This is a genomic window from Pseudovibrio sp. M1P-2-3 (assembly GCF_031501865.1).
GTDB classification, from domain to species: Bacteria; Pseudomonadota; Alphaproteobacteria; order Rhizobiales; family Stappiaceae; genus Pseudovibrio; species Pseudovibrio corallicola.
Genome location: NZ_JARRCW010000001.1, coordinates 1925687 through 2041029, shown reverse-complemented (window position 1 = coordinate 2041029; position 115343 = coordinate 1925687). Strand labels below are relative to the sequence as shown.

Here is a 115343-nt window from a genome sequence, read left to right as displayed (position 1 = left end):
CTTCCGCCCCTTCACAGCGCGAATATTATGACATCACAATCCGCTATATAGCAGAGGGGTTCGTTAGTCGCTTCCTACTGGAAGAAGTTCAGGTAGGACAGACCTTTGAAACAACCGGACCTATGGGGTCTTTCTACCATAACCCACTGTTTCACGGTAAGGATCTTGTATTTTTAGCTGGCGGGTCCGGCGTAGCCCCGGCCATGAGCATGATCCAGTCAATCATTGATCAGGGTCTACCCTATAACTTCCATCTGATCTATGGATCCAGAACCGTTGACGACATCATCTTTCAAGATCAACTTAAAACGCTGGAAAGCAAGCATGACTTCCTGAAGATATCTGAGGTTATCTCCGAGCCCGATACTGCCTACGCCGGCACAACCGGCTTTATTACTGCAGAGCTTATCGGTGAGCTTTTGGGAGAACTTACCGGTAAAATGTTCTACATCTGCGGTCCCACAGCAATGAATGAGTTCTGCAAGGAAGAGCTTTGCAAGCTCGGAGTGCAGGACAAACGCATTCGTATGGAAGTGAACGGGCCGCCCAAGAACCCTGAAAATTTAGAGTTTTGGCCTGAGGGTGTTTCGCCGCAAGATATGGTCACCGTAACCGTGCAGGGTAAGGGGAGTTATCAGGCACTGATTGGGGAACCGCTGCTCAACTCTCTGGAACGCAATGGTTATGGTGCTGAAAATGCCTGCCGTTCTGGTGAATGCAGCTTATGTCGGTGCAAATTGGTTTCAGGGAAAGTGTTCAACCCATCTGAAGCGAAACTGCGCGCGTCCGACCGCACATTTGGATGGCTGCACTCGTGTGTCGCTTTTCCAGTCGAGGATATTGAAATCCTACTCTAGCTATACAAAACCATAAGAACTTCTTGGGGGGAAGAATGACGAATATAACAATAGATGGCACACAAAAGCCATGGACGCAGTTCTATATGCCGGAACAACTGGACTTTGATCCAGAAAATACGGAGTTTGAGCGTTATATCGATATATGGGATAGCGCTGTTGCGTCTCATGGGGATCGCGTCGCCTTCTCCCTTGTTTTGCAAAGCGGTGATATTTTAGAAAAAACCTACAAGGAGATGGACCGCCACATCACGGAGATGGCGGCCTATCTCCGGCACACGCAGGGCCTGAATGAAGGAGATGTTCTGGCCATTCAGCTCCCCAACAGCATTCACTACCCCATCGCTCTTTTGGGAGCCATGCGGGCTGGGCTAACGGTGACAAGCATCAATCCCATGTATTCGGCAAGAGAAATTGTTCACCAGCTCAACGATTCGGGCGCTAAAACTCTTATTGGCTTCAATATGTTTGCAGGCCAGATTGAGAAGGTTCAAAAACAGGTTGCACTCTCGCAAATTATACTGGCCGCGCCATGGGAATTTTTCCCCTTTGTCACCTCCAATAAAATCAAGTTTTTTCTAAGCAACGTGCAGAAAGCTGTTCCTGCAATTAACTTTGCCTATGAGCCTTTTGAAGGGGCTTTGAAAAAAGGACGAAAGACGAAGAAGACAGAATTTCCTATTCTTTCTATCAATTCAGACAGCCCAGCAATCCTGCAGTATACAGGAGGCACAACCGGCGTCAGTAAAGGAGCCGTGCTCACCCACAAGAACCTGACTTCTTGCGTGTCCATGACCCTGACCTTAAGCGACCGGGTTCTGGTGACAGAGGAACAGGTGAACATTTTAACAGTTCTACCGCTCTACCACATTTTTGCATTCATGCTAAACCTTTCCATTTCTTTGTGTATTGGGGCACGTAACATCCTCATTCCCAATCCCCGCCCCTTGAGTAACCTAAAACCTGCTTTTGATGCCTATTCCGTTGACTGGCTTACCGGCGTGGAAACTTTGTACGCGGGCCTACTCACCGAGAAGTGGTTCACCAAAAATCCACCGGCGATTAAGCTGAGCATTGCCGGTGGCACTGCTTTGAGGCCTGAAACGGAGCGAAAGTGGGAAGCCCTTGTTGGCCAGATTTGCGAAGGGTATGGCCTGACCGAGACAGCCTGCGTTGTCAGCTTCAATATTCCAGATCATACCAAGAAGCTGGGGACCGTTGGCATACCTACAGCAGGTATTTCCATTCGGATTGAAGATGACGACGGCAATCCTGTAGAATCTGGAACTCCAGGGCACTTGCTCGTGAAAGGCGCCAACGTCACCAAGGAGTATCTCAATAGACCGGAAGAGGCTGAAAAAACCTTCAAGGGTGGATGGCTTTCTACGGGAGACATCGCAGTCATGGATGGCAATGGATACCTGTCTATCGTTGACCGCGAGAAGGATATGATCCTTGTGAGCGGATTTAATGTCTTCCCCAACGAAATCGAGAATATCATTACAGAAATTGAAGGCGTTGCGGAGGTTGCTGTGATCGGTATCCCTCACGTAAAAAGAGGTGAAGCTCCTAAAGCTTTTGTTGTCGCCAACAGCGGGTCACTGTCTCAAGCGCAAATATTGAATTACTGCAAGGAACACCTAACAGCCTATAAAGTCCCTGTTGAAGTGGAATTCATGGAAGATCTACCAAAAACTATTGTTGGGAAGGTTCTGCGGAAGGAACTTCGGAACCTGAAACCTGCTGAGTAATACGGCTAGCAAGTAACGTGCGAATATAGTCCTCCTTCCCTGTTTCCGGTAAACTGAGCAAGCCTTCGTTAAACAGGGAAGCAAGGCCATGAACGAGAGCCCATGCGCGTGCAGCCAGCACTTTGGCTTGCTGATCACTATGGCTTAGGGGTTTAAACCCTTCCTCCAAAAGTCGATAGGCCCTCCGAGCCTGATTAGCGAAATTCTGAGACTGTTCCTTTTGCCTTTCTGGCACTTGAAGGTGTCCACTTACAAACATTGCACGGTATATCTCAGGATTGTTTAGGGAAAACTGAACGTAAACCAACCCGTAACGGGTAACGCGCTCGGTTGCCGAGAGGTCACCTATGGCACATACTTCCATTTCGTCGGCGAGTTCTCGAAAGCCATCGGCGCAGATCGCTTTAACAAGATCTTTTTTACTACGAAAATGTCCATACAACGCAGGCGCACTCACCCCAACCTCTGCCGCAACGACGCGAAGTGATAAACCATCCAGTCCCTTTTCCGCAAGATATTTACGACCGGCCACAAGTAACGCACTGGCCAAATCTCCGTGGTGGTATGGTTTCCTTTGATCTTCCACTCTAACGAACCTCTCCCAGTAAAATTCGGAGTATAAAGGAATTTCGCACCTTACCCCTAGCGTTCAGGAAAGTTCTCCCCAAGGGAAGATAGGTATATAAGGGAACTACAAAAAGTAAAAAGGCCTACTTAACACGCAGGCCTTTCACATGTTTCGGCTTACCAGCCTGCTTCCACATCACCCATCTCAACATAGATGGATTTGACCTGAGAATACTGGTCCAGAGCCCAGTGCCCGTTCTCACGGCCAATACCTGACTGTTTAAAGCCGCCAAACGGCATTTCAACGGGTGTCAGGTTGTAGTTATTGATCCAACAGGTGCCAGCTTCCAGCTGATCGATAACGCGGTAAGCTTTCTGGATATCTTTTGTAAAGACAGCCGCAGCCAGACCAAACTCGGTATCGTTTGCCCGCGCAATCACATCGTCTTCCTCGGAAAACTCAAGAACACACATAACCGGGCCAAAGATTTCCTCTTTAGCAATGCGCATGGTGTCTTTTACATCCGTGAAGACCGTCGGCTCCACAAAAAGGCTTGAACTTACGCCCTCAACAGCAGGACTCCCGCCACCAAAGGCAAGTGTTGCACCTTCTTCTTGACCAAGTTCAATGTAAGAGCACACCTTCTCATGCTGCGCTTTGGACACAAGCGGACCAAGCTGGGTGGCTTCATCCATAGGATCGCCAATAGTAATCTTCTCGGTTCGCTCTTTCAAGTTTGCAAAAAACTTGTCCTTGATGGCGCTATGAACGAAAACACGCGTGCCGTTTGAGCAGATCTGGCCCGTTGAATAAAAGTTTCCATTCATGGCGGCACCGACTGCATTTTCAATATCCGCATCTTCAAATACGATGATCGGAGACTTACCGCCCAGCTCCAGGCTAAGGTGCTTTAAGGACTGTCCGGCACTTTCAGCAACTTTCTTGCCTGTGGGCACGGAGCCAGTTAAGGAAACCTTGGCAATTTGCGGGTGGTTCACAAGTGTGGAAGCAGCTTCACGGGTTCCCTGCACCACATTGAATACACCAGCAGGCAGGCCAGCTTCGGTGAAAATTTCCGCAAGTTTTAAAGCACTTAGAACCGTCAGTTCAGATGGCTTAAAGATCATGGCATTGCCAGCAGCAAGGGCAGGAGCAGCTTTCCATGAAGCAATCTGGATTGGGTAGTTCCACGCACCAATGCCCAGACAGATTCCAAGAGGCTCCCGCTTCGTCAGAGCGTATGAACCGCCCAGATTAATATGCTCCCCCTTTTCAGTAGCAGCAATACTCGCAAAATACTCCAGCGCTTCGGCGCCAGATGCAGCGTCAGCCACAAGCGTTTCCTGTAGAGGTTTGCCGGTGTCCATTGTCTCAAGCTCGGAGAGTTCCTGATTTTTCTCTCGCATCAAGTCCGCAGCTTTTCTCAAAACACGAGCACGCTCAGCAGGCGCAGTCTTACGCCAGACCGTAAACCCCTCTCCCGCAGCGCTCATAGCCTTTTCAATAACGGCTGGCGTTGCAGAGTGCACACGAGCGATAACGGCCTCTGTCGCAGGACTGATGCTCTCAATAGCCTCACCCGCTGCGTCCTCCAAATATTCACCATTCACATAATGGGATGCTTTTGGTTGGTACTTCATTTCAAATACTCTTTTTCAATCGTTCCGTGAGGCTTAACGCTGTTGCGTTTCCCAGTCCGGGTGAATCCAGGGCTGCTGTAGTACAGCTGGCAACGGATCCTTACCAAGAATATGGTCCGCAGCCTTTTCTCCAACCATTATAGAGGGTGCATTCAAATTACCATTTGTAATCTGAGGGAAAATAGAGCTGTCTGCCACCCGAAGTCCTTCAATGCCAATCACACGGCACTCAGGATCCACAACTGCCATTTTGTCTTCAGCATCTCCCATGCGGCACGTGCCACACGGATGGTAGGCACTTTCGGCATGCTCCTTAATGAAATTATTTAATTCTTCGTCAGAAGCCACTGAAGAACCTGGTTGAATTTCCTTTCCCCTATATGGGTTAAAGGCTTCCTGCGCAAAAATTTCCCGAGTAAGATGGATACAGTTTCTAAAGTCCACCCAGTCCTCTTCATGACTCATGTAGTTAAAGTGCACACGAGGCTTTTCACTTGGATCAGGAGATGTCAGCGCAACGTTTCCGCGGGACTTGGAGCGCATGGGGCCAACGTGAACCTGATAGCCGTGCCCTTCAGCCGCGGCCTTGCCATCATAACGTACGGCAAAGGGAAGGAAATGGAACTGGACATCAGGATACTTGATACCAGCTTGCGAGCGAATAAAGCCACAGCTTTCAAAGTGGTTGGACGTTCCCAATCCCTTTTTACCAAAGAGCCACTGGGCCCCAATCATTGCCTTCGAGAACAGGTTCCAGTGCTTGTAAAGGGTGATAGGCTGCGTACAGGCCTGCTGGAGATAAAGCTCCAGATGATCCTGAAGGTTCGCGCCAACACCTTTACGGTCCGCAACGACGTTGATCCCGAGCTTTTGCAGGGCTGCCGCATCCCCAATTCCCGAGTGCATTAAGATTCTTGGAGAGTTGATAGAGGAAGCTGAAAGGATAACCTCTCGATTACAGAGGAGGGTCTTTACTTCACCTCCTTGAGAATACTCCACCCCAACGGCTCGGCCATTTTCAATAAGGACTTTGCGAACAGCACAGCGGGAGCGAATATCTAGGTTACCTCGGGACTTGACCGGCTTGATATAGGCATTTGCAGCGGACCAGCGGCGCCCCTTATGGACTGTCATCTCCATCTCGCCAAAGCCTTCCTGCCGCTCCCCGTTATAATCCTCGGTGAACGCATAACCTGCCTCAACGCCAGCATCTATAAAGGCTTTATAAAGCGGGTTCCAGCCTGTGCCGCGCGAAACATACAACGGCCCCTTTCTACCACGCCAGTCATCATCACCCACTCCAGCATTTTCCAGTCGCTGGTAATAGGGAAGCACATCTGCATATGACCATCCTCTGGCCCCCATCTCTTCCCAATTATCAAAGTCACAGGCATGACCGCGAACATAAACCATTCCGTTTATGGAGGACGAGCCCCCCATAACTTTGCCCCTTGGTGTTGGAAGTGTACGCCCCCCCAAATACTTCTCCGGGGCAGATTCATAGCCCCAATCGTACATTGCCATGTTCATGGGGTAGGACAGCGCAGCTGGCATTTGAATAAACGGGCCAGCATCAGTTCCACCGAACTCAAGCAATACGACATTTATTTCAGGATTCTCGGAGAGGCGGTTTGCCAGAACGCAACCAGCGGAACCGGCACCAACAACAATATAATCAACACTCATTGGCTTTTTTTATTTTCAGGCATTATACCTGCCTTATGTTATCTGGGAATACGGCTAGAGGGCCCTACAGAAAACCACACCTTGTGTGCAGATCACGCGCCCTGATATTTGGAATTCAACAACGAATATCGCTGTACTGTTTCTTGGCACCTGTACCTGAAATCAGACCCTTTGAAAAGTAAGTACACTAATAAATTCTAATTTATTAACATAGCAAACCTTGATTTTTTGCGTAACTGTCTATATTGACGCACCCTTGTATGGATTTGGTGCGATGTAATTGAAGTATAGATCTGACGACATTCACCGTTGACTGCGCTTTGCTATAAATCAAATCTCTTTCGAGGATGTCCAATGGCTAAAAAACATAATTTTAAAAACTATATCTCTACTTTTACTTTCGCAATACTAGTAGGCATTAGCACCGCCAACGCAACTGAAGCAAATGGCTGTAACACAGTTCGCTTTTCAGATGTGGGCTGGACAGACATTACAGCTACAACAGCTGTCGCCACGGTACTTCTTGAATCAATCGGATACAAGACAGATGTAAAAGTTCTTTCTGTTCCAGTAACTTACCGGTCAATGGCCAGTGGAGATATTGATGTTTTCCTCGGCAACTGGATGCCAACTATGGAAGCCGATATTGCCCCATACCGTGAAGCCGGAACAGTTGAAACTTTAACAACGAACCTAACAGGCGCCAAGTATACTTTAGCTGTTCCTAAGTATACCTATGAAAAGGGCCTCAAGGACTTTTCAGATATCGCCGACTTCTCCGAGGACCTTTCTGGGAAAATTTACGGCATCGAAGCTGGCAATGATGGAAACCGTATCATTCTGGACATGATTGAAGAAGGCGCTTTTGGCCTCTCTGATTTCTCGTTGGTCGAATCCTCAGAGGCTGGGATGCTGTCGCAAGTTGCACGCGCTGACCGTCGTGAAAAGGACATTGTTTTCCTTGGCTGGGCCCCTCACCCTATGAACTCCAACTTTGAAGTTGAATACCTATCCGGTGGTGATGATTTCTTTGGACCAAATTTTGGCGGAGCTGAAGTTATGACCAATGTACGCAAAGGGTATGCTGAGGAGTGCGGAAACGTCGGTAAATTCCTGAAAAACCTACGCTTCACGCTGAAAATGGAAAATGACGTCATGAACGCCATCCTTAATGATGGTGAAAAGCCAAATGAAGCTGCGCAGGCATGGATTGAGAAAAATCCTGAATCTTTGAACGATTGGCTCGCAGGCGTAAAGACAAATGATGGTAAAGACGCTCTGACAGCTGCTAAAGCAACTCTCGGCCTCTAACTCTCTACAAAATTCAAATCTTAAGCAGTGGTAAAATTTTGCCACTGCTTTATCATAAATGGGGCAAAGAGACCCCTAATTAAAATAAACACAACTGAGGTTTCATGTTGAACTGGTTAACAGACTACAAAATCCCCCTAGGAGACTGGGCAAACGAGGGGGTAAACTGGCTCACTAACCACGCAACATGGTTCTTCGATGCTGTATCTATCGCAATCGAAACCTTCATTGACGGTGTTCTATGGATCCTTCAAACTCCCCCTCCTCTTTTGACAATTGCAATTGTCACCCTTGGCGCATATCTTGTTCGCCGCTCTATTGCCTTTACGGTATTTGTAGCCCTCAGCCTGCTTCTTATTGTTAATCAGGGGTATTGGGAGGAAACAACAGAAACACTCTCGCTTATCCTCTGTTCCACCTTTGTGTGTATGCTCATTGGCGTTCCCGTGGGTGTTTATTCAGCGCACCACCCGCGCTTTTTTGCAGCCATTCGCCCGGTTCTGGACCTGATGCAGACGATCCCGACTTTCGTCTATCTGATCCCGGCTCTGATCCTGTTCGGCCTGGGCGTTGTTCCCGGCCTCATCTCCACGGTGGTTTTCGCCCTACCAGCCTCCATACGCCTCACACAAATCGGCATTTCGTCAACGCCCGTTGACCTCTTGGAGGCCGGTGAAGCTTTTGGAGCCACCTACTGGCAGAAGCTGACCAAGATTGAGTTGCCCTACGCCATGCCGAATATTCTGGCGGGCCTTACGCAAACAATCATGCTCTCCCTTTCCATGGTGGTAATTGCGGCACTCGTTGGCGCTGATGGCTTAGGTGTTCCAACACTGCGAGCACTAAACACAGTGAATATATCGCAAGGGTTTGAAGTGGGTATCGCAATTGTTCTCATCGCAATCATTCTGGACCGATTTTTCAGGGCAAATGATGCGGGAGGCAACCGATGACCCATCCAATGATTTCCTTCAAAGATCTCTCCATCGTTTTTGGAGATGCTCCTCAAAAAGCATTCCCGCTCATTGATGCTGGTAAAACACGCGAAGAAATTCAGAATGAGACCGGTCAGCTAGTGGGTGTTGCCCACGCCAGCTTTGACATTAAACAGCGTGAACTCCTCGTGCTCATGGGCTTATCTGGCTCTGGAAAATCTACACTATTGCGCGCTATAAATGGCCTCAACAAGATTTCTCGCGGTGAAGTCCTCGTGTGGGACGGCCAACAGGCGGTAAACCCGACCACCTGCTCCGCCCATAACCTTCGCCAGTTGCGCCGTAACAACATCGGCATGGTATTCCAGCAGTTTGGCCTTCTACCTTGGCGCACTGTCTATGACAATGTGGGCTTTGGTCTTGAGCTTTCAAGTATACCAAAGAGAGAACGCGCAGCGCGTATTGAACAGCAGTTAAAGCTGGTTGGCCTAGATGCTTGGGCGGACAAGTATGTACACGAACTTTCCGGTGGCATGCAGCAGCGCGTAGGTTTGGCAAGGGCCTTTGCGACAGAAGCACCAATTCTGCTCATGGATGAGCCGTTTTCAGCTCTTGACCCTCTCATCCGTAATCACCTTCAGGACGAGCTTTTGGAGCTACAAGAAAAGCTGCATAAAACGATTGTTTTCGTATCACATGATCTGGATGAAGCCGCCAAGATCGGCAACCGTATCGCAATCATGGAAGGCGGGCACGTTGCGCAGATCGGTACACCACAGGACATCATGGAAAATCCTGCGGATGACTATGTAGCCTCTTTCCTTTCGCAAATGAACCCACTCAACGTTCTACGCGCGAAAGATATCATGCGGCCGCTATTAGGGAACGATCAACCCACCGAGTTCATAGAGTGTGATACCCATACGGGAATGAGAGATGTAATCAAACAATTCCAGTCTCATTCCAAGGCGTTGACGATTACAGAGAACGGTAAGGCCGTAGGAATAATCACTGAAAAAGATATACTTGCGCACTTAATTTAAGCGCGCATAAGCATTATCGCCCATCTCAGTCCGCTAGGGTTTTGCGGACTGAGATACAAGCTCCCTACCCCATCGAGAGCGTGGATAATAGCAACTTAGTGGCAATAGCCCACATCACGATCCCCACACAAAACTCCAGAACCTTCCAAGCTACAGCGGTTGCCAGAAGCGGCCGTAACATTGCGGCGCCATAACCAAGACTTAAAAAGAAAAGCAAAGACGCCGAGATTGCACCGGCAGCAAACGCCACTTCAGCATCTGGAAATCTAAGAGAAACGGCACCTATCAGGAAAACAGTATCCAGATAAACATGTGGGTTCAACCAAGTCAAAGCAAGGCACATGGTGAATGTCGGCGCCCAGCCAACACCCGCGGCGACTGCCGGATTAAGCGCAGTTTGTGAGGCTATTGACGCATAAAAACTACGTGCCCCGTATGCATACAAGAACGCCGCACCAATGTATGAGAAATACATTTCCAGCCAGCTGTATTGTGATATGAGCACTTCAAAGCCAGCCACCCCAGCGGTGATTAAAAGTGCATCAGAAAAAGCGCAGGTTAGTGCCACCAACCCAATATGCTGCCCCCGCACCCCCTGCCGAAGCACAAAAGCATTTTGCGCCCCGATGGCAAGGATGAGTCCGAACCCGACACCAAAGCCGGTGATATAAGCATCCGTACTCACCTAAGCACTCCTGCGCTAGAGGCAAGGCAGAAGCAAACCTGCTTTTTAAAAAATACTATGTGGCTTAAGGGCAGTTCATGCCTGCTGCTATTGGTCATTGAAATCCTTGCTCTCACCTTAATCATCTCGTCATGAAGTTTCCAATTATGGAAGGGCAGAAAGCTGCAGGCAAACAAGAAATATTCATGCTGCACGAAACACATTCAGGTGATTGCAACCACATTCGGTTTCCACTAGGCCTGTTGACCTACTGTGAGCGGACCGATAGTGGTGGAGAAGCTTTAGCAGGTGAATTTTGGAAATTAGTGCCTTCAAAATTCTGAAGGGGGGACCTATGGACTATGCAGGATTGCGGGCGCTGGCTGCTGTTTTGGAAGAAGGGACATTTGAGCGTGCTGCAGAGCGTCTCGGCCTCACTCCCTCCGCCATTTCCCACCGAATTCGGGCGCTGGAAAGCCAGTTCAGCACCCAGCTTATAGTGCGCTCCACCCCTTGCTCTGCGACGCAAATGGGAGACCAGCTGATTCGACATTTCGAGCGCGTTCAGCTCTTGGAAAAAGAACTGCAAAGCAAACTAAACCTTTCAGATCCCCGTGCAGGCCAACGCGCCAGAATTCGCGTTGTGGTCAATGCGGATAGTTTGAGTACATGGTTTATGGAAGTCATTGGCCTTTACTTTCAACAGACCGGAAACCTGCTGGACATCATTGTAGAGGATCAAGATTACGCGCAGGACCTTCTGGCTCAAAGCAAAAGTGACGCTGTTGTCTCAGCCCTAAACACAAGTCAACTGGATAAGAGTGTTCAGGCCCTTGGTATCTTGAGGTATCGCGCGACAGCAACCCCTCGCTTTATGGACACGGTTTTTAGTGATGGTGTCACAACAGACTCCCTGCTCAATGCCCCATTAATAAACTTCAACAGGAAAGATGGCCTGCAAGCACGCTGGATTGAGCAAGCCGTAGGAAGAAAGATCGCGCCCCCAACGCACTATATCCCCTCCTCCTCAGCCTTTGTGGAGACATGTCTTTATGGCGTGGGCTGGGCGATGAACCCCGAGCACCTCGTATCAGACTATCTTGAAAAGGGGCAACTTGTGGAGTTGATACCGGACCTTACTGTGGATGTGCCATTATGCTGGCAGATCAGCCCACTGGCAAGCGAGGTATTAAAGGAATTAACCGACTGTGTCGTGCAAGTTGCGGGCAAGAAACTCCTTCCCGCCGCAACCTAGTTTAAATGAGAGCCCTTGCCAGCGCCCTCATTTAACTGGTTACTGTCTATGTCTAATCAATAGTCAAGACAGCTCTTTAAAGTCATTGACTTGAGCTCGTTAGCCCACAAAGGCACGCTCAACCACAAACTCAGCAGGTTTGTTGTTGGCGCCTTCATTCAAGTCATTCTTTTCAAGTAAAGCTTTCGTGTCTCGGATCATTTCCATGGAACCGCAAATCATACCGCGGTCAATGGCCGGATCCAGGGGGGGAACACCAAGGTCCGTGAAAAGCTTGCCGTTTTCAATAAGGTCGGTAATACGGCCTTGGAACGGATAGTCTTCCCGTGTCACGGAGTTATAAAGCTTCAGCTTGCCTGCAGCCAGTTCGCCGATCAAAGGATCATTAGAGATCTCCTCGCAAAGATCTTGACCATATTTCAGCTCTGCAACTTCACGGCACGTATGGGTGAGAATAACTTCCTCAAACTTTTCATAGGTTTCAGGGTCACGGATGAGGCTAGCAAATGGCGCAATGCCGGTTCCGGTTGAGAACATGTAAAGGCGCTTACCGGGCACCAGCGCATCGTTCACCAAAGTGCCTGTTGGCTTCTTCTTCATAAGAATAGTATCGCCAACCTCAATCTTTTGCAGGTGCTGTGTCAGCGGGCCATCTGGAACCTTGATAGAGAAAAACTCCAGCTCCTCATCCCATGAAGGGCTGGCAATGGAGTAAGCCCGAAAGAGCGGCTTTCCATTGATCATCAAGCCGATCATCACAAACTCGCCCGAGCGGAACCGGAAGCTGGAAGGGCGTGTTATACGGAAGCGGAACAAACGGTCCGTATAGTGCTCCACCTTGGTCACTTTTTCAGCGAAAACATTTGCTGGGATGGCCTGAGCCACTTCCTCACCTTTCATGGCAACATTCATTCTACCTTGCACTCCAAAGCGGCTAAATAAAAAATTAGTGTTCGTACCTGTATAGATCACCCACCAACAAAGGCGAAGACCTTGCGTCCTTGTAATCCAACGGATCTGTAGAATTTCGTTCCTGTTTTTTTCTTTCCCTTAGAATGCCGTTCAAGGCAGGAAATCACCCTTTTCAAACAGATTCCCAAACTACCCATCGATACGGGCTTTACAGACTAGTTAAGGGGTCAGATGCGCCGGCGCAAGGTGATAATTGTCACAGGGCTGAGGCTAAGGTGGCGGCCAGAAAACTCAAAGTACGAAGAGCAGTCTAAAGCCGTTCAGAGGAAGGTGCAAAGGAGAGCCAGCATTGGCCCTCCTCTACCTATCTGAGAGTTTTAGAAGGATTTAGTGTACTTCAGGAAGAAACGCTGACCTTCGATCAAAACTTTACGGTTCCGAACAGACGTTGCAGAAGTATTCATATATTCGGCATCGAACAAGTTCTCTGCACCAATCTGGAATTGACCGAAGTCTGAATCATAAGCAAGGCTGGCATTTACTGTGAACGTGTGATCCAGCTTGTAGTCACTATCATTTTCAGTTCCGTCATGTGCGCTTCGGCTAGAACCGTATACAGCTTCACCATGTACGCTTACACCATTGTCCCAACGGTAATCACTGTAGATGGTCGCAGTATATGGCGATCCGATACGACTATTTGGAAGATCAGCATCAATTTCTCCGTCTCCATCACTGTCATAACGGCCTTCATTATAGGCCAAAACTGCGCCAATGTTCCATTGGTGATTTATAGCCGCCGTTGCATTCACTTCCACTCCCCAGATATATTCCTTCTGTTGTTGCATCTCAAATGTCTTGGCATCAACAGTAATACCTTCATCTGACGTAGAAACATAACCAGAAGCAGAGAACGCATATTTTCCGTCGTTAAAGCGTGTTCCAATTTCATAGTTATTTACAAGCATCGCTTCAGGAGCGATGGAGGAAAAGTCAAACGTTTGAGGAGTACCATTATTTACATCAGCCCCATATAAAATACTTTGCTGATCTACTGCATTTCTCGTAAATGAACCAACATCTGGAACAGAGTATCCCTGAGAAAATCCAGCAAAAAAGTCTAATTCATCTGTCGCATGTAAAACACCACCGATATTGAAAACAGTGGCTTTATACTGCTTTTTACCGCCTTTTACATACGCTTCTGCAACATACCAATTCGGCCAATCATATACATCACTTTCAGAATTTAGCGGGTAGAAAAGTTCGTAATCCTCATCATCTTCATAGTACAAACCAGCTGGGCGCGTATAGTCTTTTACATCAAGATAGAAGCGCTCGTGGCGCACCCCCGCCTTGAACTCAAACCTGTTACCAACAGGTACAGAGAGCTGCCCAAACGCAGCGTAGGAATGCTGCTTCATGGGTGAAATTATATCCTGACCGTCCTGCAGAACTTGCTTAATATCATTGAAACTATAATCAAGACCATATGTGACGTGAGCTCCCTCTACGAACCAGTCAATATCTTTAGCTAAAGTGACCCTACTCCCAATCTGCATGGCTTCAATAGTTTTTTGCGCATAACTATCGTCTATAGATGTGTTGTTTAACTTATACTTATAAGGGTTATACTCACCATATGGAGTATAAGCCGATGTTTTTTCTGCATCATTATAATAGGCTTCCAGCTGTAAATCCCCGAGAAAACCAACTTCGTATACATTCAGCTTTGCACTGATGTTTTTACTGTCCTCTTCAGGGTCTTCACCCTGATATGGACTGTCATAGTCAATCGATACCGGAGAACTACTATAATCGCTGTTGTAATCAATATCTTGATTCATCTTCACAAAGTTGGCGTATAGGCTGATGTCTGCGCGATCGCCTTCATATTCGACCTGCCCAGAAATATTGTATTGCCTTACTTGTGAGCCACCGCCTTGCCCAGTAAGAGGATCCTCTGAAATTCGGCGCCCTTCACCATCATACATGTCGCCTGTATCTTTAAACTGACCATTAAACTGGGCATTGACGCCGCCTTGCCTGTAAGATGCTTCGACAGACTTAACAATAGTCAAACTATCTTCAAGATCGCGCCCAGATGTTGATATGGTAGAGGAAACGCTCCCACTCAAACCTTCTTTCTCAGCAGCTTTGGTAATGATATTGATTACACCACCTGTACCGCCATCGCCATAAACAGCACTTGCTCCATTCACAATTTCAATGCGCTCAATACTACCTGGATCAATCAGGCTAAGCGCACGGCTCATGCGACGCAGTGCCGTGGTCCGAGGTGTACCATTTACAAGTATTTGCGCTGAACGGCCACGGAAATTTTGTCCTGCACCAGAAAGTGTCTGATTGTCCAAGTCCAGACCCGGAACTATTTTGGAAAGGTAGCTTGCAACATCACCAGAGGCAGCAACGCCCTGCTTCAGTTGTTCCGCGCTAATCACCTGTACAGTGCCGGGTATGGAGGAAACACTTTCTTCAGCGCGGCTTGCTGTGACAACAACGGCGAAAGTATCCTGTTCTTCCGTTTGCGCTTCCTGCGCCAATGCTTGAAGTGTGAACACGGGAGCAACTGATCCCAGCATGGCCAGCGCAAGAGGTGTCAACCTCCGTTGTTTAATCGAAGACATACTCTATTCCTATTTTGTCGAGAGAGTTGAGGTTGTTAAAGTCGGTTTTGCGGAGGTATCGCTCGGCTCTGAAGGCTTATAGGCCCGATCGAAAAAAGCCATGGACACGGCAATACCAAGAAGAGAAAGAGTGGTTGCAAGGCTGAACAGCGGGCCGTAGCCCAAGTACTGCCCAATAGCCCCCGCACTAATGCTACCCAGCATATAAACCAGCAGATTTGCGCAACTTAAAATTGTGAAGTCCGTTCCAGCTTGACGCAAAGAGCTGGAACGCATGAAAGCGCTGTAAAGGCCAACGATTTCCATATAGCGGATGAACGTATTTGCAGCAGACAAGGCCACAAGAACAGCAAAGCCCTCATAGGCGACAAGCGCCACAGCGGCGTAGCCCGCAAAGCAAAGGGTTCTCAACCCGCCAACTGTCCAAAGGAACGTGCGTAGGCCAAACTTCTTGATGACGACCACAGCCGCTGCGGAACCACCCAGCCCCACGCATGCAGCCGATCCTCCGCTCACAACTCCGATTTGAGAAAGGGAAAACCCAAAATCCACCAAAAACGCCTGCTCTACGCCTTTAATTAACCCTTCAGGCAGGCGGAATAGCATGGCAAAGCAAAGGATAATCAGAGAGTTGCGGCTGGAAAAGAATGTGAAGATGGAGGGTTTAGCTGAGAACGCACACTCGAAGCTAGCATCCTTACGCAGTCCTGTAGCTTCCTTGGTAAAAAGAATGGGCAGTAGTGCCAGAAATGAAAGAGTGGCAGCGGACCCTAGTGCCACGCTCCACCCAAACATGTCATGCATAAACAGAGAAAGAGACCCACCCAACAGCACGCCTGCTGCCACGCTTCCCCCTTGAATAGCATTACCCAAAGGCTGCCAAACATCCGGCAGATGCTCTACAGCATAACCGTCTGTCGCGATATCCTGCGTCGCGCTGGAAAGGGCCAGCATCATTAATAGCGGAAAGAGGAGTTTTTGATCTTGCGCCGGATCCAACCCCGCCAAAATCAGAACAATCACCACAGAAATCAACTGGGCTGGAATAATCCAGCTGCGACGTTTGCCAATGCTCTTGAAATAGTAGCGATCAACGATAGGTGCCCAAAGAAATTTGAGTACCCATGGAAGCATGAGGATGGCAAGGGAACCGATGGCAACCAGACTGATTCCCTGTTCCCTGAAGATAGCCGGTAGCGCCGCCGCAACGAGATATATCGGAATTGCCTGAGCAATATATAACCCAGTCAGGACGAGGATAGTTGAATACGCAAGTGCAGGATCCTCACCCTTTGCAAGCAACCCCCGCCGATTACGAGAAAACTTCGCCAAACCAAACATACGTAAACATCCAGACAGATTAAGCAATGGCTGGCTTGAACGGTTGTGCTCTGGCTGACCTCAACGTGAGGATTTCTATAAAATATGAGTTGTTAAGTCAACTTAATGATAAAATTATGGTCAAATTGTGCAGACTAATCTGTGCAGGCCTGATTTTCAGCATGGAGAAATGAGGAAAAACCTAATCAAAAGACTAGGTAGCCCACTCCAGCCTGTGCTGTAGGCTAGTCACTACTACCTACTTTAGATTACTAGTACGAACTGTTGCCGGTTCACGGGAACGATGTGCTCAGGAACATTAATGGGTTTCAGACGCGACGACCGGGGGGAGAGTAATGCGACGTTGGAATAGCTGGGGTGATAGCAGCATAAATGTGGAATTACCCGAAAGCGCAAAGGAATTTTTAACAGAACGTCTAGGTTCATCACAGCCTTTAGCCGATGCAGGTCTTGAAGAAGTTCTGTCGAAGGTTCCCCAAAGCAGGTTACCCCTTCATCCGTTGATTGACAGCAGTGCGGAGGTGCGGCTGCACTATGGGTCCGGCCAGAGTTTTCCTAATTGGCTGGAGATGAGAAGCGGGCAGTTCCCCCATGTAACAGACGGTGTTGCTTTTCCAGAATCTAGTGAGCAAGTCGCTGAGCTTTTGCAATGGGCAAAAACCAATGATGTAATCGTGGTCCCTTATGGTGGCGGTACATCAGTTGTTGGCCATTTGGATATCGGACGACAAAGCAAACCGGTTTTAACCATTGCAATGACGCGAATGAACCTGCTGATTGATTTTGATGAAGAAAGTCTTATTGCCACATTCGGCGCGGGGGCTAACGGTCCGGAAGTAGAGGCCCAACTTGGGGCTCTTGGCTATACGCTCGGCCACTTCCCGCAGTCTTTCGAATTATCGACCTTAGGAGGATGGGTGGTAACCCGTTCCAGCGGCCAGCAGTCTTTACGCTACGGCCGTATAGAGAAAATGTTTGTTGGTGGACGCATGGAGACACTGGACGGTCCCTTGTCTCTTATCCCCTTCCCCGCGTCCTCTGCTGGTCCCGACTTCAAAGAGCTAGTGTTGGGATCTGAAGGTCGCATTGGCATCTTGACCGAGGTAAAAGTTCAAGTTCAACCCTTGCCGGAACACGAGAAATTCATCACCTATTTCCTACCGGATTGGGCAACAGCACTTTCAGCGGTCAAAACCCTTGCCCAGCGGAATGTCCCCTTATCTATGCTGCGGCTTAGCAATCCAACTGAAACAGACACTAGTCTGCGCCTAGCCGTTGAAGAGAATAAACTTTCTAAACTTAATTTCCTTTTCAGACTAAAAGGGCTTGGTGACCAGAAGACCATGCTCACAGTGGGATATACGGGTGCAGCTGATCAAATCCGGTACGCCCAGCGTCAAGTCACTTCTATTTTGAGCATGTTCAAAGCAAAGCGTGTCTTAAGCAAACTTTTCGGAAATAAGTGGGAAGAAGGGCGTTTTAAAGGTCCTTACCTGAGAGAACCTCTCTGGAAGGCAGGATACGCGGTTGACACTTTTGAGACTGCACTAAACTGGTCTAATCTTGGCGGATACTGCGAGGAGGTGGACCAAAAGATCAGCGAGGCCCTGTCGTACATCGGGGTTCGCGTTCTATCATTCTCTCACCTTTCCCATGTCTATCCTCAAGGGTCGAGTGTTTACACCACCTACGTGTTCCCGTGCGCGCCCACCTATGAAGAAACTTTGGATCGCTGGAAAGTAATCAAGGAACTCGCATCCAAAACAGTCGTAGAGCACATTGGGACGATTAGCCATCAACACGGAGTGGGGAGGGATCACGCGCCATATCTGGAAGATGAAAAAGGATCGCGCGCCCTTAACGCTCTGGATGCAATCCTAGAGCATTTTGACGATGGGCAGAGGCTCAACCCCGGTAGCCTTACTCCCTCCCTCAATAAGACATGTGAGACCGCATAACATCCACGACAGGTTTATGTCCCGGTTTAGGAGACTTGATCAGTGACCCTCCTTGAAACATCTGCTTCAAGAACAAGTATTTTGCATCAAATAGCTGCAGTTCCTCAATGGGATCTCATCGTAATTGGCGGTGGGATTACAGGAGCTGGCGTCGCGCTTGAGGCTTCACGTAATGGCCTGCAGACACTATTGATCGAGCAGCGAGACTTTAGCTGGGGCACCTCCAGTCGCTCCTCAAAAATGATACATGGCGGGCTACGCTATCTCAGTCAAGGGGAGATCAAACTCACCCGGGAGTCTGTCAGGGAACGACAACGCCTTCTGGCAGAAGCCCCCGGCCTGATTGAACCACTCAACTACCTTTTCACTTTTCGAAAAAAATCCTACCCGCCACGCTTTCTTATGGGGACTTTGATTAATATCTACGGCCTGATGGCAGGCGGGCGAAACCACAAGTATCTAAAGGCTAAGGCTACAAAGAAATTCCTGCCTCAACTGTCCGATAATAATCTTCTTGGCTCAATACAATATTCAGACGCTTTGACCGATGACTGCCGCCTAACCCTTCGAACGCTAGAAGAAGCCCGTGCACATGGCGCTGTTACGATTAACTATATGGAAGCTGAGGATCTTATATGCTCTGGAGGAAAGGTTATTGGTGTTGAGGCGCGGAATTCCATAGGTGGTAAAATCATTTCACTCCACTCAAAAGTAACAGTTAATGCAACAGGTGCATGGGCAGATAACTTGCGCACCCAAACAGGGCAGAAAGCGCAACTACGTCCATTAAGGGGTAGCCATCTTGTTGTTCCCTCTTGGCGTTTAAACGTGCATCAGACATTCGCCTATTTGCACCCTCAAGACAAGCGTGGTGTATTTGTCTATCCGTGGGAGGGCAAAACCGTAATTGGAACAACAGATCTGGATCATAAATCCGATTTAAACACCGAAGCGACAATCACAAAGGAAGAAATCAAATACCTTCTGGAAGGTGTAAATCACCACTTCCCTTCATCATGTTTGACTGAAAGCGACATATTAACCACTTGGTCAGGCGTGCGCCCAATTGTAGCGCGAGAAGGACAAGATCCAAAGAAGATAAAACCGTCCCAAGCCCGGCGAGATCACTGTGTATGGGAAGATCAGGGTCTAGTGACAGTTACAGGTGGCAAGCTGACGACCTTTCGCGCTATTGCGCAAGACGTACTTTCCTGCGCAGCCCCCTTACTTGGCATCACACCTGCGAGTCTCAATGCGGCTCCTCTTTTCCAAAACATTGGACCCGTTACTTCGAAAGAAGTCAAAAAGCTCAGCATCCGATTTGGGCCGCAAACACTTCGTCGTTTGAAGGGGTTCTATGGCCTGCACCTTAAGAGCCTCCTCAGTTCCGCCACTGATGATGATCTATCGTTCATTCCTGGTACAAAGCGCTTATGGTGCGAACTACAGTGGGAAGCTTGCCACGGTATGATCGTACACTTGGATGATCTCCTGCTTCGCCGCATGAGAATCGGGTTCATTCTTCCAAATGGAGGGCAGTTACATGCAGGCAAGTTTGAAAAAATATGCAGGCAATCTTTGGGGTGGACTAAAGAGCGGTGGACCTATGAGTGGGACCGGTATATCAACATCTGTCGAACCTCTTACTCACTACCCCAATAAGTCAACCTCGTTGCAATTGCTTCTATCAAGCCAATGGTCTCCCGCGGAAAAATCATCGAATGAAAGATACAGTACTTGTCATAGATAATGGTACCCAGAGTCTTCGTGCACTCATATTTGATTTCCAAGGTAATTTGCTCTTTAAATGCCAACTTCCCATTACTGACTACTACTCTTTAGAAGCGGGCTGGTCAGAAATAAACCCCGGCCACCTTTGGGAACTGGTGGGCACAGCCTGCAAACGACTATGGAGACAAGGGGCTGCCCCGCAAGCAGTCCGCGCAATTGCTGTCACCGCCCAGCGTGGTACCCTTATTACTCTGGGGTCGCGTGGTGAAGTCATTAGAAATTCTATTACCTGGATGGATGAGAGGCTTGAGGCTAACAATAAGCCCCTACCTTTTGCACTGCGTACTGCCTTTTTCTGTGCAGGTGTCTCCCAGTCGATCAATAAAATACGCGAAGAGGCAAAGGTAAACTGGCTTGCCCAGAATGAACCGGAATCTTGGAAGCAAACTCAAAAAGTCTTACAGGTTTCCGGCTTTTTAAACTACCGGTTAACGGGCCTCTATAAAGATTCAGTAGCATCTCAAGTGGGTTATGTTCCCTTTGACTATAAAAACAAGCGCTGGGCTAACTCTTCGCACTTCCTGTGGAAATTGTTCGATGTAAAAGCCTCCCAACTTCCAGAGCTCGTGCAGCCCGGTGAGTCCATTGGACCTCTTAATGAAGAAGCGGCCTCCCACCTTGGCCTCGCCCCTGATCTTCCTGTGATTGCTGCAGCCTCAGATAAAGCTTGTGAGGTTGTTGGTAGTGGCGCAATCGACCCAACAGTTGCCTGTATCAGCTACGGCACTCGAGCCACGATCAATATTCACTCTAAAACCTATTTTGAAATTGAACGCCCACTCCCTGCATACCCTGCAGGTGTTCCTGATATGTTCACCCCTGAAGCCTCGGTCATATTAGGGTATTGGATGGTCAATTGGTTTAAGAATGAATTCGGACATCCTGAAATTCTGCGATCTCAGGAGATGGACACACCAACAGAAGCATTCTTTGATGAACTCTTGGAAAAAACGCCGCCTGGATCCAACGGTCTTGTTCTCTACCCAAAATGGGGAAAAGACAATGGACAAAACAAGAACAACAAGGGCGCAATTATTGGATTTGGAGAATATCATACACGGGGGCATTTTTACCGTTCAATTATTGAAGGGATAGCCTACGAACTAAAGTATGGCCTAAGGAAAATCGAACGGAAAAGCCGCATGCCAGTGAAAACACTACGTGTGTCAGGAGGTGGATCTCAATCAGATGCGATCATGCAGATCACTGCTGACATATTTGGAGTTACAACAGAACGCCCACACACGTTTGAAACTGCAGGCTTAGGAGCTGCAATTTCTGCCAGTGTCGGTATTGGTGTACACAATGACTTTCCATCTGCTATGGAATGTATGACCCGACAAACTGACATTTTCACCCCGGACCCTGAGACTAAGGAACTCTATAAACAGCTTTATAACGACGTTTTTCGCAAAATACCCGGTAGGCTCGCCCCGCTAAACTCGGCCTTGCAAAGTATTTTACCCTATTAGAGGCACCTTTATTGATTGAGCGCATCTGATTTCAGGTGTTGCGACACCCGTTAGAAACACTAACATTGTACATATTTTCAAAAAATATAGATTTGCCATGGAGAGACTATGAAAATCCGAAGCGCTACAGAAAATGATATTCCCTCCATCTTAGAACTTCACAATGAATCCATAAAAACTCTCACGGCAATCTGGACAGATACTCTTGAAAACATTGAGGAAAGGATCCTATGGCTCCATAAACAACAGGAGCAGAAGTTTCCCGTTTTGATTGCTGAGGACGAAGGCGGCAAGTTCTTGGGATATGCCAGTTATGGCCCATACCGAGCAAAATCTGGATATTCCTTAACCGCTGAACATTCTGTTTATGTTTCCGAGCAGGCACGGGGGCGCGGTGCGGGGGCGTTTTTGTTAGAGGCGATTATCAAGTGCGCAAGGGAAAACGGATTTCATGTTCTCGTAGCCGCAATAGACAGTGAAAACGAGGTCTCCGTGAACCTGCACCGCAAGTTTGGCTTCAAAGTTACAGGAATTCTACCTGAGGTAGGATATAAATTTGGCCGATGGCTTGACTTGACCCTAATGACACTTACCCTCAATAGGGAGACAGCACCTCAGAAAAAAGTTAGTATTTAGCTCCTCATATAGCAAATACTATAGGGTGTCTGGTAGATAACTTGTTCCTACCAGACACCCTGTCAATAAACGCTATACAGCCAAATCAAAGCGATCCGCGTTCATAACTTTGTTCCATGTGGCGACAAAATCACGAAGGAACTTCTCATGGTTATCGTCTTGAGCGTATACTTCAGCATAGGCTCTCAAGATCGAATTGGATCCGAAGACCAGATCGGCGCTGGTTGCAGTCCACTTACCTGCTCCTGTCTTGCGATCACGTAGCTCATAGGTTCCATCTTCCAATGGGTGCCAACTGTTTGCCATATCAGTTAGGTTGACAAAAAAATCTGTTGTCAACTGGCCTTCTCGTTCAGTGAATACACCATGCTTAGACCCGCCAAAGTTGGCTCCTAGGACACGAAGTCCGCCAACAAGCACAGTCATTTCCCAAGCTGTTAAACCCAACAGTTGAGCACGATCCAACATCAACTCTTCCGGGCTGACAGAATAGTTATTTTTCTGCCAATTACGGAAACCATCCGCCAGAGGCTCCAGAACATCAAAGGAGGCTGCATCTGTCACCGCATCCGTTGCATCGCCGCGTCCAGCAGTAAATGGCACTTCCATATTAGAACCAGCTGCCTCGATTGCCCGTTCCACTCCAACATTACCAGCAAGTACGATGACATCAGCTACAGAGGCACCTGCATTCGCTGCAATTGGCTCCAAAATGCCGAGAACCTTTGCAAGCCTTTCAGGCTCATTACCCTCCCAGTCTTTTTGCGGCGCCAAACGAATGCGAGCTCCATTGGCGCCACCTCGCATATCCGATCCACGGTAGGTTCGGGCACTGTCCCATGCTGTGGTAATTAGTTCACTATCACTCAACTCGCTCGCAGCGATCTCTGCCTTTACTGCCTGAACATCGTAGGAAGTACACCCTGCAGGAATAGGGTCTTGCCACACCAAGTCTTCTTTTGGTACGTCTGGGCCGATATAGTTCGCCTTTGGCCCCATATCTCTATGGGTCAGTTTAAACCACGCACGCGCAAAAGTTTCCCTGAAGTACTCAGGATCTTTCATGAACTTCTGACAGATCTCATTATAAATAGGGTCAACCTTCATGGCCATATCCGCATCCGTCATAATCGGGTTATGACGGATGGCGGGGTCCGTTGCATCAGCAGGTTTGTCTTCTTCCTTGATCCTAATTGGTTCCCATTGCCATGCCCCAGCAGGAGACTTCGTCACCGTCCACTCATGGCCAAAGAGAGCTTCAAAATACCCCATATCAAACTTAGTGGGATCGCTAGTCCAAGCGCCTTCAATGCCAGAGGTAAAAGCTCTACTGGCTTTCCCTTGCTGATCTGGATTCGCCCATCCAAGGCCCTGATTTTCCAGAGCCGCAGCCTCAGGCTCTGATCCAATATTGTCTCCAGCAAGCGCACCATGACATTTACCAACTGTATGTCCGCCACATGTTAGAGCTGCAGTTTCTTCGTCATTCATTGCCATACGGGCAAATGTTTCACGCACCTGCCCAGCGGTCTTTTGTGGATCCGGCTGGCCGTTCACCCCTTCAGGGTTCACATAGATCAATCCCATATGTGTTGCTGCTAAGGGGTTGTCCAAAGTGGAAGGATCATCTAGATCTTCATAGCGCTCTTCACTGCGGGCCAGCCATTCTTTTTCCGACCCCCAATAAGTATCAATTTCCGGTCCCCAAATGTCCTCGCGTCCGAAGCCAAAACCAAAAGTCTTCAATCCCATAGTTTCATAGGCAATTGTACCGGCCAGAAGGATCAGATCCGCCCATGAAAGAGCATTTCCATACTTTTTCTTAGCAGGCCAAAGGAGGCGACGGGCTTTATCAAGACTGGCGTTATCAGGCCATGAGTTAAGAGGTGCAAAACGGATATTGCCCTTACCACCACCGCCTCGACCATCGGCTAGACGGTAGGAACCTGCAGAATGCCAAGACAAGCGGATCATCAATCCACCATAGTGCCCCCAATCGGCCGGCCACCAGTCCTGACTGTCAGTCAGAAGCCCCCTAACATCCGCCTTCACTGCAGCAAAATCCAGTTTCTTCACTTCTTCACGGTAATCATAAGAAGGATCCATTGGATTGGTTCGCGCACCTCGTTGATGAAGGATATCCAGATTAAGTGCCTCAGGCCACCACTTGGTGACGGGCTTATCCATAGCCGTATTCCCGCCATGTGCCACCGGACAAACTCCGGACTTACTCTCATTTTTACCGTGCATACCTACCTCCATTAGCGTTATTGACGCTGAGTTATCTCTTGGACCTACCTTAAGCAGTGTTTCCAAGAGGCGCACCCTGCAAATCCTAGAAGACTTCTAACATTTGTAATCGATCATGAAAAATTATAAGATCTTAACTCTATGATAGGATTTTATTATAATGAATATATCAATGAGACAACTTCGGTATTTTACTGCTTTGGCTAAAATGCGACACTTTGGCCGAGCAGCCGAAGTTTGCTCCATTAGTCAGCCAGCTCTTTCTCAACAAATCAAGGAGCTGGAGATGATGATCGGTGCCCCCCTTGTGGAGCGTACACCACGCAAAATATGGTTAACAAAATTAGGGAACGACTTTGCTCAGCGTGCCATGAATATTCTGCAATCAGTGGATGAACTGGAAGATCTGGTCCGAATGTCCGGTGCATTCTCCGGGACCCTAAGACTAGGTGTCATCCCAACAGTCGCACCCTACCTGCTCCCGCAGATCATTAAGGCAGTAAGCAGCCATTATCCCCTACTGGATCTCTATCCCAGGGAAGCAATTACTCAAACCCTGCTAACCGACCTTTTGGAGGCGAAACTGGACATAGCAATCGTCGCGCTCCCAATATCCATTCCATCACTTCAAGAATTTTCTCTATTCGAAGAAGACTTTTTTCTGGTTCGCAGACGAGAGCTGGCTGACCAGACATTTCCAGATCTAAACCAACTTAAGGAAATGCACCTTCTGTTGCTTGAAGAAGGGCACTGTTTCCGCGAACAAGCCCTATCGTATTGCAGTACCTCGGTCAGGGAAGGTCAACATTTAATAGAAGGTAGCTCCTTGTCAACTCTGGTGCAGATGGTCGGTGCGGGTATTGGAGTAACCATGATACCGGAAATGGCAGTACCTATGGAAACCCGATCCGCAGATGTGGTCAGTACGCGCTTTCCAGATCCGTGCCCCTCGCGCAGAGTTGGAATGATCTGGCGAAAAACAAACCCCTTCTCAGAGCAGTTTCGAGAACTTGGGGCAATCATACGTACTATTTACAAGCCTCATCACGACACTCCGTAATTTCAGCTTCCATTAAAGTAGGGAGTTAGGCAAGCAAACCGGATTGGCAGAAAACCGCCAATCCTTTTATCACAAATAACTTAAGTATACGCTTCTATCTTATTGAGGTAATTGATCTTGTATACCTTCAATATAGAAGTTCATACTAGCTAAAACATCATCACCAGCGATCTCGCCCTCTTTAAGGAAGACGGACCCGTCCTGCTTATTAAGCGGACCGGTAAATGGCTTTAATTTCCCACTACGAATGGCTTCAATAGTCTCAGATGCTTCTTTAGCTACACCTTCGGGCATGTTTGTGAAAGGTGCTATATGCACCATGTCTGCATCCATACCTCCCCATGTATCCTGCCCCTTCCAGGTTCCATCCATTACAGCTTGAACACGGCTAATATAATAAGGGCCCCAATCATCCACAATGGCAGTAAGCTGCGTGTCTGGTGCAAACTTGATCATGTCAGAAGCTTGCCCAAAGCCCTTGATTCCGCGATCTTGCGCCACTTGCAAGGGAGCTGGTGAATCTGTGTGCTGAACCATGATATCAGCACCCTGATCAATTAGGGCCTTTGCAGCGTCTGCCTCTTTACCCGGATCATACCAAGAGTTCACCCAGACAGTTTTTACTTGAAAATCCGGGTTTACAGTCCGGGCCCCGAGCATAAATGCGTTAATACCACGAACAACTTCTGGAATTGGAAATGAACCAATATAGCCTGCGACACCACTATTGGAGGTTTTGGCAGCAATTTGACCTAGAACGTAGCGGCCTTCATAGAACCGTGCACTATAACTGGCAACATTCTTTGCTTGCTTATAACCAGTTGCATGCTCAAACTTCACTTTTGGAAATTTCTTTGCAACTTTCAAGGTTGGGTTCATAAACCCGAATGACGTTGTAAAGATGAGATCGTGGCCTGAGCGGGCAAGGCGCTCAATGGCACGTTCAGCATCTGGTCCCTCTGAAACACTTTCAATATACGTTGTATCAACTTTATCACCGAAAGCCTTTTCAATGGCCTGACGGCCTTGGTCGTGCTGATATGACCAACCGTGATCACTTATAGGGCCGACGTAAATGAAGCCAACCTTCAGCGGATCAGCCAATGCTGATGCTCCGGTGGAAATTCCCAAAGCAACAGCTGCAGCTGTTGCAAAGTTCAAAATCTTGCGCATAGTGCGTCTCCCCTTTTAAAACCAGTAGCCCAAAGTACTGGGACCCTCTTAGCCACATGGGCTACAAACACAGACTAGAAGGAAATTAGCCCCTTGCTTCAAAAGTTGGAAAAAATCCATTCCCAACTTTAAAACCTTGATGTTGCCCCACATTACGAGTAAGGCAATCAATCCGCCCGACCCGACTTTATAATCAAAGGTGACCAGCACCCGCGACGACCTACCGCTTATTTTCGTAGCACTTCGTCAAAACCCTCTACAGAGAAATTCATACAAAGCAGTTGTTTGCCTGTCGCTGTACCTCACTATTTGAGATAGATCGTTTCACCTTGTAATTATATAACAGACTTTACTGGGTAGAGTACGTACACGGTAAAGCTGCTTTGAGCTATCTGTCTGGAACGAATGGTTTTGTAAGACAGGCAGGCGTATTAGTTTTAGACAAGGTCGCATTACGTGTAATCAACACCAATACTATGATTGTCGCTAGATAAGGTAGCGCAGACATCAGCTGTGAAGGAATTCCGATTCCTGCCGCTTGGGCATGGAACTGTAAAATGGAGACTGCACCAAACAAGTAAGCTCCCACAAGGACACGGTTAGGCCTCCACGAGGCAAAGACTACTAGAGCCAACGCAATCCAACCTCGCCCAGCGGTCATTCCTTCAACCCATTGTGGAGTGTAGACTAATGATAGGTACGCCCCTGCAAGGCCTGCACACCCACCACCAAACATGACAGCGAGATAACGAACCTTAATAACTGAATACCCCAAAGCATGTGCAGAGCTATGATTATCTCCAACAGCACGAACGATCAGCCCAGCTCGTGTTCTAAACAGAAAGAAATAAACCGCCAATACGAGAAAAATGGAGAGGTAAACTAAAAAGTCCTGACCAAAAATAATCGGGCCAATAAACGGTATCTCTGTCAAAACTGGAAGGTTCAAGGTTGCAAGGCGTAGCCCTGGCTCGCCGATAAAGGCTTCCCCGACCATTCCAGAAATACCTAAGCCTAATATTGTCAGGGCTAAACCAGTCGCGATCTGGTTTGCCATGAGATTTAACGTAAGGATCGCAAAAAGCACTGACATAAGAATGCCACCAACAAGGGCTGATAAAGCACCTAGAAGAGTGGATCCGGTTACATGGGTTACACCAAAAGCAAGCACAGCCCCAATAATCATCATGCCTTCTACACCCAGATTAAGCACACCTGAACGCTCTGCGACCAGCTCTCCAGTTGCAGCAAGCAGGAGTGGTGTAGACGCAGTAATTACCGTAAGAATAAATGCCTCAAGCCCGCTCATAGGACCCTCCCACGGTTTCAGTTTTCAGCTTGAGAATCCGAACTCTATAAAGAATTAATGTGTCACATGCCAAAACAAAGAACAAAAGCATGCCTTGGAAAACACGCGTCGTTTTATCTGTTAGTCCAAGGGTGACTTGAGCGCCTTCTCCGCCGATATAGGAGAGCCCAAGAAGAAGACCTGCAAATAAAATTCCGAATGGATTCAAGCGCCCAAGAAATGCGACAATAATAGCCGTAAACCCATAGCCAGGCGAAATAACAGGCGTAAGTTGCCCAACAGTTCCTGAAACCTCTGACATCCCCGCAAGACCTGCAAGAGCCCCCGAGACAAGAAAACCAAACCAGACAACGCCATTTCCAGAAAATCCAGCAAAACGTCCGGCCCTTGGGGTTTCACCCATTACCTTGATCTCAAACCCCTTCAAAGTCTTAGTAAGCATGAACCACAGTACAATAACAGCAACTATTGCAAAAACAGCACCAAAGTGTAAACGGCCATCCCCAAGAGGCCAAAGAATATGAGCCTCATCATAAAGGCGGCTCTCAGGAAAGTTGAAGCCTTCAGGATCGCGCCATGGTCCACGTACCAAAAAATCCAGAAAAAACTGAGAAACGTAAACAAGCATCAAACTTGTCAATGTTTCAAAAGCCCCAAACCGCACTTTCAAGAAAGCCGGAATTGCGGCCCAGGCCATTCCCCCTAGCATTCCCATAATAATCATCAATGGTAGCGCAAGTGGGCCAGTAAAGTCATAGAAGAGGATTGGAATAATGGATCCAGTGATGGCACCAAAAGTAAATTGCCCTTCTGCTCCAATGTTCCAATTATTGGACAAAAAGCAAACACATAGCCCAACCGCAATCAAAATCAGTGGCGCCGCTTTCACCAATAGCTCCTCAATCGACCAAGTAGAGGTCAAAGGTTCTATAAAAAAGGCATAGAGCGCATCTGCTGGGCTAACTCCCAACAAACTAAACATCACGGTTCCACAAATTACTGTAAGCAAGATTGCAATTAATGGAGATAAAACCGACATAACTTGTGAACGTTCAGGACGCTTTTCAAGTATCAGACGCATAGATCCGTCCTTCCTGTTTAGTGTTGGCTGAGGTTTTCTTCTCTCCCAAGCCTGCCATTAACATTCCAATGCGTTCTCTACTCATGTCCTGTGAAAACTCAGGGCTAGATAATTCTCCACGTGATAAGACTACAATTTTGTCAGAAACCTCATAAATTTCATCAAGGTCTTGTGAGATAACCAAAAGGGCAGAACCACTACGCGCCAAATTAATCAACTCTTGGCGAATAAGGGCGGCAGCTCCCGCATCAACACCCCATGTCGGCTGGTTTACAACCAAAATCTTGGGAGACCTATCCAGCTCACGCCCAACAACGAATTTTTGCAAGTTCCCACCTGACAACGAGCGAGCTTCTGGGTCATCATGCGACATTCGCACATCATACTTCTCTTTAAGCTGTTTCTCCATCTCACCAGCAGCGTGGCGGTTCACTATACCGCTCGTCACAAACTGTTTATCTGTAGCATACCGCGTTAAAAGTACGTTTTCGGAGAGCTTTAAACTCGGAACTGTCCCATGTCCAAGCCGCTCCTCAGCCACGAATGCAGCTCCGAGGCGACGTCTTTCATTAATACCCTTAGAACCAACATCCGCTCCAAACATTTTCACGGAAGATGGTATACTTGACAGCAGTTCACCTGAGATAACGTCAAACAGCTCACTTTGGCCATTCGCAGCAATCCCCGCCACTCCAATAATTTCTCCGGAACGAATGTCCAAATCGATATTTTTTAGCGAGACACCAAAGGCATCACCAGCAGTGACACTTAGATTGTTGAGGGAGAGAAACACATCGCCAACATCATACTTCCCATCAGATTTTATTGTGTGGATATCCTCTCCAACCATCATTCGAGCAAGTGTCGAAGGGGTCTCTTTAGTAGGATCACACTCGGAAACAACTTCACCATGACGCATAATAGTCGCGTGATGGCATATGCGCTTCACTTCCTCCAATCGGTGAGAGATATATAATATTGCGCACCCCTCTTCTGCCAGCCGAACAAGAGTGTTAAAGAGCTCATCCGCTTCTTGAGGGGTAAGAACTGAAGTCGGTTCATCCATAATGAGAAGCTTCGGCTCTTGCAGAAGGCATCGGACAATCTCCACTCGTTGTCGAACTCCCACAGGCAAATCAACAACTAGTGCAGACGGATCCAAAGGAAGTCCATATCTATTGGAGACTTCCACAATACGCTTGGAAAGCGAGTTTAGGTTTTCTGCTTTTGGCAGTGCCAAGGCAATGTTCTCAGCTACATTCAGTGCTTCAAACAATGAGAAATGTTGAAAGACCATCCCTATGCCAAGCTTTCGTGCAGCAGCTGGATTTTTAATGGTAACACTTTTTTGTTTCCAGCTGATATTTCCGGAACTCGGCTCCAAGGCCCCGTACAAAATTTTTACTAAAGTAGATTTTCCTGCACCGTTCTCACCTAAAAGGGCATGAATTTCTCCTTCACGAAGAGTAAGGTCTACTTCCTTATTAGCAAGAATATCACCGAAGCGTTTGCTAATGCCCGCCACCCGTATAAGTTCGGGGCGTGCTTCTGGTCTGTTTAGATCATGCACTTTATCATCCACGCCACATACTCTCCTCAAAACGCTTATGTACCCTGTCTTTCATCAAGCTATTTTCATCCCGACGAAAGCTTTTTTCTCAAGAGATATTTCCACTTAGCAAGCAATAGAGATCGCCACGCATTGAAAGCCAAAATGTAGGAAGATTCCTTACCATTGATACCGTGAACACCGGTGAGACAAGTCAGATTTTGAGCTATAAGGCGTTTTACTATGCGAATTTCCTTGGGCCTAACTCCATTAAGTCCAACATACATCAACTTAGTTTTTCGTTGAGCGGCCCCAACCATCCGGTGGTCCAATGCATGGTCAAGCATCATGACAATTACGAAATCATCTTTCTGAGTATTTGCACAGCGTGTTCAATTCCATTTAGATGATTTAAAAGTGTATTGGAAGCGATGACCTAGAAAAAATAGCATTACAACTATCTACCTATGGAATAAACATTGGATGGTCTGCCCAAAAAAGCAACAATTAATGCGTGGGCAAATCTATACCAATGGAAGCACCATTCAATAGCTCGAGAAGAATTGCTTATTTTAAAATAATTACTTTGAAAAGTGTCTTCACTGCGCAAAATTCATGCAAATACACCCAGTTTGCACATAAAACTACCACTGTTAATAACAAGGCACCCCTCACGTACATTTTAGGGAATAAGTACAGTACTGCCCGTTGTTCGCCGAGCCTCAAGTTCCCGGTGAGCTAAAGAAGCGTCAGCAAGTGGGTAACGATGATTTACAGAGACTTTCAGTACCCCTTTGGAAATCAAAGTAAATAAGTCACTAGCGACTTCCAAAAGGTCTTTGCGTTCAGCAATATAGTCGAAAAGCCTAGGGCGAGTTACAAAAAGTGAACCACGCTGCGCCAACATACTTGTATTAAAGTCAGGCAAAGGGCCGGATGATTGACCAAAGCTCACAAACATTCCCAAAGGCCTTAATGAATCCAGTGACCCATGAAAGGTGTCTTTTCCAACTCCATCATAAACGACGTGGCACCCTTTGCCACCTGTTATTTCCTTGACCCGGGAAACCCAGTCTTCACCCCTATAATTAATTACATGATGATAATTGTGTGAGTGAGCGATTTCCACTTTCTCAGGAGATCCAACTGTACCGATTACCGTTGCTCCTAAGTGATCTGCCCACGGGCCAATGAATTGTCCCACACCACCAGCCGCAGCATGGTACAATATAAAACTCTTATTGGAGACGGCATAGGTCTTTCGTAATAAAATGCCCGCAGTCATACCCTTTAACATAACGCAAGCAGCTTGTTCCTCACTCACTCCATCTGGAAGCTTGACCAGATTATCAGTACTAATTGTACGTACTTGAGTGTAGGAGCCTAGCGCCCCAGCATAAGCAACACGGTCCCCTACTTGAAAGTTTTTAACGCCTTCGCCAAGTTCCTCAACTATTCCAGCCCCCTCGTTACCGGGAATGAACGGCAGACCGTTCGGCGATTGATACAAACCACTACGAAAATATGTATCAATAAAGTTAAGTCCAATAGCCTTATGACGCAGAACAACCTCACCTCGCGCGGGTTTGGGAGGCGTATAACCTTTATAGCTCAGTACTTCCGGACCACCAAAACCACTAATTAGAATCGCATTACTCATAGATTCTCCAATCGTTTCACGAATTGGCTGAATACGCTCAGTGCTACTACTCTAACACTGAGGATAACGGAAACTACCCGCGATGTTCTATCTTATTTTAACCATCTATCTAACAATTGCTGCACTGCACCAGCTATAAACAGATAGATACTGGTTACAATAATGAAAATGGTGACAAAAGTCGGCACTAGAAAATCTACCGACAACGTATAAGCAAGAGATATGCACCATATAGCAAGAATACCCAAAGTGAGGGACCGCCAGCGGACTGTTCGTACGGGATGCACGAAATGTACAGGTAAAAAGGTAAGAGCCGTACACAACGCAACCATAAATAAAATCCAAACAGGACTACTTTGCAGCGCAATAAGAACCACAATGACCATATTCCACACACCTGGAAAGCCGCTAAAGCCCCCATTTGCGGTCTTCATATTATTATCGGCGAAGTAAATTGCTCCGGAAAAAACAATAACCACTCCACAAATAATGCTCCACAATGGAGAAAGCAAACCACTTTGATACAATGCAAACGCTGGCAAGAAGACATAGGTGGCATAATCAATTACCAAATCGAGAATAACGCCATCCCATCTTGGTAGCTTATCTTTTACATTGTACTTTCTAGCCAAAGGGCCATCCAGCCCATCGACAATCAAAGCCACCCAAAGCCAAAATAGCATCAGTGGCAGATTTTTTTCAGCCCCAGCTATTAGTGCGAGCAAGGCAAGAGGGGCACCCAATGCAGTCAAAATATGAATCAGGAAAAGCGGAGAGGGCTTCTTCAGTAGCAAAAATATAGTCCTTTAAGCTTGCAGGTATGCAACACTCAGCGGAAAAGTCTTACCCAAAGCATATCAAGCAAGGAAAATTCCGTAGGCGAAAAGTAAATGTTTGCACATCCCCATAAAATGAGTGCGCCCCCAATACAATAGGTAAACCAAATTGAATTTGTTTTTTTTTCAAAGGCCATCATTAAGCCGAGAACTGCAATCCAGAGGATATTCATCACTCCCACGGCAAACATAAGCACCATTAAGGCCCAACAGCACCCTAGACAATACACACCCTGCTCGATACCAAAACGTAATGCTCCAATCACCCCAGCCTCAACATGATCAGCTTTCGTAACTTTTGGCAGGCGGCATCGCGCAAGACAGGCGAGCTTCCACGGGGTGAACTGATAGATACCGGTAAAAATAGTAATAGTAACAGCAAAGCTACCAATTGTAGGCGCCATCATTTCGTTGAGAGTACCGAATTTATGCAGTGCTAACTGTAATGCTGTGACAAAGAATGAAAACATGGCCCAAACAAGCACATAGCCCAAGGCAACAATAAGAACACCTTGCCCGGGCTGTATACTCAGATAACGTTTGAGCATTGGTGTGGAGCTTGGTAGCATCATCGCCAGAACCATCATAATCCACATCATAAAAATCAGTGCGAAATCGCCAAATGTAATGCCATCCAGCGCAGGCATCCCAAATGCGTCACCTGCAAACGGTAAACACAAGGAGGCCAGCTGTGCCCGCACAATTGGGTCAAGGCCAGAGAACATGTTAAACTTGTTGAATACTTCCATGCCAGGGCCCATCGTCCCCATGTCCATACGCGGCACCATATCAACAACCATAAAGCCAAGGTAAAGCCACCCAAGCCCCACAGCAAAGCTTAGAAGTGTCACCGGTAGACCAGTATCCCAAAACCACTGGCGTCGATTGCTTACCTTAGACATATTGTTCCAAACTTTCTATAGAACACCCTGCGCAGCTATTTATCCAATTTAGTTGGGAGAAACAATGGTATTTCATCTTTGCTCGGGAATAGAAGCCTTGCAGTTTAGCTCAGCTTACGTTTCTTTCAGCCCATCAGAAGGTAAAGAGTCAGCCCAAAAACTTTAAGCTGTTGGAAAAACTATGATCGAATTTGAAAGCGCAGTAATCGGAACTGGCCCCGCAGGGATGTTTGCAGCCCTATCGCTCGCCTCCCAAGGAATTAGGACAGCTCTTGTCGGTCCTTTACCCAACTGGAATGATACGCGAACTACAGCGTTAATGGCGTCATCTGTAACTTTCATGCGCAATATTGGAATTTGGAACCAACTTGAAAGTGCTTTTACACCTCTAAAAAAAATGCGCCTAGTTGACGTCACAGAGCGCTTAATTCGAGCTCCGGAGGCACTATTCGACGCTCTCGAGCTCGGTCTCGACAGTTTCGGTTATAATATAAAAAACAATGAGTTAAATCGATTACTTTGGAAAGTAATTCAGGAAAATGACTTTATCACCTACTTTGATGGAACTGCTACTCAGGTCACTTCGAATACTGAAAGAGCGCACATTATCCTCAGCTGTGAGCAAGAAATAACCACCCAGTTTATTATTGGCGCGGATGGCCGAGGCTCAAAAACTCGGGAAGCCGCAGGTATTAATGTAAAGAGCTGGAAGTACTCGCAGGCTGCAGTGGTGCTCAATCTTGATCACTCTTTGCCTCACAACTACACATCAACAGAGTTTCATCAACGAACCGGACCATTTACTCTTGTCCCGCTGCCCGGAAATCAATCTTCCCTCGTGTGTGTGGTTACTCCTTCGCAAGCTCAGGAAATAAAAGCCCTAAGCACGCTGGAACTAGGCTTTGAGTTGGAAAAGAGAGCTCACTCGCTACTCGGTGCATTTAAAATTGTAAGTGATCTGCAAGTTTACCCATTGTCTGGCTTCCGAGCGTTACGGTTGTCAGGAAATCGGTCCATTCTAATAGGGGAAGCTGCTCACGCCTTCCCTCCTATTGGGGCTCAGGGACTTAATTTATCCATACGCGACATTGCAGTAGCAACCGACCTCGCTTTTCAAGCCAAAAAACACTCTCAAGCCCTTGGAAATAACTCCATGCTTGCAGCTTTTGAAAGAAGCCGCTCTGCAGACATCATCACACGGACTAACGCAGTTGATTTATTGAACAGATCACTCTTGAGTGATGCCCTACCTATACAGGCAATCAGAACCTTGGGGTTACTGAGCGCCGTAAAAATCCCCATGGTTCGAAAAGTTTTAATGCGTGAAGGAATTGCGCCAACCTGGAACTTACCCCGCCTGATGCAAGATACATTTCACTCTCAATAAGTGACATGTAAGCTCAGAGGGGGTACTTCATCCCCCTCAGTTTACCATCTTACACATATTTAGATCCAGTTGAGAAATGTTGCTTATGCCCCACTTTCACTACAAAGTGTTGGGTGGCAATTATATTTTTCCGGCCACTTCCTGCACTACTCTTCTTTTCCATTGTGAACTATACATAGGGCATTATTGCGTTTCTCATTTCGCTTAGCTAAATCCAAGAACATATACACACCCTCCAACTTTGAGGAATTATCATGCTAGGAATACAGTTTCTATGCAAACGAACTGGAAGAAGGATTAACTACAGTTGAGAGCCAACTCGACAAAAAAGCTTTTGCGGAGATTGGAATGGGTTGGGCTTATCCTGATGAGCGGCATTCTACACCTCATGCCTTTAGATTTGGCATCAGGTTTTATGGGTAAACTTTGGGAGATTGTTGCCCCTAGAACAAAACGACAAATACGAGCAAAAGCCAACCTCCTTGCCGCCTATCCAGAAATAAATGGTGATGACGCTGACAAAATCATGAAAGGGGTATGGAACAATTTGGGGCGTGTAGCTGCAGAGACCGTCCTGCTTGATCGGTTCATATCTGACAAGGAGCGCGTCACACTTATTAATCCAGAGATAATAACGCACGCCTGTCAAGGCGGAAACGCCGTCTTTGTTACCATGCACAGTGGCAACTGGGAGCTCGTTGGTTTACGAGCAGGAGACCTTGGAATTGAACTAGCTGGTGTATACCAAGCACTTTCCAACCCTCTTTCTGAAGCATTCCTTATGAAACAACGAGTAAACTTCTATCGGAAAGGCCTATTTAGTAAGGGCCATGACACAGCACGCAAACTAATTGCAGTATTACGCAGCGGAGGCTCACCCTGCTTTGTAGCTGATGTACGCGACAAACGCGGCGTGAAAGTTCAGTTTTTTAATCAAACGGCAAAGGCAACGCACATACCTGCTTTACTCGCTAGAAACTCAAACAGGCCCCTCATAGCAATCCGCTCCATCAGAACAAAGGGATCCCACTTTGAAATTGAGGCAGTGCGGATACCTTACCCCGTCACAAAGGACAAGAAAGCAGATTCCATCGTTGCTACTCAGGCAATACATGATCAATTTGAGGACTGGATACGAGAGAAACCTACACAATGGATGTGGATTCTCAAGAAATGGGCCTAAAAAGTAGTCTTTAAAATTGTGAAATATCAGTCACTTACAAACGAATATTAGTCTACAACTTTAAATTTACGTATAAACTAGTTCCTTGGGTGGATTTAGGGTTGTGCAAAAAGCATTATACTCAAGCGTGACAATGACCCATTTGGTCACTTGAAATTTTGGGAGATAGTTTCAAATGAAGACCTACCGTAGCTTCTACCAGCCCCTGGCTATTGGCGCACCCGCACCATTCCGTGAACCGCCTGTAGCTCTTGAGCGAATGATACACTTTGTACCTCCGCATTTAGAAAAAATCAGAGCAAAAATACCACAACTAATTAATCAGGTTGATGTGATCCTCGGTAATTTAGAAGACGCAATCCCTGCGGACCAAAAAGAAGCTGCACGGCAGGGCTTTATTGAAATGGCCAAGGCAAATGATTTTGGTTCAACCAAACTGTGGACCCGCATTAACTCCCTTGAAAGCCCTTGGGTTTTGGATGACCTTACTGAAATTGTAACTCAATGTGGCAACAAACTTGACGTAATCATGTTGCCCAAAGTCAATGGACCATGGGATATTCACTTTCTAGATCAACTCCTTGCACAACTGGAAGCAAAATCGGGAATCAAAAAGCCCATCTTGATCCACGCAATTTTAGAAACTGCAGAAGGGGTAAATAATATCGAAGCTATTGCAGCCAGTAGCCCACGAATGCATGGAATGAGCCTTGGACCTGCAGATCTAGCGGCATCCCGTGGGATGAAAACAACACGAGTTGGAGGAGGTCATCCCGAATATAAAGTGCTGGCAGATTCTGCAATTAATAGCCAACGCACTGGGTATCAGCAGGACCTATGGCATTACACAATCGGGAAAATGGTTGATGCTTGCATGGCTCATGGTATTAAAGCTTTCTATGGCCCGTTTGGAGACTTTAGTGATCCCGAAGCATGTGAAGTTCAATTCAGGAATGCTTTCCTTATGGGTTGTGTTGGCACTTGGTCTCTCCACCCTAGCCAAGTAGCAATTGCCAAGCGGGTCTTTTCTCCCGACGTAGAAGAGACAAAGTTTGCCCGCAAGATACTGGAGGCAATGCCCGATGGAACAGGCGCTGTTATGATTGACGGCAAAATGCAAGACGATGCCACGTGGAAACAAGCCAAAGTCATATGTGATCTCGCAGACTTAGTATGCGAAAAAGATCCAGAGTTGGCACAGGCCTATCAAGGATAATAAAACTACTTGTTTGCACATAAGCTATCCTTGCCCTATACACTTCGCTAATACCACGCACTCCCCATGGGAGGGTGTTGGAATTCCTCGGATTGTGAGAGTATTATGGAGAAAATTAGGTCTGCCAAATTTCACATTGGTCAGGTGGTCAAGCACCGACTCTACCCTTTTAGAGGTGTGATATTCGACGTGGACCCCACTTTTGACAATACAGAAGAGTGGTGGGAAGCAATTCCGGAGGATGTACGTCCCTCAAAAGATCAACCTTTTTATCATCTTTTAGCTGAGAACGAGGAAACCGAGTACATTGCCTATGTGTCTGAGCAAAATTTGGAGCAGGACGAAAGCGGAGAACCGCTTCGAAACCCGCAATTAGAAGAATTGTTTGATGAAACGGAAAACGGTGAATTAATTCCAAGAGATGTAGATATTCACTAAACTATAGCTCCAAAAAAGAAAGCCGCCCCGAACACTGGAGCGGCTTTTTTATTTCAACTATTACAGCAACTGCTAGTTGGAGGTTTCACTAGCTTTACGTTGTTGCTCAATAAGGCGTTGGCGTGCAGCTTCTGCTCTTTTTTGCAATTCACTTTGTAAACGCTCTTGCTTTGCCCGCAACTCTTCCGGCTTAATAGGTTCTCCGTCATAAACTCGAGTAAAGCCACTCAAAGTCAGGTCAAACGGACGAATCTTACCCTGCTGATTATAAGTAGAAATTACCAGCTTACCACCACGCTTCATATTACCAATGAATTTATCATCGATAACCATTTCCGCGAAACAGGCGTTAGGGTAGCAGATAGAGTATTTTGCTGCTGTTTTATTTGCACCGTCGATCTGCACACCCAACCCTGGCTGCAACAACATTCCAGGGGGGACTGCCATACGAAGTCTTTTACGGGCCTCACCCGAAACTTCAGTAACGACAGCCTGTGCTAAAAACTGACCTGTATCAGTACGGAGTTCCTGACTAATAAAGCAGAACTCTTTTTTGGTTTTTGGATCAGTATTACAGACCTTAACCCATGCATCCTCGGGCTGAGTTTGAGCAGAAACTGAACCAGAAATACCAAGCCCAGCCACTGCAGCAATAGCTCCGCCCATGAGCATGCGCTTAACAATTTTGGCCATTCCAAATTCCTTTAGTTGTGTGCTCCCAATAAAACCCGAATGAGCACTACCTGAAAACTTACTGTGCAATTTGGGAGTGAGATGCTCTTTCTACCAAGACCACGTTTAATAGCACCTGACTATATAAATTACATGGCTAGACCAAATCAACCCGAAGCAGTTGCCCCTTGTTTAAACAGGAATGAGGCAAAATTCTAGCTACAGAATACCGTGAAGTGCCCGCTTTTCCCAAACCTCATGCCCTAGAATTTTATTCAAAACCGATTATGAATAGAGATATTCAGTGTGAGTTGGAGGTTTTATGCCTATTTTGTACGGTGTTCGCCGAGAATCTATATATCAATATTTTCTATTAAAAACTGTTTTCTTAAAGTTGTTGATCTTTTCCTTTTTTTTGTTTTTTTGCTCTATATCTCATGCCGAAGAACGTATCGCTTGGTCTCACGCAATAGCAATGCATGGTCAACCAGCCCTACCCGCGGACTTTCCTCACTTACCTTACGCTAATCCCAATGCGCCCAAAGGTGGGCAAATGAAGGTTGGTGTTCAAGGTACCTTCGACAGTTTAAACCAATTTATACTCAAAGGAGCATGGACCACAGCTAGAGGAATGAAAGAGCGCCAAATGGGAAGCAATATTTTTGAAAGCTTGCTCATGCGCTCTAGCAATGAGGCTTTCAGCCTTTATGCTCATATTGCAGAATCTGTCCGCATGCCCGATACAAGAAACTGGATTGAGTTTAGACTTAACCAAGCCGCCCAATTTTCCAATAAGACACCAATTACAGTTGAAGATATTATTTTTTCCCTCCAGCTTTTGCGGGACAAAGGAAGGCCACCGTATTCTGGCTGGTATAAGCAAATTACAAAATTTGAACAGACGGGTGAACGTTCAGTCAAACTACATTTCAAAGATGGAAATAATCGAGAACTACCATTGCTTATTTCATTGGCCCCAATTTTTTCAAAAGCAGCCACTAATGTGGAAACCTTTGATCAGTCTACTCTAACCCCTCCCCTTGGGTCCGGCCCTTACACTGTTTCCGAAGTTCAGCCTGGGAGGCGCATTGTTTACAAACGCAACCCAAACTATTGGGGCAAAAATCTACCTGTCAAAATTGGTTTTGATAATTTTGATGAAATTATCATTGACTATTACCGTGACAGTAATGCTTTACACGAAGCTTTCAAAAAAGGCGACGTGTATGCCATGCAATTTGAGAGTCCAAACTTTTGGGTGAATGGATTTAATTTCCCAGCTTTTCAAGAGGGACGGGTTTTTAAGGAAGTTTTCGAGAAAAAAACACCTGCCAACATGGATGGCATTGCCTTCAATACCAGACTAGATAAGTTCAATGATAAAAACGTACGGCGAGCCCTTAGCCTACTTCTTGACTTTAAATTCATCAACCGAACTCTATTCAATGGAGTGTATGCTCGTACAGCCGGATACTGGGACAATTCAGAGCTATCCTCAATCGGTAGACCTGCAAGTAAACGGGAGAGAGCTTTATTAGTACCCTACTCCAGCCAAATTCCAGAAAACATATTAAATGGCACATGGTTTCCAACTGAAACGGATGGAAGTGGCCATGACCGAAAAGTGCTCCACGAAGCAATAAACCTTCTCAGGAAAGCCGGATACACCCTTAAAAATAGACAAATGGTTGATGCCAAGGACGGCACGCCGTTAGAATTCGAATTACTGGTGCGCAAAAAAGAAGAAGAGCGCGTGGCACTTTCACTACAACGCATTATGGAGCGCATTGGAATTAGCATGGTGATACGAACAGTAGATGCCTCTCAATTTGAACAAAGACGAGCCAATTTCGAGTTTGAGATGCTCTTTAATCGTTGGTGGTCATCCTTGTCTCCTGGAGCCGAACAGTACTCTCGCTGGTCATCATCAGCAGCAAAAACAAAAGGTTCACGCAATATTGTTGGCGCATCGGATCCAGCAATAGACGAGTTAACCAGCAAAATAGTCGCGGCACGTACCAAGCAGGAATTTATTGACTCTGTTCGCGCCTTCGATCGAGTGCTTATTTCCGGCTTTTATGCGATCCCCTTGTACCATAATCCAGCGGAGTGGGTAGGTAGATGGCAAAACGTCTCTCACCCAGAGTACACACCTATTTATGGGTATCAATATGATAATTGGTGGGCGAAAAACTAAACGCTCTTACAGAGCGCCCACTGCAAACTACAGCGTACCTTTGAAAAGTAGACACAGTCTTCCGAAGGTACGCGTATACAACAAGTTAAAGCAAAAGGTGGACTAATTGTTTTATGAAACTATAAAGTTCCGCGTTGTTCTTTATCTGGTGATGCACTCAAAGGCGTTTGTACTTGGAGTTGTTCGACAAAGCTGTAAGCCTGTATTGAATAGCCCCGTTTGAATGGTCCGCTTTGAAAGTTAGTGCATGGCTGGTCTTTGGTCCATCGGAATAATGACTTCCGGAACCGGCGGGCGGTAACCCAGAGCACAATGCAGTCGTTTGGTATTGTAGGGCACCTCTAAAAATTCCAATTCTGCTTTTTTGTTGTATAGTCAATGACTTGAAATGAATAGTTTGAGGGTTCATGGGGCAGCTTGGATTTTTTGATATTGCCACTCGCTATAAGGATCTCGACGCAAGCAATGATCCGCTGGTAAAGATCGATACACTCGTTCCATGAGAGAGTTTTTGCGCTCGGCTTGAAAGCATCTGGCGTCAGCGCTCAGAAGGTCGCAAGTCCAAAGCGGGGCGCAAACCCTGGGATGCGGTCTTAATGTTCAAGGCGATCATCTTGTGTGCCCTGTATAACCTGTCGGATGATCTGGCTGAATATCAGCTGCGTGATCGCTTGTCATTCATCCGCTTTTAGGGGTGGGACTAGAGGATCGTGTTCCCGACGCCAAAACCATTTGGATGTACCGGGAGCAGCTGGCTCAGGCGGGTGCCATCAAGGCGTTGTTCGATGATTTTGACAGCTACTTGAAAGGGCCAGGTTATCTGGCCATGTGAGCTTCCCCCAATGAAGTGGTCCACGTTTACGATTAGGAAAACGGAGGATTTGATATGGGAATCAAGAGACCAAAGCCAGAAGAGATTGTCGTTAAGTTGCGGCAGGTTGAAGTCCTGATGGGACAAGGGATGTCGCGCGTAGATGCGATCCGCCAGATGGGTGTTACCGAGCAAACTTATTACCGTTGGAAGAAGAAGTACGGTGGGATGGGTACAGAACAACTCAAGGAACTGAAGCGACGTGTCCGTCCGGTTTGCCCGACCTAACAGTTTTGAACCGCATAAATTATAGTCCACATGAGTTAACCATGCAGGACAGAATGAATGAAGTTCAATACTAAAGTTCCTTGGAGTACCAAGGACAAACGGGCGATCTGTCAGGAGGCAATGTCTGCCAAGGAGTCTGTGGCTCAGGTTGCCCGCCGCCATGGGTTGAACAAAGGACGTCTCTATAATTGGCTAAAGGATGAGCGTTACAATCCTTCTGAGAGAGACCATAATGCAGAACCAACGGGGCAGCCCTTTATTCCTGTCAGTGTTGAGGAGCTTCCGGACTCGACATCGACGCTCTGCGATCCTACGCCGCCAGAAACCGGTTCCGAGCCTGCATTGGTGATGGAAATCCGCATGACATCAGGTCATGAGGTTCGGCTTTCAGGCAGTTTGAGCCTTCCGCAAGTTACCACTTTGCTTCAGGAGCTGGCTGTATGATTCCGGTTCCCAGCAACACCAAGGTATGGCTTGCCGCAGGCATAACCGACATGCGCTGTGGCTTTAACTCGTTAGCGGCGAAAGCGGAAACCGTTTTGCAAGAAGATCCCTTCAGCGGTCACTTGTTTGTGTTTCGCGGACGGCGTGGCGATTTACTCAAGTTGATTTGGTGGGATACGCAAGGCGCTTGTCTTTTCTCCAAAAGGTTGGAACGTGGTCATTTTGTCTGGCCTGCCGCAAACCAAGGTAAAGTCAGCCTCTCCCCGGCACAGCTGACGCTGCTACTGGAAGGGATTGACTGGCGCCTGCCCCGGAAAACATGGCGGCCGCTCACCAGTGGCTAACTGTTTAGAATTCCTTGGAATTCATAGTAGAAACCGCGTTTTAAGGCGCGGTTTCAGGGCCAATATGGTAAAAGCATTACATGCTTGTGAACCTTCAAAATCTCCCGGATAGCGCTGCTGAACTCAAAGGCCTTGTCACGCTTTTGGGAGAAGAGGTAAAGGCGCTGACTTTGAAGGTTGCGCAGCTGCAGCAGCAACTGCATGGCGCCAATCGCCACCGGTTTGGCACCCGTTCGGAAAATCTTGAGCAACTGTTGCTCTCCTTGGGAAAGCAGGACGTTGTTGGGGCCAGTGACACAGTGGCCGACACAAGCCCAAACGGAAAACCTTGCCCAAAAGCCTGCCGCGGAGCACGGAAGTTCTGGAGGTGGGGGATGCGTGCACTGCGTGTGGTGGTGCACTCAAAACCGTGGGAGAAGATGTTACCGAGGAGCTGGATTATATCCCCGGCCGGTTTGTGGTGCGGCAGTTTGTACGTCCTCGTAAAGCCTGTGCGTGTTGTGAGACATTTGCTCAAGCATCTCTCCCCCCGCGTCCGATTGAACGCGGACGGCCTGGTCCCGGACTTCTGGCACATGTTCTTGTCAGCAAATTTTGCGATCACCTTCCCTTATATCGTCAATCTCAGATATATGCGCGTGAGGGGCTGGACCTTAGCCGCTCCACACTGGCAGGTTGGGTTGGGAAATCCACCGCTTTGCTTAAGCCGCTGGCGGACGCCATTGCCAAGCATGTGCGTCAGGGACAGGCCTTGTTTGCCGATGATACCCCGGTCAAGCTACAGGCCCCGGGGAACAAGAAAACCAAAACCGCCAGAGTGTGGGCGTATGTGCGTGATGAAAGACCATGGACAGGGCCCGCCCCGCCGGCAGCTGACTACCGGTTCACTCTAGATCGGAAAGGCGAACACCCGGAAACGCATTTGAAAGACTATGAAGGATTTGTCCATGCCGATGGTTATGCAGGCTTTAATGCTCTGTTTGCAGCGCAGATGACACAGGAGATGGCCTGTATGGCCCACATCCGCCGCAAATTCGTCGAGATTTATCAGGCCACAGGTTCGGCCATCGCTCAAGAAGTGATCTTGCGGATTGCCAAGCTTTATGCAATCGAAAAGACGGTGCGCGGCCAACCAGCGGAGGTGCGCCAGAGTGCCCGACAACGGGAGGCAAAACCCATTTTAGAAAGTTTGGAAAGCTGGCTGCACGCGCAGTTACCAAAGATCTCGGGTAAGTCACCGCTGGCCAAAGCCATGCGCTATGCTTTGACCCGTCTCCCTAAGGTCAAACCCTATCTTGATCATGGTTTTGTGGAGCTGGACAATAACAGCTGTGAGCGGGCGATCAAGCCTGTGGCTCTTGGCCGACGCAACTGGACCTTTGCCGGATCGCAAAAGGGGGGAGAGGCGATGGCCATCGCTTACACCCTCATTGAAACTGCAAAACTCAACGGCGTGGATCCACAGGCGTGGCTGAGCTGGGTGCTGGAGCGTATTGCGGGTCACAAAATCAATCGCATCAACGAGTTGCTGCCGTGGAACTATACTCCGCAAAGCGGAGTATAGTGGGCCTAGTTTCTAGAGAAAGGTCGGGTTTACCAACCGCTCACAAACCAGCTTCATAAGGGTGAAGATAGAACGCATAAACCCCTGCGTTTGACGCAGGGCAAGACCAAAAACAGAGCGTGCCCTCAAACAGGTTTCTATGGCCAGATCTGAGAATGTGCTAGGTCGGCCGCGGCGCTTGACAGCTGGAGCCAACCAGCTGTTTGCAACGCTGGCATCAACCCAAATGGCAATATCCCCACGACGACGCAAGCTCTCATTATAGTGGGCCCAGTTGGTGACTTTGAGTTGGGCTTTGCTAAACTTGTGACGCCGATCATTTAAGTGTTTAAAGGGCATAAATATCGCTTCGATCAAAGAAAGTTTGACAAACCTATAGTCACCTTACTGAATATTGCAACAACGCCCAAAAAAATAGAGCAGGTGCGTTACATTGATCGGATCCACTCTTCATAGCTTCTGTCTAAAGCACCCTCAATGTTTATGTTTTTTTGTTCGATGTCGGCGTAAGAGTTTCTAGCATCACTGGGAGTGATTCCGAACTGACGCTTGAAGGCTTTACAAAAGCCTGCTTCGGTTTTGTAACCGACTTCATTTGCTATGTCGTAGATTTTTTGCCGTATATTACGAGGATCACTTAGAAGCTTTGCCGCATGGTCTAACCGTCTTTTACGAATAAAGCTCTCTACCCCTCCACAATCTTCAAGGAAGCGATAAAGGGTAGCCCTAGACATACCCATTTGTCCTGAAACCAAGAGTGTACTGAGATTGTGGTTGCTAAGGTTTCTATCAATCAGATCTGTTAGTCTATGCTTGAACGTACTCTTAAGTGCGGTCAGTTGCGCGGGATTATCCCAATTTAGCGTTGAATTGATACATGCTGAGACCAAGGAAAGGGTTGCAGGTAACAGCAGCTGGGCTTCTGATACACTTAAATCTGTCCTTAGACGGTCTAGAGTTAAGACATGATCATAAAGAGCTAGTGTCAAAGAGCTATCCGGATAAAATATCTTCATGTGATAATTGTGGGAAATGTCAATATATTGTGAGAGTAGAAGTTTTGGAATTATCAAGACAATTGTTTCAGCGTGCGTGGTAATTGATGTTACTTCCTGAGATAAGTCAAAGACCAGTATTCCTCTTCTTGGCAGAACTAAGTAATCACCTTTTTTCTGCCATGTATGTTCCCCGGTGACGTAAAACTGGAACATCAGATGATCCAGTCCGTCTGTAGCTGCCTTTAACTTTGTTCGCACCCATGTTTGACCAGGGCACCGTGTTCGAGCAAAGAGCATGCAGTTAAACCACGTTGAGCTGATGCAGGCATTGAACCCATCTTCTTTAAAGGCTTGAGGGGTAGCCGTTTCAAAAATACATGAAATACTAGTTTGCCAGATGTCGTATTGCTCGCTTTTGGCGACAACAGATGTATTAAAGGTTGAGTGTGTGAGTTTTCTGTCCCGAGGCACAACTTCGTGATCAATTAATATAGACACGACCGAAACTCCCTAGCTACGCCCATTGCAGTCTTAGTAAGTCCATAGATCAGCGTGTTAACTGTGCAGTGATTGAGAGTTATTTTGCAAGATCAAATTGAGGAATAATATTTTGAGATACTGAGACAATAATTTGAGACGTGTGATTATCTCATTTCGCAATCATTAGATATAAAATAGACCTATACAGGCTGCGGGACCGTGCGGCGCCCGTTGCAAACCAGCACAAGAATTAACAGGAGCATAGTATTGGCATGTCTGGTTTACTGAATTTGCTGCGTGTTGGCGATGACATGAGATCCCTCATTCCGATCCGAAACCGGGGCGACAGGCCGGACGGGAGAGGTCGTAGTATATGGCGGATCAACAAAAAGCTCTTCCATGGGTCGTATCAGTACTTAGACTGGCGCGAGAATGTCATCACCTACACGGACATCAATCCGAGTTTAAAAAATACCATTTCGGGAGAGTTTACCGGGTGCTGGTTTTGTGAATTCACCACCGGAGGGCAGCGCTGCATCGCGCATCTAGGGACGTCATCCGATGATATACCCGGGGCTTTGCTGGTGAAAGCCGCCTGGAACCAACAGGTAAACAACAACAATTTCCAAAATGTGCGGGGCATCAATCCGTCAAGGTATTTACTTGAACATCATCGCGGGTCTTATAAAAGCAACCCGAGAGTTTACTGTGGCTTTGGGCAGAACCAAGTCCACTTTATTCTCGTTGGCAGAAATAGCCACATAATCGAAAAAATTATCAAAAAAAAATTTACAAACATAACCTCAAATACATACTATAAAACCCAAGGTATTATTTACCACAGGTAATACCAATCCTCATACATTATGACCCATGGGCCCATTTTCGCATGCCGATTGAGGTTATTCTCTCTGGTTGGTTGATAAGTTTATTCCATGCTTCACAACACTGACTTGTAGAAACGCTAACCGGAACTAAGGCTGCTGGTTTAGGGTCATCAACGGTAGGTTTTGGGGAAGGGTTGTAACGTTGGTCCATAAGCCAATTATATAGACGCCCCTTGTTAAGCCCGTTCTGCGGGCAATATGGGTGACAGATTCAGGAGACGACAAAGCCTCCTCACAAACGGTGCGCTTATCCATCGCTCCAATACGTCTTGTTTCTCTTGCTTATGAGTCCAGTCCCGCATAATTAGATCAGGCAGAACTTGAACCACGAATTACAACAGCGTTAGGTCGGTCAGGCCGCGCGCTTACGAAGCGACTGCAGAAAGAAAATGAGCGGTTACGCCGTGCGGTCTCTGATCTGACATTGGACAAGCTGATCCTTAGGGAGGCTGCAAAGGGAAACTTCTAAGCCCCGCTCGTCGCCGGGCCTGCATCAATCATGTTCGCACTCAGATAAAGGTATCCGAACGGCGTGTTTGTCGTGTTCTTGGTCAGCATCGCTCCACACAGCGTCGCTTCCCCAAAGGGCGAGCGGATGAAAGCCAGCTGGTCGCGGATATGATTGAACTGGCCCGTCAATATGGTCGCTACGGCTATCGCCGGATTGCTGCTTTGCTTCGAGAAGCGGGTTGGCAAGTGAACGACAAACGTGTCGAGCGCCTTTGGAGACGAGAGGGGCTGAAAGTTCCCATGAAGCAACCGAAAAAGGGGCGGCTCTGGCTCAATGATGGGTCTTGCACACGTCTCCGGCCACAGTATCGCAATCACGTGTGGTCCTATGACTTTGTCCACCATCGAACCGAAGATGGCAGGGCATTCAGAACGTTGAATATTTTGGATGAGTATACGCGTGAATGCCTTGCTATTCGGGTGAAGCGAAAGCTGAACTCGAACGAGGTCATCGATGTGCTGACGGATCTGTTCATTGTGCGCGGGCCACCTGCCTATATTCGTTCAGATAACGGCCCTGAGTTCGTTGCTGAGGCGGTTCAAAAGTGGATCAAAGCCGTCGGAGCCCAAACAGCCTACATTGAGCCAGGCTCGCCATGGGAAAACGGATATTGCGAGAGTTTCAATGGGCGAATGCGTGATGAATTATTGAACGGAGAAATCTTCTACTCCCTACGTGAAGCCCAAATAATCATAGAAAACTGGAGGAAACACTACAATACCAAACGACCGCATAGTGCTCTGGGTTACCGCCCGCCGGTTCCGGAAGTCATTATTCCGATGGACCAAAGACCAACCATACACTAACTTTCAAAGCGGACCAATCAAACGGGGCTGCTCAATATAAAAAGCACAAGCTGCTTTAACTTTAGTTAGCAACACTGGAGCAGTGAAACATCCTACTTTGCTCCACTGAGTAAGTTACGTTCCTAATCCAGTCGTGCGTACCATTACCATTATTCTATTGGAAAGTTGATCTAGGCCTTTTTTCGTACGCAGAACAGCGACAGGGCCATATCCTTCCACATTGGCCACGAAATCCTCGTCCCGGCAAACAGCCAAAGCGATTGATAAAACTGTACCTGACCATGCTTCCTGATTTTTGCGCATTATTTCTTGGTCTGTACCGGTAAAGCGACCAATTAGGTCCAGTAGTTCAAGCTCAAAAACAGCCTCCCCACGTCGGCTTGTAGACTCTTCTAAAAGAGAGAGGTAAGAATTATATATATCTACTGATACGATACCTTGCGTATTGTTTCTTGATAGCCATTTGCTTGAAACCGTTAGGATAGTATCAATCAACCGTTGCCTTCTTCCTGCCCGCAACGCCGAATATAGATGGCTGAGAATAGTTCTGGAGCTGAGTTGTCCAACAAAAACGTCAGTAGCACCCGCATTATATAAGGCTCTAGCTTCTGCTGGAGTGTCAGCTTGAGCTAAAATAGGAATATTTAAGTAACGAGGATCAGACCGTATGCTAATGAGCTCATCCACAGACTCCCAAATAGGCTTATCTAAAATAACAGCATCGAAGTGATATTGGGTGAGATAGCATTCCACAAGTCGTGGCGTATGTGCCTTAACTACTTCCAGTTTAAGCATTCTTTGTTTATTCAGGTCTACAAAACTGCGGCCTGAACCAGAAATGAGCAATCGTTGAAGCTTAGAAGTAAAAAACGCTCTCCTGTAGTCAGGAAGCGAGCCAAAGAGCCTTCTACGGACACGCGCTTCCTCTGATCTGTTGGTAAGGCGTTTTAAACCCGCAATACGTGGGATCAGAACATCTGGCGAAACTGCATCGGACATTGCTGCGGTCGGCCTTAATTCAAGAGGAACAGGAGCGTTCCCAGAAGTAATCACTAGTAAAGGCACCTCGCCCTGCACTATTTGTCGAAATTTTTTTATAGAACTCGACATCTTCTGCAAATCAAAGTGATTAAGCTCCAAGATGGGCAAAACTATGCAAACAGGTAGTGTACTAGTATACCATAATTCATCTTGTAGTTGGTCAAAATTCTCTATGATTGTAAGGCGGTCAGATATTTCCACTAGCGGTGAAAGCATATCATATATCTGCCCTCTTGAAGGAGCAACTAGAAGAATTTTTCCGGAAGTTCTGTTTATTTTTGCTTCAGCGTTCATCATAGGAATGTGTGTCATTGATACGGCTCACGAACCGTGACAGCTCAAAATTTCCCTTAGAAAATAGCGGGGCTCTATATGTAGATCGACATATTACAACAACCGATATGGATATTTTAAAAAATAAATATCCATACATTTGCACTCATTTTCCCGGCTTGGAATAGAACACTGTAATACACCTACCGCACCGAATTAAAAAACCACAAAAACCTCTGAACTAGAAGTTTATATAATATATTTAAAAAGTAAACAACAAAAAAATCCATTAAATACTTGTTGTTTTCATCAAGCAACTTAATGCGCTACTTAAAATATCATTATAAATTCGAAGGTCATTATGGTCAGGATCCATTACGTTAATTTAAGTACTTTGAGTGTCTATCATTATTTATAAGCTGCAGTCATAGGTGACTTATTCCTCTTATCTGAAGCTTCTATGGCTCCAATCTCGCCTTGCTTTCCCCGCTCTCGCGGTCAGGCAAAAGTAGATGACAGACGCGTTCTATCGGGTATAGTTTTTGTGCTCAAAAATGACCTGCACTGGCGGGATGCTCCCAGCGAGTACGGCCCTATACAACCCTTTACAATCGTTTTGTACGCTCGAACTCGATGGGGATCTATGAAAAAAACTTTGCCGAACTTGCCGCAATGGGCTGTGAGTTTAGAGTATCCGTCTTGATCTGAGCCTCCCCCAAAGAAGTGGTTCACGTTTATGATTGGGAAAACGGAGGACTCGATATGGGAATCAAGAGACCAAAGCCAGAAGAGATTGTCGTTAAATTGTGGCAGGTTGAAGTTCTGACGGGACAAGGGATGTCGCACGTAGATGCGATCGGCCAGATAGGTGTTCCTGAACAAACCTATTACCGTTGGAGGAAGAAGTACGGTGGCATGGGTACAGAACAACTCAAGGAACTGAAGCGGTTGCAGAAAGAAAATGAGCGGTTACGCCGTGCAGTCTCGGATCTGACACTGGATAAGCTGATCTTGAAGGAGGCTGCAAAGGGAAACTTCTAAGCCCCGCTCGTCGCCGGGTCTGCATCAATCATGTTCGCACTCAAATAAAGGTATCCGAACGGCGCGTATGCCGCGCTCTTGGCCAGCATCGCTCCACACAGCGTCGCTTCCCCAAAGGGCGAGCGGATGAAGATCAGCTGGTTGCAGATATGATTGAGCTGGCACGCCAATATGGCCGTTACGGTTACCGTCGCATTGCCGCTTTGCTCCGAGAGGCTGGATGGCAAGTGAACGATAAACGTGTTGAACGTCTGTGGCGACGAGAGGGGTTGAAGGTTCGCATGAAGCAACCGAAACAGGGGCGGCTCTGGCTCAATGATGGGTCTTGCATACGTCTCCGGCCACAGTATCGCAATCACGTGTGGTCCTATGACTTTGTCCATCATCGAACTGATGATGGCAGGGCATTGAGAACGTTGAATATTTTGGATGAGTATACGCGTGAATGCCTTGCTATTCGGGTGAAGCGAAAGCTGACTGCGAGCGAAGTCATCGATGCGCTGACGGACCTGTTTATCCTGCGCGACATACCTGCCTATATGGTAGTGTCAAATATCTTTCGCACTTTTTGCTTTCAAGCAACGGCTCCGGTTTGATCCTCGATGTTTTCGAAGAGTGGCTTCATGTTCATGTATCGTTTTGTGGCCCATGTGGATCCTGCGATGTGTCTTAATCTGGCGGCCGCCAGATTAAGACAGGACTTTCCGTCTGGAAACGCCCCAACCACACGGGTTCTGCGTCGAATCTCCCGCATGATACGCTCCAACGGATTATTGGTCCTGATCTTGCGCCAGTGGCTGTCAGGGAAGGCATAAAAACTCAGCGTCTCCCCGATATGGGTTTCGATCAGTTCTGCCGCTTTGGTCATCTTGCGTGCTCGCAAAGCAGCGATAACAGCCTCGGTTTTTTGTTGTGCTGCCGCACGACTTTCCTGCGCATGGATCGCCTTGAGCATATGGCTTACCTCCCGAACTCTGGTAGAGGGTAGTTAAGAAAATACATTACGGTAGCGAGAAGGAGCTGAAAACGATCCAGTGAATCGTTTTCCCTTGGAGCGAACCATACAACGCTGCCAGCGGGCCTCAGGAAGGTACTCCTCAATGCTTTCAATCAATCCACGACAGGCATCAGAAATGATTAATTGAACGCCGGAAAGACCACGATCTATCAAATGGCGTAGAAATGACGACCAGCCGGACTTGTCTTCCTTGGCCCCTTCAACGATCCCAACAATCTCGCGGTATCCTTCTGTGTTAACCGCAGAAGCCACCAGCAATGAAACATTGCGAACCTCCCCAGCCCAGGTGCGCTTCATTACAATGCCGTCCAAATACAGATAGGGATGATCCCCCTCGATGGGGCGCTGGCACCATTGTTCGATCTTGGCGTAGATCTTCTTATTGAGATTGGAAACTGTACCTGGTGAGACTCGCGTCCCCCACAGGGCCTCGGTTATGTCTTCCACACGGCGCACCGAAACACCCGCCAGATACATCTCGATAAGCGCTTCCTCAACCGAGCTTTCCCGGCGCTGGTAACGCTCGATGATCGCCGTCTCAAAGGCTTGCTTACGCAGCTTTGGCATCTTCAGCTTAACCGGACCAGCCTTGGTGCGCAGGGAACGCTCATAACTACCAGCACGCGTATCCTGACGCCCTTCAGAGCGTTCATCGCGTCCAGCCCCACACAATCGGTCGGCTTCGGCATCCAGCATCGCATTCAAGGCCTCTTCAACCGTGCCGCGTACCATCTCGCCAAGATGATCCTTGATCCGGGCCTCATCAATGCGGATGACGTTGTTCAATTCCTTCTGCTTATCGGTCTCGTCCATAATCTGATCCCCTCATCCAGTGTGAGTGGAACCGAACTCAACAGCAAATGTGATGGAGTGGATGCCCCACCCGGCGGCATCGCAATGTGCCATATTTACGATTGAAGCAATCGAAGATTGGGAAGGGACATCCATGGCAGAGGTTAGCATTATAGGTTTAGATTTGGCAAAGCACAGTTTTCAAGCTCATGGTGCGGCACCAGACGGCAAGGTTTTATTTCGACGGAAATTGTCACGCGGGCAGATGTTACCGTTCTTTGCCAAACAAGAACCTTGTGTTGTGGCAATGGAAGCTTGCGCTACTGCCCATAGTTGGGGGCGAGAAATTCGCGCTCTGGGGCATGATGTTAAATTGATTCCCCCAATCTATGTGAAACCATTTGTAAAACGTCAAAAAAACGATGCAGCTGACGCGGAAGCCATTGCGGAAGCAGCGTCGCGCCCCACAATGCGTACGGTTCCGATAAAATCAAAGGATCAGCAAAGTCGCGCCGTGTTATTCCGTAGCCGCGATCTTTTTGTACGTCAACGTACTCAGTTGATCAACGCCTTGAGAGCTCATTTGGCTGAGTTTGGCTGCCTCGCACCAAGAAAGGCGATACACGTTAAGAAACTGGCTGAGGCTTTGAATGCTCCGAACAGTGACCTGCCTCCTGTGGTGCTTCAACTCGGTCAGATCTACCTGGAGCAAATTGCACTGCTCACAAACCGGATCCAGTCCCTGGAAAAGCAGCTTCGAATAGAAGCGAACCAGGACAAGGCTGCGCAAAGATTGCAAACCATGCCCGGAATAGGGCCGATAACGGCCATGGCGGTTACAGCATTTGCCCCATCAATGAGCACGTTCCGCCGAGGGCGGGACTTTGCCGCATGGCTGGGGCTTGTGCCAAAACAATATTCAACAGGGGGAAGGCAGATCTTGGGCCGAACCTCGAAAATGGGCCAGCGCGATATCCGAAGGCTTTTGATCATCGGAGCTATGGCACTCATTGGTGCTGCCCGGCGGACGGGGAGGCCAGAAAGCTTATGGCTTGGAAGAATGCTTGAAAGAAAACCAAGTATGGTGGTGGCTATCGCGCTTGCAAACAAAATGGCTCGTAGATTGTGGGCTATGTTGGTCAAAGATGAAGACTACCGAAACCTGTCCCCGGCTAAATAGGTGCTTCAGGACAGGTCCGTCGGGATGTGAGGAGGGCTTTGAGCAGTAAGGGTAAACGATCGACTAGATCCGACTTGGCATAACCAGTCTTTCGCACCGGGCAAAAAGCCCGCAAATGTGTATTGGAGCCAAGTTGCGTATCTCCATACCGGCCCGCGGCAAATGCAGCGCCGCACAACGAGGCCTGACAGATGACCGCAACCGATCACATGCCAAAATTGCTCGAAAAACAACTTGCAAAACACGGGGCATCCACAGATGCGAAAAATATTGTACGTTATCTCTGGGTCTGCCACTTGCCAATAGGTGCAGCGGCAAGTAGCCGTTTACCTCAATAGCAGCGCCCGCGCAGCGGCGTCCTATTGGTCTTAATATTTGACTCGTCAATGAATACCCGTCGTGCGGGCTGGCGTTGCATTAAGGGTTGGTGGTGCTGGCGTCATTCAGATCTAATGGCTTTGACATTGCTACGTTCTTTCTCCTATTCCAGTAGCGTTTTTTTATAGCTGAACCCAGCAGTACACAGCAGTTTGGACGGATTAGACGGGCTGGCAGATACGCTATGAGCAGTGATGAGCCATTTCGCCAGATTGGCCATGGTGATATCTGGCTGTACTTTCACCTTCGCAATCAAGGCGGTACGGAGCGGTGCAAATTTGCCTGCCCCCTTGGTCGCCGTTGTTTTGCGGGCGCAGGTGACCCCGTCGCCTTATAGGGGGCCACCACTCTCACCGCAGTTGACGGCGCAACTCCAAACTGTGCAGCGCCCGCCCAGCACGACTTTCCAGCTTCAAATCCTTTAACCAACCGCTCGCGCAAAATCTAATCCAAGTGCTTTTCCGATGACCCACCTCCTGTATCATAGGGAAACATTAGATGGACCATTACGAAAGTGACTGTTTCAGGCTTTAAGCCGAGGTTCGAGGTTATGGTTTCGCACTATGTAAACAGGTCTCTTAGTGCTTAACATTCTAGCTTATCAGGTACTCTTGTATTTGGTAATAATTCAGTACTTTAACTCTAGGAGTGAATGAATGCCCTCTTCGGTAATAGAACACCATGATTGGTCCAAGTGGGCAGTCGAGCGAATTATGGCGGACTATAATCGGTCTGCAGATACGCATCTTTTCCAAGTGGACCTACCAATCCTTAAGGGCATAGATGTGTATTTGAAGGATGAATCAACACATCCTACTGGTAGCCTCAAACACCGTTTGGCTCGCTCATTGTTTCTCTATGGGATTTGTAATGGTTGGATTAAGAAGGGGAAGCCGATTATAGAAGCCTCGTCGGGCTCAACGGCTGTATCTGAAGCTTATTTCTCCCGTTTAATTGGTCTTGAGTTTATAGCAGTGATGCCAGCTTCAACATCACAAATAAAGATCGACGCGATTGAGTTTTATGGCGGAATTTGTCATCTCGTAAATGATCCTACCGCAATTTCAAAGGTTTCCAATGAACTGGCAAAAGAGCGTGGTGGGCACTTTATAGATCAGTTCACCTTTGCAGAAAGGGCGACTGATTGGCGAGGCAACAACAATATTGCAGAAAGTATCTACCAACAAATGGAACAGGAGCCCTTTCCTATTCCTACTTGGATTGTAATGAGTGCTGGGACAGGTGGTACCTCAGCGACTATTGGAAGATATATCAGATACAATCGATCAAATACAAAACTTTGTGTCGTTGATCCGGAAAATTCTGTTTTCTATGATTGTTATTGTAAGCAGACACGTGAATTTGAAATCTCACATGGATCCAGAATAGAGGGTATTGGCCGTCCTCGCTGCGAGAAATCCTTCTTACCTTCTGTAATTGATCAGATGATGCGCATTCCAGATGCTGCGTCGATAGCTGCAATGCGTATTCTTGAGAAAATTTTGGGTAGAAGACCGGGAGGATCAACAGGAACCAATTTCTACGGTGTTTGCCTACTATCCCACCAAATGCTCTTGGACAATACGAAGGGATCTATCGTTTCTATCATGTGTGACGGTGGTGAAAGGTACAGCCACACTTATTACAATGATGACTGGTTGGTTTCACAGAATATTGATATAACTCCCTATATGGAACAGTTGGAAGAGTACTTGACAAGTGGAGTATGGCATCCAATCAAGTTGGGACTCCGTTGACACCACAGTAGTAACTCTCTTACTTGCGAAAGGTGGGGGGATAATCCCCCACCTTTGGTTCGTTCGATTCTGCGCGGTGTATCCCCTTTTTATGCAGGCTTGCCACAGTTCGGTGGGCCATCAAATGGGCTGCATCAATCATAAGAGTTTAGAGTGCGTTCGTAAGCGATGGGATGGACACCCCCTTTCAGGCTTTACTGTGCCAAAGTGGTGTCAGACCACTTGTATAGGAGGCGTCCATGAAAGAACTTTACATAGTAGGACTTGATCTGGCTAAGAATGTTTTTCAGGCACATGGTGCCGACAAGAGTGGAAAACCGATTTTCAGCAAAAAACTCTCCAGAGCAAAACTGTTGCCATTTTTAGAAAGCTTGCCCCCGACTGTTGTGGCTATGGAAGCTTGTGCGACCGCTCATTACTGGGCGCGGGAAATTAACCGCCTCGGCCATGAGGCAAAACTGGTTCCTCCCGTCTATGTGAAACCGTTTGTCAAACGGCAGAAAAATGATGCAGTAGATGCTGAGGCCATTGCGGAGGCAGCCTCCCGCGCAACCATGCGCTTTGTTGCCGTCAAAAGCAGTGAACAGCAGGGAGGCTGTATGGCTTTCAAAACCCGGGATCTGTTTGTGCGCCAGCGAACGCAAACGATTAATGCCTTGCGGGCGCATCTGGCAGAGCATGGTCTGCTTGCAGCAAAAGGGATTGTTCATCTCAAGGCATTGCGAGAACTGCTCCAAACAAAGGGGCAGGACCTGCCAGAAACGGTTGTGAGCTATAGTCATATGCTTCTCGATCAGATTGTGAGCCTGCAGGAGAAAATTGATGAGCTCCTGAAGGCTATCAACCGAACAACCGAAAAGGAGGAAGTTGCGACACGTTTGATGGCAGTTCCTGGTATCGGCCCGATCACCGCATCTGCCATTCTGGCGTTTGCGCCGCCGCCTGAAACCTTCACAAAGGGAAGAGATTTTTCTGCCTGGCTCGGTCTAACTCCCAAACAGTTTTCCAGTGGAGGTAAGGAGCGGTTGGGACGCACCTCCAAGATGGGACAAAGAGATATTCGGCGCCTTCTGATTACCGGGGCAATGGCAGTGGTCCGGTGGGCCAAGCTGCGCGGTGCCCGTGAGGGGGCATGGTTGCAACGGATGTTGGACCGTAAACCTTCTATGCTGGTGGCTGTCGCCCTTGCCAACAAGATGGCCCGTATTGTCTGGGCTTTATTGCAAACAAAAGAATCTTATCGGGAGGCTGCTATCGGCTGAAGATGGCAATGCTCCCTGATAAGCTATGTGAGCAGGACCGAAGAAGCTAAGGAAAATGGTCATTGAGACAGAACCGGAAAACCACTGCCGGACGGAGCACATTTAAAGTGCGCGTAAGCGAATTGGACCGGTTCGACGGATCTCCATAGGGGCCCGCGACGGAGTAAGGTCGCAAATAGAGGCCGAATATACGTCAGTGCCTGACCTCACCTTCCAAAGTTTCATAAATCACTGCTTGCATATCGGGGGTGTCCATATACGTCCGGCCTGACCCACCTAACGCCTTTGAGGTGGCAGTAACGGCAGGTCAGTTTGGTCGATGATTTTCCGTTCCAACTGTGATGGTCTTATTTGATGTTTCTTTTTCTACCGATGTTATGACTGTTCCGCTGGGGAGGTTGCGATGATTGGCTTCAGATAGTGCTGATGTATCCAGGCTATCGCACATAGCGTGAGACCAAGCCCGATGAAGGATGAGGCACGAGCTAGTCCATCCAAGCCAGACATATCCATCAAAAAAACTTTGCCGCAGGTGATCGCGATTAAAACGAGACCAGTTTGGGCCAAACGCAGGTGCTTTCGAAGAACCGCCGTCATAATGGCCACGGCAGAAGCCACAAGTAATGCGATGGTGTAGGAATACAATTCAGGCAATAAAATACCGGATTGAGTGAGTACATCGCCGTGCCAGAACCTCCGGATTTCAAGTCCCACATAAAGCGCAAGCAAAACGGCCGCACCTCCATAGGCGGCCAACTGTAAGCGTGCCGCAAGTGTTGCATGCGATATGAGGGGCCGTCCGCAGTGGATGAGCAACAGAACAAACCCTGCCGGAACAAGGTAGGCTAGTGCCAGGCTATCTAGAAGATACGGACCTTGCACCTTACCGCCATATAACGGATTCACCACGAACACTAAGGCCAGAGCCAGAACACTGGCCACACCAATATACGCCAAAGCGACACATCTACGGAACATCCGGAAAGAGGTTACGACTTTGAGGCGTTGGATCTGCACAACAGACAAAATGAATACGGGAAGTGCATAGAAGGCAATGGCCAGATGGTTAGACAATAGACCTTGTTGGCCAGTCATCCAGCGGCCGAGAAGCACCATCACATAAACGCTCAATACCGCCCAAAAGGAGGTTTCAAAACTGACAGCCTGACTGGAGCTCTGTGAGGTATTCGCCCGGTACCAACCGAGACTCAGAAGAACTAATGATCCCATGAAGAGCAAATGAACCGAGCTGGTGGCGGCGTCCAACGCCCCTGAAACCCCAGGGTCAATCAAGGCTCTTCCCAGATATATCGACAAAAACAACAAAAACAGCTTTGACGCTTGAACCACATTGATTTTCTTGGAGATTTCAGGAATTGCCACGGCAAGAGCTGCGAAGGCCAGTGTCAAACTGACCTCCTTCAAGCTTAGATACACTATTGCCCCCAATACCAGATAACTTGAGGTCGCTGCAAGCTCCACGCCGCGCTGAAACGAGGGGGTCATGGCTCGGAACCGACTTCCCATAACGGCCAAGACAGCGATCGCACCAAAGCAGAGCAAAACCCAATACTGCACGAGCAAGGGACTGATCTGCATCCATTGCCATAGGGCAGAAACAGCAATCAAAGGTGTGAGTGCCGCAGCTGTATACCAGCAGTGCGGGCGCGTCGATCGTGCCGCGCGCCAAAAACTTCCATGCACGCCAATGAGTGCCAAGACTGCGGTCAACGCCATAAACGCCCAAAAATTTTGTCCGTCAAAATTGCCGGCCGTTTGGAACGTCATAATGAGAACAAACGCCGCCACAAACACCGGCGCCAACAAATCCAGCCGCTGTGCTTGAGGAAGAGCGTAAATGGCAAGACCTGTCAACGCAACCAAACCAACACCATTATGAACGGCCAGAGAGGACATCGGCGGCAAACTCTCCAGTACCATCATGGCAACCGCAAGACCTGCCGCCGCATATATCAATAAAACGGGATAGTTTTTCGAAACGATCCAGAAATCAGGATCTGTAAATAGTGTTGATTGACGCGTTGTTGGCTTCACTCCCAGACCAATCTGGGCGGCCGTAAGGATGAGAATGCTTGCACACGCATATGGTAAAATATGCATCTGCGGCAGGAGACCGTGCAAAATCCAAACCCACCAAAAGCTCGATACAACGGCCAGTGCCGAAAGCCATATCCACTTTTGCACCCGCTCAATTGTCAAGGCGGCCAGCAACACCAGAAGGACATAAGGATACATTATCGCGGAAGGCGCGGAGCTTTCGACGAACACTGGCGTAAAATAGGCCCCGAGGACACCGACGGTTGCCACAACTGGCCCAAAGCGTAATCCAAGTCCTATGGCCAGCCATGACACGCCAGCAAATCCGGCGAACGCGGCCAACGGACCGATCAGCTCATACAACCAATAGGCGCCCATTACCACAGCGTAAAGCGTCGCGATCCCTGCGCCGGCCAGAGCGACGGGCACTTCAAACCAACTGGCAAGACCGGCAGTTTGTTGATAAAAATACTCTGCACTTACAAGAAGGCAAAGACCGAAAATAACACCAAAAATGATGCGCGTGAACGGTGAAAGCAAGCCGTTTTCTATGCCATATTGAACGATAAAAACGCCGCCTAGAGACAGAGACGTTGCCGCGAGCCAGACGAGCCAGTTTTGTCGCAAATTTCCAACTACGTGATTGTAAAACCGTGTTAGGAGCGGCGGAACAGGCGCGCGCTCGGGAGCAGACTTGGATTGTGGTGTCTGTGCGAATGCGGCGGCGGAGACGTTGATTTTGGCAGAGGTTGAACCGGTGTATGGGTCAGTTTGTACTGCCAAACTTATGTGTTCGGCGGTTCTTGATGCAGGCTCGCGCAAAGGTGTCTCATTTCGGGCGCCGGCTTTACGAAGAGCTTCAATTTTTTTCTCATACTCGCTCAAAGTCCGTTGAAGCAGAGCAAGCCTGCGTTCCGTTTTTGAAACGCGCACCAAAGCAATCCAAGCTAAAACTGGACCCATGACAATCATAAGGCTTGCAAACACACTTAGCGCGATAAAAACGGACATCCAACACCTAAATTAGCAACTTTGAAACGTGTATTGGTTATGAAGCACGTGAGCGTGCGGTATTCCCGACCTTTTTATAGAAACAGATCACACGAAACTCAACTATGTTGGGTATAGTTCCATGGCAACAGTTCATTAATACGGTTGATCAATTGGATAGGTAAATATATCATAAATTTGATGAGATAACTATTTACAATAAAGACGGTACCCGCACCCTTATATTTCCAAAATTCTAGGATACTGTCGTATGATACTGAAAAACCATACACCTGAAATTTTAAAACAGTACCAATCTGGCGTTGTTGCACAAATCTATCTCAGCTTACAGTTTGCCCTTACCCGTTGACATTCAGGTCGCATTATATGTTTAGTCCCGCGAGCAGATGGAATCGGTTTAACATTGACTTCATCATTTCGGGAGGACTTATGGGACAGGTATTACACGGCAGCGCCACGACCACTCACGCGGTTCGATCAGCCATACAAAAATCGGATGCAACCATCAAAGAGTTGAGCCGGCGTTATAACATCAATCCCAAAACAGTGATGAAGTGGAAACATCGCAATAGCGTGGAAGATCAACCTATGGGGCGGAAGAATCCCCGCTCCACAGTCCTGAGCGTGGCAGAAGAAGCGGCGTGTGTCGCTTTTCGCAAGCACTCTTTATTGCCACTCGATGACTGCCTTTACGCCCTGCAGGAAACGATCCCGCGTCTGACCCGCTCGTCCCTGCATCGCTTATTCCAGCGCCATGGGATTTCGCGCCTGCCACCACCGGATATGAAAGCGAACAAGAAACGCTTCAAAGCCTATCCAATTGGTTACTTTCATCTTGATATTGCTGAGGTTCGTACGCAAGAAGGCAAGCTCTATTTGTTCGTTGCCATTGACCGAACCTCAAAATTCGCCTTTGTCAAACTCTTTGAAAAAGCCACCAGAAGGATTGCCAGTACCTTTCTGCGGGCCCTTATTGAAGCGGTTCCCTACAAGATCCATACCGTGCTGACCGATAACGGCACCCAGTTCACTGACCCCAAAGGGTACAGCTGGAACGCCAGTGAGGTTCAACATTTGCTCACAACAGGCCAGTTGTTTCGTGCTCATGCATTTGTTCTGGCTTGTGCCCAAAATGACATTGACCACCGGCTTACCAAACCAGCCCATCCGTGGACAAATGGCCAGGTCGAGCGCATGAACAGAACCCTTAAAGAAGCAACCGTTCGGCGCTACTATTACCGCACACACAACGAACTAAGAGCCCATCTGGACACATTTATTCAGGCCTATAACTTCGCCAAACGCCTCAAGGCTCTCAAAGGACAAACACCCTTCGACTATATTACCAGACAATGGACACAAGAGTCGGACAGATTTATAAAACAACCACACCATCTGCTCGCGGGACTAAACAATTATAGTCTTGAGCCTTTATACTGAAACATATCCAGCTGCCTTGAAGTAATTCCAACACTCTTGGGGTGTGAACAGATCGCATATGTCACCCAGAGCCTTTATCAAGGTCTCAAAGGTTCTGGCTTTCATTCTGCGTAGGTGTGCTTTGAGCTTGGAAAACGCCATTTCGATAGGATTGAGATCAGGAGAATAGGGCGGCAGAAAAAGGAACCAACACCCGCTTTGTCTGAGGGCCCTTGCGGCTTCTGGAACTTTGTGTGTGGACAGGTTATCCAGAATGACCACCGTTTTAGGGTGCAAGCATGGAGCCAGTTGTGTCGTGATATAAGTGGTGAATGCCTTGCCATTCATGGCCCCGTCCAGAACCCAGGGCGCAATGAGTCCCTCGTGGGTCAAACCGGCGATAAAGGTCTGGTTCTGCCAGCGTCCAAACGGCGCTGTGTCAAGGGCTCGTTCCCCTTTAAAGGCTCGGCCTCGCAGCCGGGTTAAATTCGTTTTAACACTGGTTTCATCGAGAAACACCAGTCTCTCAGGCAGATCACGCATTATAGGCTGACGGGTGTGGCGCCATTCATCTCTGGCATTTTGTACATGGAGTTTGCCACGCTCGGTTGCCACCAACGATTTTTTTTATAGGTGTAGCCAAGACGGCGCAAAGCCTTGGAGACGGAAGTATGGTGAACCCTCACTCCCTCAGCCATGAAAAGTGCATCACATAACTCCATTAACGTGATATCTCCGTCTTGATTGACCAGCTCGCGCAAGAAGGAGAGGTAGGGCTCCAATTTTCCGCCTCCCTTTGGGCGCCCTGTCCTGACCGGGATTAAACTCTGCCCCTCCCGAACTTTACGGGCCAAGCGAGATCCTGATGCTGGAGAGATCAGCAGGCGGCGTGCTGCTTCACGCCCGCTCATCCCGGATAAAATGAGCCTTTTAAAGCGAAGGCGTAAATCAAGTGAAAGTGGCCGGCCCATGTGATCTCCTCCCTAAAAGGAGTGAATCACAAATCAACCTGATTGGGAATCTCCAATCGATTCAGCGTTGCGCCTCAGTGCTTTAATGCGCTCGAACGAGGGTCGTCCGAGTGCGGTCATTTTGTTAAGAACGACGACACCGACTTGCACCTCCGTTCTTTGATTTTCCAGCTTTCGTGATCTGAGTTTGTTGCCGATCACTTGTTTATAGCGGCCCATCAGGGTTTCTGCTCGCGCCCTTTGGCCGTAGCCCGTCTGCTTTTGCCAACGCATCCGGCCATTGGTTTTAGAGCGTGTCGCCTTTAATCGGGTTTATAACCAGCTGCATTGAAGAAGTTATAACATTCCTGTTCTGAGAATAGGTCGCATACTTGCCCGATAGCTTTCCATAAGTCGTCATAGCTACGGGCTGCAATTTTTCGAATAAGTGTTTTAAGTTTGGCAAACGCCATCTCGATGGGATTAAGGTCTGGACTGTAAGCAGGAAGAAACAGAAACCAAGCTCCAACAGCCTGCAAAGCTTTTGCCGCATTCGTGCTTTTGTGTGAGGATAGGTTGTCCAGAACAACGACATCTCCTTTTTTCAAAGTTGGGGTTAATTGCGTTTCCACATACCGTTCAAATCGCTGACGGTTCATGGGCGCATTTATGACCCAAGGCGCCTCTAGGCGGTCATGCCTGAGGGCGGCGATAAAGGTTTGCGTATTCCAGTTACCAAAAGGGGCGTGATCAAGAAGTCTCTCTCCTTTGGGTGCCCAGCCAGTTGTCTTGACCATATTGGTTTTGAGGCTGGTTTCATCAATAAACACAAGCCTATGCAAATGGCTCTTCATAAAAGGTTGGCGACGCGCAATCCAGACATGGCGCTCATGGCGGATATCAGCGCGCTTTTGCTCTGCGGCCAGCAAGTGTTTTTTTGTGTGTTAGCCCAAGGCGGTGCAAGAGCCGGCCAACAGACGAACGGTGCACCCTGATGGCGTGTTGCTCGAATAGCTCCAGAACCAATTCATCAAGGGTCAGTTCTCCTCTTTCCTGTAAGCGTTGCCGGACCCAATCCTTAACTCCACTCAATTTTCCGCGACCGGGATTACCTTGTCGTTTGGGCAGAAGAGAGCCTGTCTCACGTTTTAGACGGACCATGTCATTCACAAATTTAACAGAAACATGAAAATGTGCGGCCGTAGAACGATGACTATTCCCCTCTGCGACCATGCACACAACACGTTCTCGCAATTCAATTGGATGTGGTTTTCCCATGCTTGGCTCCCGTCTCACCGCAAAGACATGGAATCACAAATTACTGGTTTAGGGAATCCCGAATCTAGTCTGCGTCGACACGCTTGTCTTATGCTTTTTAGTGTCTTCTGCGAATATAGGCCAATGGCCACCGTATTGAGTCGGGAGGGCAGTGGCGGTGGTCGGATCGGGACGCGCTAGGTCACAAGGGACCGTTTCCTGCAGGGCGTAAAGGCAGTCATCGAGTGGCAATAAAGAGTGCTTGCGAAAAGCGACACACGCCGCTTCTTCTGCCACGCTCAGGACTGTGGAGCGGGGATTCTTCCGCCCCATAGGTTGATCTTCCACGCTATTGCGATATTTCCACTTCATCACCGTTTTGGGATTGATGTTATAGCGCCGGCTCAACTCTTTGATGGTTGCATCCGATTTTTGTATGGCTGATCGAACCGCGTGAGTAGTCGTGGCGCTGCCGTGTAATACCTGTCCCATAAGTCCTCCCGAAATGATGAAGTCAATGTTAAACCGATTCCATCTGCTCGCGGGACTAAACATCTAATGGCAAGAATGCCTTGGTCCCGTGCTGAGGGATCGGTCTCAGCCTTCAGGCTGGAGAGAGCGGATTTGGGCGACGGGATGATAACCTCTACGCCGGTGAAGCGGTCTGAAAGGATTTGTCTGGTGGGCTCACCATCATAGGCCCCATCCCCTAGAAACTTGGCAACCGGTGCCTCAATTTGATCCAGTAAGTCTGGCGGAGCAGTGGGGTCCCCAATACTGTCCTCAGTGAGCTCCGCGCCGTGAATTTCGCCCGTATTCAAGTCCATTCCCAGATGTATCTTGCGCCATTTTCGCCGCCTCATCTTGGTGCCGTGCTTGGTTTCCTGCCATTCTCCAGCTCCGAAGACCTTCAGACCGGTGCTATCAACAACCAAATGAACGGGTTCAGATGTCGAGGTTGTTTTTCGAGGTTTTAGCCTTCTTAAAGTTCCAGATCGACGCGACAGCTTTGAGAAGTCAGGGACGGGAAGGTTCAGTTGCATCAGCCGCAAAAGGGAGCGTATAAACCTTTGAGTTTGACGCAACCCAAGATCAAACACCAATCTCACCTGCAAACACGCTTCAATGGCAAAAGCGGAGAACCGGACAGGGCGGCCGCGCCGCCGCCTCGGCGAGGCAAGCCAGCGACTGGCAACATCATCATAAAACCAGACTGTCACATCCCCACGCCGGCGTAGACTTTCGTTATACTCCGACCAGTTGGTGATCCGGTATTGAGCCTTTGTAAACTTGTCGCGGCGGGCAGCATTTGTGTTTGAAGGGCATGAAAGAAAAACTGAGCAGAAAAAGGAGGGGGCAGCTTAAACCCTAAACGGTCGATTTATGCAACACGGTCGCCCCACCCAGCCCGCCAGCGTGGACCGGCTGAGATCCAGCCCTTCACGGGCATAAATCTGCGATTGTCGGTACAATGGTAAGTGGTCCGCGAACTTGCTCACCAGCACATGTGCCAGAAGGCCGGGACCGGGGCGCCCTCGCTCAATAGGGCGCGATGGCAGCAGGGCCTGTGTTATCTTTTCACAGCAGCTACAAGCTTTACGCGGCCTTGCAAGTCGGTTTACCACAAATCGGCCGGGGATATATTCCAGCTCTTCGGTAATGTCCTCACCCAGTGTTTTCAAGCGTCCCCTGCAACACGGACAGACTTCACCCGGATCCAGAACCTCGATATTGCGGGGTAGGTTTCCCGGCAAGGACTTGCGCTTTGGCTTTTGCTTATCTTCTTGGGCCTGCTCTTCTTCCTCTATTGTCGGAGCTTCTCCGGCGGTAACAATTTCCTGATTTTCCAAGGTGAGCTGTAGCTGTTCCAGATTTTCAGAACGTGTTCCAAACCGGTGCCGATTGGCCCCATGCAGCTGCTGCTGTAACTGCTCAATCTTCAGGGCCTGAGCCTGCACTTGCCGGCTCAAAAACGTAATCAGGTTTTTGAGTTCAGTAGGGTCTTCCGGCAAGTTGGAAAGCGTATTGAGCATGCCATGCTTATAGCATGAAACCCGCTTAAAACTGAGTGGAAATAGGCAAATATTACATAGAATTCCGATAGTTATCCGCAGGTCATCGGTCGCCATGTTTTCTGTGGCATGCGCCAATCGATCCCCTCCAGAAGGAGAGAGAGTTGTGATGGTGACAGGCTGACTTTGCCTTCTTTTGCCGCTGGCCACAGGAAACGGCCCCGCTCCAATCGCTTGGTAAACAAACAGGCTCCTTGGGTATCCCACCAAATCAGTTTCAGCAGGTCGCCCCGCCGCCCACGAAACACAAACAGATGGCCAGAAAAGGGGTCTTCATGCAAAACACTTTCTGCTTTTGCAGCCAGAGAATTGAAACCACAGCGCATGTCGGTGATACCAGCAGCCAGCCACACCCGCGCATTGCTGGGAACCGGGATCATGGTGCTAGTCCCTGCAAAATACTGGTAATCTGTTCGCCACTCATACAACCACTCAGACGCACCTCATGGCCTGCAACCAGCCGGATTTCGATAACCAATTGTGAACTGATACTTGTAAAGTCTTGTGAGACTTCAGGCGCTATATCCTCATTTGAAGCTGTCTGTTCAACGCTAACGGGGATAAAAGCGGGTGGCTCAGTCTTGGGAACGGCTGCGCTCAGTGAGGGGTTATAGCGAGCATCCTTCAGCCAGTTATACAGCCGCCCCTTGTTCAACCCGTTGCGGCGGGCGACTTGGGCAACTGGCTCCGTATCAGACAGTGCCTGCTGGCAGATGGAGCGTTTATTCTCTTCACTCCAGTAGACCTTGGCTTTTGTTATCATAATTACCGCTCTGCATGTTTCAATCTGGTAGAACGTAAGCCAATCAATTCTGCGACGTTAGGTCGGTGACGCCGTACGCACACGATTGAAGTTGACTTCTCTTTGCCGGCGCTCAGAGTGGCGCACACGCTGCAACAAGTGTTGGAATGGCGCGGCAAGCCTGCCGTGATACGTGTTGACAATGGCCCGGAAAACATCAGTGAACCCTTGCTATCATGGGCCAGAGTGAAAGCGATAGAGATCCGGCATATCCAACCAGGTAAACCTGCTCAAAATGCGTATGTGGAGCGCTATAACAGAACAGTCAGGCAAGAATGGCTGGACCAAAACTGCTCAAAAAATTCCATTCATCATCACTCATCAAGTGCCGCGCCGAGGTAACCTCTCAAAAAATTATCTTGAATCACAAATTATTGAGTTTGTGAATCCTATTTGTAAACAGTACCTAGAGTGTTTCGGTACTATTAACCTCTTCCAAGTTTACTTCAAAGCCCCAAAGTCGCCTAAGATGTTTTAGCACCTGTTCTCGATCCTTTTCATCCAATGTTACCCCATCTCTAGTAAAGTGGCATAAACGCAGGCAACGATCTCCCAGTAGGTCCACATCAACAACTTGAATGTCTGGATCAATAGCACCGGCATCATAACTTCTCGAAAGAGCTTCACGCACGTTTAAGTACCCCTGTTCATTATGAATATCCGTTACAACTACATGGGACGATTTTGCGTCATCCGACAGAGCAAACATTCGAAATTTTCTGATGATCTCGGGGCTTAAAAATTGAGTAATAAATGATTCATCGCGGTAGTTAGCCCAAGCATCTTTTAAAACATTTTTCCAATCCCCACATCCTGCAATATCAGAAAACCAGAACCGATCTTCCTCAGTAGGCTCAACACAAATTCGTTTGATGTCTTCCATCATAGAATAACCGAGTGCATAGGGATTAAAGCCGGAATAATGGCGTTCATCAAAGGATGGCTGATAGATGACATTGGAGTGATTATGCAATATTTCGAGCATCGCTCCATCATTGATAAGACCAGTTCTATGTAAAGAGTGCGTTATATAGTAATGAACAAAACAAGCGCATCCCTCATTCATGACTTTAGTTTGCCTTTGAGGATAAAAATACTGAGATATATTTCGTATTATTCTAATAATTTCTCTCTGCCAAACCTTTAAAACCGGGCTATACTGCTCCAAAAAATACAGCAAATTTTCTTCAGGTAAGTGAAGAGAATTTTTGCGTTTACGAGCCTCACGTTCCATATCGGAAGTATCAACGTAACTACTTCTAGGCATAGCATCCCAAAGATAGTTTACGCTCTTCTCTTCATAGATCGCGCGCTTTCTTTCTTTTTCCCGCTCTGCTTTTAAGGAGAGTTTCTGTGGGCGGCGATATCTATAAACTCCATTTGGCATAAGTGCGTGGGCACTATCTAACAACTGCTCGACTTCAGATACCCCGTAGCGCTCTTCACATTTGGAAATATATCCCTTGGCAAAATTGAGATAATCTAGAATACCCTCTGCATCTGTCCATTGAAGAAACTGCTCATTGTTCTTAAAAAAATGATTGTGCCCAAATGCCGCGTGCGCCATGACCAAAGCTTGCTGAGCCATGGTATTTTCTTCCATATTATAACTAATACAGGGGCTTGAATTTATAACGATTTCATAGGCTAGGCCACGTAACCCTTTGCGATATTGAGTTTCTTGCGCAACAAAGTGCTTGCCAAATGACCAATGAGAATACATGAGTGGCATTCCAACAGATGAATAAGCATCCAACATCTGTTCAGCGCTAATAATTTCAACCTGATTGGGGTAGATATTCAGTTTCAAGTCATCAAGTGCAATATTTTCAATAGCGTCATATGTTCTTCGAAGACTATCAAAGTTCCAATCAGCATCGGTGAAAAGTAGCTCACTTGAAGTGCTGGAAATAGTGCCACTATTCATTTTCCAACTCCTTCAGCACTTTTTGAAAAAAGTTCCCGAAAAACAGGATAAATATCAGCTGGTTTAGCAATTCTCTTCATCGCAAAGTTTGGCCAACCCAATTTTACAGATCTATACCCTCGCCATAACTCCATTCCATTTTCTTCCGCCTCCATCAATTTGACTTCCGCTTCCTCAAGAATTTCAATATATGCAAAGTACTGGCAAACCGGTATGATTGTGTTTTGAAGAAGTTCAATACAAACTTCAGTGTCACCCGCAAAGTTCTCCCCATCTGATGCTTGTGCTGCATAGATATTCCACTCTGCAGGGGGGTAACGGGACTTTATGACTTTATCCATCTCCTTCAAAGCCGTACTCACTACTGTACCACCTGTCTCGCGTGAATAGAAAAAAGCTTCTTCATCAACCTCCTGCGCATTGTGTGTATGACGAATAAATACCAAGTCAATCTTCTTATAACGTCGCTTCAAAAACAGGTGCAAAAGGATGAAGAAACGTTTTGCTAGTTCCTTCTCACGGGCACCCATTGAAGCCGATGTATCCATGAGACAAAACATAACGGCATTTGCGCTAGGAACTGGAGTTTGTTCAAAAAAATTGTAACGCACATCTAATGGGTCAATATAGGCGATCACCTTTTGACGTCGTAACATTTCTTCTAGGGCAGCCCTCAAACATGCAAGCTCCTTCTTTTGCTCCACGGAAGGGTGAGATACTTTTTCAAGTTGGAAGACTTGTACTTGTAGTTCTTTTACAGCATCTTTATCCGGCCTATGAAGAGCAAGCCTACGCCCCAGAGAATTCCGCATGGTTTTCAATATATTAATGTTGTTCGGTGAGCCTGTAACAGAATAACCCGCCCTTCGCGGTTTCAACGTTTCTACTTCTTTTAAAGAATGTTTAATGAGGTCAGGAAGTTCTAGGTCCTCAAAGAACAGGTCTAAGAACTCATCGCGAGATAATGCGAAAACAAACTCGTCTTCCCCTTCCCCTGTATCTGTGCCTTCTTTCCCTCTTCCTCTGCCTGCCCCGCTTCCGGGTTTCAGAATTTTGTCTCCAGCAATATATTCTTTGTTGCCACCAAAAACAAAACTACGTTGGCCTGTCTGGAGATCACGCCGAAATACTGGCTCAGAAATACCATCGGATGGTACCGAAACTTTTTCACCGCGGGCGACATCTGTGACACCGCGCCCTTTCACAGTTTCATCCACAGCTCTCTTAATATGGGAGCGCACCCGCTTTAGAAATCGCCTTCGGTTTCCTAAGCTTTTGTCCTTAGGGTTCAGGCGCCTATCAATGAAAATTGTCATAGTTAAAGCACCTCTTCACGCTCTTGTCAGGGTCAACCAGCCTTATTAATACGCATGTACCACTCAACAAGCCTCTGAACTTGCCGCCTAGTATATCCGCGCGCCATCATCCTTTCTACAAACTCATGATGTTTGGCATCACTATCTCGGTCCTTCTTCGAACCAAAGCTGATCACCGGAAGCAAGTCCTCAATCTGACCAAACATTCTTTTTTCAATCACTCTACGTAACTTCTTATAGGTCTGCCAGTCAGGGTTTCTGCCAGAGTTCTCGGCTCTAGCGCGTAAGACAAACTTTACAACTTCATTTCTAAAGTCTTTTGGGTTCGCAATTCCGGCAGGTTTCTCTATCTTTGACATTTCCTGCTCAAGGATTTCTCGATTGAACATCTGTCCTGTATCAGGGTCTTTGTAGTCTTGGTCTTCTATCCAAGCATCAGCATAGGCGATGTAGCGGTCAAAAAGATTTTGGCCGTAATCCCTATAGGATTCCAAATAGGCTTTTTGGATTTCATTACCAATAAATTCGGCATAACGTGGTGCCAACTCTGATTTTATAAAATCAAGGTAACTAGCCTCAACATCCTCTGAGAACTGTTCGCGTTTTACAGCTTGTTCAAGCACATACATCAGATGAACTGGGTCAGCTGCAACCTCTTCTGTGTCATGGTTAAACGTTTCGGAGAGCACTTTGAACGAAAACCGTGTACTAATGCCGTGCATACCTTCATCTACACCTGCCGCATCACGGTACTCCTGAACTGATTTAGCCTTAGGGTCTATATCCTTTAGGTTCTCACCATCATAAACGCTAAGCTTTGAGAAAAGGGTGGAGTTCTCATGCTCATGAAGTCGCGAAAGCACGGAAAAGCGGGCCATCATCTTCAAAGTCTCGGGTGCACACTGAGCCTCCCCTAGAGCACTGTTACTTAAGAGCTTACCATAAATCTCCTCTTCATCAGAGACCCGCATACAATAGGGTACCTTGACAACACTTATACGATCCAGAAAAGCTTCATTATTCTTGTTGTTTTTAAACTGCAACCACTCAGATTCATTGGAGTGTGCTACGACGAGGCCCTGAAATGGGAACGCACCTATATTTTCAGTCCCAACATAATTTCCTTCCTGCGTTGCGGTTAACAATGGGTGAAGGACTTTGATGGGTGCCTTGAACATCTCCACAAACTCTAACAAGCCTTGAGTTGTTCTGTTCAAGCCACCTGAATAACTATAAGCGTCGGGGTCATTCTGGCTCAAATGTTCCAGTTTTCGAATATCAAGTTTGCCTACAAGAGAAGAGACATCCTGATTATTTTCATCCCCTGGCTCTGTTTTGGTAACGCATATCTGCCGCAATTTGGAAGGATACAACTTCACGATCTTGAACCGTGATATATCTCCTTCATACTCATCAAGACGCTTTGTTGCCCAAGGTGAAATAAGGCCTGTCAATAAACGACTAGGAATATTGTACTTTCCTTCCAGCAGATCTCCAGTTTTCTCCCGATCAAATAAACCAAGGGGAGACTCAAAAACCGGACTTATCTCCTCCCCGGCTTTCAAAACGTAAACCGGCTCTCTTTCGATAAGAACCTTAAGGATTTCAGCCAGAGTTGACTTTCCTCCTCCAACAGGTCCTAACAAGTATAGGATTTGTTTGCGCTCTTCCAATCCCTGGGAGGCATGCCTGAAAAAGCCGACAATACGTTCTATTGTTTCTTCCATCCCAAAAAGATCGGAAAAAGCTGGGTAACGTTTTATGGTTCGATTGAGGAAAATTCGCCCAAGTCGCTGGTCTTGGCTCGTATCAATGATTTGCGGTTCACCTATTGCTGATATCATCCGCTCTGCAACGGTTGCCCTCATACCTGGATTATCACGGCAACCAAGGATATAGTCTTGAAGAGACATCTCCTCAACTTTCGTCCGGTCGTAAACTTCTGAGTACAAAGAGAACACGTCCATTGCTTGCCCTTTCCTTGGATCGGCTAGGATGGCGTTTTAGTCCTAGAAGTAAATCATAGGCCATCAAAGCATAGCAACTCAATAGATGTTAAATAAAATGTAATAATTATATTATTAATCAGAGAAATTAATCCTAGTTTACTTTGGGGATTAATTATGAATTTACAATAGCATCCAGCAGTATAAAAATAATTAAGGTTGGGAATAAACTCTTTTTGAAGAGTCTAAAAAAAAAATAGAACTCTGCATATCATTATGGGGAAATATATATAATGAAATAACCTATATGAGCTAGCTACGTGAGTTTGATGGAATCCATCAATAAAACGCATTAGTTAATAGCACTTAACTTAAACCCAGCGTTGTTACGACGAACTCCAGTACAAATAGTGCATTTTCTGAGCACAGCGCGTAAGTCTTACAAAATATACAGGAAAGCAGTTTTACTTATCCACTTCATCAAATAGTTGGATTTGCCATCCCTCCCCTTCAAAAAGCAATCTAAAAATAAACTGGATAATAATATCATATATATTACAATTAGTTATAACGATCTTATGCTCTATACATACAAAGTAATTTAAAGCTGCATTTAGTTTATATTATCGCCCAGCGGGTTAATGGGTGAAAATTCTCCCTATTATGCGAAGTTAATTGCATTTTCCTTCCTTATTGGTACCATAAGTAGATGGACTAACGTAGAAGCAGGGGCGTTCTTGGAGGAATAACGAGAGCGAGGGCGTTTTGTTCTTTACGTTCAGTTCAAACTGAATACGAATGGGCTGCACACACGTTGCACCTTTTACGTTCGAAATAACAAATTAATACAACGAGTTATAAACTCATATATTATCTTTTTGGGGGTATGTTTCATGCTTAAATCTATTCTTATGGGCAGTGTCGTGGGCTCTGCGATGCTAGCCACCAGCGCGTTTGCTGCAGGCACCCACCCAACAACAGGGGAAAATCTTGCCGATGAGCAGGTTTTCACCTACCGCGTTTTGGATGAGCACTCATCAGTTGACCCGCAAATTGTTGAGGATGTTTCTGGCTCCGAGCTCGTACGTGGCCTGTTTGAAGGCCTTTACAATCAGGACAACAACGGCAATCTGGTTCCAGGTGTGGCTCTTAGCCATGAAGTTAGTGAAGACAAGAAAACCTATACATTTAAGCTGCGCAAAGAAGCTAAGTGGTCCGACGGTAAGCCAGTAACCGCGGGCGACTTCGTATACGCTTGGCAGCGCCTTGCTGATCCAAAGACAGCATCTCAATACGCATGGTTTGTCGAGTTAATGTCCTTGGAAAACGCATCTGACATCGTGAATGGTAAAAAAGAGCCATCTACTCTTGGAGTGACAGCACTTGACGACCTTACTCTGGAAGTAAAGCTGACTGACGCGCTCCCATACTTCGCGCTGATGACAACACACGGATCTACGTTCCCAACACCTAAATGGGCTATTGAAAAACACGGTAAAGACTGGACTAAACCTGAAAATATCGTTTCCAACGGCGCCTATGTTCTCAAAGTTCATAAGCCTCAGGAAATTTCCACCATGGTACGCAACGAAAAGTACTGGGATAACGAAAACACCATCATCAATGAAGTTAACGCTGTTATCATCAACGATGAAAACGTAGCACTGACACGCTACCTAGCAGGTGAGTTGGACCGTACGGAAATTCCAGCTGGTCAGTACCCTTCTCTCAAGAAGCAGTACCCTAATCAAACCACAGTAATGCCGCGCCTCTGCTCGTACTATTACTATGTAAACGTCTCCGAAGGAGGGCCTGAGGCACTCAAGGATGTACGTGTCCGCAAGGCACTGTCCTATGCGTTGGATCGTGATGTGATTACAGAGCGCATTCTACAAGAAGGCCAAATGCCTGCATACACCTTCACACCTGAAGTGACTGGTGGCTTTACTGTACCGTCTATTGATTATGCAGACATGAGCCAGAAAGAGCGTGATGCTAAGGCAGAAGAACTTCTTGCAGAAGCTGGTTATGGAAAAGACAACCCACTGGACCTGAACCTGATCTATAATACAGATGAAGGCCACAAAAAGGTAGCTATTGCTGCCACACAAATGTGGAAGCAGAAGCTCGGTGTCAAAGTGACCATGAACAACATGGAGTGGAAGACATTCCTTACTGAGCGCCAAAACCAGAACTTCGACCTTGGCCGTGCTGGCTGGTGTGGTGACTATAACGAAGCTTCAACGTTTCTTGACACCCTTCGCAGCACATCGGGCATGAACGACAGCAAATACAACAGCGCTGACTACGACAAGCTGCTGGATGCAGCAAAAACTGCGGAAGATGCACAGCCGCTATACACACAGGCGGAAGAGCTTCTTGCAGCTGACATGCCAATTATCCCAATCTATCACTACACAGAGGGATACATGTTCCAAACAAGCTTGAAAAACTGGCCTGTTAAAAATGCCGAACAAAACTGGTATGCTAAAAACCTCTACAAGGTTGCTGAGTAATTAAGTCAAGCTATATCATCGGCGCCTCGTGCGCCGATGATTTCTTGCTTAGACAAAAACCAATCGGATAATAAAAATGCTCGCTTACCTATTGAGGCGATTGGCAATAGCAATACCAACGTTGCTGTTTCTGATCGTTATTTCATTTTTGCTTATGCATGCAGCCCCCGGTGGCCCTTTCACCTCGGAAAAGCCGCTGCCACCTGAAATACTGGCCAACATCAATGCCAAGTACGGTCTTGATCAGCCACTTTTTAATCAAATACTATCCTATATCGGCGGTATTGTTACTGAATTCGACTTTGGGCCTTCCTTTAAGTACAAAGATCGGACGGTAAACGATATCATTGCCACGGGCTTCCCTATTACCCTTACTTACGGTATTATTTCATTCATTGCGGCAACCCTTGTTGGTTGTGCCCTCGGCATTGCAGCTGCTGTTAAGCAGAACTCAATTCTGGACTACTTCGCCGTTGGTATTTCTATCGGTGCGCAAGTGCTGCCAAACTTTGTTATGGCACCACTACTTATCCTGATATTTACCCTTTGGCTTGGCTGGCTTCCAGGCGGAGGCTGGAATGATGGACATTGGCAAAACCTGATAATGCCGGTGATTGCACTTTCCACCAGTTACATGGCTTCCATTGCCCGCCTCACGCGTTCTTCCATGCTGGAAGTACTGCACACCAACTACATCCGTACAGCACAGGCTAAGGGCCTCCCCTACCACGTGATCGTTCGCAGGCATGCACTAAAACCAGCAATGATGCCTGTCATTTCCTATCTGGGACCTATCTTTGTTTCCATGATAACAGGTTCGGTTATCATTGATGTTTACTTCTCGACCGGCGGCATTGGTCAGGCTTTCGTGAATTCAGCCCTTACCCGCGATTATGCGGTAATGCTTGGTATTACAATTCTCATCGGCTCACTCACCATCCTTTTTAATCTCATTGTCGACATGCTCTACGCATGGATTGACCCTAAGATCCGTTATAAGTGAGGCTAAACCGATGATTGCTACTACAAAAAATATGAATGCAATTGCTGAGGCACTAGCTGAAGCCGAGCAAGTCAAAGGTCGCTCAATTTATGCGGATGCTCGCCGCCGCTTCATGCGCAACAAAGCCGCAACAGGAGGCTTGATTGCTCTAGTGCTGGTTGTCCTGTTTGCTGCATTTGGAAACACCTTAGCACAGTGGTCCAATGAGGAGATTGACTGGGACTTGATTGGACAGGCTGCCAGCCTTGGACAACCCTCATTGGAAAACGGCCATTATTTCGGTACTGACGATCTGGGCAGAGACCTCTTCGCACGCGTAATCCAAGGTACCCAGATATCCTTGATGGTAGGGATAATCGGAGCGATTATCGCAGTACTCGTTGGCACACTTTATGGTGCTGTTGCAGGCTATGTTGGCGGAAGAGCCGATAACATCATGATGCGTATCGTGGATGTCCTGCAGTCAGTCCCCTATATGTTCATCCTTATCCTGCTTCTTGTGGTGTTCGGTCGTTCAATTTCTATGCTATTTGTCGGTATTGGCCTGATTTCTTGGCTGGATATGTCCCGTATCGCCCGCGGCCAAACACTTTCACTCAAGCATAAGGAATTTGTCGAAGCTGCTATGGTTACAGGTGTGAAGCCTTTTACCATTATCATTCGGCATATCGTGCCCAACTTGATGGGAGTCGTTGTTGTTTATTCAACCCTACTGGTTCCCAATATGATTTTGACTGAAAGTTTTATCTCCTTCCTTGGCCTTGGCGTACAAGAACCCAACACAAGCTGGGGAGCCCTCATTTCTGAGGGAGCGGGAACTATGCAGTATGGAACCCTTTGGCAAATCGGATTTCCTTTGTTTTTCTTCGTTGTGACCTTGTTTAGTTTGTTCTTCATAGGCGATGGCTTGCGCGATGCTCTTGACCCCAAGGACAAATAGGAGAAAAACCATGGCATTACTTGATATAAGAAATCTGAAAGTCTCCTATGATACGCCCGAAGGTACGGTCAAGGCTGTAAAGGGAATATCCTTCCAGTTGGAGGAAAAAGAAACACTCGCAATTGTTGGGGAGTCTGGCTCTGGAAAAAGCCAGTCAGCTTTTGCGACAATGGGCCTGTGCCCTCCAAACGCCATTATAGAAGGATCAATCCGTTATCAGGATCAGGAAATTCTCGGCCTCACTCAACAGAAAATGAACCGGCTGCGGTCCAATGAGTTGGCGATGATCTTTCAAGATCCTATGACATCACTCAATCCGTACATGCGTATCAGCGATCAAATGATTGAGCCGCTCATTTATAACGCCGATAAAAGCCGACGTATGAGCAAGCGAGATGCAGTTTCTGAATGTGTACGCATGCTGGATGCCGTTAAAATTCCAAATGCGAAAAATCGCATTCATATGTACCCCCACGAGTTTTCAGGGGGCATGCGCCAGCGCGTCATGATTGCCATGGCACTGTTATGCCGGCCAAAGCTTCTTATAGCAGATGAACCTACCACCGCACTTGATGTGACGGTGCAAGCAAAAATCATGGACCTTCTTGTGGACTTGCAACACGACTTTGGCATGGCAATCATCTTGATTACCCATAACCTTGGCATTGTTGCTGGCTCCTGTGAACGTACATTGGTAATGTTTAACGGGGACGTTATGGAACAAGGGGCAACTGAAGATATTTTTGAAAACCCTCAAAGCCCCTACACGCAGGCACTCCTCAAATCCGTTCCCCGGCTTGATATTGATGATCAACGTCTTTCTGTCATTGACAAGGAAGAAGTTCAACGTCAACTGGAAGGAGTACAAAAATGACCCCCCCCCTTCTTTCAGTAAAAAATCTTCATGTGGAGTTTTCTATTCCTCGAAAAAACGCCATGCCTTTTTCAAAGCCAGATACTTTGAAAGCAGTCAATGGTGTATCCTTCGACTTGGCAGCCGGCGAAACACTGGGAATTGTCGGCGAATCTGGTTGTGGCAAGTCTACACTCGCTAGAGCCATAACTCGTATGGTTCCCTCTCAAACAGGTCAAGTCTTATGGCAAGGGCAAGACGTTCTCAAATATAGCGCCAGACAAATGCATGCTCTTCGTAAAGAGATGCAGATGATTTTCCAAGATCCCCTCGCCTCTCTGAACCCACGCTTAACAGCGGCACAAATTATTGCAGAGCCGCTTAGAACCCATAGCAAGGGACTTACTCGCAAAGAAATCAAAGAGCGGGTGTGCGAACTAATGATCAAGGTTGGCCTACACCCCAACATGATCAATCGTTACCCCCACGAATTTTCTGGTGGGCAATGTCAGCGTATTGGCATCGCTAGAGCTCTTATAACAGAGCCCAAACTGATCATTTGCGATGAGCCTGTGTCAGCACTCGATGTTTCCGTGCAGGCACAAGTGGTTAACCTTCTCATGGACCTACAGGAAGAGCTTGGGTTATCCCTGCTTTTCATCGCCCATGATTTGAGCGTAGTGCGCCACATTAGCCACCGCATAATGGTACTCAATTTCGGCAATATTGCCGAACTTGGAGAGGCTAAGCAGGTCATTTCAAACCCGCAAGATGACTACACCAAAGTGCTCATCAACGCAGTTCCAATACCTGATCCGAAAAAAGAACGGGCCAGATTAGCTGCTAACTAGATTAACTAGAGGACGCGTAAGCGTCCTCTAGCCTCCGACTATCATTAGTGGTGGGCTTTGACTGTAGTTTCGGTAAATTGCAGTTTACACAAATGCCGATAGAAGCCATCCATGGCATAAAGCTCATCGTGAGAGCCACTTTCCAAAAGACGACCTTTTTCTAATACATGGATGGTGTCCGCTTCCCGAACTGTTGAGAGCCGGTGGGCAATCACAATCGTTGTTCTTCCTGCCATAAGCTTGGTAAGAGCCGCCTGAATCTTGTGTTCAGATTCAGCATCCAATGCAGATGTAGCCTCATCTAGAAGCAGGATTTTAGCATCCGAGAGCATTGCGCGCGCAATTGCGATACGTTGACGCTGCCCGCCAGACAAACGCCCCCCCCCTTCACCAACGAATGTCTCATACCCTTGATCAAGTTCACAGATGAAATCATGAGCGTTTGCATTTTTTGCAGCCTCTTCCACTTCGGCATCAGTGGCATCTGGCTTACCAATTCGAATATTATCCCGAACTGAGCGATCAAATAAGAAAGTATCTTGAGTAACAATTGCCATATTTGCTCTCAAGGACTGAATATTCACGCCATTGATTGACTGGCCATCAATCAAAATTTCTCCAGATTGCGGATAATAGAAGCGTTCCAGCATAGCAAAAACGGTGGACTTTCCTGCTCCTGAACTCCCAACAAGAGCGGTTACTTTACCAGCTTCAGCCGTTAGCGAGAGACCATTTAGAGCCGGAGAATCACCATAGTGGAACACCACATCATCAAGTACAACTTCACCACCTGAAACGGAAAGGTCTGCGTTATTACTTGTTTCAGGGTAATCTTCCTTCAGATCCAGCAGCTCATACATTAACCGAACGCCTACAAGCTGATTGTTCAGGCTTACCTGAACCCGAGCCAGACGTTTAATTGGATCATAGGCAAGAAGAAGTGCGGTAATAAAAGCAAAAAACGCACCAGGATCTTGCCCCATTTCAATCACACTGTATCCGCCATACATGATGATCGCTGCAACGGCAATTCCGCCTAAAGTTTCCATGAGCGGTGATGTGCGTGCAGTCAGTTTGGCAATTTTATTTGCTTGTTTTTCAACGTCACCCACAGCAGATGACATCGTATCTCTCATTTCGGTTTCAAACCGGAACGACTTAATGACGCGAATGCCTTGAGCTGTCTCTTTCACTGTTGAGAGAATTCTTGTCCGGTTAATAAACTGGGACTTGGCGATTTTTTTAACCCGCTTGACCAGCTTGGCAACGGCGAAAACGGCAGGAGGCATTATGGCCATTGAAATCAAACTCAACAGCGGATTTTGATAGACCATAACGGACACAAGGCCGATCACTGACATTACATCCCGGCCTACAGCCAGAACGATCGTATCCATTGCTTTACGTGCGGCCCCGGTATTCTGCCCAAAACGAGTCGCAATATCTCCAAATGATGTTGTATCATAATAACGCACTCCCAAGCGCGTTATCTTGGCATACATGTCGTTTTGTAGTTTCGCGATTACTGAGTTACCAATGCGGCTTAGAACTACAGATTGCCCATAGCTGGCCGCCCCCTTCATAACGAAAATACCAACAACCGTCAGAGAAATAACGTAGACCATCGTGGAGTCTTTATTAATAAAGACCTCATTGATAACGTCTTTCATTATCGCGGCACTGCCTGCGCCCGCGGCAGCGGTCATTCCCATAAAAACAAAAGCAATTGCATACTGTTTTTTGTAGCGGTGCAAGTTTTCGCCTAATAGTCGGCGCAACAGATAGGGAGCTCCTTCGGGATCCTCAAACAGTTTTCTCCCTAGTGCTTTAAACACGGCATGTCCTCATACTCGTCATCTTTATAGTGGGAACCTGTTAACACAAAAGGCGATCGTATCCTATACGATCGCCTCCTATAAAAGCTAGTTGTAGCTTACTCACTCAGTAACCTTGAGGCGCCTAAAAGTTACGCGTCTGGCAAGTTCAAGCGAATATGCAGATCTCTCAGTTGTGCCGGGAAGACATCGCCTGGCGCACCCATCATCAGATCTTGTGCCTGCTGGTTCATCGGGAAGAGAGTTACTTCGCGCAGGTTTTTCGCTCCGACCAACAGCATAACGATACGGTCAACGCCTGCTGCCATACCACCATGCGGAGGTGCGCCATACTGGAAGGCACGGAACATTCCGCCGAACTTTTCTTCCAGCAAGCTCTCATCATAACCAGCAATTTCGAAGGCTTTTTTCATAACCTCGACCTGATGGTTTCTGATAGCGCCTGAGCCAATTTCGTAACCGTTACACACAACATCGTACTGATAGGCGTTCAGCTCGAGTGGGTCAGTGTTTTCCAGACCATCAAGGCCGCCTTCAGGCATGGAGAACGGGTTGTGGCTGAAGTCTACCTTCTTGTTTTCTTCATCCCATTCGTACATTGGGAAGTCCACAATCCAGCAAAGGGCAAAGCGATCTTCGTCAATTAGGTCAAGTTCTTCAGCTGCACGGGTACGTGCCTTGCCAGCAAAGTCTGCAAATTTCTTAGGATCACCGGCAGCAAAGAAGACAGCATCCCCTTCGTTCAGTCCAAGTTGAACGCGCAGGGCTTCAGTACGTTCCGCACCAATATTCTTGGCAATCGGTCCAGCACCGGCAATTGTGTCTTCCTCCTTACGGAAGAAAATATACCCAAGACCCGGTTGCCCTTCGCCTTGCGCCCAAGAGTTCATGCGATCACAAAATGCGCGGGATCCACCTTTAGGTGCTGGAATTGCCCAGACCTGAACTTTCGGATCGCTATCGATCATGCGAGCAAACACTTTGAAGCCTGAGCCTGCAAACTGCTCTGTTACTTCCTGCATCTCAATAGGGTTGCGCAAGTCTGGTTTATCAGAACCATATTTGCGGATTGCTTCTGCATAAGGGATGCGTGGGAACACATCAGTAACTGGCTTACCCTCTGCAAACTCTTCAAAAACGCCGCGAATAACGGGTTCCATAGTTGTCAGAACGTCTTCTTGAGTTACAAAACTCATTTCCATGTCGAGCTGATAGAACTCACCTGGAAGCCGGTCGGCCCGAGGATCTTCATCACGGAAACAAGGTGCAATCTGGAAGTACTTGTCGAAGCCGGACATCATCAACAATTGCTTGAATTGCTGCGGTGCTTGCGGAAGTGCATAGAACTTACCAGGGTGGATACGAGAGGGCACCAAGAAGTCACGGGCACCTTCTGGAGAGGACGCAGTCAAGATTGGAGTTTGAAACTCGTTAAATGCGGCCGCATTCATGCGCTGACGCATAGAGTTGATAACTTTTGTCCGTGTCATCAAGTTCTGGTGCAGCGTGTCACGACGAAGGTCGAGGAAGCGGTATTTAAGGCGAATGTCCTCTGGATATTCCAATTCACCAAATACCGGCAGTGGCAATTCCTTGGAAGAGCCCAGAACTTCCATTTCGTGAATATATATTTCAACGGAACCGGTTGGCAGCGCTTCGTTGATTGTTTCATCACTGCGCTTTTTCACTTCACCATCAATGCGTATGCACCATTCAGAGCGAACTGTTTCTGCCAATTTAAATGCCGGAGAATCCGGATCAACAACACATTGTGTTAAACCATAATGATCGCGCAGGTCGATAAATAACAGGCCACCATGATCGCGGACACGGTGGACCCAACCTGAAAGGCGTACTGTTTCTCCTACGTGGGTTTCGCGCAATTCACCACAGGTGTTGCTTCGATATCGATGCATAGCGTCCTCAGCCATAGTATAATCTTTGTAACTTTTAAAAATCATTTGCCTACCAAAACGAAGGCACCGGCTGGAGAAGCCATGTCACGGCTATAAAGTCAAGTAAAGTATCCTCATGCAGACCTTTTCTTTTGCAAAAACATATTGCAGGCTAGGAGGACAGTTCCAATTCACAACAATTACCACTTTCGAGAGAAAAGTTGCGTAGATCGTACAGTTCTGCGGTATTCTCAAGAATAAATCAACGACAATTGACATCACCTGCGTTATAGCATTGCAACCATGAATATGATCACTTCAACAAAAGGGCTTCAAGAAGCCTGTACTCGTCTCGCTCGCTTTGAGTTTGTCACAATCGACACAGAGTTTCTGCGCGAAACAACATTCTGGCCAAAGCTCTGCCTCATACAGATGGCAAGCCCTGAAGAAGCCTTTATAGTTGACGCATTGGCAGAAAATCTGGACTTGGAGCCTTTTTTCGAGCTGATGAAAAACCAAAATGTAACCAAGGTATTTCATGCGGCTCGGCAGGATGTCGAAATTATTGTGCACCTTGGCGGAATTGTTCCAAGCCCGCTTTTCGACAGTCAGGTTGCTGCAATGGTCTGTGGCTTTGGTGATTCTGTTTCCTACGATCAACTCGTCCAGAAAGTCACCGGCAACAGAATTGATAAGTCCTCCCGTTTTACGGATTGGTCCAGACGCCCACTCACTGAAAAACAGTTGGAGTACGCTCTAGCCGATGTAACGCACCTGCGTGATATCTATAATCATCTGCGTAAAGAGTTAGAGACAAAGAATCGGACCCACTGGGTTGAAGACGAAATGAAGACCCTTACGTCCAAGGATACTTACATTTCCGACCCTCAAAAGGCGTGGAAACGCATGAAGCTTCGGGTACGCAAGCCCCGTGAACTCGCAGTTCTAAAAGAGCTGGCAGCGTGGCGTGACAAAGAAGCCCAAAGACGCAACATGCCCAGAAGCCGCGTCCTCAAAGACGATGCAATATTTGAGCTCTCAATTCAGCAGCCCAGAGATACAACACGACTTGGCCACCTACGGTCGATACCAAAGGGTTTAGAGCGCTCAAAATATGCTGAGGATATCCTCAACGCTGTTCACGCTGGCCTTCAGATTCCTCAAGAAGAGCTTCCTGAACTTCCGAAAGGAAGACCTGCTCCTGATGGGGCATCAGCAGCTGTCGACCTTCTAAAAGTTCTGCTGAAGATGAAGTGCGAACAGTTTGGGGTGGCACCAAAAGTTATCGCTACGGTTGACGACCTTGAGAAGATCGCATCTGGAGATGACACTGAAATTGCCGTACTCCAAGGCTGGCGTAAGGAAATTTTCGGAGCCGATGCCCTGCGTCTCAAAAACGGTGAAGTAGCGCTTGCCTTTAACGGCAGATCCACTGTTCTTTGCGAACAAGGAGAGCCTGTGGAGCGCCATTCAAGTACCAGAAACAAAAAGAGGCGTTCCAGTCCCCCGAAAAGCGGAAACGCCAGCTAAAGCAATGAGGCGCAACGCTGAATCGATTGGGGATTCCCAATCAGGTTGATTTGTGATTCACTCCTTTTAGGGAGGAGATCACATGGGTCGGCCACTTTCACTTGATTTACGCCTTCGCTTTAAAAGGCTCATTTTATCCGGGATGAGCGGGCGTGAAGCAGCACGCCGCCTGCTGATCTCTCCAGCATCAGGATCTCGCTTGGCCCGTAAAGTTCGGGAGGGGCAGAGTTTAATCCCGGTCAGGACAGGGCGCCCAAAGGGAGGCGGAAAATTGGAGCCCTACCTCTCCTTCTTGCGCGAGCTGGTCAATCAAGACGGAGATATCACGTTGATGGAGTTATGTGATGCACTTTTCATGGCTGAGGGAGTGAGGGTTCACCATACTTCCGTCTCCAAGGCTTTGCGCCGTCTTGGCTACACCTATAAAAAAAATCGTTGGTGGCAACCGAGCGTGGCAAACTCCATGTACAAAATGCCAGAGATGAATGGCGCCACACCCGTCAGCCTATAATGCGTGATCTGCCTGAGAGACTGGTGTTTCTCGATGAAACCAGTGTTAAAACGAATTTAACCCGGCTGCGAGGCCGAGCCTTTAAAGGGGAACGAGCCCTTGACACAGCGCCGTTTGGACGCTGGCAGAACCAGACCTTTATCGCCGGTTTGACCCACGAGGGACTCATTGCGCCCTGGGTTCTGGACGGGGCCATGAATGGCAAGGCATTCACCACTTATATCACGACACAACTGGCTCCATGCTTGCACCCTAAAACGGTGGTCATTCTGGATAACCTGTCCACACACAAAGTTCCAGAAGCCGCAAGGGCCCTCAGACAAAGCGGGTGTTGGTTCCTTTTTCTGCCGCCCTATTCTCCTGATCTCAATCCTATCGAAATGGCGTTTTCCAAGCTCAAAGCACACCTACGCAGAATGAAAGCCAGAACCTTTGAGACCTTGATAAAGGCTCTGGGTGACATATGCGATCTGTTCACACCCCAAGAGTGTTGGAATTACTTCAAGGCAGCTGGATATGTTTCAGTATAAAGGCTCAAGACTATAATTAATTGAAGCCCTCATAGAAAGCGTCATCACTGGCGCTTTTTCTATATCTACCTGATGAGAATTGCGCCCTTCATATCAAAGATTCGAGCCAGCTGTTTGACCCTCTTATTAAGGCGCTCTCCATCTAGATCCTTCAGCCCTTCAGGCAAACACAAAGCCAGTTTGCCGTCTACAAATGAAATGGAAGTTCGCCCCAGTACACCGGCAGTTGAAGCACTCACCAGTGAAGCTATGCGCAGCAGTGCTCCCATTATCCGTGCAAGCATCTGAAGCCGCTCGCTACATAAACTCAAAATCTGCGGAGATACCGCATCATCAACAAGCCCTTCGTGCCGATAGAACGCGGACATTGCAAGGTAGGCACGGCCGGGGTGATCCACCTGAATAAAAGACCCATTACTAATAATATTGAGGGATTGTTCCCCTCGATAATCTGGATGAGCCCGCCACCCAATGTCCGCCAGATGACACGCAGCCAGACGAAGGCGACGTTCTCTGTCACTTTCAATAATACCGGCAGCCAAAAGAGCGCCTTCTGTCCACGCCTCCAGCTCCAGACCGAATTTGGGAGAACGCGAGCGCAGCGCACTTATCTCATAAGCTGCCTCATACAAGGCATCTTTTTTCCGCTCCTCCTGATCTAACAGATCATAGAGCAGCCCCTCGCGAATACCCAAAGCAGAAAATACCACTTGATCCACTTTGGACTGGAGAACAACCTCTTTTAGGACTGCCGCCCCATATGGCAAGAGGGTACGCCGTGCTTTGGAGATGACTTTGATCTCTCTAAGCTTATTTGTCTGCTTCCGGATAACACGATCACAAAACTCAACGGCCACTTCCGCAGGAATAGTATACTCCTGCATGACATGGAGAGGATAACCTTCTTGAAACAGGTGAAGGCGGCCCAGTGAGCGCCATGTGCCTCCAATTGCATAGAAGTTTTTCCCAGCACCTGCTTCGGAAAGCCACTCAGCATTTTGCAAGACAGTCTTTGCGATCTCTTGGGCCTGAACAATATCACGGTGAGAGTTATCTTGAAGTCTCAGCCCACCAAGAGGGAAAGTGATGCCGTGCCCCACATCCTCTTTCGAGATTTCAACAAGCTCAAGGCTCCCTCCCCCCAAATCACCAATCAGACCGTTTGGATTTTGAAAGCCTGAAACAACTCCCATTGCGGAGTAGTGCGCTTCACCTTTACCCGAAAGGATCTGCACTTGAGTGTCACAGATACGCTCAACCTCGGAAATGAAGGCTGGCCCGTTATTGGCTTCTCGTACTGCAGCTGTGGCGACGATGCGCAGCATAGTAACGCCAACTTGCTTGCTTATGGCCTTGAAACGGGAGATTGCCTTTAGGGCAACCTCTACCCTTAGCGGGTCCATTTCACCATTCAAGCCAACTCCGCGCCCTAATCCCGCTAATACCTTTTCATTGAAAAGCGGGGATGGGCTGCGTGAAAGTCGTTCGTAAACAACCAGTCGAACTGAATTGGAACCAATGTCAATGATCGCGACTGGACCAGAGCCGTTAAAGCGGCCCCTGATATCACCATTTTTATAGTTATTAGGCACTGGAGTTGCGTTCCGGGAATAATTTCGGGCTATCACTTTGCAAGGAACTACCACGCCCCGACAAAGATGGGTTTGTCATGAAGTATTTATGCGCATTGAACGGCTCTTCATCCGGGAGAGGGACAATACGTTCATGACCGCCATCAGGAAGTATCTTCCAGCTTTGCTGATTATCTTCCAGATTTGCAACCATGATCTGGTCCAACACCTGCTCATGAACAGTACGGTTTGTTATCGGTGCCAACATTTCTACCCGCCGGTCCAGATTCCGAGGCATTAGATCTGCCGAGCTAATATACACATGCGCCTCTCGACTCGGTAACCCATAACCGTTCCCAAAGCAATATATGCGGCTGTGTTCCAAGAAACGTCCAACAATCGACTTTACCCGGATATTCTCCGAAAGACCCGGAATACCGGGGCGCAGGCAACAGATACCGCGAACAACAATGTCGACTTGCACGCCCGCTTGGCTGGAGCGATAAAGAGCGTCGATAATCTGCGGATCGACCAAAGAGTTCATTTTGAGCCAAATCTGGGCAGGCCTCCCTGCTTTGGCGTGCTCAATTTCCTCTTCCATATGCTGCATGATGCGCGCACGCAAGGACTTGGGCGAGATGACAGCAGTTTCCAGCTCACCAGGTTCGGCATAGCCGGTAATATAGTTAAAGATCTTAGCCGCATCACTTGCAATCACGGGGTCGGCAGTGAAATACGACAGATCAGTATATATCCGTGCAGTAATGGGGTGATAATTTCCGGTACCAATATGGCAGTAGGTCCTTAAATTGCTCCCCTCACGGCGAACAACCATAGACAATTTGGCGTGCGTTTTCAGCTCGATAAACCCATAGACCACCTGCACGCCAGCACGTTCCAGATCACGCGCCCAGCGAATATTAGCAGCCTCATCAAACCGCGCTTTAAGCTCCACAAGAGCTGTGACCGACTTACCGGCTTCCGCCGCTTCTATCAACGCCCGTACGATTGGCGAGTTATTTGATGTGCGGTAAAGTGTCTGCTTGATGGCCACCACATCCGGATCTTGAGCAGCTTGATGCAGGAACTGCACCACCACATCAAAACTCTCATAGGGGTGATGAACGACAATGTCCTTTTGCTGGATTGCAGCAAAACAATCCCCACCGTGTTCTCTAATCCTTTCAGGAAAACGTGCATTGAACTTTGGAAATTTCAAGTCACTGCGCTTAATATCAACAAGCTGCGAAAGATCGTTGAGAGCAAGCAAACCGTCTACAAGGAAGATCTCGTCTTCCTCTTCGATTTCCATTTCATTTGCAACAAAGGCCCTCAGGTCTTCAGGGGTGTTACCTACTATTTCCAGGCGAATAACCGAACCACGGCGCCGCCGTTTCAGAGCGCTTTCAAAGACCCGAACCAGATCTTCCGCTTCCTCTTCGATCTCCAGATCGGAATCTCGAATAACACGGAATGTGCCCTTCCCGCGGATATGATATCCGGGAAACAGGCGGTCAATAAACAGGCTGATGATGGATTCTGTTGCGACAAAACGCTTCGCATGCCGATCCGTCCCCTTTGGCTGCGGCAAAATAACAAACCGGCCAATCTGGCTTGGAAGACGGAGCAGCGCAGTCATTCCGGCGCCGCCACCTGTTGGCAACAAATCCAGAATGAGCGCAAAACCGAGATTTGGAATGAACGGAAACGGATGGGCAGGATCAATTGCAAGCGGTGTTAGAACTGGGAAAATATGCTGCAGGAAGTAATCCTCCAGCCAATCGGCTTCCTGATCTTCCAGATCTTTTGCGTGCAGGATGCGAATACCATCCTCAGCCAACTCTGTTCGCAGCTGGCGAAAACAGCTTTGCTGCTCACTTTGCAGGCGGCCAACAGCCTCTCCAATCTTTTCCAGTTGTTCCCCGGGGGTCAATCCGTCATCGGATTGCTTGTTAATCCCTTCCCGTTGCTGACCACGAAGCCCGGCAACACGCACCATGAAGAACTCATCCAGATTGTTGGCTGAAATAGATAAAAAGCGCAGCCGTTCCAACAATGGATGGCTGGGGTTCATGGATTCTTCCAGTACCCGGCGGTTAAACGAGAGCCATGAGATCTCCCGATTGATAAAACGTCCGGGTTTTTCTAGAAGTTCCTGCCCCTGTTCTGGCGTAATTAGCGGCATGTTCTGTACATCTGTAGTATTCGTGCCAGCCATTTCATTCATCCCAGAACCCTCCGCATAGTATCTTATTCTTAGCAACAAACCACATTATAACATGCCATACCCACTCGGATTCAGCGCATGAGGTTTGTAATACAATATTTAATAGAAAACGCCTACTGATCCAGACTGTCCAGGACACTCGATGCCATTGCTCTGGTAATTTTTTTACCTTTTGCTAAAGCATACCTGTCCAAAGCCTCTACAATATGCCCCACAGCAGACAAGGACCTTTCAATTCGAAGAATGAGAAACTCAATTAACGAATGGTCAACAGAAACCTGTCTATCTGCAAATAACTTGGTCATTACCATGCGCAGGAGCATATCATCGGGCTCTGCAATCTCAATTGGCGTGGCGGCACGGAACCTTGAGGCCAAATCCGGGAGTTGCAAATTGAAGGCATGGGGCCATGTGCGGCTGGTGAGCAGCATAGTCTGCCCATTTAGCCGGATCGCATTGAACAGATGGAAGAGAGATTTTTCATCAAACCCCTCATGCAGGTCTTCAATAGCCACGGGCCCGGCTTCCGCCAGTTCAGAAGGACTGAACTGATAAAGCTGAGGGGCCTTGACAATATGGGCTCCGCTTACCTCTTGCCAAGCATTCACAAGATGTGTTTTGCCCGCGCCAGTCGGCCCGGCCAGCAGCACAATTGGCGAACTCCAGTTCGGCCAAGATGTCAGCAGGTTGAATGCCGCTTGATTGGCCTCACTTACGAGGTAATCATCAAATCCTAGCGCCTCGTTGTGAGGTAACATCAAAGGCAACTGTTGTGGGATTGCCGATCCAGTCATTCCAACTCGTCCATATTCCTATTGTCACTACCAATTCCGGCATAAAACGGACTGCCAAGGTATTGCTTTAGTGCAAACCGCGCTAAAACCCCGACCACCGCAGCGGCAGGAATGGCGATCAGCATCCCGACAAAACCAAAAAGGGATCCGAATGCAAACAGCGCAAACATCAACCATACAGGATGAAGACCGACACTGTGTCCTACAAGTTTGGGTTGGAGGACATTGCCCTCCAGAAACTGACCCATCGCAAAAACGAGAAGCACGAGACCTATCATGAGAGGGTCTGGCCAAAACTGGACCAGCGCAACTCCAATAGAAAGGAAAAAGCCGACTAGCGCTCCAACATAGGGTATGAAGCTAATAAGGCCAGCGGTCAGCCCAATCAATAGCCCAAATTTCAAACCAACAAGCAAAAGCGCAATTGCGTAAAAACTCCCCAGTATTATACAGAGTAAAACTTGGCCCCGGACAAACCCCGCGACGGCCTCATCCATTTGTCGGGCAAGGTCTCTAACTGTCTGTTTCTGCGCATTTGGGATCCAGCTGTCGATGCGGCCAATCATGTCATCCCAGTCCAGCAGCAAATAAAATGCGACAACCGGAGTGACAACCATTAGGGAAATTATGGAAAGAAGTGCTTGGCCCCCGCTCCAGATTGACGACAAAAGTGCTCCCAGCCAAGTTGCCGCCTGCCCCATCAAATTACCGATCGTACTTTTAAGATCTGCATTGGAGAAGCTACTCAGGTTCTGCAGCCGGTTGCCAGCAAGATCTGTCAAAAGGGCCTGTAGCTTTTCAATGTTTGTTGGGAGTTCCTCGATAAACCGGGCGAGCTGGTTTCCAAGCAAAGGCGCGAGAATTAGAAGAACTGCAACAAAGATGATTACGAAAACCAATAGAATCAGCACTGTGGACCACAAGCGGCTGATGCGCTTGTCCTCCAGATAGTCAGCTACAGGATCAAGAAGATAAGCCAGCCCCATTCCCGCGACAAAAGGCAGCAAGATATCACTGAAGACGAACAGGAAGAGAACAAAGATCAGGAACGAGCAAAACCAGAAGTACATTTGATTCTTAAGCGTCATAAACACCCTCGTTTCCGCTAGCGGAAAAATAGATTGAACTGTTCATTAAGGGATCAGTAACTTGATTCGCCAATAGAAATTATAAATTAATCCATCACTGCGCAAAGTTTTAGGGGACGGTCTTCAAATAGATCAGAAAAGACAAAAACTCTCCCATTCGAGAACTTGCATTCAAACGCCCTTTTAGGTTCTATGCCCGCGAAATTGCTGATACATAAATCGGGATCGATCCCAAGCATACACGGAGTTTCCTCTATGAGCCAGAATGCCAGCAATGGTCTTACATATTCACAAGCCGGAGTGAGTATTGATGCCGGAAACGAACTGGTCAAAAAAATTGGCCCAATGGTGAAAGCCACTCGCCGCTCCGGAGCGGACAGCGAAATTGGCGGATTTGGGGGACTTTTCGATCTTAAAGGGGCTGGTTTTAAAGACCCCATTCTGGTTGCGGCCAATGATGGTGTGGGAACAAAGCTCAAAATAGCCATTGATACCAACCAGCACGCCAGTGTTGGCATTGATCTGGTTGCCATGTGCGTGAATGATCTCATTGTTCAAGGGGCTGAACCTCTCTTCTTCCTCGATTACTTTGCCTGCGGCTCTTTGGATGTTGAGCGGGCAACCGAAGTTGTCGCCGGTATTGCCGAGGGCTGCAAACAAGCAGGCTGCGCTCTTATTGGCGGCGAGACCGCTGAAATGCCCGGCATGTATGCCAAGGATGATTATGATCTGGCAGGCTTTTCCGTTGGCGCTGCCGAGCGGGGGGAGCTGCTGCCTTCCAAAGACCTCAAAGAAGGCGATGTAATCCTTGGTCTGGCTTCTTCAGGTGTTCATTCCAATGGCTTTTCCCTTGTGCGCAAGATTGTTGAGCTGAGCGGTTTGAGCTGGGAGGATGCAGCCCCGTTTGACTCCACCAAGTCACTTGGCGCTGCTCTCATGGAGCCAACCCGTATTTATGTGAAATCCCTGCTTGCAGCCATCCGTGAAACCCACTCTGTAAAAGCAATGGCCCACATTACCGGCGGTGGGCTTCCTGAGAACCTGCCACGTGTTCTGCCTTCCAGCTTAGCAGCTCACATTGATCTGGGGGCAATTAACCTCCCCCACGTGTTCAACTGGCTGTCCAAGACCGGAAAAATCGAGCAGAAAGAAATGCTGAGAACTTTCAACTGCGGCGTTGGCATGGCTGTGGTTGTGGAGCAAAGCGAAGCGGATAAGGTTATCGCCATTGTGGAAGCGCACGGAGAGACGGTTTCCCGCTTGGGCACCCTTGAGAAGCGCGAGAGTGAAGCTGTTGTCTTTGACGGATCTTTGGGCTTGAACAATGAGTGATTTTCCAAAGAAGAAGGTTGCTGTTCTGATCTCTGGTCGGGGCAGCAATATGGCCTCTCTTATTGAAGCCACTAAGAACGAAAGCTACCCCGCTGAAATCTGCGCGGTTATCTCCAACAGGCTAGATGCGAAAGGCTTGGAAACCGCCAAGGATAACGGTATCCAGACATTTGTAGTTGACCACAAGCTCTTTGGGAAAGACCGTGAGAGCTTTGAAAAGGAACTGCATCAGAAGATCAAGGCTTCGGGGGCTGAACTGGTCGTTCTGGCCGGTTTCATGCGCCTGCTTACCCCTTGGTTTGTATCGCAGTGGGAAAATCGCGTTATCAACATCCATCCGGCGCTCCTGCCCAGCTTCCCCGGACTGGACACCCACCAGCGCGCCCTCACCGCTGGCGTGCGCCTGCATGGGGCAACGGTGCACTTTGTGACTAGCGAAATGGACGTGGGGCCGATTATCATGCAAGGGGCGGTGCCTGTTCTGGATGACGACACACCGGACACGCTGGGTGCCCGTGTTCTCACCATTGAGCATGAAATCTACCCCGAGGCCCTTGCTTTGGTTGCCGCTGGCAGAACCAAGATTGAAGGCCACCGTGTGCGCATTATCGGCTGTGATGATCTTGAGGAAGACCTGATCGCACCGGTTATTTAAAGCACCAACCACCTAACAGGGGTGCCCTGCTCCCCTGTTACTCCCCTCATAGCTTCACCTACCTTTTCCAGCTTGCCTCAAAGGCGCTCGACTATGAGAGGCCTTGTTATGAAGCGCATGCAACACCCTGATGTATAAAATGACTGCGACGTGTATGGATGCCTTAGTCAATGCGAGAGTTACTCAGACGTAAAAACCATGGGATCAAGTGCGCACGTGTATCAGGCCTTTTTGCAAGATTTTGTCCTCGCGGGCCGTTATGGATAAGCGCCGATCAGGTCCAATATCATAACCACGAGCTCAAAGCTCCGTGTCGCAAACTGGTTTTCCTGATCCGATCTTAGTGATCCTGGGTCCTTAACTGTCAGATGTCCCTTGCAATCCCTCCCGGCTTACCGACGAGACAAGCCACGTTCACACAGCCATGCTTGCCGGATCTCGATAGGTTTCTCCCTTTGTTATCATTGCCCATACTGTTCGCGCCATTTTATTTGCCAGCGCCACAGCGGCCACCAGAGGAGCTTTTCTTGCCAGCAAGGCCTCAAGCCACGGATGCCGGGGCGCGCCTTTTTTGCGGGCCCACCAAATAACTGTTGTCGCGCCAATAATCAGCAGCCTGCGAATATCACGCTGGCCGGCTTTAGACGTCTTCCCAAGCCGCGTTTTGCCCCCCGTTGAGTGCTGCTTGGGAACCAGGCCCAGCCAAGCGGCGAAATCCCGCCCGCGCTTGAACGTGGCCATTGCGGGGGCAAAAGCCTCTATCGCTATCGCGGTGATTGGGCCGAGCCCGGGAATGGTTTGCAGAATTTTTGCCGTACCACTGTTTCTGGCCAATGTCTGAAGTTTTTTCTCAAGCACCTTAATCTTTTGCGTATGCTCGCCAATCTGTTCAAAGTACAACCTCGCCATTTCATGAACAATCTCAGGAAGATGTCCCCCATCCGCTTCAAGACGCTGCCTCAGCTTCTCAACATGGACCGCGCCATGAGGGACGACCAGTCCATGTTCGGCCAAATGCGCCCGCAGCGCGTTAATCATTTGGGTTCGCTGGCGCACCAGAATCTCACGGGTGCGGAACACCATCGAACGGGCCTGTTGAAGTTCGCTTTTGACCTCCACAAAGCGCATGGTGGGACGGGCGGCGGCTTCGGCAATGGCAAAAGCATCGTTGGCGTCGTTTTTCTGGCGCTTAACAAAGGGTTTGACGTAAATCGGCGCAATCAAGCGAACCTCGTGCCCCAGCTTTCCCACCTCTCTTCCCCAATAATGGGAACTCGCACAAGCCTCCATTGCGACAAGACAAGTTGGCAGCTTACCCAAAGCCTTCAAAAAACCCGCACGAGAAACCTTCTTTGAAAACACGACATGTCCGTCTGCAGCGGCTCCATGCAGTTGAAAAACGTTCTTTGATAAATCAACTCCAACAACGGCAAGGTTCTTCATGGTTGCGTCCCTCTTTTTCCAAAAGCTACACTCTGCTCAGTATTGCAGAAATGCGCCGGGAGAGGCATCCATTCCATCATAACCCTACCCCGAAATAGGCAGTTTTTACGCGGCTTCCATCATTCAGAGCAGTCAGACTAGGAAGCAACGACAGCACTAAAAGGAAACGAATGAGCGGTGCAATGTATACTAATAAACTCTTAGAGATACGAGTATGCCAATTTAATTATGGAATTTTTAGAGATTATTCCATAGATATGAAACTAGTAACCACACTTTGGTTACCTGTATTATCCACCAAGTTGAGATGCCTGTTGCTCTTGTTCTCTTGCCATTTCCATGCGAATGGCTAGAGAGATTCCATAGTAACCCTTTAAGTAGTTGCGGGGACTACTTTGGAATTGTAAAACTCATCGGCAGGCCTGCCCGAGACAAAACACCCGTCCCCCCCAAAAACAACAGTTATTGTCAAATATCTTGCGCTGATTTTGTCTCAGACGGTTTACGATGAGACACCGCGTTATGAAGGGCATGCAGCACCCTGATGTAAACAATAACTGCGATGCATACCCCTACCCCCAAATAGGCATTTTTTATACTGGTTCCATCAATTAGCGCAGTCAGATTAAGAAGCAGCGGCAGCGCTAACAAGAAACCAACGAGAACAGCTACTACGGCATTTATGCCGTATGCGCCCCGAATGCTCAAACCCGCCTTAATCATGTAAATTAGTGTAAACTCGAAAAGACCAGTTATTTTGTACCCACCCAGCCCCGTCCTTCAAACCTCACTTTAATCCATTTAGCAGAATGAGAGTGTTAGTAAGAAAAAATCTTATCGCATCCTATATCCGCTACACTTCATATAAATAATCTGTAAAAAGTAGAAAGGGATCAACGGCTTTCATAAACAAACAACAAACCCAACGAATTACTCATCGTCCGTTACATTTAACTTTTTAAAAAAATCGATAAAACTACCGACATCATCCACATCAACTCTATGATACTGCACATTACCAGAATAAGAAAATTTAAGAATTGCGTGGTGTTTTGTTAGTTTATCTCGACCATCCTTAGATCCGCAAATAAAAGCAACGCAATCCGATGATAAGCGGCGAGAATACTTTATCGACCTTCCAGCCAAGAATATTTTATCAGCAATACTAGGTTGATATGAATTTGTAATTTTCATGAAATATTACCCTATTTTGATACCCTAATTCGCCTGCATCTAAAATAATATGAAGCTTTTGTACTCGAACCTGACTCCACTGTTCAAGCCTCCCTCGTCTCCGCTTTACGAATAGAGGTACGGGTGCCTTGATAGGCAATACCGCTTAATTATTTTTTTACTTCTTATTTTTCTAGTTGCCATTTGTAAGGCAGCTTATACCAATCGGCATTATTGCAAACCTATAGGGTTCCTTCTGGATCCCGGCTCGGTTGCCGGGATGACGGCGGAATGGGTGGCGAGGTTTGGTAAACCCCTTGGGTTATGCCGGACAAGCGAAGTGCCGATCCGGTATCCAGACCACGAACTAGCGATTATACTGCTGGGTTTACTCCCGAATTTCGTAGACTTCTCCTAGTAGATTTGGGCCAGCCCCACGCCTCAAGCCTCTCCCGTCTCCGATTTACGAATAGAGATACGGGTGTCGTGGTAGGCGATGCCCCCGAAGGGGGCGACTTGGTCGGCGCCTGTGAGGGTGTTGATGCCATTTCCCTCTTTGAAAGCGTGGTTGGGCCAAATACCTTCCGAGATCACCGTACCCGGCATGTGCTGGGTGCTTATTTCCGCGTGCAGGTAAACTTGGCCCCGCTGATTTTCCAAGATGATATAGTCCCCCGCTTCAATCTCATGAGCCTGCGCATCATGGGGGTGCAGCAGCGCTGTGGGGCGCTTTTCTTTTTTGAGCGAGCTTTCGGTCTGGTTGAAGGAAGAGTTCAGGAAGGACCGCGCTGGCGCTGTGACGAGCCGCAGAGGGTAGTCTTTTGTTACCTCTTCCGTTACCGCCCAATGATCGGGAAGGACTGGCAAGCTCTCCCAAGGCCCCATTGGCCCAGCGTTGTTAACCCGCACGTTGGTCCAGTCCGGTTTGAATCGGTATTTTCCATCTTCATAGCCAAAGCCGTTCAGGAAGTGGGAGGTCTCAAAATCTGGCTGACAATCGATCCAGCCCTGTTTTTCCAAATTCTCCAAGCTGCCGTGGCCGGAAGATTGTAAAAGCCAGTCCACATGCTCGCGAGCGCTCCAGCTATGGGCCTCATGCTCTTTGCCTCCGGTTCGGCGGATCAGCTCGTTGAGTACATAAAGGTTTTCGCGCGCCTCTCCCGGTGCCTGCGTGAGCTTTGGCCCAAACAGGATGGACTGCGCCCCCCCTGCCTTATAGATATCATCATGCTCAAGGAACTGGGTGGCTGGCAGCACAATATCGGCCATCAAGGCGGTTTCTGTCATGAACTGTTCATGCACCACCGTGAACAGGTTTTCGCGCGCCATGCCCTGCTTCACAAGCGCCTGTTCTGGCGCGACGCTCACCGGATTGGTGTTTTGAATGAGCATGGCTGTCACGGGCGGACCATTCAGCAGCGCCTCGTTATCGCCGGTGAGAATCCGCCCGATCTGTCCCATATCCAGCTGGCGGATGCCCTCCTGTTTCAAGGAGTGGGCTTCGATCATGGACTTGTCAAAACCGAAAATCGCACCGTTGTTATGGAACGCGCCGCCGCCTTTATGCTGGTAATGGCCACCCACCACAGCAATGCTGGTGACCGCGTGCATGTTGACAGTTCCGTTTCGAGAACGGGTGAACCCATAGCCTATGCGGAAGAATGTTTTGTTATTTTTTCCAATAGCTTGCGCGAATTCTTCAATCTGTTTTCTAGGAAGACCGGTAATCTTGGCTGCCCATTCCGGCCCGCGGGTTTTAAGGTGCTGCTCCAGCTCTTTAGGTGCGTCGGAATACTTTTCCAGATAAGCGCGGTCCGCATATCCGTCCCTGAACAGAACATGCATCACTGCACAGGCCAGAGCCCCGTCGGAGCCGGGCTTGATAATCAACCCCACATCCGCCTGCTTCATGGTCTCCGTTTCATAAACGTCCACCACGAAAATCTTCGCGCCGCGGGTCTTGCGGGCCTTGATTGCATGGGTCATCACATTGACCTGCGTTGCAACCGGATTGGTGCCCCAGATGACAACCTGATCAGCTTCCGCCATCTCGCGCGGGTCGGGGCCTGCAAGCTTACCCGTTCCCGCCACATAGCCCGTCCAAGCCATGTTGGTGCAGAAGGTGTCATACATGCCCGAATAGTTCTTGGAATGCCTGAACCGGTTGATGCTATCGCGCTGAACCTGCCCCATAGTTCCCGCAAAATAATAGGGCCAGACGGTTTGGCTGCCGTGCTGCTCTTCTGCTTTTAAGAAAGCGCTGGCAGCCTCTTCAAGAGCCTCTTCCCAAGTGATGCGGGTGAACTGACCCGACCCTTTCGGTCCGCTTCTGCGCAGGGGGTAAAGAACCCTGTCTTTGTGGTAGAGCCGCTCCGTATAGCGGGCAACTTTCGCGCAGATAACACCGGCGGTGTAAGAGTTGTCCTTTGCCCCACGAATACGCCCGATGCGCCCGTCCTCATGCACCTCAACCTCCAGAGCGCAGGTAGACGGACAATCATGGGGGCAAGCGGAAATCCGCTTCTGGGGTCTTGTTGGGGCGTTCATGTGCAGTCTCTTCTCCACGTAACTTAGAACCCATGTAATTAAGCATCCACGCGTTAATGGCAAGAGACGGAGCCGGACAAAAGAGTGTACATCATACCGGAGTGAGCAGGTTCCGACCTCGCTCTTAATTTAAGCAAGGCCTCACAGTTTGGCCCAATTACTTTAGTGCATCAACAAGCTAAAGCAGTCAGACGTTTTATTAAAACCACAGTACATGACACTACATTTGAGTGAACGTTTTGGACAGGCTTTATTCCATGCGAGAAATGCCTTGTCCAGTTTCAAAGTGATCCAGTTTCTCAAGGTATCCAGTCCCAGTCGGAACCGTGACTTTTCTCGTCTGCCATACGCCTTGTGTTTAATTGCTTTGCGATCCATTAATATCGTGGCACACCGATATGCCCATATGCTTTCAAGACTGATAATGGCAAACAATGTGGAAAGCTTGTTAGCACTGTTTTAACTCCACCTGTTCATAAACGGACGTTTTTGGACACTTGACTGAAAACAAATAATAAATTCCTTTGCGTACGATTTTGAACAAAGCTTGTTCCGCCCCCGATTGGTATGAGTTACAATGACACATTGCCATTTTCACGAGTGTGGGCCCTCACCTAACCTTTAAGTTTTACAAAGCAGGCGCATGGCTCGTGCTTCCCGTTTCAAACGGAAGCTGCATCAACCTAAGACAGTCTTCAAAATCACCGCCTATTCCATCCATTGTATCTCCAGCAATGGAGAGACAGCTACTCCTTTTCCAGAACAGAAGCACTGCCCCTAGAAAAGTGTCGTAAACTATACTCCTGTGAACTTTTGACACAGTTGGATACAGCTTCGAAATAGACGAGAGGCTCCATTTATATAAGGTGTGAGTAGAAGACGGGACAAGTGTGCGGTGGGCTACCCAAAAAATCAAACGCTGCACTGTCTGAACGCTGCCAACAATAAACGAGAAGACCAATTCATCTCATAGACCCAGAGCTTTGGCGGAGATCACTCCATCGCTACAGACCAGACAAGCTCAACTGAAGAGAGATAGTAGTATGGGGCTTTATATTCAAAGGATTTACTGGGCCTGCATCTTGAGCGCAGTTTTTTGCTCGGTACACGCCAGTGCAGCCGAACAGCCACACATACAAACGCCAGCACCTGTCATCCATCTGGCTGACAATTTCGGAGAAACTCGAGAACTCGGCTGGTGTATTGATACCATCGGAAAGGGGTTTGCTGAAAACCTACATGCACACTCTTGTAAACCGCAGGGGGGGGATGTTCAGTTTTCCTATGACGCTAAAACAGGAAAGATCAGATCAGTTGCCTACCCTAAATTTTGCATGACATATCAGTCAGCCCATGACCTAACTCTTACTTTGACAGACTGCGAAGCTTCAAACACGAAACAACAGTTTTCCTATAATTTGGCAACAAAGGAAATCCGCTTAGGGAAGACCCCGGATCAGTGCATCGTGGTGGGCGAACCAATACGGACGGCTGGACCTTTCATGTCCAGAGACTTGATCATCCAAGACTGTTCAACAGCTGGCTCTCGGAGCAAGGAATGGGTGATTGTACCATGACTTTTTCTCGGTCAGCGCTTTCTCGGCGCTCGTTTCTCAAATTATCTACAGCGCTCGGACTTGCATGCCCCAGCCTCACCCTATCTAGCCCCACACTGGCTCAAGCGCAAAGCGCGTCCTCCTTCTCTCCAACCACATTAACAGTGACAGAAGTTGACGGGCGGCCCGTGTACAACGAAAAATCTCCGGGGCCGACCTTAACTCTGGAGCCAGGCGGCACGCTTGATATTGAACTGGTAAACAACCTTAGCCCGTTGCACGATGATTGTACGGACACCCCCAATGCGTTTCATGGATTAAATACAACAAACTTACATACCCATGGCCTACACGTTTCACCTAACAAGGATAAAACCGGTAGATTTGACGCGGACAACGTCTTTATAAATGTTGTACCCAAAGACCAACTTGTCCCATGTGAACAGATTTGCGGGATACCGGTGGAAGAAACTTTTCGAAGGCACCGAGCGAATTACAGATTTGAAATCGCGCAGGACCACCCCTCAGGTACATTCTGGTATCACGCCCACAAGCATGGATCGACGCAACGTCAGGTTGGCGGTGGCCTGGCTGGGCCCTTGATTGTTCCAGACAAACCCGGCACCATGCCGAGCTATATTGCACAGGCCCCCGAGCATATTCTGATGCTCATGAACCGGGGTATGGTTCTGGTCAACCCTCAAGGCGGGGGAAAGATGCTCCCACACTTCACATGCGGCCCGGAGAGGTGCAACGGTGGCGGATTATAAACGCCCAGTCTGCTGGCAACGCCTTTGCTTACCTTGCAACGAACATTCCAGAGCTTGAACTCTACCAGATTGCCTTTGATGGACTAACCTTGCCACGACGCCAGAGGCTTGACCAGTTTGACAAGCGGGAACCATGGTTAAACCCTTCTGCCTTGGCCCCAGGCAATCGAATGGATTTGATCGTGAGAGCTCCTGAAAATGCCAAGCCCGGCCTTATCCCTATCGATTGGATAACTGGCCTCACGGACCTGCTTTCCTTTACAAGCAATAGCCGCGCGGCAACAATTCAGGTGGGAATCTCTGGAACTCCAGTGAACTGTGAATGGTCTGAGGACGATGAACTGCCAGGGCCGGGCCTGAGCGCATTTGATGATGATACGACGTTGCCCACCCGTACTATAGATTTTACACTTGGCTTCACAGTAAACGATGCGGCCTATGACGGCACAATGGCACAGCGGATGCGACTGGGCACAGCTGAGGAATGGACCATTACCAATTCAACTGGGGGTGTTCATGCTTTTCATATTCACCTCAACCCTTTCTTTGTCACACATATCAATGGAATGGAACTGCCGCAGGACAGCCCCCTGCGCCGATGGCAAGATACCATTGCGCTCCCTTATAGTGAGGGAGGTAAGCCAGGCTCCATAACCTACAAGACCAGATTTGAAAGCTTCACCGGTAAGTTTGTTATCCATTGTCACGTTTTACGTCATGAAGACCTTGGTATGATGCAGACAGTTGAAGTCTATTAACTATGATTAAAAATCTCAGCGCTTTGGTGAATAGGAAACGCATATTAGCAGGTATCCTCCTGATCGCATCGATTGTTGCGACTTGGCTTCTGGTGCTCGTTATTTTGGATACCCTATATCTGCATGATCCCCGTCATAAAGATATGGCGCTTAAACCTTGGATGACACCTCGCTACATCGTATTAACCTACAATTTACCACGCCCTCTCGTCATACAAATTCTTTCACTGGACCCCAAAAAAGATAAAGGAATCCGTCTTGGGCGGATTGCTGATGAACAAGGAATTTCCATGGAAGAATTGACTGCGCGCGTTCGTGCAGCAGCAACCCAATATCGCGAGGAGCAACATGATGGATAGCATCATTGGTCTCGTCCCGGACTACGGATCCTACCTGATTTTTATAGTAATCTTGTCTGGAACGCTGGCCGTTCCTGTTCCGGCCTCAGCCCTGTTGCTCATAGGCGGAAGTTTCGCGGCTACCGGAGATCTGACGGTGTCTTCACTGCTTGCGTCCTCATTGTCCGCACACTTACTGGGTGACCAGATTGCCTACGGAATTGCAAGAGCTTTCGGCCCGCGCCTCCTCTCCCGTTTGGAACACTCCAAACATGCGAGATCTCCCCTACAAAAAAGTAAGAAACTTTTACAGGGACACGGCAGTTTAGCGGTTTTTCTCAGCCACACAGTACTCAGCCCCATGTGCTCTTATATGAGCTATTTAAGCGGTGCAGGCGCACTCGGATGGCGTCGTTATACATTGGCAGCGATGCCAGGAGCAATTATTTGGACCAGCACCTATATTACCCTTGGCTACAGTTTTGCGTCGCACTTGGAACAAATAGCATCAATTTTCAGTAACTTGTCTGGAGCCATTGCGGCCCTTTTCGTTGCTGTTGTTGCCTACCTGTTGCTTAAGCATCAATATTCATTCACCCTGAAATCAAGTAGTCTTCTATTGCCAAAAAAAAAAAAGTGTAACTCCGAATCTCCCCAAGTCCAGTTTACAAATAGGATTCACAAATCCAGTTATTTTTGAGCAGTTTGTCATTGCCATACGCGGACGAGGTGGTCGCAAACCAAGGGATCATCGCCGTGTTCTTGATGGGATCTTTTGGATTGCCAGAACCCGTGCACTGTGACGCTATTTACCCGAAGAGTTTTGGAAATGGATCAATGTGTACCAACAGTTCCGCCGGTGAAGCCAAGCAGGGTTGTGGGAATTGATCCTGTCCGTGCTGAATGACAGTAATTCAACCCCTTCCAGTATTCATATGATTGATAGCACTGTCACCCGGACACACCAGCAGGAGGCAGGCGCAAAAAGGGGACCCAAAAACAGGGTTTTGGTCGCTCAAAAGGTCGCTTCACGACGAAAGTCCGCCTGATCGCCAATATTAAATCAACTCCCCATAATGTTGAATCTCAAGGGATTCCCAATCTTGCTGGTTTGTAATTCACTCCCTTTTAGGTGGACCCTACATGCCAGCCCCCCTTTCCCGTGACATCCGTGTTCGTTTTCGACGACTCATAAAAGCTGACTTAAGCGGGCGAGAAGCAGCCCGCCAGCTGATGATCTCCTCCGCAGCAGCTTCGCGCCTGGCACGGAAAGTTCGTACTGATCTCAGCTTGGAACTAGCCAAGTTAGATCGCCCCATAGGCAGCGGAAAACTGGAGATTTATTTCCGGTTTTTCAAAGAACTCATTACGCAAGACGCAGACATAAGTTTATGTGAGCTACGCGATGCTCTTTTTATGGCCAGAGGCGTCAAAGTTCACCTCAGCTTGATCTCCAATGTTATGGACTTACCCCGTAAAAGTGGAGGCACTTCTGCTAAAGTAGCAACAGGAGGATCGCATGAAGCGACAGGGGCAAACGAATTATACAGATGAGTTCAAACAGGAAGCTGTACGTTTGGTGGTGAGTAGTGGACGAAAGGTTGCAGAAATTGCCGACGAGCTTGGTGTCCCACGCTCTACGTTAAGCCGCTGGAGCCGCAAGTATCGGGATGAGGATCTGCTATCGGGGCCGCATGATGATGTTGAGAAAGAGCTTGCTCGCCTGCGTAAGGAAGTCACGCTTCTTCGTCAGGAAAGGGAGTTACTAAAAAAGCAGCAGCGTTCTTCGCCAAGGAAACAAGTATTTGAAATTTCAATTTATTAGAGCGTAGAGCGCTTCCTATCCTGTTCGTTTTTGTGCTCATTTATGGGCGTGAGCTGTAGTGGGTACTATGCCTGAAAGCAGCGCTGTGCCAGCAAACGCCAACAGGAGGATATGGTGCTTCTGGCCCCTATCAAAGAAGTCTTTGCAACCTCACGCCAAACCTATGGGCCCCCTCGAATTCACGCAGAACTCAAGGAGGCCGGCCTTGCTGTAGGTCGCAAACGCGTTGCCAGATTGATGCGGGACAACGCTTTGCGCGATATAAGTAAACCCCGCTTCAAGAAAACCACCGACAGTTCTCACAACAACCCTTTTGCGCCCAATCTCCTTGAACAGGATTTTACCTGTACAGGCGAAAATCAGAAATGGGCATAGACATCAGTTTTCTCTGGGCAACTCAAGGATGGTTGTATCTGCCGATTATTCTGGATCTATATTCCCGCCGGATCGTTGGTTGGGCCAAGAGTAAACGGATGACTGCAAAGCTGCCCATCAAAGCTTTGGAACAGAAACGATCGACGCATCAATAACTTGGCCGCCCATGACCAGATAACCTTGTTCTTTAAGGTAATAGTCAAAAGCATCGAACAGCGACTGGATGATATCCGCCTGTACCAACAGTTCACGGTACATCCAGATCGTTTTGGCGTCCAGAACGCGGTCTTCCAAACCTAGCCCCAGAAAGCGTAAAAATGAAAACCGATCCCGGATCTGATATTCAGCCTGATCATCCGACAGGCTATAAAGGGCGCACAGGATGAGCATTTTGAACATTAAAACAGCATCCCAAGGTTTGCGGCCCGCTTTGGACTTGCGATCCTCCGGCCGCTGACGCTAAGACTTTTCAAGTCAACCGCGAAAGCTCTCTCATGGTACCACATTGTCGATCTTAGCCAGTGGATCATTGCTAGCATCGGGATCCTTATAGTGATTGGCAATATCAAAAAAATGCAAGCAGGCCATAAGCACTCCAAATATATCATTTCAAGTCATTGACGATACAACAAAAAATCAAATAGGAAATTTTCAGAGGTACCCTTAAGGTGATTTTCATAATAACATAAGTATACCACCTAGTAGCAAGGCAAGTTAAAGGGAATTATATTTTATCTATATCATACTGTTACTTTTAAAAATATCAGATTATCTTCACTAAGTTTACTTATGAAGTTCCGTTTGGTTTATCGCCTTGAAATACTGCCCACTTCTTGTTGGACAAGTGCATTTCAATTGCTTGGAATAGGTTAAATTTCTCTAAATATAATCACGAGTGCGTAAACAACTTTTTGGTGTTCTTGTGGTTTGCTTAAGGTTTGTCTGTACAGTGAAGGCAATAGTTTCACTGCTAAAATCTCAAAGTAAGAAACTGGTAACAAATGCAGACAGTTGGCTATGTTTTGGAAGAGTTTCCCGTTCTAAGTGAAACCTTTGTGGGAAATGAAATCCGCGCGATGCAATCCTTAGGGCACAAAGTGGTACCGTTGATCTTGAAGCGGGCAAGCGGCCCAGCGCAACCGGAAGATATTAAACTCTCGCAGGAAGGTGCTCATTTTATAGGGGAGGCTGGGGTGCGAACCGCCTTACCAAGCTTGAAGTGTCTTTCCCTGAAATCAAGCGAGGCCATAAACTTTGTCAACACTCAAATGTATTTGCCAAAGTTTTCCCTTTTAGGAAACTCTTTTAAAATTGCATCCTTCGCTAGTACTGAGAAAGTTGATCATTTCCATGCTCATTTTTCAGGCCCTGCGAGTGCCCATGCCATTGCAGCAGCTCGTCTGAGTAGAAAAACGGTATCATTCGTGTGCCATGGACATGATGTCTATGAAGAGGCCTATGATTTACCACTCAAACTAGCCTCCGCCGACTTTGTCGTATCCGTGTGCAATGACTTAAGTAACGATCTACATGACATTCAACCTGCTGCTAAAGTCAGTATGATACCCTGTGGCACCGACCCCAGAAAGTTTCAAAGCGTATCTACATCGCAATGTAATGGGCGCCTGCTCTTTATTGGTCGTCTTGTTGAGCAGAAGGGCGTGGATGATATCCTACAGGCGTTCTCTGAGATGGATAAATTTCCTCCCATAGATATTGTCGGGGACGGTCCTTTACGTAAGTTTCTTGAAGAAAAAGCGGCGGTTCTTGACCCAAGAGAGAATACTATCAAGTTTTTGGGAGTAAGAGACTCACATTGGTTGGCGGGAAATGCTCCCAATTATATGGCCTTGATTGCTCCATTTAAAAAAGCTACAAATGGGGCCAGAGACACAGGCCCTCTGGTTGTAAAGGAAGCAATGTCTATGGAGCTTCCTGTGATCACTACTGCATTTATGGGGATGAAAGAAACAGTCACCCCCGAAACTGGATTTCTGGTAACTCCCGGGAACCCAACATCCTTACGCCAAGGAATAGAAGATCTTTTGAAGCTGTCTAAAGAAGAACGTAAGGCCCTAGGCAGGGCAGGAAGAAAGCGGGTACTAGCCCATTTTACCCTTGAAAAATCTGGCCTAAAGCTCTCCAGCGCTATACAGATGTGTCAAAGAGAAAACACTGGCAATTTGTGATAGGCTTTGAGGCTGAATAGCCGTGGTACTTTCTGTAAAGCTCATCACTGCCTACTATAGTCTTGAGCCTTTATACTGAAACATATCCAGCTGCCTTGAAGTAATTCCAACACTCTTGGGGTGTGAACAGATCGCATATGTCACCCAGAGCCTTTATCAAGGTCTCAAAGGTTCTGGCTTTCATTCTGCGTAGGTGTGCTTTGAGCTTGGAAAACGCCATTTCGATAGGATTGAGATCAGGAGAATAGGGCGGCAGAAAAAGGAACCAACACCCGCTTTGTCTGAGGGCCCTTGCGGCTTCTGGAACTTTGTGTGTGGACAGGTTATCCAGAATGACCACCGTTTTAGGGTGCAAGCATGGAGCCAGTTGTGTCGTGATATAAGTGGTGAATGCCTTGCCATTCATGGCCCCGTCCAGAACCCAGGGCGCAATGAGTCCCTCGTGGGTCAAACCGGCGATAAAGGTCTGGTTCTGCCAGCGTCCAAACGGCGCTGTGTCAAGGGCTCGTTCCCCTTTAAAGGCTCGGCCTCGCAGCCGGGTTAAATTCGTTTTAACACTGGTTTCATCGAGAAACACCAGTCTCTCAGGCAGATCACGCATTATAGGCTGACGGGTGTGGCGCCATTCATCTCTGGCATTTTGTACATGGAGTTTGCCACGCTCGGTTGCCACCAACGATTTTTTTTATAGGTGTAGCCAAGACGGCGCAAAGCCTTGGAGACGGAAGTATGGTGAACCCTCACTCCCTCAGCCATGAAAAGTGCATCACATAACTCCATCAACGTGATATCTCCGTCTTGATTGACCAGCTCGCGCAAGAAGGAGAGGTAGGGCTCCAATTTTCCGCCTCCCTTTGGGCGCCCTGTCCTGACCGGGATTAAACTCTGCCCCTCCCGAACTTTACGGGCCAAGCGAGATCCTGATGCTGGAGAGATCAGCAGGCGGCGTGCTGCTTCACGCCCGCTCATCCCGGATAAAATGAGCCTTTTAAAGCGAAGGCGTAAATCAAGTGAAAGTGGCCGGCCCATGTGATCTCCTCCCTAAAAGGAGTAAATCACAAATCAACCTGATTGGGAATCCCCAATCGATTCAGCGTTGCGCCTCATTGCTTTAAAGTCTACGTGCTCTTTATTCGAATGCCTGTACTTTCCACCTAAACCCAATCCTTGGCAAATACTCGAGTTTGCCAAGGCCCAGGTGGGAGGATTGTCACCCTCTACAAAATGACATTTCCATCACTGGAATCGTCTGTGACGTTAATAATCACGTTAGTGGGAATCATATCCAAAGTGACAGCGACCTCGTAACCCTGTTGACTGCCTGTACCATCTTGATCCACGCTGATCTCTCCAGTATTATTATTGAATTGAACAAAGTCACTCACATCACCGTTTACTTCTAATAGGGCAGAGAGGTCAATTACATCTCCTTGTTCGGCAGAGTAGTCGGCGATGGCGTCAAGGGCATCGAGATTATTGATCAAGAAATTATCAGCCCCTTCACCGCCAATCAAAGTATCCCCCCCCAAGCCGCCATCCAGAATATCACGTCCAAGACCTCCAACAAGAGTATCTGCACCGCTTGAACCGATAGCAATATCATTCCCCGAGCCAAGATTGACCGTATAGCCTTCATAGGCAAAACTCAGGTCTACAAGATCTTGTCCGCCAAGAGTACTAAATGCATCAACGTCAGCGTATGTGGAACTCTCATCAATGATAACAGCATCATTTCCGCTGGTTCCCTCTGCCACATCAAACGTGTCTTCTGACCCCGTAACATTGCTTAGGAGATTTGCACTCTCACCATCGGCCACATCAACTTGTAAATCCGTAGCGCTCATCTGTAACTCAAGCTCGTTATCAGCCAGAACAGTGGCCACGGCATCCACCTGAGCGGGTGAGTTTTCATTGTCAGTAACTTGGTATGTAAGGTCTACTTGCCCCTCAAAGCCTTCTGCTACTGTTAGAACCCATGTTCCGGCATCTTCCCCTTGTGCAAGGGATGCGTTGCTGGAGTTGGTTTGCAGGTTGATTACGGAGAGATTCTGCGAGTCTGGATCACTATAATTTTCCAGCAGGCTGGTTTCAGTGATTGTGAAGTTTCCGTACCCTTGACCGTCCAGCACTGTGTCAGCGTTAGCGTGTGGCTGGGCATTGATCGTGGTACTAAAATCGACGACAGAGCCTTTCCCTTCACTGGTTGTTGCTTGGGCTGTACCACTAATCTCCCCAAAGAAATCTGCAGGCACAAGGGCCACGATAGCCGCAAGGGCGCTGACAAAGGCCTGATCACTGCCATAGGAGCCACGAGAGAGAGAGAGCTCCTGCCCATCTGCAGACAAACTACCACTATTAAAAGTGGCACCTTCTGGTAGATTATTAAATGATAGTGTAATGACTTCCAGATGTTCAGTTTCTGGCCCCACACTGTCTGTCACGATGGCACTTAGACCAAAATCAACCTCCAGAACGCTACCGCTTTGCGCCACATCAGCCACATCAACTTGCAGATCTACATCTGCTTGAGGAGTAACGGTGATGGTAAGCGCAGCCGGTTCGGATTCTTCAGTGGCGTTGGCTGCTGAAGGATCTTCGACTGTAGGCTCCAATGAGACAGACACAATTTGTAATGTAATCGTCTCAGCGCTGTCGGGAGCAGGTTTGAAACTGACACTATTAATGCCTGCAGCCTCAATATGTGCCTCTTCGGGTCCAGTGGCAATGGCCGCCCCGTCCACTAAGATTTGTGCCCCGTCCGGGATATCTCGAATGATAAAGTGGCTTAGAACTTCAGATGTATCGCTCAATTCCCCTGAGATTTCGAGAGCAATGGCAACATCTTCCCCTGTTTCGGTACTGGTTACGCTGACGTTTGGAGCATCAGCATCCGGAAGGACTTTGAAGAGAAAATCCGCAGACCCTGTGTTGGTATCCCCATTAGATAATTCCAGAGTATTCACTTCCACCGTCAATCGTACCTGTTCGGGTAACGTGACGCCGTCCATATGAACATTCGCTTCAGTAAGGCTAATCTCAAGGAGAGCATATTCTTCAGGGGTCATGGTGAAGCTGCGCAGGCCACTTTCGTCAAGTCCGTTGTCAGTGCCCACATTCACACTCAGAAAATCAGGAAGGCCTGCAAGTGTTACACTGTAAACCTCAGATCCATCCACATCAGGCGTGGAGGTTGCGATGACGTTGTCAACCAGCAAACTCACATCCTCTAGCGTTGCGGCTACTGGCAATTCTTCTCCATCCTCAACACCTGTCTCAAGATGAGAATCGAAGGTAACAATGCCGACATCTGCGACCGCTTCCACAGGTACTGTCACTGTTGAAGTGGTGGAGGCGCTGTCTCCGTTAGGTTCCACTGAGGTGGCTGTTACAGTTATAGGAATATCGCCATGCAGGTGCAAAGTGGGGAGCAAGGTGAGATTTGTGGTATCACTGGATACTTCATAGTACAATTGACCATTGGATACACTGCTGGGAACGAGTGGTGCTCCGTTGCTATCCGCAAGAACGCCTTGGTTTGCCTGAAGGGAGAGTTCTATACCATCGCCCAGTGTTTCTCCTTGATCCACTAGTCCCACGGAGATCACGATGGGAATGGCCGTGTCCTCATAGCCTCCTGAAGAGTGGACTTGCACTGTTGGGCCATCCGCCACTGGATCAATGTAAACACTGGTGACCTGCTCAACACTTTCATAAAGTCCGAACCGGGCATTTAGAGACTGTGAAAGAACAGACATGGTTTCTAGACCATCTACTGGCGAGTCTGCGCTCGACATATTCTCGGGAAACTCTATGTAGTAGTTGGTCTCTGAATTTGCAGAAGCATGGTTTATGAAGTAGGAACCCGAAATAGGGTTATAGCTGACCGCATCAGCCGGCTCTGCACGGATCACCGATCCTTGAGGCACTCCTGTAATTTCGATGGAACCCTCTTGCGGAATCTGCGAGAAATCCCCGCCATAATTATTGAGAATTACGTTAAACATAGCTTCTTCGTCCTCGCTCCCAACGATGGGGGAGATGGCCACATCCGGCGGCTCGGGCAGCTCTGGAGTAACGGGAGGATTAGAACCGTAGCCACCTCCGCCGACACCATTGTGACCATTTTGATCCGTAACACGGACAAAGAAGTCTGCTTCAGAAATGGCAACGCCGGGTAGGGCTGAAGCCTCGATTACAGATGTTCCTGTAGGGACTTTTTCATCATCTTCAACCACGATAGCGCGCAACGTAAACTCGTAGTCTGTGGTACCCTCGACATTGACAGGGATGAAACTCAGATTGCCGATATCAGATGCCGAAACGATGACCGCCCCCGCACCGGTATCCACTCCGTTTACGAAAGAGACGGCAGGGGCTGCTACGGTTGGTCCATTTTGTTGGGCCATTGTGGACAGACTGTCGCCTGTGATAACGAAGTAGAGATTTTCTGAGCCATCATAGTTGATACCGTCGGGCATAAGCTCGGTCATCATACCGCCAAGACGTGTGGCTGCACCTGCCTCGCCTCCAACTGAGCTATCAAGAAGGAAGGTACTATTGTCGTTGCCAACGTAGGCCTCTTCCGGGGCAGTAACTTCCGGTGTATCCGCGACCCCTTTTACATTAATATTTAAGGTACCACTCTCGGTTTTTGTAGGCCCATCTGGATTAGTAGATTCGCGAATGCTGTATTCAACACCCAAAGAAAAGTCCTCATTACTGTCTTTGGGAGGTAAGATGTACAACTCACCAATTCTACTTGAATCGATGCGCAGTTCGCCAGCTTCATTGGCAAAGATCTCCTCTGCACTTGGCTCATCAACGCCAAGGAAAAAGCGTACTTCCTGTCCAACTGAATTGGTCGCTCCCTCATCAAGGCTTAAGACGACATCCCCGATAAGCTCTTCAGGAGAATCATCCGAAATATCAATGAGATTTCCATCAAGATTTGGCCGGAAGGCCTGATCTTCAAAAGCATTGAAAGTTTGGTCCGGTTGACCACCGTCAATGGACGGAGTGACCTCAATAACCAACTGACCCGTATCGGTCTGTCCGGTTTCACCATCATTAAACTCACGAGTGAGAACACGGGCAGTAATTGAGGTCGTACCATCATCACTGCGTATAGGTTGCCCTGACACTGGGTCTGATGTCAGTACACCTGAAAAATGTTCCGGTATCCCACGTAGAACTGCACTACTCCACTGGCCATTTTCCAAAGCCCAGTCTGTTGTTCCAGTAGTGGTATCAACTCCCATAAGTTTCGCAGGTGTTAAGGCTCCTGTCTCATTTTCGTAAAAGACAACAACGCCTCTAGGAATGCCATAAATACCTACCGTTTCAATGGTTTCGGAACCTTCCACATCCGGGTTTTGTGGAGAAAGGGGAATGGGTAACCAACCACCTGCAGCATCTACTGCAGCTTCAGTCACCGCAAAAACATCCCCTAAAGTGGAGAGGTCATTTACCGCTTCCACATTAACATCCACAGAAACAGAAACCGTAGTAGTATTTTGTAGGCTAGCTTCCATATTGCGGGTATCGGTTACTGTCAAATCTACGGATATATCACCAAAGAAGCCACTGGAATCTTGTCCTTTCAGACTATCTGCTGCATCCACATCTCGGTCGTCGTGGGCAATAGGAGTGAGAAGCAATGCACCTTCAAATTCCTGTACTCCCTGTTCCATGACCAATGTAAGCTGGCCGGTCTGGGCGTCATATGTGGCGCTTTCAACTTTGTCCGCATCTGCCCCAAATAGGGTGGGATCAACAGTACCTTGGTCACTATAGGCAAACCATTCGTTGGGCACATTATTGATCAAAATCTCAAATAGATCTTCGGAACCATCTTTATCAGGTGTTGCAGCCTGCACTTGAAGTGTGAAGGAGCTGTCCTCGTAGATCTCTACGGTTGGTGCATCTTGCCCAACAGTCGCGGAAACACTTTTTGTAAGATCTGCTTGAGGTGAGGTGCTGAAGCCATCTTCAGCAGGACTGACTGTCACTGTCAGCAGAGCTTCAGCTTTCGGCTGTACCGTAATCGTAGTATCGAAGGCAATTTCAATTGAATTATCTGTCAGATCATATTCATTATCACCCTCTGCGATTGTTTCATGAACGTCCAGCTTGCCATCCACACTGAATACGCCGCTAAAGTTTTGCGGGTAGGAGATACGCAGGTTTTTAACGAAACCTTCAAATTGAGCATCACTGACGTTTTCCGGTTGGGTAACCGAATAGGTTGCCTGAGCGGCGTCACTGTGAAGTAGAACAATCGAGCCCTTTTGGGAACTTGCCGAAGAGTACAACGTCACGCTATCAGAGATCGAGAACTCTTGGGAACCGGTCTCGTCCGCTGTAATGGTCAGTGTGAGAGCGCCATACTTTTCAGAGCCATCTGTATCACCTAGTTTAAGCTGGGTAATACGAATTTTGGAGTTCCCCAGAGAATCTAGATCTTCCGTGAGGGTGCGATCTTGATCCTTCAACAATGGTTTATCTATGACTGCATCTACGTCCACATCAACGAAACTGCTGGCAGTCTCTACAGAATCTGGAAGGCCCGTGGCGCGGTCCACACTTGTGACAGTTACCGTCAGCTCGCCACCCATCAGGCTTTCTACATCCAAAGATTCATTTGCACTGGGGGTCAGGGTCAAATCACCAGACCATTCCACTAAATCTTCCACTAGAGTAATGGTCAAATCACCGCTATTTGCATCATAATTAGCTGATTGAATAAACTCTGCCCCAGAGGAAAACGCGTTAAGGTCCACACTGCCGTCAGACGTCGTGGTCAACCAACCTTGCGGGGTATTGGATAGGACAACAAAGGACAGCATTTCAGAACCATCCATATCCGCTGTATTGGCTGCAATGTGCACCGTAAACGGAGTCTCTTCCTTCACGATCCGAATGTCCCCTTCAGAGGCTTGCGCAGTGACAGACAGGGTGATTGAGGGCTCCGCTACGGGTAGAACGCCAATAGCAAAAGTGGCTGTATCACTGCCCTCATTGGAAGTTGCCGTGATCTGTGCAGTTATCTTTCCGGAAAAATGCTGAGGCACACCTGAAAGAGCGAGAGCTTCAAACTCTGCAACAGTTCCCTGCCATAGTCCGGCTTCTGCCTCAAAAGTACCGCCATTGAAAAACGCGGGGTCAGGCAGTCCTGTAAAGTGAATCTGAATGGGTTCCTGTTGTATCTCGGAGAGATCCGTATCCAGCACCTCAACGCTGAGGTTGAAAGGAAGTTCGGTGTAGCTGTCTTCTGTAGTGGTTATATTCTCATAGGTTAACTCTATATCTTCCTGAGCGTTGATTGTCATAGAGGCTGAAGTGGAACGCTCTCCCTCAGGAGTAACAATTTTGATATCATAGCTAATAGGTCCAGCAGCTATTCCCTCTGGTGGACTGGTGGTGGAATAGTGCTCGGCAAATTCAAGAGATAGGGCGTTGGCCTCTTGCACAGATCCGGTCCACACGCCGCTTTGCGTATTCAAGGAGCCATGGGAAGCGCCTGTCGAGGAGGGCAAGTTCTCAAAGGTAATAGTAACTGTGTCCGCTGTCTGGTTGGACCCTTCGGATCCATCTGCATCAGTTATTGAGGCACTGATGTTCAAGTCCACAACCACACCAGCCCCACTGGCATCTTCATAGGCTGTGATGTCATTGGCACTCAATTGAATATCTGCGTCGTGTTTCACAGCGACGGTGAAGACTTTAGTAGCAACTCCATGCTCATCCGTATTGACTGTCAATTGCCCATTTAATTCACTGGCGGGATTAGTTGTCGAAAAATCAGCTGGAAGTTTCAGGACTACCTCGCTTATTTCATTATGCGCACCCCAGTAATCTAAGGTACCATTTGAAATGCCGGTGTTTTGGAACGTTGTTCCCCCGTCGGTTGAGAGCAGAGTTCCCTCAGGCAGCCCATTCATCAAAAGAGTTAGAGTGACAATGTTCTCGGAGTGATCCTGATCCGTGACCTGTGCATTAAAGTAATCACCAAGCGAAATATTGAGCCCCTCACTGCCCTGACCCGTTTCCTGAAGAGTGATTGTGGCCTTGCCGCTACTCAGGTCCATGGCCTGAGAATAGTTAAGCTCTAAATCTCCTTCAACGGCGATATCAACTTTAAAGGAGGAAGTTGTACTTACACCCTCATTAGAGGTCGCACTAACTTCCCCAATCAAGGGGCCTTGGTCGGATTGGGTGGCGTAATCGCGAGCGAAAGTCAGGGTTAGACTCTCAAACTCAGCAGGAATTCCAGTGAACTGATAATTGCCGTCGGCATCTACTGTTCCATGACTGGCAGTTGCCTCTTCAGGAAAATTGGAGATAACCATAGAAATCGTCTCCAACATCTCCGACCCGTCACTATCGGTAGTAACAATGGCAACGTGATCGGCCGGATTAATGATAATCTCCGCATCCGTCTCTTGTAGGTTAAAGTCACGGGTTTCAATGGCAATATCGACTGTGGGCTCGATAACCAGCGAGCTTTCAAAGGTGAGTGGATCTCCCGTTGTATTGATAGAAGTCGTTAGCTCTATGGGTTTATCTTCCACAACACCGGTTTCAAATAGTCCAACATTATCGATCAGAGCCCCAAAAGCGTTGTTTTGTGAAGCCAGTTCAGTAAATGCTAATCTGTCAACCCCGCCAGTCCCTTCTACTGAAAGCGTTATCGTTGACCACCCCTGCCCCCATGCAGGATTGACTGTGGCAATGGATTCACCATTCCATACCACATCGAAAGTACTGGATTCCCACACACGGGTGGCCACATCAAAAGTAAGCTGATAAGTCTGTCCGGCCTCTGTCTGGATATCTTGATAGATGGTGTCCACCTCCCGCTCTGCGTCCAGTTCCATCCACTGTCTACCATCGGTGGCGTTGAACCCAAGACCTTCATCTTGTATCTCAATACGCCCGCCTTCCCAGCCAGCAACACCCACACCATCAACAAACGAACCCCATGAGCGGCTACCCAGATCCGCGTCTTCGAATGACCCGTTGACGATCAAATTGTCGTTGCCTATCCCGGCAAGATTGGAGGTGGAATAGTCTTGCGGGAATGTAAGGCTTAAATCGTTAGCCTCATTAATGGTGCCTGTCCATGTGAGGCCATCCAGATCAAGTGTACCAACATTGGAAAAAGTACCTTCCGGTAGCCTGTCGAACGCGATAGTGACGGCTTCGGCTTGATCCCAGTCCGACCCGATTTGGGATGTATGTAATGCACTTGCGGAAAAACCAACATCAACAGTGACGCCTACTCCCGAACCATCTTCAATTGCCGCCGCATCTTCAATAATGCGATCATTACTGATAGCAAAATCTAGCGTTTCGTCGCCGCCTTCATCTGTTTCAACTCTCAACGATCCAGTGATGGAAAGTTCTTCCGTTTCTGGGGAAATAGCCGGTAAAGATAACACAAGCGAACTGAGATCACTGGCATCTCCCTTGAAAGAAAGTACTCCGTTCACCGCTTCACTTGCTTGAAATGTTAACCCGCCATCTGTAGACAGGCGCGCTCCCATGGGTAGGTTGGATAAGCTCAAAGTGTATACGGTAAGGCTTTCCGATTGATCAAGGTCGGTAACTTGGGCCGAAAAGTACTGGGAGAGTTGCAATTCTACGTTTTCTCCCTGCGTATCTGTATGGGCGAGCACGATGCTTGGCGTGTCCCCAGTTTGATCCATAGCCTGCGTATAGTTAAAAGCCAAGTCAGCTTCTGCTGCCACTTGCAGAGTAAAGGGTGAAAGAGTGGTTTCTCCTTCATTGGAGCGTGCTGACACGCCACCTTCAATAGAAGTTGCTGGATTTTCGGAGGAAAAATCAGCGGGCAGAGTGAGTTCTAAGGCTTGGAATTCGTAGGGGGGGCCAGAAAATGAAAAGGTTCCATTTTCTCCAAAGTCACCAAAATTGGCTGTTGTACCCTCCGGTAAGTTTTCCAGTGTTACACTCACCATCTCAATGACTTCAGACAGGTCTTGATCGGAGTTAGCGACCAAAAGATATTGTGAAAGTTGCACTGTCACAGAGCCATCAGTCTCCGTGAGGTTTATATTTGAGGCATTTATGGAAATATCATGGGTTGGGTCAATAGTAATGGAAGAGCCGATAGTTTCGGAACCCTCACTCGTACGGAGGGTAATCTGAGTACTGATAGGTTCAACTTCCACCACCTGAGCGGCGCGAAGTTGCACATTATCAATA

At 48.0% G+C, this 115343-nt stretch carries 87 protein-coding genes and 9 pseudogenes (1 of these 96 cut by a window edge); 50 read left to right on the top strand and 46 right to left on the bottom strand.

Annotation, left to right across the window (positions count from 1 at the left end):
* A protein-coding gene (locus P6574_RS09210; protein ID WP_310620029.1) for an FAD-binding oxidoreductase crosses the window boundary here: on the top strand, positions 1-857 show its 3' portion. The gene continues 304 nt to the left of window position 1, outside the view; only the last 857 of its 1161 coding nucleotides appear in the window; its start codon lies beyond the left edge, outside the window; it ends in the stop codon at positions 855-857.
* Positions 858-892: 35 nt separating this feature from the next.
* Positions 893-2608, top strand: a complete 1716-nt coding sequence (locus P6574_RS09205; RefSeq protein ID WP_310620028.1) for an AMP-binding protein — start codon at positions 893-895, stop codon at positions 2606-2608.
* On the opposite strand, the gene P6574_RS09200 is transcribed toward P6574_RS09205, so the two are convergent.
* The 3 genes from P6574_RS09200 to betA form a co-directional block, all read right to left on the bottom strand.
* Positions 2553-3194 carry a TetR/AcrR family transcriptional regulator gene (locus P6574_RS09200; RefSeq protein ID WP_310620027.1) on the bottom strand — a complete coding sequence of 214 codons (642 nt, stop codon included), beginning with the start codon at positions 3192-3194 and terminating at the stop codon, positions 2553-2555. The two genes, P6574_RS09205 and P6574_RS09200, sit on opposite strands and share 56 nt — an antisense overlap.
* Before the next feature lie 158 nt (positions 3195-3352).
* Complete coding sequence (betB, locus tag P6574_RS09195) at positions 3353-4816, bottom strand: betaine-aldehyde dehydrogenase (protein WP_310620026.1); 1464 nt, start codon at positions 4814-4816, stop codon at positions 3353-3355.
* 33 nt (positions 4817-4849) lie between these two features.
* Positions 4850-6502, bottom strand: a complete 1653-nt coding sequence (betA, locus tag P6574_RS09190) for a choline dehydrogenase (protein ID WP_310620025.1) — start codon at positions 6500-6502, stop codon at positions 4850-4852.
* A 354-nt stretch (positions 6503-6856) separates the two neighbouring features.
* Here betA and P6574_RS09185 point away from each other — a divergent pair, with 354 nt between their 5' ends.
* From P6574_RS09185 to choV, 3 genes are all read left to right on the top strand, one after another.
* Entirely contained in the window at positions 6857-7813 is a 957-nt protein-coding gene (locus tag P6574_RS09185) for a choline ABC transporter substrate-binding protein (protein WP_310620024.1), read from the top strand.
* Between the two features lie 107 nt (positions 7814-7920).
* A complete protein-coding gene (choW, locus tag P6574_RS09180) occupies positions 7921-8766 on the top strand; it encodes a choline ABC transporter permease subunit (protein WP_310622136.1) in 846 nt (281 codons plus the stop codon).
* A complete protein-coding gene (gene choV / locus P6574_RS09175; RefSeq protein WP_310620023.1) occupies positions 8763-9791 on the top strand; it encodes a choline ABC transporter ATP-binding protein in 1029 nt (342 codons plus the stop codon). The genes choW and choV overlap by 4 nt, the downstream gene beginning before the upstream one ends.
* A 64-nt stretch (positions 9792-9855) precedes the next feature.
* Here choV and P6574_RS09170 read toward each other — a convergent pair whose 3' ends face one another.
* Complete coding sequence (locus P6574_RS09170) at positions 9856-10476, bottom strand: LysE/ArgO family amino acid transporter (RefSeq protein WP_310620022.1); 621 nt, start codon at positions 10474-10476, stop codon at positions 9856-9858.
* A gap of 131 nt (positions 10477-10607) precedes the next feature.
* Between P6574_RS09170 and P6574_RS09165 the strand changes: the two genes are divergently transcribed.
* Entirely contained in the window at positions 10608-10799 is a 192-nt protein-coding gene (locus tag P6574_RS09165) for a hypothetical protein (RefSeq protein ID WP_310620021.1), read from the top strand.
* Positions 10800-10810: 11 nt separating this feature from the next.
* Positions 10811-11710: a LysR family transcriptional regulator ArgP gene (locus P6574_RS09160; RefSeq protein ID WP_310620020.1), complete on the top strand. Its 900-nt coding sequence runs from the start codon at positions 10811-10813 to the stop codon at positions 11708-11710.
* A 99-nt stretch (positions 11711-11809) separates the two neighbouring features.
* Here P6574_RS09160 and P6574_RS09155 read toward each other — a convergent pair whose 3' ends face one another.
* From P6574_RS09155 to P6574_RS09145, 3 genes are all read right to left on the bottom strand, one after another.
* Complete coding sequence (locus P6574_RS09155) at positions 11810-12622, bottom strand: ferredoxin--NADP reductase (RefSeq protein WP_310620019.1); 813 nt, start codon at positions 12620-12622, stop codon at positions 11810-11812.
* Positions 12623-12999: 377 nt separating this feature from the next.
* Positions 13000-15270 carry a TonB-dependent receptor gene (locus P6574_RS09150; RefSeq protein ID WP_310620018.1) on the bottom strand — a complete coding sequence of 757 codons (2271 nt, stop codon included), beginning with the start codon at positions 15268-15270 and terminating at the stop codon, positions 13000-13002.
* A 9-nt stretch (positions 15271-15279) separates the two neighbouring features.
* Positions 15280-16611, bottom strand: a complete 1332-nt coding sequence (locus tag P6574_RS09145) for an MFS transporter (RefSeq protein ID WP_310620017.1) — start codon at positions 16609-16611, stop codon at positions 15280-15282.
* A 335-nt stretch (positions 16612-16946) separates the two neighbouring features.
* On the opposite strand from P6574_RS09145, the gene P6574_RS09140 reads away from it, so the two are divergent.
* The 4 genes from P6574_RS09140 (at position 16947) to P6574_RS09125 (ending at position 22468) form a co-directional block, all read left to right on the top strand.
* Positions 16947-18569: an FAD-binding oxidoreductase gene (locus P6574_RS09140; protein ID WP_310620016.1), complete on the top strand. Its 1623-nt coding sequence runs from the start codon at positions 16947-16949 to the stop codon at positions 18567-18569.
* Between the two features lie 42 nt (positions 18570-18611).
* Positions 18612-20231 carry a glycerol-3-phosphate dehydrogenase/oxidase gene (locus P6574_RS09135; protein ID WP_310620015.1) on the top strand — a complete coding sequence of 540 codons (1620 nt, stop codon included), beginning with the start codon at positions 18612-18614 and terminating at the stop codon, positions 20229-20231.
* Positions 20232-20290: 59 nt separating this feature from the next.
* Positions 20291-21832, top strand: a complete 1542-nt coding sequence (locus tag P6574_RS09130; protein WP_310620014.1) for an FGGY-family carbohydrate kinase — start codon at positions 20291-20293, stop codon at positions 21830-21832.
* 108 nt (positions 21833-21940) lie between these two features.
* Complete coding sequence (locus P6574_RS09125) at positions 21941-22468, top strand: GNAT family N-acetyltransferase (protein ID WP_310620013.1); 528 nt, start codon at positions 21941-21943, stop codon at positions 22466-22468.
* A 72-nt stretch (positions 22469-22540) separates the two neighbouring features.
* Here P6574_RS09125 and katG read toward each other — a convergent pair whose 3' ends face one another.
* On the bottom strand, positions 22541-24718 hold the full coding sequence (katG, locus tag P6574_RS09120; protein WP_310620012.1) for a catalase/peroxidase HPI: 2178 nt from the start codon (positions 24716-24718) through the stop codon (positions 22541-22543).
* A 157-nt stretch (positions 24719-24875) separates the two neighbouring features.
* Between katG and P6574_RS09115 the strand changes: the two genes are divergently transcribed.
* The gene (locus P6574_RS09115; RefSeq protein WP_310622135.1) at positions 24876-25778 is read left to right on the top strand and encodes a hydrogen peroxide-inducible genes activator; all 903 of its coding nucleotides are present in this window, start codon (positions 24876-24878) and stop codon (positions 25776-25778) included.
* A 99-nt stretch (positions 25779-25877) separates the two neighbouring features.
* Here the strand turns inward: P6574_RS09115 and P6574_RS09110 are convergent, their stop codons facing one another.
* From P6574_RS09110 to P6574_RS09080, 7 genes are all read right to left on the bottom strand, one after another.
* Positions 25878-26951 carry a BMP family ABC transporter substrate-binding protein gene (locus tag P6574_RS09110; RefSeq protein WP_310620011.1) on the bottom strand — a complete coding sequence of 358 codons (1074 nt, stop codon included), beginning with the start codon at positions 26949-26951 and terminating at the stop codon, positions 25878-25880.
* Between the two features lie 388 nt (positions 26952-27339).
* Positions 27340-28260 carry an ABC transporter permease gene (locus P6574_RS09105; protein WP_310620010.1) on the bottom strand — a complete coding sequence of 307 codons (921 nt, stop codon included), beginning with the start codon at positions 28258-28260 and terminating at the stop codon, positions 27340-27342.
* Positions 28247-29341, bottom strand: a complete 1095-nt coding sequence (locus P6574_RS09100) for an ABC transporter permease (protein WP_310620009.1) — start codon at positions 29339-29341, stop codon at positions 28247-28249. Before P6574_RS09100 ends, P6574_RS09105 begins: the two co-directional genes overlap by 14 nt.
* Positions 29325-30923: an ABC transporter ATP-binding protein gene (locus P6574_RS09095; RefSeq protein ID WP_405048085.1), complete on the bottom strand. Its 1599-nt coding sequence runs from the start codon at positions 30921-30923 to the stop codon at positions 29325-29327. The genes P6574_RS09100 and P6574_RS09095 overlap by 17 nt, the downstream gene beginning before the upstream one ends.
* Positions 30924-31572: 649 nt before the next feature.
* Positions 31573-32550, bottom strand: a complete 978-nt coding sequence (locus tag P6574_RS09090; protein ID WP_310620008.1) for a quinone oxidoreductase family protein — start codon at positions 32548-32550, stop codon at positions 31573-31575.
* Positions 32551-32642: 92 nt separating this feature from the next.
* The gene (locus tag P6574_RS09085; protein WP_310620007.1) at positions 32643-33344 is read right to left on the bottom strand and encodes a CDP-alcohol phosphatidyltransferase family protein; all 702 of its coding nucleotides are present in this window, start codon (positions 33342-33344) and stop codon (positions 32643-32645) included.
* 35 nt (positions 33345-33379) lie between these two features.
* On the bottom strand, positions 33380-34216 hold the full coding sequence (locus P6574_RS09080) for a DUF2182 domain-containing protein (RefSeq protein WP_310620006.1): 837 nt from the start codon (positions 34214-34216) through the stop codon (positions 33380-33382).
* 253 nt (positions 34217-34469) lie between these two features.
* Here P6574_RS09080 and P6574_RS09075 point away from each other — a divergent pair, with 253 nt between their 5' ends.
* From P6574_RS09075 to hspQ, 4 genes are all read left to right on the top strand, one after another.
* Entirely contained in the window at positions 34470-35675 is a 1206-nt protein-coding gene (locus tag P6574_RS09075) for a UbiH/UbiF family hydroxylase (protein WP_310620005.1), read from the top strand.
* Between the two features lie 307 nt (positions 35676-35982).
* Positions 35983-36858: a lysophospholipid acyltransferase family protein gene (locus P6574_RS09070; protein WP_310620004.1), complete on the top strand. Its 876-nt coding sequence runs from the start codon at positions 35983-35985 to the stop codon at positions 36856-36858.
* A 175-nt stretch (positions 36859-37033) separates the two neighbouring features.
* The gene (locus P6574_RS09065) at positions 37034-38074 is read left to right on the top strand and encodes an HpcH/HpaI aldolase/citrate lyase family protein (protein ID WP_310620003.1); all 1041 of its coding nucleotides are present in this window, start codon (positions 37034-37036) and stop codon (positions 38072-38074) included.
* Positions 38075-38179: 105 nt separating this feature from the next.
* Positions 38180-38512 carry a heat shock protein HspQ gene (gene hspQ, locus P6574_RS09060; protein WP_310620002.1) on the top strand — a complete coding sequence of 111 codons (333 nt, stop codon included), beginning with the start codon at positions 38180-38182 and terminating at the stop codon, positions 38510-38512.
* 72 nt (positions 38513-38584) lie between these two features.
* On the opposite strand, the gene P6574_RS09055 is transcribed toward hspQ, so the two are convergent.
* Entirely contained in the window at positions 38585-39205 is a 621-nt protein-coding gene (locus P6574_RS09055; protein WP_310620001.1) for an invasion associated locus B family protein, read from the bottom strand.
* A 301-nt stretch (positions 39206-39506) separates the two neighbouring features.
* On the opposite strand from P6574_RS09055, the gene P6574_RS09050 reads away from it, so the two are divergent.
* The 6 genes and pseudogenes from P6574_RS09050 to tnpC all read left to right on the top strand — a co-directional run bounded on the left by P6574_RS09050 (position 39507) and on the right by tnpC (position 44832).
* On the top strand, positions 39507-41381 hold the full coding sequence (locus tag P6574_RS09050) for an extracellular solute-binding protein (RefSeq protein WP_310620000.1): 1875 nt from the start codon (positions 39507-39509) through the stop codon (positions 41379-41381).
* 407 nt (positions 41382-41788) lie between these two features.
* Positions 41789-42207 (top strand): annotated as a pseudogene (locus tag P6574_RS09045) (transposase); the annotation flags it as partial.
* A 60-nt stretch (positions 42208-42267) separates the two neighbouring features.
* Positions 42268-42453: pseudogene (locus tag P6574_RS09040) on the top strand (transposase); the annotation flags it as partial.
* Positions 42454-42537: 84 nt separating this feature from the next.
* Complete coding sequence (tnpA, locus tag P6574_RS09035) at positions 42538-42924, top strand: IS66-like element accessory protein TnpA (protein WP_310619999.1); 387 nt, start codon at positions 42538-42540, stop codon at positions 42922-42924.
* Positions 42921-43268, top strand: coding sequence for an IS66 family insertion sequence element accessory protein TnpB (gene tnpB / locus P6574_RS09030; protein ID WP_310619998.1), 348 nt, complete (start codon positions 42921-42923; stop codon positions 43266-43268). The genes tnpA (P6574_RS09035) and tnpB (P6574_RS09030) overlap by 4 nt, the downstream gene beginning before the upstream one ends.
* A gap of 80 nt (positions 43269-43348) precedes the next feature.
* Positions 43349-44832 (top strand): annotated as a pseudogene (gene tnpC, locus P6574_RS09020) (IS66 family transposase).
* Between the two features lie 12 nt (positions 44833-44844).
* Here the strand turns inward: tnpC and P6574_RS09015 are convergent.
* Positions 44845-45171, bottom strand: a complete 327-nt coding sequence (locus P6574_RS09015; RefSeq protein ID WP_310619995.1) for a transposase — start codon at positions 45169-45171, stop codon at positions 44845-44847.
* Positions 45172-45260: 89 nt separating this feature from the next.
* Positions 45261-46328 carry an AraC family transcriptional regulator gene (locus P6574_RS09010; protein ID WP_310619994.1) on the bottom strand — a complete coding sequence of 356 codons (1068 nt, stop codon included), beginning with the start codon at positions 46326-46328 and terminating at the stop codon, positions 45261-45263.
* A gap of 254 nt (positions 46329-46582) precedes the next feature.
* Between P6574_RS09010 and P6574_RS09005 the strand changes: the two genes are divergently transcribed.
* Positions 46583-47158: a hypothetical protein gene (locus P6574_RS09005; protein ID WP_310619993.1), complete on the top strand. Its 576-nt coding sequence runs from the start codon at positions 46583-46585 to the stop codon at positions 47156-47158.
* Between the two features lie 126 nt (positions 47159-47284).
* Here P6574_RS09005 and P6574_RS09000 read toward each other — a convergent pair whose 3' ends face one another.
* Entirely contained in the window at positions 47285-47452 is a 168-nt protein-coding gene (locus tag P6574_RS09000; protein ID WP_310619992.1) for a hypothetical protein, read from the bottom strand.
* Between the two features lie 115 nt (positions 47453-47567).
* Between P6574_RS09000 and P6574_RS08995 the strand changes: the two are divergent.
* Positions 47568-48514, top strand: a pseudogene (locus tag P6574_RS08995) (IS3 family transposase); the annotation flags it as partial.
* A gap of 114 nt (positions 48515-48628) precedes the next feature.
* On the opposite strand, the gene P6574_RS08990 reads toward P6574_RS08995, so the two are convergent.
* A complete protein-coding gene (locus tag P6574_RS08990) occupies positions 48629-49852 on the bottom strand; it encodes a PleD family two-component system response regulator (protein ID WP_310619991.1) in 1224 nt (407 codons plus the stop codon).
* A 403-nt stretch (positions 49853-50255) separates the two neighbouring features.
* On the opposite strand from P6574_RS08990, the gene P6574_RS08985 reads away from it, so the two are divergent.
* On the top strand, positions 50256-50531 hold the full coding sequence (locus P6574_RS08985) for a transposase (protein ID WP_405048137.1): 276 nt from the start codon (positions 50256-50258) through the stop codon (positions 50529-50531).
* Positions 50532-50590: 59 nt separating this feature from the next.
* Positions 50591-51423, top strand: a pseudogene (locus P6574_RS08980) (IS3 family transposase); the annotation flags it as partial.
* 20 nt (positions 51424-51443) lie between these two features.
* Here P6574_RS08980 and P6574_RS08975 read toward each other — a convergent pair.
* Positions 51444-52700, bottom strand: a pseudogene (locus tag P6574_RS08975) (IS256 family transposase).
* A gap of 133 nt (positions 52701-52833) precedes the next feature.
* Here P6574_RS08975 and P6574_RS08970 point away from each other — a divergent pair.
* From P6574_RS08970 to P6574_RS08955, 4 genes are all read left to right on the top strand, one after another.
* The gene (locus tag P6574_RS08970) at positions 52834-53859 is read left to right on the top strand and encodes an IS110 family RNA-guided transposase (protein WP_310622113.1); all 1026 of its coding nucleotides are present in this window, start codon (positions 52834-52836) and stop codon (positions 53857-53859) included.
* 562 nt (positions 53860-54421) lie between these two features.
* Positions 54422-54574, top strand: coding sequence for a hypothetical protein (locus P6574_RS08965; protein WP_310619990.1), 153 nt, complete (start codon positions 54422-54424; stop codon positions 54572-54574).
* A gap of 319 nt (positions 54575-54893) precedes the next feature.
* Positions 54894-55994, top strand: a complete 1101-nt coding sequence (locus P6574_RS08960) for a PLP-dependent cysteine synthase family protein (RefSeq protein WP_310619989.1) — start codon at positions 54894-54896, stop codon at positions 55992-55994.
* 239 nt (positions 55995-56233) lie between these two features.
* Positions 56234-57256 (top strand): IS110 family RNA-guided transposase, encoded by a 1023-nt coding sequence (locus P6574_RS08955; protein WP_310619988.1) that lies wholly within the window; start codon positions 56234-56236, stop codon positions 57254-57256.
* Positions 57257-57631: 375 nt separating this feature from the next.
* Here P6574_RS08955 and P6574_RS08950 read toward each other — a convergent pair whose 3' ends face one another.
* Positions 57632-60325, bottom strand: a complete 2694-nt coding sequence (locus P6574_RS08950; protein ID WP_310619987.1) for a DUF2339 domain-containing protein — start codon at positions 60323-60325, stop codon at positions 57632-57634.
* Positions 60326-60754: 429 nt separating this feature from the next.
* On the opposite strand from P6574_RS08950, the gene P6574_RS08945 reads away from it, so the two are divergent.
* Positions 60755-61765 (top strand): IS481 family transposase, encoded by a 1011-nt coding sequence (locus P6574_RS08945; protein ID WP_310619986.1) that lies wholly within the window; start codon positions 60755-60757, stop codon positions 61763-61765.
* On the opposite strand, the gene P6574_RS08940 is transcribed toward P6574_RS08945, so the two are convergent.
* From P6574_RS08940 to tnpA (P6574_RS08900), 9 genes and pseudogenes are all read right to left on the bottom strand, one after another.
* A protein-coding gene (locus P6574_RS08940) for an IS630 family transposase (RefSeq protein ID WP_310619020.1) occupies positions 61757-62715 on the bottom strand; the annotation gives its coding sequence in 2 pieces (ribosomal slippage) (positions 61757-62371 and positions 62374-62715; 957 coding nt in all). The genes P6574_RS08945 and P6574_RS08940 overlap by 9 nt on opposite strands.
* Before the next feature lie 33 nt (positions 62716-62748).
* Entirely contained in the window at positions 62749-62988 is a 240-nt protein-coding gene (locus P6574_RS08935; protein WP_310619985.1) for a hypothetical protein, read from the bottom strand.
* A 29-nt stretch (positions 62989-63017) separates the two neighbouring features.
* Complete coding sequence (locus tag P6574_RS08930) at positions 63018-63623, bottom strand: IS630 family transposase (RefSeq protein ID WP_310619984.1); 606 nt, start codon at positions 63621-63623, stop codon at positions 63018-63020.
* A complete protein-coding gene (locus tag P6574_RS08925; protein WP_310619983.1) occupies positions 63595-63972 on the bottom strand; it encodes a helix-turn-helix domain-containing protein in 378 nt (125 codons plus the stop codon). The genes P6574_RS08930 and P6574_RS08925 overlap by 29 nt, the downstream gene beginning before the upstream one ends.
* A 186-nt stretch (positions 63973-64158) precedes the next feature.
* Positions 64159-64443 (bottom strand): annotated as a pseudogene (locus P6574_RS08920) (IS481 family transposase); the annotation flags it as partial.
* On the bottom strand, positions 64356-65219 hold the full coding sequence (locus P6574_RS08915) for an IS5 family transposase (RefSeq protein WP_310622133.1): 864 nt from the start codon (positions 65217-65219) through the stop codon (positions 64356-64358). The gene P6574_RS08915 and the pseudogene P6574_RS08920, both read right to left, overlap by 88 nt.
* A 93-nt stretch (positions 65220-65312) precedes the next feature.
* A complete protein-coding gene (locus P6574_RS08910) occupies positions 65313-66101 on the bottom strand; it encodes an IS66 family transposase (RefSeq protein WP_310619982.1) in 789 nt (262 codons plus the stop codon).
* Positions 66056-66403: an IS66 family insertion sequence element accessory protein TnpB gene (tnpB, locus tag P6574_RS08905; RefSeq protein WP_310619981.1), complete on the bottom strand. Its 348-nt coding sequence runs from the start codon at positions 66401-66403 to the stop codon at positions 66056-66058. The genes P6574_RS08910 and tnpB (P6574_RS08905) overlap by 46 nt, the downstream gene beginning before the upstream one ends.
* Positions 66400-66786, bottom strand: a complete 387-nt coding sequence (tnpA, locus tag P6574_RS08900) for an IS66-like element accessory protein TnpA (RefSeq protein WP_310619980.1) — start codon at positions 66784-66786, stop codon at positions 66400-66402. The genes tnpB (P6574_RS08905) and tnpA (P6574_RS08900) overlap by 4 nt, the downstream gene beginning before the upstream one ends.
* A gap of 84 nt (positions 66787-66870) precedes the next feature.
* Between tnpA (P6574_RS08900) and P6574_RS08895 the strand changes: the two are divergent.
* A pseudogene (locus tag P6574_RS08895) lies at positions 66871-67167 on the top strand (integrase core domain-containing protein); the annotation flags it as partial.
* A gap of 64 nt (positions 67168-67231) precedes the next feature.
* Here P6574_RS08895 and P6574_RS08890 read toward each other — a convergent pair.
* Genes P6574_RS08890 through P6574_RS08880 form a run of 3 tightly spaced genes read right to left on the bottom strand, consistent with a single transcriptional unit; the run spans position 67232 to position 72035 of the window.
* On the bottom strand, positions 67232-68752 hold the full coding sequence (locus tag P6574_RS08890; RefSeq protein ID WP_310619979.1) for a SpoVR family protein: 1521 nt from the start codon (positions 68750-68752) through the stop codon (positions 67232-67234).
* A complete protein-coding gene (locus tag P6574_RS08885; RefSeq protein ID WP_310619978.1) occupies positions 68749-70068 on the bottom strand; it encodes a YeaH/YhbH family protein in 1320 nt (439 codons plus the stop codon). Before P6574_RS08885 ends, P6574_RS08890 begins: the two co-directional genes overlap by 4 nt.
* Before the next feature lie 32 nt (positions 70069-70100).
* Positions 70101-72035 carry a PrkA family serine protein kinase gene (locus tag P6574_RS08880; protein ID WP_310619977.1) on the bottom strand — a complete coding sequence of 645 codons (1935 nt, stop codon included), beginning with the start codon at positions 72033-72035 and terminating at the stop codon, positions 70101-70103.
* An 872-nt stretch (positions 72036-72907) separates the two neighbouring features.
* On the opposite strand from P6574_RS08880, the gene P6574_RS08875 reads away from it, so the two are divergent.
* The 5 genes from P6574_RS08875 (at position 72908) to P6574_RS08855 (ending at position 78177) form a co-directional block, all read left to right on the top strand.
* Entirely contained in the window at positions 72908-74530 is a 1623-nt protein-coding gene (locus P6574_RS08875) for a peptide ABC transporter substrate-binding protein (RefSeq protein ID WP_310619976.1), read from the top strand.
* Positions 74531-74606: 76 nt separating this feature from the next.
* Complete coding sequence (gene oppB, locus P6574_RS08870; protein ID WP_310619975.1) at positions 74607-75533, top strand: oligopeptide ABC transporter permease OppB; 927 nt, start codon at positions 74607-74609, stop codon at positions 75531-75533.
* Between the two features lie 10 nt (positions 75534-75543).
* Positions 75544-76473, top strand: a complete 930-nt coding sequence (locus P6574_RS08865; protein ID WP_405048084.1) for an ABC transporter permease subunit — start codon at positions 75544-75546, stop codon at positions 76471-76473.
* 10 nt (positions 76474-76483) lie between these two features.
* A complete protein-coding gene (locus P6574_RS08860) occupies positions 76484-77347 on the top strand; it encodes an ABC transporter ATP-binding protein (protein ID WP_310619973.1) in 864 nt (287 codons plus the stop codon).
* Complete coding sequence (locus P6574_RS08855; protein WP_310619972.1) at positions 77344-78177, top strand: ATP-binding cassette domain-containing protein; 834 nt, start codon at positions 77344-77346, stop codon at positions 78175-78177. Before P6574_RS08860 ends, P6574_RS08855 begins: the two co-directional genes overlap by 4 nt.
* Positions 78178-78221: 44 nt before the next feature.
* Here P6574_RS08855 and P6574_RS08850 read toward each other — a convergent pair whose 3' ends face one another.
* On the bottom strand, positions 78222-80012 hold the full coding sequence (locus P6574_RS08850; protein WP_310619971.1) for an ABC transporter ATP-binding protein: 1791 nt from the start codon (positions 80010-80012) through the stop codon (positions 78222-78224).
* Positions 80013-80143: 131 nt separating this feature from the next.
* On the bottom strand, positions 80144-81928 hold the full coding sequence (gene aspS / locus P6574_RS08845; RefSeq protein ID WP_310622132.1) for an aspartate--tRNA ligase: 1785 nt from the start codon (positions 81926-81928) through the stop codon (positions 80144-80146).
* A gap of 282 nt (positions 81929-82210) precedes the next feature.
* Between aspS and rnd the strand changes: the two genes are divergently transcribed.
* Both rnd and P6574_RS08835 read left to right on the top strand, forming a co-directional pair.
* Positions 82211-83437 carry a ribonuclease D gene (gene rnd / locus P6574_RS08840; protein WP_310619970.1) on the top strand — a complete coding sequence of 409 codons (1227 nt, stop codon included), beginning with the start codon at positions 82211-82213 and terminating at the stop codon, positions 83435-83437.
* Between the two features lie 82 nt (positions 83438-83519).
* Positions 83520-84478, top strand: a protein-coding gene (locus P6574_RS08835; RefSeq protein WP_310619020.1) for an IS630 family transposase whose coding sequence is annotated in 2 segments (ribosomal slippage) — positions 83520-83861 and positions 83864-84478 — 957 coding nt in all. Because the reading frame shifts where the segments join, the coding sequence is not laid out codon by codon here.
* A 65-nt stretch (positions 84479-84543) separates the two neighbouring features.
* Here the strand turns inward: P6574_RS08835 and P6574_RS08830 are convergent.
* The 4 genes from P6574_RS08830 to P6574_RS08815 all read right to left on the bottom strand — a co-directional run bounded on the left by P6574_RS08830 (position 84544) and on the right by P6574_RS08815 (position 90158).
* On the bottom strand, positions 84544-86070 hold the full coding sequence (locus P6574_RS08830) for a Ppx/GppA family phosphatase (RefSeq protein WP_310619969.1): 1527 nt from the start codon (positions 86068-86070) through the stop codon (positions 84544-84546).
* Positions 86063-88267: an RNA degradosome polyphosphate kinase gene (locus tag P6574_RS08825; RefSeq protein WP_405048083.1), complete on the bottom strand. Its 2205-nt coding sequence runs from the start codon at positions 88265-88267 to the stop codon at positions 86063-86065. The genes P6574_RS08830 and P6574_RS08825 overlap by 8 nt, the downstream gene beginning before the upstream one ends.
* 122 nt (positions 88268-88389) lie before the next feature.
* Complete coding sequence (locus P6574_RS08820; protein WP_310619968.1) at positions 88390-89070, bottom strand: P-loop NTPase family protein; 681 nt, start codon at positions 89068-89070, stop codon at positions 88390-88392.
* Positions 89067-90158, bottom strand: a complete 1092-nt coding sequence (locus P6574_RS08815; RefSeq protein ID WP_310619967.1) for an AI-2E family transporter — start codon at positions 90156-90158, stop codon at positions 89067-89069. Before P6574_RS08815 ends, P6574_RS08820 begins: the two co-directional genes overlap by 4 nt.
* A gap of 255 nt (positions 90159-90413) precedes the next feature.
* Here P6574_RS08815 and purM point away from each other — a divergent pair, with 255 nt between their 5' ends.
* Together purM and purN are read left to right on the top strand one after the other, a co-directional pair.
* Positions 90414-91490, top strand: a complete 1077-nt coding sequence (gene purM / locus P6574_RS08810; RefSeq protein ID WP_310619966.1) for a phosphoribosylformylglycinamidine cyclo-ligase — start codon at positions 90414-90416, stop codon at positions 91488-91490.
* Positions 91483-92145, top strand: coding sequence for a phosphoribosylglycinamide formyltransferase (purN, locus tag P6574_RS08805; protein WP_310619965.1), 663 nt, complete (start codon positions 91483-91485; stop codon positions 92143-92145). The genes purM and purN overlap by 8 nt, the downstream gene beginning before the upstream one ends.
* 414 nt (positions 92146-92559) lie before the next feature.
* On the opposite strand, the gene P6574_RS08800 is transcribed toward purN, so the two are convergent.
* The 3 genes from P6574_RS08800 to P6574_RS08790 all read right to left on the bottom strand — a co-directional run bounded on the left by P6574_RS08800 (position 92560) and on the right by P6574_RS08790 (position 97308).
* Positions 92560-93588, bottom strand: coding sequence for an IS110 family RNA-guided transposase (locus P6574_RS08800; protein WP_310619544.1), 1029 nt, complete (start codon positions 93586-93588; stop codon positions 92560-92562).
* A 930-nt stretch (positions 93589-94518) separates the two neighbouring features.
* Complete coding sequence (locus P6574_RS08795; RefSeq protein ID WP_310619964.1) at positions 94519-94782, bottom strand: hypothetical protein; 264 nt, start codon at positions 94780-94782, stop codon at positions 94519-94521.
* A gap of 420 nt (positions 94783-95202) precedes the next feature.
* Positions 95203-97308 carry a molybdopterin-dependent oxidoreductase gene (locus tag P6574_RS08790; RefSeq protein ID WP_310619963.1) on the bottom strand — a complete coding sequence of 702 codons (2106 nt, stop codon included), beginning with the start codon at positions 97306-97308 and terminating at the stop codon, positions 95203-95205.
* A gap of 1043 nt (positions 97309-98351) precedes the next feature.
* Here P6574_RS08790 and P6574_RS08785 point away from each other — a divergent pair.
* From P6574_RS08785 to P6574_RS08745, 8 genes are all read left to right on the top strand, one after another.
* A complete protein-coding gene (locus P6574_RS08785; protein WP_310619962.1) occupies positions 98352-98885 on the top strand; it encodes an RICIN domain-containing protein in 534 nt (177 codons plus the stop codon).
* Positions 98867-99634: a multicopper oxidase domain-containing protein gene (locus tag P6574_RS08780; protein ID WP_310619961.1), complete on the top strand. Its 768-nt coding sequence runs from the start codon at positions 98867-98869 to the stop codon at positions 99632-99634. The genes P6574_RS08785 and P6574_RS08780 overlap by 19 nt, the downstream gene beginning before the upstream one ends.
* Positions 99613-100392 (top strand): multicopper oxidase family protein, encoded by a 780-nt coding sequence (locus P6574_RS08775; RefSeq protein ID WP_310619960.1) that lies wholly within the window; start codon positions 99613-99615, stop codon positions 100390-100392. Before P6574_RS08780 ends, P6574_RS08775 begins: the two co-directional genes overlap by 22 nt.
* Before the next feature lie 2 nt (positions 100393-100394).
* Entirely contained in the window at positions 100395-100751 is a 357-nt protein-coding gene (locus P6574_RS08770) for a hypothetical protein (RefSeq protein ID WP_310619959.1), read from the top strand.
* Entirely contained in the window at positions 100744-101430 is a 687-nt protein-coding gene (locus P6574_RS08765; protein ID WP_310619958.1) for a DedA family protein, read from the top strand. The genes P6574_RS08770 and P6574_RS08765 overlap by 8 nt, the downstream gene beginning before the upstream one ends.
* 443 nt (positions 101431-101873) lie before the next feature.
* Complete coding sequence (locus P6574_RS08755; protein WP_310619957.1) at positions 101874-102284, top strand: hypothetical protein; 411 nt, start codon at positions 101874-101876, stop codon at positions 102282-102284.
* Positions 102250-102555, top strand: coding sequence for a transposase (locus P6574_RS08750; protein WP_310619956.1), 306 nt, complete (start codon positions 102250-102252; stop codon positions 102553-102555). Before P6574_RS08755 ends, P6574_RS08750 begins: the two co-directional genes overlap by 35 nt.
* A 114-nt stretch (positions 102556-102669) precedes the next feature.
* Positions 102670-102930, top strand: a complete 261-nt coding sequence (locus tag P6574_RS08745; protein WP_310619955.1) for an IS3 family transposase — start codon at positions 102670-102672, stop codon at positions 102928-102930.
* A 123-nt stretch (positions 102931-103053) separates the two neighbouring features.
* On the opposite strand, the pseudogene P6574_RS08740 reads toward P6574_RS08745, so the two are convergent.
* Positions 103054-103518 (bottom strand): annotated as a pseudogene (locus tag P6574_RS08740) (transposase); the annotation flags it as partial.
* 413 nt (positions 103519-103931) lie between these two features.
* On the opposite strand from P6574_RS08740, the gene P6574_RS08735 reads away from it, so the two are divergent.
* Positions 103932-105119 (top strand): glycosyltransferase family 4 protein, encoded by a 1188-nt coding sequence (locus P6574_RS08735; protein ID WP_310619954.1) that lies wholly within the window; start codon positions 103932-103934, stop codon positions 105117-105119.
* Positions 105120-105189: 70 nt separating this feature from the next.
* On the opposite strand, the gene P6574_RS08730 is transcribed toward P6574_RS08735, so the two are convergent.
* Positions 105190-106148, bottom strand: a protein-coding gene (locus P6574_RS08730) for an IS630 family transposase (RefSeq protein WP_310619020.1) whose coding sequence is annotated in 2 segments (ribosomal slippage) — positions 105190-105804 and positions 105807-106148 — 957 coding nt in all. Because the reading frame shifts where the segments join, the coding sequence is not laid out codon by codon here.
* A gap of 188 nt (positions 106149-106336) precedes the next feature.
* The gene (locus P6574_RS08725; protein WP_405048136.1) at positions 106337-114664 is read right to left on the bottom strand and encodes a cadherin-like domain-containing protein; all 8328 of its coding nucleotides are present in this window, start codon (positions 114662-114664) and stop codon (positions 106337-106339) included.
* Positions 114665-115343: the final 679 nt, after the last annotated feature.

Coding starts and splice junctions, on each gene's coding strand:
- P6574_RS09075 (WP_310620005.1), top strand. CDS start 34,470: ATGATCGAATTTGAAAGCGCAGTAATCGGAACTGGCCCCGCAGGGATG.
- P6574_RS08815 (WP_310619967.1), bottom strand. CDS start 90,158: ATGACGCTTAAGAATCAAATGTACTTCTGGTTTTGCTCGTTCCTGATC.
- oppB (WP_310619975.1), top strand. CDS start 74,607: ATGCTCGCTTACCTATTGAGGCGATTGGCAATAGCAATACCAACGTTG.
- P6574_RS09150 (WP_310620018.1), bottom strand. CDS start 15,270: ATGTCTTCGATTAAACAACGGAGGTTGACACCTCTTGCGCTGGCCATG.
- P6574_RS09185 (WP_310620024.1), top strand. CDS start 6,857: ATGGCTAAAAAACATAATTTTAAAAACTATATCTCTACTTTTACTTTC.
- aspS (WP_310622132.1), bottom strand. CDS start 81,928: ATGCATCGATATCGAAGCAACACCTGTGGTGAATTGCGCGAAACCCAC.
- P6574_RS08890 (WP_310619979.1), bottom strand. CDS start 68,752: ATGAATAGTGGCACTATTTCCAGCACTTCAAGTGAGCTACTTTTCACC.
- tnpA (WP_310619980.1), bottom strand. CDS start 66,786: ATGATAACAAAAGCCAAGGTCTACTGGAGTGAAGAGAATAAACGCTCC.
- P6574_RS09165 (WP_310620021.1), top strand. CDS start 10,608: ATGAAGTTTCCAATTATGGAAGGGCAGAAAGCTGCAGGCAAACAAGAA.
- P6574_RS08965 (WP_310619990.1), top strand. CDS start 54,422: ATGAGCAGTGATGAGCCATTTCGCCAGATTGGCCATGGTGATATCTGG.
- P6574_RS09090 (WP_310620008.1), bottom strand. CDS start 32,550: ATGAGTAATGCGATTCTAATTAGTGGTTTTGGTGGTCCGGAAGTACTG.
- tnpB (WP_310619981.1), bottom strand. CDS start 66,403: ATGATCCCGGTTCCCAGCAATGCGCGGGTGTGGCTGGCTGCTGGTATC.
- P6574_RS08955 (WP_310619988.1), top strand. CDS start 56,234: ATGAAAGAACTTTACATAGTAGGACTTGATCTGGCTAAGAATGTTTTT.
- P6574_RS09125 (WP_310620013.1), top strand. CDS start 21,941: ATGAAAATCCGAAGCGCTACAGAAAATGATATTCCCTCCATCTTAGAA.
- P6574_RS08765 (WP_310619958.1), top strand. CDS start 100,744: ATGGATAGCATCATTGGTCTCGTCCCGGACTACGGATCCTACCTGATT.
- P6574_RS08770 (WP_310619959.1), top strand. CDS start 100,395: ATGATTAAAAATCTCAGCGCTTTGGTGAATAGGAAACGCATATTAGCA.
- P6574_RS09140 (WP_310620016.1), top strand. CDS start 16,947: ATGCGACGTTGGAATAGCTGGGGTGATAGCAGCATAAATGTGGAATTA.
- P6574_RS08990 (WP_310619991.1), bottom strand. CDS start 49,852: ATGATGAACGCTGAAGCAAAAATAAACAGAACTTCCGGAAAAATTCTT.
- P6574_RS08755 (WP_310619957.1), top strand. CDS start 101,874: ATGCCAGCCCCCCTTTCCCGTGACATCCGTGTTCGTTTTCGACGACTC.
- P6574_RS08780 (WP_310619961.1), top strand. CDS start 98,867: ATGGGTGATTGTACCATGACTTTTTCTCGGTCAGCGCTTTCTCGGCGC.
- P6574_RS08725 (WP_405048136.1), bottom strand. CDS start 114,664: ATGGGAGCGCGCCTGTCTACAGATGGCGGGTTAACATTTCAAGCAAGT.
- P6574_RS08960 (WP_310619989.1), top strand. CDS start 54,894: ATGCCCTCTTCGGTAATAGAACACCATGATTGGTCCAAGTGGGCAGTC.
- P6574_RS08735 (WP_310619954.1), top strand. CDS start 103,932: ATGCAGACAGTTGGCTATGTTTTGGAAGAGTTTCCCGTTCTAAGTGAA.
- P6574_RS08970 (WP_310622113.1), top strand. CDS start 52,834: ATGGCAGAGGTTAGCATTATAGGTTTAGATTTGGCAAAGCACAGTTTT.
- P6574_RS08795 (WP_310619964.1), bottom strand. CDS start 94,782: ATGAAAATTACAAATTCATATCAACCTAGTATTGCTGATAAAATATTC.
- P6574_RS08880 (WP_310619977.1), bottom strand. CDS start 72,035: ATGGACGTGTTCTCTTTGTACTCAGAAGTTTACGACCGGACGAAAGTT.
- P6574_RS09205 (WP_310620028.1), top strand. CDS start 893: ATGACGAATATAACAATAGATGGCACACAAAAGCCATGGACGCAGTTC.
- tnpA (WP_310619999.1), top strand. CDS start 42,538: ATGAAGTTCAATACTAAAGTTCCTTGGAGTACCAAGGACAAACGGGCG.
- P6574_RS08875 (WP_310619976.1), top strand. CDS start 72,908: ATGCTTAAATCTATTCTTATGGGCAGTGTCGTGGGCTCTGCGATGCTA.
- purM (WP_310619966.1), top strand. CDS start 90,414: ATGAGCCAGAATGCCAGCAATGGTCTTACATATTCACAAGCCGGAGTG.
- P6574_RS09130 (WP_310620014.1), top strand. CDS start 20,291: ATGAAAGATACAGTACTTGTCATAGATAATGGTACCCAGAGTCTTCGT.
- rnd (WP_310619970.1), top strand. CDS start 82,211: ATGAATATGATCACTTCAACAAAAGGGCTTCAAGAAGCCTGTACTCGT.
- P6574_RS09055 (WP_310620001.1), bottom strand. CDS start 39,205: ATGGCCAAAATTGTTAAGCGCATGCTCATGGGCGGAGCTATTGCTGCA.
- betA (WP_310620025.1), bottom strand. CDS start 6,502: ATGAGTGTTGATTATATTGTTGTTGGTGCCGGTTCCGCTGGTTGCGTT.
- katG (WP_310620012.1), bottom strand. CDS start 24,718: ATGCACGGTAAAAATGAGAGTAAGTCCGGAGTTTGTCCGGTGGCACAT.
- P6574_RS08800 (WP_310619544.1), bottom strand. CDS start 93,588: ATGAAGAACCTTGCCGTTGTTGGAGTTGATTTATCAAAGAACGTTTTT.
- choV (WP_310620023.1), top strand. CDS start 8,763: ATGACCCATCCAATGATTTCCTTCAAAGATCTCTCCATCGTTTTTGGA.
- tnpB (WP_310619998.1), top strand. CDS start 42,921: ATGATTCCGGTTCCCAGCAACACCAAGGTATGGCTTGCCGCAGGCATA.
- P6574_RS08855 (WP_310619972.1), top strand. CDS start 77,344: ATGACCCCCCCCCTTCTTTCAGTAAAAAATCTTCATGTGGAGTTTTCT.
- P6574_RS08945 (WP_310619986.1), top strand. CDS start 60,755: ATGGGACAGGTATTACACGGCAGCGCCACGACCACTCACGCGGTTCGA.
- P6574_RS09145 (WP_310620017.1), bottom strand. CDS start 16,611: ATGTTTGGTTTGGCGAAGTTTTCTCGTAATCGGCGGGGGTTGCTTGCA.
- P6574_RS08860 (WP_310619973.1), top strand. CDS start 76,484: ATGGCATTACTTGATATAAGAAATCTGAAAGTCTCCTATGATACGCCC.
- P6574_RS09155 (WP_310620019.1), bottom strand. CDS start 12,622: ATGAATGTTGCCATGAAAGGTGAGGAAGTGGCTCAGGCCATCCCAGCA.
- hspQ (WP_310620002.1), top strand. CDS start 38,180: ATGGAGAAAATTAGGTCTGCCAAATTTCACATTGGTCAGGTGGTCAAG.
- betB (WP_310620026.1), bottom strand. CDS start 4,816: ATGAAGTACCAACCAAAAGCATCCCATTATGTGAATGGTGAATATTTG.
- P6574_RS09050 (WP_310620000.1), top strand. CDS start 39,507: ATGCCTATTTTGTACGGTGTTCGCCGAGAATCTATATATCAATATTTT.
- P6574_RS09110 (WP_310620011.1), bottom strand. CDS start 26,951: ATGCGCAAGATTTTGAACTTTGCAACAGCTGCAGCTGTTGCTTTGGGA.
- P6574_RS09100 (WP_310620009.1), bottom strand. CDS start 29,341: ATGCGTCTGATACTTGAAAAGCGTCCTGAACGTTCACAAGTTATGTCG.
- P6574_RS08885 (WP_310619978.1), bottom strand. CDS start 70,068: ATGACAATTTTCATTGATAGGCGCCTGAACCCTAAGGACAAAAGCTTA.
- P6574_RS08820 (WP_310619968.1), bottom strand. CDS start 89,070: ATGACTGGATCGGCAATCCCACAACAGTTGCCTTTGATGTTACCTCAC.
- P6574_RS09160 (WP_310620020.1), top strand. CDS start 10,811: ATGGACTATGCAGGATTGCGGGCGCTGGCTGCTGTTTTGGAAGAAGGG.
- P6574_RS08750 (WP_310619956.1), top strand. CDS start 102,250: ATGAAGCGACAGGGGCAAACGAATTATACAGATGAGTTCAAACAGGAA.
- P6574_RS08785 (WP_310619962.1), top strand. CDS start 98,352: ATGGGGCTTTATATTCAAAGGATTTACTGGGCCTGCATCTTGAGCGCA.
- P6574_RS09065 (WP_310620003.1), top strand. CDS start 37,034: ATGAAGACCTACCGTAGCTTCTACCAGCCCCTGGCTATTGGCGCACCC.
- P6574_RS08790 (WP_310619963.1), bottom strand. CDS start 97,308: ATGAACGCCCCAACAAGACCCCAGAAGCGGATTTCCGCTTGCCCCCAT.
- P6574_RS08825 (WP_405048083.1), bottom strand. CDS start 88,267: ATGGCTGGCACGAATACTACAGATGTACAGAACATGCCGCTAATTACG.
- P6574_RS08935 (WP_310619985.1), bottom strand. CDS start 62,988: ATGCGTTGGCAAAAGCAGACGGGCTACGGCCAAAGGGCGCGAGCAGAA.
- P6574_RS09105 (WP_310620010.1), bottom strand. CDS start 28,260: ATGAGCGGGCTTGAGGCATTTATTCTTACGGTAATTACTGCGTCTACA.
- P6574_RS09000 (WP_310619992.1), bottom strand. CDS start 47,452: ATGGATAAGCGCACCGTTTGTGAGGAGGCTTTGTCGTCTCCTGAATCT.
- P6574_RS09005 (WP_310619993.1), top strand. CDS start 46,583: ATGTCTGGTTTACTGAATTTGCTGCGTGTTGGCGATGACATGAGATCC.
- purN (WP_310619965.1), top strand. CDS start 91,483: ATGAGTGATTTTCCAAAGAAGAAGGTTGCTGTTCTGATCTCTGGTCGG.
- P6574_RS08925 (WP_310619983.1), bottom strand. CDS start 63,972: ATGGGAAAACCACATCCAATTGAATTGCGAGAACGTGTTGTGTGCATG.
- P6574_RS08865 (WP_405048084.1), top strand. CDS start 75,544: ATGATTGCTACTACAAAAAATATGAATGCAATTGCTGAGGCACTAGCT.
- P6574_RS08950 (WP_310619987.1), bottom strand. CDS start 60,325: ATGTCCGTTTTTATCGCGCTAAGTGTGTTTGCAAGCCTTATGATTGTC.
- P6574_RS09015 (WP_310619995.1), bottom strand. CDS start 45,171: ATGCCCTTTAAACACTTAAATGATCGGCGTCACAAGTTTAGCAAAGCC.